At 74.7% G+C, this 112,682-nt stretch carries 105 protein-coding genes, 1 tRNA gene and 1 riboswitch (2 of these 107 cut by a window edge); of the genes, 46 read left to right on the top strand and 60 right to left on the bottom strand.

The window, feature by feature from the left end; genetic code table 11:
- The 5 genes from NP075_RS01025 to NP075_RS01005 form a co-directional block, all read right to left on the bottom strand.
- Positions 1–1,042, bottom strand: the 5' portion of a protein-coding gene (locus NP075_RS01025) for an IucA/IucC family protein (RefSeq protein ID WP_227563849.1). Its footprint begins 902 nt before the window's first position; the window shows 1,042 of its 1,944 coding nt (coding positions 1–1,042); its start codon is at positions 1,040–1,042; the stop codon falls past the left edge of the window.
- Positions 1,039–1,668: a GNAT family N-acetyltransferase gene (locus NP075_RS01020; RefSeq protein WP_227563848.1), complete on the bottom strand. Its 630-nt coding sequence runs from the start codon at positions 1,666–1,668 to the stop codon at positions 1,039–1,041. The genes NP075_RS01025 and NP075_RS01020 overlap by 4 nt, the downstream gene beginning before the upstream one ends.
- Entirely contained in the window at positions 1,665–3,023 is a 1,359-nt protein-coding gene (locus tag NP075_RS01015) for a lysine N(6)-hydroxylase/L-ornithine N(5)-oxygenase family protein (protein WP_227563847.1), read from the bottom strand. Before NP075_RS01015 ends, NP075_RS01020 begins: the two co-directional genes overlap by 4 nt.
- The gene (locus NP075_RS01010; RefSeq protein WP_227563846.1) at positions 3,020–4,474 is read right to left on the bottom strand and encodes a pyridoxal phosphate-dependent decarboxylase family protein; all 1,455 of its coding nucleotides are present in this window, start codon (positions 4,472–4,474) and stop codon (positions 3,020–3,022) included. The genes NP075_RS01015 and NP075_RS01010 overlap by 4 nt, the downstream gene beginning before the upstream one ends.
- Before the next feature lie 205 nt (positions 4,475–4,679).
- Complete coding sequence (locus NP075_RS01005; RefSeq protein WP_227563845.1) at positions 4,680–5,651, bottom strand: helix-turn-helix transcriptional regulator; 972 nt, start codon at positions 5,649–5,651, stop codon at positions 4,680–4,682.
- A gap of 90 nt (positions 5,652–5,741) precedes the next feature.
- Here NP075_RS01005 and NP075_RS01000 point away from each other — a divergent pair, with 90 nt between their 5' ends.
- Positions 5,742–6,479, top strand: coding sequence for an alpha/beta fold hydrolase (locus NP075_RS01000; RefSeq protein ID WP_227563844.1), 738 nt, complete (start codon positions 5,742–5,744; stop codon positions 6,477–6,479).
- 176 nt (positions 6,480–6,655) lie between these two features.
- Here NP075_RS01000 and NP075_RS00995 read toward each other — a convergent pair whose 3' ends face one another.
- A complete protein-coding gene (locus NP075_RS00995; protein WP_227563843.1) occupies positions 6,656–7,423 on the bottom strand; it encodes an alpha/beta hydrolase in 768 nt (255 codons plus the stop codon).
- A gap of 136 nt (positions 7,424–7,559) precedes the next feature.
- Here NP075_RS00995 and NP075_RS00990 point away from each other — a divergent pair, with 136 nt between their 5' ends.
- The 4 genes from NP075_RS00990 to NP075_RS00975 all read left to right on the top strand — a co-directional run bounded on the left by NP075_RS00990 (position 7,560) and on the right by NP075_RS00975 (position 10,704).
- Positions 7,560–8,042, top strand: a complete 483-nt coding sequence (locus NP075_RS00990) for a hypothetical protein (RefSeq protein ID WP_207340223.1) — start codon at positions 7,560–7,562, stop codon at positions 8,040–8,042.
- Positions 8,043–8,157: 115 nt separating this feature from the next.
- Positions 8,158–9,255 carry an ACR3 family arsenite efflux transporter gene (arsB, locus tag NP075_RS00985; RefSeq protein ID WP_207340222.1) on the top strand — a complete coding sequence of 366 codons (1,098 nt, stop codon included), beginning with the start codon at positions 8,158–8,160 and terminating at the stop codon, positions 9,253–9,255.
- Positions 9,252–10,268, top strand: coding sequence for a metalloregulator ArsR/SmtB family transcription factor (locus NP075_RS00980; RefSeq protein ID WP_207340221.1), 1,017 nt, complete (start codon positions 9,252–9,254; stop codon positions 10,266–10,268). The genes arsB and NP075_RS00980 overlap by 4 nt, the downstream gene beginning before the upstream one ends.
- Positions 10,269–10,284: 16 nt before the next feature.
- The gene (locus tag NP075_RS00975; RefSeq protein ID WP_207340220.1) at positions 10,285–10,704 is read left to right on the top strand and encodes an arsenate reductase ArsC; all 420 of its coding nucleotides are present in this window, start codon (positions 10,285–10,287) and stop codon (positions 10,702–10,704) included.
- A gap of 114 nt (positions 10,705–10,818) precedes the next feature.
- Here NP075_RS00975 and arsM read toward each other — a convergent pair whose 3' ends face one another.
- Positions 10,819–11,604, bottom strand: a complete 786-nt coding sequence (gene arsM / locus NP075_RS00970) for an arsenite methyltransferase (RefSeq protein WP_207340219.1) — start codon at positions 11,602–11,604, stop codon at positions 10,819–10,821.
- 100 nt (positions 11,605–11,704) lie between these two features.
- Between arsM and NP075_RS00965 the strand changes: the two genes are divergently transcribed.
- Together NP075_RS00965 and NP075_RS00960 are read left to right on the top strand one after the other, a co-directional pair.
- Positions 11,705–12,079: an ArsR/SmtB family transcription factor gene (locus NP075_RS00965; RefSeq protein WP_207340218.1), complete on the top strand. Its 375-nt coding sequence runs from the start codon at positions 11,705–11,707 to the stop codon at positions 12,077–12,079.
- Positions 12,080–12,357: 278 nt separating this feature from the next.
- A complete protein-coding gene (locus NP075_RS00960) occupies positions 12,358–13,224 on the top strand; it encodes a metal-dependent hydrolase (protein ID WP_207340217.1) in 867 nt (288 codons plus the stop codon).
- Positions 13,225–13,321: 97 nt separating this feature from the next.
- On the opposite strand, the gene NP075_RS00955 is transcribed toward NP075_RS00960, so the two are convergent.
- The 3 genes from NP075_RS00955 to NP075_RS00945 are packed head-to-tail and all read right to left on the bottom strand — an operon-like array spanning position 13,322 to position 15,845.
- On the bottom strand, positions 13,322–14,407 hold the full coding sequence (locus NP075_RS00955; RefSeq protein WP_227563842.1) for a DNA glycosylase AlkZ-like family protein: 1,086 nt from the start codon (positions 14,405–14,407) through the stop codon (positions 13,322–13,324).
- Positions 14,408–14,418: 11 nt separating this feature from the next.
- Complete coding sequence (gene bla, locus NP075_RS00950) at positions 14,419–15,396, bottom strand: class A beta-lactamase (RefSeq protein WP_227563841.1); 978 nt, start codon at positions 15,394–15,396, stop codon at positions 14,419–14,421.
- On the bottom strand, positions 15,393–15,845 hold the full coding sequence (locus NP075_RS00945; protein ID WP_227563840.1) for a VOC family protein: 453 nt from the start codon (positions 15,843–15,845) through the stop codon (positions 15,393–15,395). The genes bla and NP075_RS00945 overlap by 4 nt, the downstream gene beginning before the upstream one ends.
- 689 nt (positions 15,846–16,534) lie before the next feature.
- Here NP075_RS00945 and NP075_RS00940 point away from each other — a divergent pair.
- Both NP075_RS00940 and NP075_RS00935 read left to right on the top strand, forming a co-directional pair.
- On the top strand, positions 16,535–17,716 hold the full coding sequence (locus NP075_RS00940; protein ID WP_227563839.1) for a hypothetical protein: 1,182 nt from the start codon (positions 16,535–16,537) through the stop codon (positions 17,714–17,716).
- A gap of 613 nt (positions 17,717–18,329) precedes the next feature.
- Positions 18,330–18,716 (top strand): GNAT family N-acetyltransferase, encoded by a 387-nt coding sequence (locus tag NP075_RS00935; protein ID WP_227563838.1) that lies wholly within the window; start codon positions 18,330–18,332, stop codon positions 18,714–18,716.
- Positions 18,717–18,777: 61 nt separating this feature from the next.
- Here NP075_RS00935 and NP075_RS00930 read toward each other — a convergent pair whose 3' ends face one another.
- From NP075_RS00930 to NP075_RS00905, 6 genes are all read right to left on the bottom strand, one after another.
- The gene (locus NP075_RS00930; protein WP_227563837.1) at positions 18,778–19,422 is read right to left on the bottom strand and encodes a hypothetical protein; all 645 of its coding nucleotides are present in this window, start codon (positions 19,420–19,422) and stop codon (positions 18,778–18,780) included.
- 105 nt (positions 19,423–19,527) lie between these two features.
- On the bottom strand, positions 19,528–20,097 hold the full coding sequence (locus NP075_RS00925; RefSeq protein WP_227563836.1) for a small multidrug efflux protein: 570 nt from the start codon (positions 20,095–20,097) through the stop codon (positions 19,528–19,530).
- A gap of 209 nt (positions 20,098–20,306) precedes the next feature.
- Positions 20,307–20,669, bottom strand: a complete 363-nt coding sequence (locus NP075_RS00920) for a hypothetical protein (RefSeq protein ID WP_227563835.1) — start codon at positions 20,667–20,669, stop codon at positions 20,307–20,309.
- A 19-nt stretch (positions 20,670–20,688) separates the two neighbouring features.
- Positions 20,689–21,447, bottom strand: coding sequence for a MerR family transcriptional regulator (locus NP075_RS00915; RefSeq protein ID WP_227563834.1), 759 nt, complete (start codon positions 21,445–21,447; stop codon positions 20,689–20,691).
- Positions 21,448–21,483: 36 nt separating this feature from the next.
- Positions 21,484–22,002: a MarR family winged helix-turn-helix transcriptional regulator gene (locus tag NP075_RS00910; RefSeq protein WP_227563833.1), complete on the bottom strand. Its 519-nt coding sequence runs from the start codon at positions 22,000–22,002 to the stop codon at positions 21,484–21,486.
- A gap of 38 nt (positions 22,003–22,040) precedes the next feature.
- Positions 22,041–23,459 (bottom strand): MFS transporter, encoded by a 1,419-nt coding sequence (locus tag NP075_RS00905; RefSeq protein ID WP_372456694.1) that lies wholly within the window; start codon positions 23,457–23,459, stop codon positions 22,041–22,043.
- Positions 23,460–23,714: 255 nt separating this feature from the next.
- Between NP075_RS00905 and NP075_RS00900 the strand changes: the two genes are divergently transcribed.
- The gene (locus tag NP075_RS00900) at positions 23,715–25,574 is read left to right on the top strand and encodes an ABC transporter ATP-binding protein (RefSeq protein WP_227563858.1); all 1,860 of its coding nucleotides are present in this window, start codon (positions 23,715–23,717) and stop codon (positions 25,572–25,574) included.
- Positions 25,575–25,762: 188 nt separating this feature from the next.
- Here the strand turns inward: NP075_RS00900 and NP075_RS00895 are convergent, their stop codons facing one another.
- The 8 genes from NP075_RS00895 to NP075_RS00860 form a co-directional block, all read right to left on the bottom strand.
- On the bottom strand, positions 25,763–26,092 hold the full coding sequence (locus NP075_RS00895; RefSeq protein ID WP_227563832.1) for a DMT family transporter: 330 nt from the start codon (positions 26,090–26,092) through the stop codon (positions 25,763–25,765).
- A gap of 12 nt (positions 26,093–26,104) precedes the next feature.
- Positions 26,105–26,176, bottom strand: a riboswitch (guanidine-III (ykkC-III) riboswitch).
- 203 nt (positions 26,177–26,379) lie between these two features.
- A complete protein-coding gene (locus NP075_RS00890; protein WP_227563831.1) occupies positions 26,380–26,844 on the bottom strand; it encodes a ribose-5-phosphate isomerase in 465 nt (154 codons plus the stop codon).
- On the bottom strand, positions 26,841–28,604 hold the full coding sequence (locus NP075_RS00885; RefSeq protein ID WP_308054135.1) for a dihydroxyacetone kinase family protein: 1,764 nt from the start codon (positions 28,602–28,604) through the stop codon (positions 26,841–26,843). The genes NP075_RS00890 and NP075_RS00885 overlap by 4 nt, the downstream gene beginning before the upstream one ends.
- Entirely contained in the window at positions 28,598–29,485 is an 888-nt protein-coding gene (locus NP075_RS00880; RefSeq protein ID WP_227563830.1) for an NAD(P)-dependent oxidoreductase, read from the bottom strand. Before NP075_RS00880 ends, NP075_RS00885 begins: the two co-directional genes overlap by 7 nt.
- Complete coding sequence (locus NP075_RS00875; RefSeq protein WP_227563829.1) at positions 29,482–30,441, bottom strand: sugar phosphate isomerase/epimerase family protein; 960 nt, start codon at positions 30,439–30,441, stop codon at positions 29,482–29,484. The genes NP075_RS00880 and NP075_RS00875 overlap by 4 nt, the downstream gene beginning before the upstream one ends.
- Before the next feature lie 40 nt (positions 30,442–30,481).
- The gene (locus NP075_RS00870; protein WP_227563828.1) at positions 30,482–31,366 is read right to left on the bottom strand and encodes a carbohydrate ABC transporter permease; all 885 of its coding nucleotides are present in this window, start codon (positions 31,364–31,366) and stop codon (positions 30,482–30,484) included.
- A complete protein-coding gene (locus NP075_RS00865) occupies positions 31,366–32,313 on the bottom strand; it encodes a carbohydrate ABC transporter permease (protein WP_372456693.1) in 948 nt (315 codons plus the stop codon). The genes NP075_RS00870 and NP075_RS00865 overlap by 1 nt, the downstream gene beginning before the upstream one ends.
- Positions 32,310–33,641: an extracellular solute-binding protein gene (locus NP075_RS00860; RefSeq protein ID WP_227563827.1), complete on the bottom strand. Its 1,332-nt coding sequence runs from the start codon at positions 33,639–33,641 to the stop codon at positions 32,310–32,312. Before NP075_RS00860 ends, NP075_RS00865 begins: the two co-directional genes overlap by 4 nt.
- A gap of 187 nt (positions 33,642–33,828) precedes the next feature.
- Here NP075_RS00860 and NP075_RS00855 point away from each other — a divergent pair, with 187 nt between their 5' ends.
- Positions 33,829–34,857, top strand: a complete 1,029-nt coding sequence (locus tag NP075_RS00855) for a LacI family DNA-binding transcriptional regulator (protein WP_227563826.1) — start codon at positions 33,829–33,831, stop codon at positions 34,855–34,857.
- A 31-nt stretch (positions 34,858–34,888) separates the two neighbouring features.
- On the opposite strand, the gene NP075_RS00850 is transcribed toward NP075_RS00855, so the two are convergent.
- Together NP075_RS00850 and NP075_RS00845 are read right to left on the bottom strand one after the other, a co-directional pair.
- Positions 34,889–35,440: an NUDIX domain-containing protein gene (locus tag NP075_RS00850; RefSeq protein WP_227563825.1), complete on the bottom strand. Its 552-nt coding sequence runs from the start codon at positions 35,438–35,440 to the stop codon at positions 34,889–34,891.
- Positions 35,441–35,479: 39 nt separating this feature from the next.
- A complete protein-coding gene (locus NP075_RS00845) occupies positions 35,480–35,938 on the bottom strand; it encodes a hypothetical protein (RefSeq protein WP_227563824.1) in 459 nt (152 codons plus the stop codon).
- A 188-nt stretch (positions 35,939–36,126) separates the two neighbouring features.
- Here NP075_RS00845 and NP075_RS00840 point away from each other — a divergent pair, with 188 nt between their 5' ends.
- The 3 genes from NP075_RS00840 to NP075_RS00830 all read left to right on the top strand — a co-directional run bounded on the left by NP075_RS00840 (position 36,127) and on the right by NP075_RS00830 (position 37,979).
- Positions 36,127–36,456: a DUF6458 family protein gene (locus NP075_RS00840; protein WP_227563823.1), complete on the top strand. Its 330-nt coding sequence runs from the start codon at positions 36,127–36,129 to the stop codon at positions 36,454–36,456.
- A 210-nt stretch (positions 36,457–36,666) separates the two neighbouring features.
- A complete protein-coding gene (locus NP075_RS00835; RefSeq protein WP_227563822.1) occupies positions 36,667–37,707 on the top strand; it encodes a S1 family peptidase in 1,041 nt (346 codons plus the stop codon).
- 44 nt (positions 37,708–37,751) lie between these two features.
- The gene (locus tag NP075_RS00830; protein WP_227563821.1) at positions 37,752–37,979 is read left to right on the top strand and encodes a hypothetical protein; all 228 of its coding nucleotides are present in this window, start codon (positions 37,752–37,754) and stop codon (positions 37,977–37,979) included.
- 500 nt (positions 37,980–38,479) lie between these two features.
- Here the strand turns inward: NP075_RS00830 and NP075_RS00825 are convergent, their stop codons facing one another.
- A complete protein-coding gene (locus NP075_RS00825; RefSeq protein WP_227563820.1) occupies positions 38,480–39,619 on the bottom strand; it encodes a lytic polysaccharide monooxygenase in 1,140 nt (379 codons plus the stop codon).
- 228 nt (positions 39,620–39,847) lie between these two features.
- Here NP075_RS00825 and NP075_RS00820 point away from each other — a divergent pair, with 228 nt between their 5' ends.
- On the top strand, positions 39,848–41,287 hold the full coding sequence (locus tag NP075_RS00820; RefSeq protein ID WP_250788553.1) for a GGDEF domain-containing protein: 1,440 nt from the start codon (positions 39,848–39,850) through the stop codon (positions 41,285–41,287).
- A gap of 37 nt (positions 41,288–41,324) precedes the next feature.
- On the opposite strand, the gene NP075_RS00815 is transcribed toward NP075_RS00820, so the two are convergent.
- The 4 genes from NP075_RS00815 to NP075_RS00800 form a co-directional block, all read right to left on the bottom strand.
- Positions 41,325–43,229: an NHL domain-containing thioredoxin family protein gene (locus tag NP075_RS00815; protein ID WP_227563819.1), complete on the bottom strand. Its 1,905-nt coding sequence runs from the start codon at positions 43,227–43,229 to the stop codon at positions 41,325–41,327.
- A gap of 314 nt (positions 43,230–43,543) precedes the next feature.
- Positions 43,544–44,623: a lytic polysaccharide monooxygenase gene (locus NP075_RS00810; protein ID WP_227563818.1), complete on the bottom strand. Its 1,080-nt coding sequence runs from the start codon at positions 44,621–44,623 to the stop codon at positions 43,544–43,546.
- 198 nt (positions 44,624–44,821) lie between these two features.
- Entirely contained in the window at positions 44,822–45,850 is a 1,029-nt protein-coding gene (locus tag NP075_RS00805; RefSeq protein WP_227563817.1) for a class I SAM-dependent methyltransferase, read from the bottom strand.
- Between the two features lie 170 nt (positions 45,851–46,020).
- On the bottom strand, positions 46,021–46,626 hold the full coding sequence (locus NP075_RS00800; RefSeq protein WP_227563816.1) for a TetR/AcrR family transcriptional regulator: 606 nt from the start codon (positions 46,624–46,626) through the stop codon (positions 46,021–46,023).
- 149 nt (positions 46,627–46,775) lie between these two features.
- On the opposite strand from NP075_RS00800, the gene NP075_RS00795 reads away from it, so the two are divergent.
- Positions 46,776–48,098: a GAF domain-containing protein gene (locus tag NP075_RS00795; RefSeq protein ID WP_227563815.1), complete on the top strand. Its 1,323-nt coding sequence runs from the start codon at positions 46,776–46,778 to the stop codon at positions 48,096–48,098.
- 383 nt (positions 48,099–48,481) lie between these two features.
- Positions 48,482–49,045, top strand: a complete 564-nt coding sequence (locus tag NP075_RS00790; protein WP_227563814.1) for a DinB family protein — start codon at positions 48,482–48,484, stop codon at positions 49,043–49,045.
- Positions 49,046–49,114: 69 nt separating this feature from the next.
- Here NP075_RS00790 and NP075_RS00785 read toward each other — a convergent pair whose 3' ends face one another.
- Positions 49,115–49,297, bottom strand: a complete 183-nt coding sequence (locus tag NP075_RS00785; RefSeq protein ID WP_227563813.1) for an Rv0909 family putative TA system antitoxin — start codon at positions 49,295–49,297, stop codon at positions 49,115–49,117.
- A 275-nt stretch (positions 49,298–49,572) separates the two neighbouring features.
- Here NP075_RS00785 and NP075_RS00780 point away from each other — a divergent pair, with 275 nt between their 5' ends.
- The gene (locus NP075_RS00780) at positions 49,573–50,481 is read left to right on the top strand and encodes a hypothetical protein (RefSeq protein ID WP_227563812.1); all 909 of its coding nucleotides are present in this window, start codon (positions 49,573–49,575) and stop codon (positions 50,479–50,481) included.
- Between the two features lie 3 nt (positions 50,482–50,484).
- On the opposite strand, the gene NP075_RS00775 is transcribed toward NP075_RS00780, so the two are convergent.
- The 3 genes from NP075_RS00775 to NP075_RS00765 all read right to left on the bottom strand — a co-directional run bounded on the left by NP075_RS00775 (position 50,485) and on the right by NP075_RS00765 (position 54,800).
- Entirely contained in the window at positions 50,485–51,405 is a 921-nt protein-coding gene (locus tag NP075_RS00775; protein WP_227563811.1) for a transglutaminase family protein, read from the bottom strand.
- A 2-nt stretch (positions 51,406–51,407) separates the two neighbouring features.
- Positions 51,408–54,032 (bottom strand): circularly permuted type 2 ATP-grasp protein, encoded by a 2,625-nt coding sequence (locus NP075_RS00770; RefSeq protein ID WP_227563810.1) that lies wholly within the window; start codon positions 54,030–54,032, stop codon positions 51,408–51,410.
- 81 nt (positions 54,033–54,113) lie between these two features.
- A complete protein-coding gene (locus NP075_RS00765) occupies positions 54,114–54,800 on the bottom strand; it encodes a hypothetical protein (RefSeq protein ID WP_227563809.1) in 687 nt (228 codons plus the stop codon).
- Between the two features lie 367 nt (positions 54,801–55,167).
- Between NP075_RS00765 and NP075_RS00760 the strand changes: the two genes are divergently transcribed.
- Positions 55,168–56,163 carry a hypothetical protein gene (locus tag NP075_RS00760; protein WP_227563808.1) on the top strand — a complete coding sequence of 332 codons (996 nt, stop codon included), beginning with the start codon at positions 55,168–55,170 and terminating at the stop codon, positions 56,161–56,163.
- A 61-nt stretch (positions 56,164–56,224) separates the two neighbouring features.
- Here NP075_RS00760 and NP075_RS00755 read toward each other — a convergent pair.
- A tRNA-Gly gene (locus tag NP075_RS00755) sits at positions 56,225–56,298 on the bottom strand.
- A 124-nt stretch (positions 56,299–56,422) separates the two neighbouring features.
- Between NP075_RS00755 and NP075_RS00750 the strand changes: the two genes are divergently transcribed.
- Complete coding sequence (locus NP075_RS00750) at positions 56,423–57,022, top strand: GNAT family N-acetyltransferase (protein ID WP_227563807.1); 600 nt, start codon at positions 56,423–56,425, stop codon at positions 57,020–57,022.
- A gap of 8 nt (positions 57,023–57,030) precedes the next feature.
- On the opposite strand, the gene NP075_RS00745 is transcribed toward NP075_RS00750, so the two are convergent.
- The 4 genes from NP075_RS00745 to NP075_RS00730 all read right to left on the bottom strand — a co-directional run bounded on the left by NP075_RS00745 (position 57,031) and on the right by NP075_RS00730 (position 63,019).
- Entirely contained in the window at positions 57,031–58,170 is a 1,140-nt protein-coding gene (locus NP075_RS00745; protein WP_227563806.1) for a GNAT family N-acetyltransferase, read from the bottom strand.
- Positions 58,171–58,292: 122 nt separating this feature from the next.
- Complete coding sequence (locus tag NP075_RS00740; protein ID WP_227563805.1) at positions 58,293–59,447, bottom strand: GNAT family N-acetyltransferase; 1,155 nt, start codon at positions 59,445–59,447, stop codon at positions 58,293–58,295.
- Positions 59,448–59,496: 49 nt separating this feature from the next.
- A complete protein-coding gene (locus NP075_RS00735; protein WP_227563804.1) occupies positions 59,497–60,504 on the bottom strand; it encodes an aldose epimerase family protein in 1,008 nt (335 codons plus the stop codon).
- Between the two features lie 46 nt (positions 60,505–60,550).
- On the bottom strand, positions 60,551–63,019 hold the full coding sequence (locus NP075_RS00730) for a glycoside hydrolase family 94 protein (RefSeq protein WP_227563803.1): 2,469 nt from the start codon (positions 63,017–63,019) through the stop codon (positions 60,551–60,553).
- A gap of 357 nt (positions 63,020–63,376) precedes the next feature.
- Between NP075_RS00730 and dcd the strand changes: the two genes are divergently transcribed.
- The 3 genes from dcd (at position 63,377) to NP075_RS00715 (ending at position 66,274) form a co-directional block, all read left to right on the top strand.
- Positions 63,377–63,952: a dCTP deaminase gene (gene dcd / locus NP075_RS00725; RefSeq protein ID WP_227563802.1), complete on the top strand. Its 576-nt coding sequence runs from the start codon at positions 63,377–63,379 to the stop codon at positions 63,950–63,952.
- Positions 63,952–65,094: a hypothetical protein gene (locus NP075_RS00720; RefSeq protein WP_227563801.1), complete on the top strand. Its 1,143-nt coding sequence runs from the start codon at positions 63,952–63,954 to the stop codon at positions 65,092–65,094. Before dcd ends, NP075_RS00720 begins: the two co-directional genes overlap by 1 nt.
- A 166-nt stretch (positions 65,095–65,260) precedes the next feature.
- On the top strand, positions 65,261–66,274 hold the full coding sequence (locus NP075_RS00715; protein ID WP_227563800.1) for a hypothetical protein: 1,014 nt from the start codon (positions 65,261–65,263) through the stop codon (positions 66,272–66,274).
- A gap of 45 nt (positions 66,275–66,319) precedes the next feature.
- On the opposite strand, the gene NP075_RS00710 is transcribed toward NP075_RS00715, so the two are convergent.
- On the bottom strand, positions 66,320–68,434 hold the full coding sequence (locus NP075_RS00710) for a S9 family peptidase (RefSeq protein ID WP_227563799.1): 2,115 nt from the start codon (positions 68,432–68,434) through the stop codon (positions 66,320–66,322).
- A 118-nt stretch (positions 68,435–68,552) separates the two neighbouring features.
- Between NP075_RS00710 and NP075_RS00705 the strand changes: the two genes are divergently transcribed.
- Genes NP075_RS00705 through NP075_RS00690 form a run of 4 tightly spaced genes read left to right on the top strand, consistent with a single transcriptional unit; the run spans position 68,553 to position 70,983 of the window.
- Positions 68,553–68,930 (top strand): VOC family protein, encoded by a 378-nt coding sequence (locus NP075_RS00705; protein ID WP_227563854.1) that lies wholly within the window; start codon positions 68,553–68,555, stop codon positions 68,928–68,930.
- 28 nt (positions 68,931–68,958) lie between these two features.
- A complete protein-coding gene (locus tag NP075_RS00700) occupies positions 68,959–69,870 on the top strand; it encodes an ABC transporter ATP-binding protein (protein ID WP_227563798.1) in 912 nt (303 codons plus the stop codon).
- Positions 69,867–70,724 carry an ABC transporter permease gene (locus tag NP075_RS00695; protein WP_227563797.1) on the top strand — a complete coding sequence of 286 codons (858 nt, stop codon included), beginning with the start codon at positions 69,867–69,869 and terminating at the stop codon, positions 70,722–70,724. Before NP075_RS00700 ends, NP075_RS00695 begins: the two co-directional genes overlap by 4 nt.
- Position 70,725: 1 nt before the next feature.
- On the top strand, positions 70,726–70,983 hold the full coding sequence (locus NP075_RS00690; RefSeq protein ID WP_227563796.1) for a helix-turn-helix transcriptional regulator: 258 nt from the start codon (positions 70,726–70,728) through the stop codon (positions 70,981–70,983).
- A gap of 318 nt (positions 70,984–71,301) precedes the next feature.
- On the opposite strand, the gene NP075_RS00685 is transcribed toward NP075_RS00690, so the two are convergent.
- Positions 71,302–72,879, bottom strand: coding sequence for a M20/M25/M40 family metallo-hydrolase (locus NP075_RS00685; protein ID WP_227563795.1), 1,578 nt, complete (start codon positions 72,877–72,879; stop codon positions 71,302–71,304).
- Positions 72,880–73,123: 244 nt separating this feature from the next.
- On the opposite strand from NP075_RS00685, the gene fabG reads away from it, so the two are divergent.
- The 3 genes from fabG to NP075_RS00670 are packed head-to-tail and all read left to right on the top strand — an operon-like array spanning position 73,124 to position 74,564.
- A complete protein-coding gene (gene fabG / locus NP075_RS00680; protein WP_227563794.1) occupies positions 73,124–73,885 on the top strand; it encodes a 3-oxoacyl-ACP reductase FabG in 762 nt (253 codons plus the stop codon).
- A gap of 58 nt (positions 73,886–73,943) precedes the next feature.
- Positions 73,944–74,369, top strand: coding sequence for a class Ib ribonucleoside-diphosphate reductase assembly flavoprotein NrdI (gene nrdI / locus NP075_RS00675; RefSeq protein WP_227563793.1), 426 nt, complete (start codon positions 73,944–73,946; stop codon positions 74,367–74,369).
- Between the two features lie 54 nt (positions 74,370–74,423).
- Complete coding sequence (locus NP075_RS00670) at positions 74,424–74,564, top strand: hypothetical protein (RefSeq protein WP_227563792.1); 141 nt, start codon at positions 74,424–74,426, stop codon at positions 74,562–74,564.
- 21 nt (positions 74,565–74,585) lie between these two features.
- Here NP075_RS00670 and NP075_RS00665 read toward each other — a convergent pair whose 3' ends face one another.
- Entirely contained in the window at positions 74,586–76,274 is a 1,689-nt protein-coding gene (locus tag NP075_RS00665; protein WP_227563791.1) for an OmpA family protein, read from the bottom strand.
- 224 nt (positions 76,275–76,498) lie between these two features.
- Between NP075_RS00665 and NP075_RS00660 the strand changes: the two genes are divergently transcribed.
- The 3 genes from NP075_RS00660 to NP075_RS00650 are packed head-to-tail and all read left to right on the top strand — an operon-like array spanning position 76,499 to position 79,827.
- Positions 76,499–77,104 carry a DUF4956 domain-containing protein gene (locus tag NP075_RS00660; protein WP_227563790.1) on the top strand — a complete coding sequence of 202 codons (606 nt, stop codon included), beginning with the start codon at positions 76,499–76,501 and terminating at the stop codon, positions 77,102–77,104.
- On the top strand, positions 77,101–77,907 hold the full coding sequence (locus tag NP075_RS00655; protein ID WP_227563789.1) for a polyphosphate polymerase domain-containing protein: 807 nt from the start codon (positions 77,101–77,103) through the stop codon (positions 77,905–77,907). The genes NP075_RS00660 and NP075_RS00655 overlap by 4 nt, the downstream gene beginning before the upstream one ends.
- A 30-nt stretch (positions 77,908–77,937) precedes the next feature.
- Entirely contained in the window at positions 77,938–79,827 is a 1,890-nt protein-coding gene (locus tag NP075_RS00650) for a carbohydrate-binding domain-containing protein (protein WP_227563788.1), read from the top strand.
- A gap of 65 nt (positions 79,828–79,892) precedes the next feature.
- Here NP075_RS00650 and NP075_RS00645 read toward each other — a convergent pair whose 3' ends face one another.
- Together NP075_RS00645 and NP075_RS00640 are read right to left on the bottom strand one after the other, a co-directional pair.
- Positions 79,893–81,170 carry an alpha/beta fold hydrolase gene (locus NP075_RS00645; RefSeq protein ID WP_227563853.1) on the bottom strand — a complete coding sequence of 426 codons (1,278 nt, stop codon included), beginning with the start codon at positions 81,168–81,170 and terminating at the stop codon, positions 79,893–79,895.
- A gap of 46 nt (positions 81,171–81,216) precedes the next feature.
- Positions 81,217–83,610 (bottom strand): glycoside hydrolase family 31 protein, encoded by a 2,394-nt coding sequence (locus tag NP075_RS00640; RefSeq protein WP_227563787.1) that lies wholly within the window; start codon positions 83,608–83,610, stop codon positions 81,217–81,219.
- Between the two features lie 112 nt (positions 83,611–83,722).
- Between NP075_RS00640 and NP075_RS00635 the strand changes: the two genes are divergently transcribed.
- A complete protein-coding gene (locus NP075_RS00635; protein ID WP_227563786.1) occupies positions 83,723–84,163 on the top strand; it encodes a nitroreductase family deazaflavin-dependent oxidoreductase in 441 nt (146 codons plus the stop codon).
- Positions 84,164–84,226: 63 nt separating this feature from the next.
- Here NP075_RS00635 and NP075_RS00630 read toward each other — a convergent pair whose 3' ends face one another.
- The 3 genes from NP075_RS00630 to NP075_RS00620 all read right to left on the bottom strand — a co-directional run bounded on the left by NP075_RS00630 (position 84,227) and on the right by NP075_RS00620 (position 87,917).
- A complete protein-coding gene (locus NP075_RS00630) occupies positions 84,227–85,690 on the bottom strand; it encodes an SPFH domain-containing protein (protein WP_227563785.1) in 1,464 nt (487 codons plus the stop codon).
- Between the two features lie 86 nt (positions 85,691–85,776).
- The gene (locus NP075_RS00625) at positions 85,777–86,244 is read right to left on the bottom strand and encodes an NfeD family protein (RefSeq protein ID WP_227563784.1); all 468 of its coding nucleotides are present in this window, start codon (positions 86,242–86,244) and stop codon (positions 85,777–85,779) included.
- 131 nt (positions 86,245–86,375) lie between these two features.
- Complete coding sequence (locus NP075_RS00620) at positions 86,376–87,917, bottom strand: amino acid permease (RefSeq protein WP_227563783.1); 1,542 nt, start codon at positions 87,915–87,917, stop codon at positions 86,376–86,378.
- Between the two features lie 159 nt (positions 87,918–88,076).
- On the opposite strand from NP075_RS00620, the gene NP075_RS00615 reads away from it, so the two are divergent.
- Together NP075_RS00615 and NP075_RS00610 are read left to right on the top strand one after the other, a co-directional pair.
- The gene (locus NP075_RS00615; protein ID WP_227563782.1) at positions 88,077–88,562 is read left to right on the top strand and encodes a hypothetical protein; all 486 of its coding nucleotides are present in this window, start codon (positions 88,077–88,079) and stop codon (positions 88,560–88,562) included.
- Between the two features lie 64 nt (positions 88,563–88,626).
- Complete coding sequence (locus NP075_RS00610; RefSeq protein WP_308054133.1) at positions 88,627–89,367, top strand: HNH endonuclease family protein; 741 nt, start codon at positions 88,627–88,629, stop codon at positions 89,365–89,367.
- A gap of 51 nt (positions 89,368–89,418) precedes the next feature.
- On the opposite strand, the gene NP075_RS00605 is transcribed toward NP075_RS00610, so the two are convergent.
- The 3 genes from NP075_RS00605 to NP075_RS00595 form a co-directional block, all read right to left on the bottom strand.
- Positions 89,419–90,300: an IclR family transcriptional regulator gene (locus NP075_RS00605; RefSeq protein WP_227563781.1), complete on the bottom strand. Its 882-nt coding sequence runs from the start codon at positions 90,298–90,300 to the stop codon at positions 89,419–89,421.
- 110 nt (positions 90,301–90,410) lie between these two features.
- On the bottom strand, positions 90,411–91,193 hold the full coding sequence (locus tag NP075_RS00600; RefSeq protein ID WP_227563780.1) for a M50 family metallopeptidase: 783 nt from the start codon (positions 91,191–91,193) through the stop codon (positions 90,411–90,413).
- Positions 91,190–91,873 (bottom strand): LmeA family phospholipid-binding protein, encoded by a 684-nt coding sequence (locus tag NP075_RS00595; RefSeq protein WP_227563779.1) that lies wholly within the window; start codon positions 91,871–91,873, stop codon positions 91,190–91,192. Before NP075_RS00595 ends, NP075_RS00600 begins: the two co-directional genes overlap by 4 nt.
- Positions 91,874–92,065: 192 nt before the next feature.
- Between NP075_RS00595 and NP075_RS00590 the strand changes: the two genes are divergently transcribed.
- Positions 92,066–92,482 carry a hypothetical protein gene (locus tag NP075_RS00590; protein WP_227563778.1) on the top strand — a complete coding sequence of 139 codons (417 nt, stop codon included), beginning with the start codon at positions 92,066–92,068 and terminating at the stop codon, positions 92,480–92,482.
- A gap of 39 nt (positions 92,483–92,521) precedes the next feature.
- On the opposite strand, the gene NP075_RS00585 is transcribed toward NP075_RS00590, so the two are convergent.
- The 7 genes from NP075_RS00585 to NP075_RS00555 all read right to left on the bottom strand — a co-directional run bounded on the left by NP075_RS00585 (position 92,522) and on the right by NP075_RS00555 (position 99,035).
- The gene (locus NP075_RS00585) at positions 92,522–95,632 is read right to left on the bottom strand and encodes an AAA family ATPase (RefSeq protein WP_256791355.1); all 3,111 of its coding nucleotides are present in this window, start codon (positions 95,630–95,632) and stop codon (positions 92,522–92,524) included.
- The gene (locus NP075_RS00580) at positions 95,632–96,801 is read right to left on the bottom strand and encodes an exonuclease SbcCD subunit D (protein WP_227563776.1); all 1,170 of its coding nucleotides are present in this window, start codon (positions 96,799–96,801) and stop codon (positions 95,632–95,634) included. Before NP075_RS00580 ends, NP075_RS00585 begins: the two co-directional genes overlap by 1 nt.
- Before the next feature lie 56 nt (positions 96,802–96,857).
- Entirely contained in the window at positions 96,858–97,211 is a 354-nt protein-coding gene (locus NP075_RS00575; protein WP_227563775.1) for an STAS domain-containing protein, read from the bottom strand.
- Positions 97,212–97,409: 198 nt separating this feature from the next.
- Entirely contained in the window at positions 97,410–97,928 is a 519-nt protein-coding gene (locus NP075_RS00570) for an aminoacyl-tRNA deacylase (protein ID WP_227563774.1), read from the bottom strand.
- 44 nt (positions 97,929–97,972) lie between these two features.
- Complete coding sequence (locus tag NP075_RS00565) at positions 97,973–98,536, bottom strand: hypothetical protein (protein ID WP_227563773.1); 564 nt, start codon at positions 98,534–98,536, stop codon at positions 97,973–97,975.
- 42 nt (positions 98,537–98,578) lie between these two features.
- On the bottom strand, positions 98,579–98,734 hold the full coding sequence (locus NP075_RS00560) for a hypothetical protein (RefSeq protein ID WP_227563772.1): 156 nt from the start codon (positions 98,732–98,734) through the stop codon (positions 98,579–98,581).
- On the bottom strand, positions 98,712–99,035 hold the full coding sequence (locus NP075_RS00555; protein WP_284439908.1) for an ATP-binding cassette domain-containing protein: 324 nt from the start codon (positions 99,033–99,035) through the stop codon (positions 98,712–98,714). Before NP075_RS00555 ends, NP075_RS00560 begins: the two co-directional genes overlap by 23 nt.
- Positions 99,036–99,243: 208 nt before the next feature.
- On the opposite strand from NP075_RS00555, the gene NP075_RS00550 reads away from it, so the two are divergent.
- The 9 genes from NP075_RS00550 to NP075_RS00510 all read left to right on the top strand — a co-directional run bounded on the left by NP075_RS00550 (position 99,244) and on the right by NP075_RS00510 (position 110,793).
- On the top strand, positions 99,244–101,025 hold the full coding sequence (locus NP075_RS00550; protein WP_227563771.1) for a lipase family protein: 1,782 nt from the start codon (positions 99,244–99,246) through the stop codon (positions 101,023–101,025).
- 76 nt (positions 101,026–101,101) lie between these two features.
- Positions 101,102–101,827, top strand: coding sequence for a DUF1361 domain-containing protein (locus tag NP075_RS00545; RefSeq protein ID WP_227563770.1), 726 nt, complete (start codon positions 101,102–101,104; stop codon positions 101,825–101,827).
- Positions 101,828–101,995: 168 nt separating this feature from the next.
- Positions 101,996–106,435, top strand: a complete 4,440-nt coding sequence (gene hrpA, locus NP075_RS00540) for an ATP-dependent RNA helicase HrpA (RefSeq protein WP_227563769.1) — start codon at positions 101,996–101,998, stop codon at positions 106,433–106,435.
- Between the two features lie 190 nt (positions 106,436–106,625).
- Positions 106,626–107,171, top strand: a complete 546-nt coding sequence (locus NP075_RS00535) for a hypothetical protein (RefSeq protein WP_227563768.1) — start codon at positions 106,626–106,628, stop codon at positions 107,169–107,171.
- A 153-nt stretch (positions 107,172–107,324) separates the two neighbouring features.
- Positions 107,325–107,909, top strand: coding sequence for a hypothetical protein (locus NP075_RS00530; protein WP_227563761.1), 585 nt, complete (start codon positions 107,325–107,327; stop codon positions 107,907–107,909).
- 13 nt (positions 107,910–107,922) lie between these two features.
- The gene (locus tag NP075_RS00525) at positions 107,923–109,116 is read left to right on the top strand and encodes a sensor histidine kinase (protein WP_227563760.1); all 1,194 of its coding nucleotides are present in this window, start codon (positions 107,923–107,925) and stop codon (positions 109,114–109,116) included.
- Positions 109,113–109,817, top strand: coding sequence for a response regulator transcription factor (locus NP075_RS00520; protein ID WP_227563759.1), 705 nt, complete (start codon positions 109,113–109,115; stop codon positions 109,815–109,817). Before NP075_RS00525 ends, NP075_RS00520 begins: the two co-directional genes overlap by 4 nt.
- Positions 109,818–109,915: 98 nt before the next feature.
- Positions 109,916–110,578, top strand: a complete 663-nt coding sequence (locus tag NP075_RS00515) for a DNA-3-methyladenine glycosylase I (RefSeq protein ID WP_227563758.1) — start codon at positions 109,916–109,918, stop codon at positions 110,576–110,578.
- On the top strand, positions 110,575–110,793 hold the full coding sequence (locus NP075_RS00510; RefSeq protein ID WP_227563757.1) for a hypothetical protein: 219 nt from the start codon (positions 110,575–110,577) through the stop codon (positions 110,791–110,793). Before NP075_RS00515 ends, NP075_RS00510 begins: the two co-directional genes overlap by 4 nt.
- A 38-nt stretch (positions 110,794–110,831) precedes the next feature.
- Here the strand turns inward: NP075_RS00510 and NP075_RS00505 are convergent, their stop codons facing one another.
- Entirely contained in the window at positions 110,832–111,713 is an 882-nt protein-coding gene (locus NP075_RS00505; RefSeq protein ID WP_227563756.1) for an RNA polymerase sigma-70 factor, read from the bottom strand.
- Positions 111,710–112,682, bottom strand: the 3' portion of a protein-coding gene (locus NP075_RS00500; RefSeq protein WP_227563755.1) for an NAD(P)/FAD-dependent oxidoreductase. Its footprint extends 185 nt past the window's final position; only the last 973 of its 1,158 coding nucleotides appear in the window; the start codon falls outside the window, past its right edge; the stop codon is at positions 111,710–111,712. The genes NP075_RS00505 and NP075_RS00500 overlap by 4 nt, the downstream gene beginning before the upstream one ends.

The following is a 112,682-nucleotide window of genomic DNA, read 5'->3' as shown; positions in this document are numbered from 1 at the left end:
AGTCGTTGATCGCGGGCGTCGCGCGCATGTACGCCGGTGACAGCCCGCGCAGGAACCCCATGTTCTGGATCGCGAGGGCCGTCTTCACGTAGTGCCGGTCCGGGCGGTCGACGTTGAGGAACGTGCGGATCGACTGCTGCGCGCGGTAGGTGTCGTCGGACTCCCCCAGCAGGACGAGGTCGCGGCGCGCGACGTCGGGGGCGAACGTCACGGCCACGCGGTGCTCCCACTGCCACGGGTGCACGGGCAGGTACCGGTAGTCGGCGGGGTCGAGGCCCAGGTCCCGCAGCCGCCCCTCGAACCGCGCGCGGGTGGGGGCGTCGAGCTCGTGCCGGTACAGCGCGTCCTCCGTGAGCCCCGCGCCGGTGGCGACGTGGCTGAGCGCGCGCCGCGCGGCGAGCCACACCAGGCGCACGGGCCGGCCCGCCTCGGGGGCGTAGGCGTCGTGCTCGGCGACGCCGAAGCCGATCCGCCCGTTGTTCGCCACGAACGACGGGTGCCCCTCGGTCATGGCCTGCTCGACGGTCGCCAGGTCGGCGTGCAGCAGGTCGGCGCTGGTCGGGCCGCCGTGCGCACGCCGGTACGCGTTGCTCGCGAGCGTCGCGGACAGCTCCTCCAGGTACACGGCGAGCAGGTCGTCGTCGATGCCCAGCAAGGGCTGCAGCTCGAGCACCAGGTCCAGCACGTCGAGCGGCGCGGGTCGCCCGGCGACCTCCCGGGTCACGGTCGCGCCGTCGACCGCCCAGTGCTCGAGGGCCAGGCGGCGGGCGCGGAACCGGTACACCGTGCGGCCGCCGGGGGGGTCGAGCGCGAGGACGTACGCCCGTTCGCCCTGCGGGCCTGCGGTGGCCGCGCGGTCGAGCGCCGGGGCCAGGAGCCGCTCGTGCGCGAGCTCCGCGAGGGCCTTGGTGACGAGGTGCCGCTGGGCCGCCTCCAGGTGCTCGGGCGTCAGGTGGTCCGCGGGGTGCGGCGGACGGTGGGTGGGCCCGTCCGCGGGGTGCGGCGCCGCGGGCGGCGCGACGGGAAGGTCGGTGAGCGTCACCGGTGCTCCTGGTGGGTCGTGGCGGCGCCGAGCCGGCTGGTCGCGAAGTCCTCGCGCGTGCACACGGACAGCGCCGCGCGCTTGCCGGGCAGCTCGATCTCGCGCACCACGCGGAAGCCCGCGGCGGCGTTCTTGGCGGCGATGGCGGTGTTGCGCACGTCGGGCTCGACGACGACGCGCTGCGCGCGCAGCGTGCCGAAGCAGAACCGCAGGGTCGCGGCCATGACGGCGTCGGTGAGGCCGTGCAGGGGCGCGCCCTGCGGCGGTGCGACGAGCAGGTGCATCCCGACGTCGCCCGCGCGTGCCCGATACAGGCCCTTGAGCAGCACGCGCGCCGGGTCGTACGTCTCGACCATGAACGTGGGACGGCCCGCGACGCGGCCGATCCAGGCGTGCTCGTCCGTCGAGGCGGCGAGGCGCTGCTCGTAGGCCAGGACGTCGTCGAGCCCGAGGTCGGTCATGCGCCAGAACGCCGACGCGGGGTGCGTCAGCCAGTGGTGCAGCACCAGCGAGTCGCGCTCGGGCACGACGCGGTCGAGCCGCACGGGCCCGATGCGCTTCCACGCCTCGTCGCGGACCGTCTGCGCCGACAGCGGCTCGGTCTGCATGGACCGCCACGTGGTCACCGCGCCACCCCGCCCGCGAGCGCGACCGTCCCGGCGGGCGCCGGTGCGCCGTCCGTCGGCATCCCGAACTCCTGGAACGCGATGCGCTGCTCGCGCGGGTACACCTCCCGGCCGCACACCGCGGCGAGGATCGTGGACGACCGCCACGCACCGAAGCCCAGGTCCGGCGCGGTGACGCCGTGCGTGTGCTCCTCGCCGTTCTGGACGAACACGCGGCGGCGGCCGCCGTCGACGGAGTAGTCCCGCCCGACCGCCAGGCGCCCGTGCTCGTCGTGGTCGAGGCGCTCGGCGATGGGCGCGAGCGCGGCGGGCGTGCGGGCGGCGTAGCCCGTGGCCAGCACCAGCGCCTCGGTCGTGCGCTCGTGCTCGACGCCGAGCTGCGCGTGGTGCAGCCGCAGCAAGTAGCGCTCACCGTCCCACACCGCCTCGCGCACCTCGGTGTCGGTCAGCAGGGTCGTCGGCACGGGCCCGGCGGCGCTCATGCGGTAGAGGGTGTCGTAGATGTCGTCGACGAGGGAAGCACTGATGCCCTTGGACAGGCCGCGCTGCTCGCGCGCCAGGCGGTCGCGCAGGGCCGTGGGCAGGGCGTGGAAGTGGTCCGTGTACTCCGGCGACGTCATCTCCAGCGTCAGCTTCGTGTACTCCATCGGGAAGAACCGCGGCGAGCGCGTCACCCAGTCCAGGCGCGGACCGCCGGGGCCGGTCGCGTCGAGCAGGTCGCGGTAGATCTCGGCAGCCGACTGGCCGGACCCGACGACCGTCACCGACCCGGCGGCGCGCAGCCGGTCGCGGTGCGGCAGGTACTGCGACGAGTGGACGACAGGCCCGTCGAGCCCTCGCAGCGCGGCCGGCACCACGGGCTGGGTGCCGACTCCCAGGACGACGTGCCGCGTGCGGTACTGCTCGACGCCGTCCGCGGTACGGGCGTGCACGACGTAGAGGTCGTCGTCGTGCGGGTCGACCTCGACCGCCGTCACGTCGCGGCCCCAGCGCAGGCTCGTGAGCTGCTGCGCGACCCAGCGGCAGTACGCGTCGTACTCCGCCCGCAGCGGGTAGAAGCTCTCGCGGATGTAGAACGGGTACAGCCGCCCCGTGGCCTTGAGCCACGCGAGGAACGAGTACGGGCTGGTGGGGTCGGCCATCGTCACGAGGTCCGCGAGGAACGGCACCTGGATGGTCGCACCGTCGAGCATCATGCCGGGGTGCCAGCGGAACTCCGGGGCGCGGTCGAGGAAGACGGTGTCGAGATCGAGCGGGTCCGCGAGCGCGGCCAGGCCCAGGTTGAACGGGCCGATGCCGACGCCGACGACGTCGTGCACGGGGGCGTCGGGACGGACGGTCGCGCGCGCGGTCACCGGGCCACCGCCTCGTCCTGGCGGAGCAGCTCCTCGCCCTCGAGGAGCGCGGCGGCGGTCTGCCGCACGAGGTCCAGCACGCCGCGGACGTCGTCGACCGTGGTCGCGGGGTTGAGCAGCGTGAGCTTGAGGCACGGGCGGCCGTCGAGCGTGGTGCGGGCGACGAGCGCGCGGCCCGAGTCGAACAGGACGCGCCGCACGCGCCCGACCAGGGCGTCCGCGCGGGCGTCGTCGAGCCCGGCGGGCTGGTAGCGGAACAGCACGGTCGACAGGTCGGTGGGCGACAGCAGCCGCAGGTCGGGGTCGGCGTCGACGACGTCGTGCACGGCGGCCGCCAGGGAGATGGTCGCGTCGACCATCTCCCCCAGCCGGTCCGGGCCGAGGGCGCGCAGCGTCGCCCACAGCTTGAGGGCGTCGAACCGGCGGGTGGTCTGCAGCGACACGTCGACCTGGTTCGGCTCGTCCTCGCCCGCAGGGTTGAGGTAGTCGTTGTGGTGCGCGACGAGCCGCAGGTCCGCCGCGTGCCGCACGAGCAGCGCGGAGGACGACACAGGCTGGAAGAACGCCTTGTGGAAGTCGACGGTCACCGAGCGGGCGCGCTCGACGCCGTCGAGCAGGTGCCGGCACGTACGGCTGACGAGCAGCCCGCACCCGTACGCGGCGTCGACGTGGAGCCACACGTCGGCGGCGTCGCAGGCGTCCGCGACGGCAGCGAGGGGGTCGACGCAGCCGCGGTCGGTGGTGCCCGCGGTGGCGACGACGGCCATGGGGTGGCGGCCGTCGCGCTCGACGTGCCGCAGCGCGATCGCCAGGGCGTCGGGGCGCATGCGGCCGCGCTCGTCGACGGGCACGAGGCGGACCGCGTCGGGCGCGAGACCCAGGAGGCGCGCGGACCGCTGCACCGAGAAGTGGCTGGACGCGGTCGCGAGGACGACGAGGTCCGCAAGAACCGCCCCGGGCCGCGTCGCGAGGGCGTGCTCGCGGGCGACCAGCAGCGCCTGCAGGTTCGACTGCGTCCCGCCCGACGTGAAGACCCCGCCCCCGGCGACGAACCCGACGCGTCCCGCCGTCCACGCCACGAGCCGGCGCTCCATGAGCGTGCCGACCGTCGACTGGTCGTACGTGTCGACGCTCGGGTTGACCGCCGCGAGCACGGCCTCGGCCGCGACGGCCGGCAGCGCGACCGGGCAGTTGAGGTGGGCGGTGTACGCGGGGTCGTGGAACCACACGGCGTGCTGCGCGAACAGCTCGTCGACCTCCCGCAGCGCCGCGGGCGTGCCGCAGCCGGGGCCGTCGAGGTCGACCGCGTCGACGAGCGCCTGCAGGTGCTCCCGGCTCGCGCCGGAGAACGGCTGGGTGGTGGTGCGGAACCGGGTCGCGACCCGGTCGACGGTGCCGCGCAGCGCGTCGACGTAGGCGTCGGCGCTCGCGGCGGACAGCAGCTCGGGCACGCGTCGTACTCCCCCTGGACGGACGCGTGCCGCGGACGGACGCGTGGTGAGGACTGCCTAAGTGAGGCTCGCCTAACCTACGCGAACAGGAGGATTCGTCAAGGGCGGGCCGCAGGCCACCGACGACCCGGCCACGCCGTCGGCTCGTGCCCGGTCCGTGGACATCCGTCCAGGTCAGCACCTCGCCGCCGGGGAGCGATGCGGTTCAGGGACGCGCGGCGCGGCGTGCCGCAGCGGCCCGGAGGCGGTCCGCCAGGACCGCTATCTCGTCCCGCAGCGCGTCCGGGGTCACCACCTCGAAGTCCCAGCCGAGCCCGGCCAGCATGCGGGCCATGCCGTCGAGGCGCTCCGCGCGCGCCTCGAGCAGGACACCGTCGGCGTGCTCGCTCAGGCGCCCCACGCTGGCCGGCAGCTGCTCGCGCGCCTCCGCCAGGGTGGTCCGCAGCACGACGGCGACCTCGTGCGACCACCGCACGGCCCCGATGCCCGCCACCACCTGCGCGCCCGCGTCGAAGTCGGCGGGCACGTCGTAGGAGCCGTCTGCCTGCCCGACCGAGGCGATGCGGTCCAGGCGGAACGTCCGCACCTCGCCGCGACCGTGGTCCAGCCCGGTGACGTACCAGCGGCCGGAGTGCAGGACCACGCCGTAGACGTCGAGCTCACGTCGCGACTCCCGGCCGTCCCAGGCGGTGTACGCGATCGCGACGGTGCGGCGCGCCTGCGCGGCGGAGGCCAGACGCAGGAGCGTGTCCGTGCCGGCGGGCACGGCAGCACGGACCGGCGCCGTGAACTGCGCGGTCGACAGCAGGCTCTCGATCCGTCCGCTCAGGGCCCGCGGCAGGACGCGCGTCACCTTGGCCAGCGCGCCGGCGGCCGCCACGCTGCCGGTGGTGGCGAGGCCTGCACGCTCCGCGAGCGTGAGACCCAGGACGACGGCCACGGCCTCGTCGTCCGTGAGCATCAGCGGCGGCAGCTTGTGGCCGGGCGCGAGCCGGTACCCGCCGTACCGGCCGCGCTGCGACTCGACGGGGATGCCGAGGTCGGCGAGGTGGTCGGCGTAGCGGCGGACCGTGCGCTCGTCGACGCCGAGCACGGCGGCGAGGTCGGCCACCGTGCGCTGCCTGCCCGTCTGGAGCAGCTCGAGCATCGCGAGGACGCGAGCGGTCGGGCGGGTCACGAGCCTCCTCCGCACCGCGGGCGGTGACCCGTCGGACTCGTTCTGCATACCGGGCGGATCCTGTCCACAATGAACACTAGCGTCGCGGTCATGACCACCACCTACGTCCTCGTCCCCGGCTTCTGGCTCGGCGCCTCGGCCTGGCGCAGCGTCGCGGACGCGCTGCGGGAGCAGGGCCACGTCGTGCACGCCGTCGACCTCACCGGCATGGGCGAGCGCGCCCACCTCGCCACGCCCGCGACCGATCTGACGACCCACGTCGACGACGTCGTGCGGCTGCTGGAGGAGCAGGACCTGCAGGACGTCGTGCTCGTGGGTCACAGCTACGGCGGGCTCGTCATCACCGGCGCCGCCGACCGCGCGCCGGAGCGCGTGGCCCGCCTGGTGTACGTCGACACGGGCCCGTTGCCGGACGGCACGGCCCAGGCCGACTTCGACGGGCCGGAGGCCCGCTCGGCCAACGAGCGCGTCGTCATGACCGACGGCGACGGTTGGAGGCTCCCGCCGCCGCCGTGGGCCGTGCTCGCCGCCGGCGTCCCCGAGGTCGACGACGCCGCCGTCGCCGCGCTCGTCGCCGGCTCGCAGCCGCAGCCCTGGCGGACCGCCACCGAGCCGGTCACGCTGACGGGCGCGTGGGAGCGGCTGCCCCGTAACGGGGTGCTGTGCACCTTCGGCGTCGAGCAGGTGCGCGAGATGGCGCGGCACGTGCCGCTGTTCGCGCACATGGTCGAGGGCGACTGGACGTACGTCGAGCTGCCGACGTGGCACTGGCCGATGGTGAGCCGACCGGCGGAGCTCGCCGAGGTGCTGGGGTCGGTCGCCGGGTAGGCGGGCCGGGCTGGGCCGGCCTACGTCGGGCCTGCTGGCGAGCGCACCGACCTCGGCGGCGTGTTCACCTCACGGGGTTCGCGCCGTCGACGAGTCCGAGAGCCCGACCGGTGCTGGATCCGATCTGAGCTGGCCGCCGGGCACCAGGGCCCTCCGCGGCAGCAGGCGCCTCCCGCTCACCGCCGCAGCGGGAGCCAGTCGAGGACGTTCACGATGTGCTCGTCCCAGAACGCCCAGTCGTGGTCACCCGGGTGCACGTGCGCCTCCACGTCGACGCCCCGCGCCGCAGCCCGCTCGACGAACGCGTGCTGCGTGTCGAGCAGCTCGTCCTGCGCACCGCAGGTCGCGTACAGCGCGGGCAGCGTGGCCGGATCGGCGCGGTCGAGCAGGGCGAGCAGGTCGTCGTCGGTGCCCGCGGGGTCGGCGCCGCCCCACACGTGCGGCACGAGCTCGTCGCGCACGAACCGCGCCCGCTCCCCGCCGACGACCAGCGCCCCCGACAGGCTCGCCGCCGCCGCGAACCGCCACGGCTCGCGCAGCGCCCACTTGAACGCGCCGTACCCACCCATCGACAGGCCGGCGACGAACGTGTCCTCGCGGCGGTCGGAGACACGGAAGAACTGCTGCACGGCCCGCGGCAGCTCCTGCGACAGGAACGTCCAGTACCCGCCGCCGTGCACCTCGTCCGCGTACATCGACCGGCCACCACGCGGCATGACGACCGCGATCCCTCGCTCGGCGACGTACCGCTCGATCGACGTGCGGCGCGTCCAGATCGTCTCGTCGTCCGAGAGCCCGTGCAGCAGGTACAGCACGGGCGGCGGACCCTCGACGTCGGCGCCACCCATGCCGATCTGGCCGCGCGCCGACTCGGGCAGCAGCACGGTCGCGGCCGTGCTCACCCCAAGCGCCTCGGAGAAGAAGTGACAGGTCAGCAGCGCCATCGCCGGTGGTCCTTCCGTGGCCTGGTCCTCGTGTGGGCCTGGTCCGACCGTAGCCCGGGACCTCCGCGCGTGCCGCGGACAGGCGTCCGACCACGGGAGGACGCCCCGACGGCGCGGTCGCGCCTACCGTCCGGGCGTGGCTGCTCGGACCGTGATCGCGCTGGCCGGCAGCGTGCTCGTCGCCGGCTACGCCGTCCTGCTCGGCGTCGACGCCCTGGTGCTCGACCCACGGGCCGCGGCCCCCTGGCTCACCCCCGCCGAGCTGGAGCACGCGCTGGCCGGGAGCGACTGGCGGTCCGCGCGGACGCTCGTGCTCGTCGCGGTGGCGCTCGGCGTCCTGCTGCCGGCCGTCGGCGTGGTGCTGGTCGCACGGCTGCGCCCGCCCGCCCGCGCGGTGGCTGCCGCCTACCTGGTCCTGCTCGCGCTCGGAGGGCCGGTCGGGTTCGTCGTGACGTTCTCGACGGGCATGACCGTGGCCGACGAGCTCGGGGTGTCCGGTGGCGTGCACTCGTCGACGGGTGTCGCGCTGCGCGTCGTCGCGGGCGTCGCGTCCTGCGCCGCCGTCGCCGCGGTGGTGCTGGCCGCACGCCGGCCCGCACCCGCCCGCGCAGCGCGGTAGCCGACCGCCGCCGGCTCGCCCGGGTCCGCTGACCCGGCCGCGGTGCGCACGCGGGACGACGACTCGTCATCCCGCGTTCGCGCGGCGTTGGTTTGATCTCTGTCAATATAGAGCCATGTCGAACCAAGCCGACGGGAGGCCGCGCCTCTCGATGCTCGACCGCTGGCTGCCGGCCTGGATCGGGACGGCCATGGTCGCCGGCCTGGTGCTGGGCAGGTTCGTCCCCGCTCTCGGTGACGGGCTCGCACGCCTCGAGGTCGGGGGCATCTCCCTGCCGATCGCGCTCGGGCTGCTCGTGATGATGTACCCGGTGCTCGCGAAGGTCCGCTACGACCGGGTCGCCGCGGTGACGGGTGACAGGCGCCTGCTGGTGAGCTCGCTCGCGCTGAACTGGGTCGTCGGGCCGGCGCTGATGTTCGCGCTCGCCTGGCTGCTGCTGCCCGACCTGCCCGAGTACCGCACCGGGCTGATCGTCGTGGGCCTCGCACGGTGCATCGCGATGGTCGTGATCTGGAACGACCTCGCCTGCGGCGACCGTGAGGCCGCCGCGGTGCTGGTCGCGGTCAACTCGGTGTTCCAGGTGGTGGCGTTCTCGCTGCTGGGCTGGTTCTACCTCACGGTGCTGCCGGGCTGGCTGGGTCTGGACTCCGCGGGCCTGGACGTCTCCGTCGGGCAGATCGCGGTCAACGTCGCCGTGTTCCTCGGCATCCCGCTGCTCGCCGGCTTCGCCTCCCGGTGGATCGGTGAGCGGGCGCGCGGGCGCGACTGGTACGAGGAGCGGTTCGTCCCGCGGGTGGGTCCGTGGGCGCTGTACGGGCTGCTGTTCACGATCGTGCTGCTGTTCGCCCTGCAGGGTGAGGCCGTCACGTCGCGACCGCTCGACGTCGCCCGGATCGCGCTGCCGCTGCTGGTCTACTTCGGGGTCATGTGGGCCGTGGGCCTGGCCGCCGGGCGTGGCCTCGGGCTGGGCTACGCGCGGTCGACGACGCTGGCGTTCACCGCCGCGGGCAACAACTTCGAGCTCGCGATCGCGGTGGCGATCGGGACGTTCGGCGCGACCTCGGGCCAGGCGCTGGCCGGTGTGGTCGGTCCGCTGATCGAGGTCCCGGTCCTGGTCGCGCTGGTCTACGTCAGCCTCTGGGCGCGGGACCGCTGGTTCCCGCCCTCCCCGACCTCCCCCTCCGCCGCCGAGCCGCAGGAGGCACGCTCATGACGACGACCGACGTCACCGCGGGCGGTGGCTGCACACCGCAGACCTCGCCCGCCGACCGCGCGATGGGAGCCGACGCCGCGGCCCACGTCGCCGCCACCCTCAAGGCGCTGGGTGACCCGCTGCGCCTGCGGATGCTGTCGCTCATCGCCGCCACGCCGACCGGTGAGGCGTGCGTGTGCGACCTGGCCACGGTCGCCGACGTCTCCCAGCCGACGGTGTCCCACCACCTCAGGCTGCTCAAGGACGTCGGCCTGCTGACGTCCGAGCGCCGCGGGACCTGGGTGTACTACCGCGTGCAGCCGGCGTTGCGCGGTGCGGTCACCACGCTGCTGGACTCCTTCGCCCCGGCCGCGGCGCAGGCCGCGACCGCGGTGCCGCTGGCCGGCCTCACCGACGCCGAGGACGCCCTGGTGCGGATCGCCGACCGGCTCGTCGCGACCTTCCCCGACCGCGACCCCGGGGCGGTGCTCAGCGTGGTCCGCGAGTCCTACACCGGTCTGGCCCGGTCCTCGGCGCTCCGCTCGCACCTGGTCGTCAACGCCGAGCGCTTCGCCCGCCAGCGGCTGACCGACACCGCCCGGTCGCTGGACGCCGCGGGCACCCGCCCGCAGGTGCTGTTCGTGTGCGTCGCCAACGCGGGCCGCTCCCAGCTCGCCGCCGCCCTGCTGCGCCACCACGCCGGCGACGCCGTCACCGTCCGCTCCGCCGGGTCGACGCCCGCCGCGGACGTGCACGCCGCGGTCCGCCCGCTGCTGGCCGAGCTCGGCGCGGACGACGACGCGTTCCCCAAGCCCTTGACCGACGACGCCGTCCGGGCGGCGGACGTCGTCATCACCATGGGCTGCGGCGACACCTGCCCGGTCCTGCCCGGCAAGCGGTACGAGGACTGGGTCGTCGGCGACCCGGCCCTCGCCTCCGAGGCCGGCGTCCGCGCGATCCGCGACGAGATCGACCGGCGCGTCCGCGCGCTGCTCACCGACCTGCTGCCCGACCTGACCCTGCCCAGCACGTGACCCCCGTGGAGACCCGATGAGCGACACCAAGCCGTCCGCCCTGTTCGTCTGCGTGCACAACGCCGGCCGCTCCCAGATGGCTGCGGGGTACCTGCGGCACCTGTCCGGCGGGGCCGTCGAGGTCCGCTCCGCCGGGTCCCTGCCCGCCGAGAAGATCAACCCGGTCGCCGTGGAGGCGATGCTCGAGGAGGGCATCGACATCCGGGCCGAGCGCCCCAAGGTCCTCACCGCCGACGCGGTCGAGGCGTCCGACGTCGTCGTCACCATGGGCTGCGGCGACGTCTGCCCGATCTTCCCCGGCACGCGGTACGAGGACTGGGCCCTGGCCGACCCGGCCGGCCAGGGCATCGAGGCGGTCCGCCCGATCCGCGACGAGATCCGCGGCCGCGTCCTGGCCCTGCTCGCCGAGCTCGGCGTGGAGCCCGTCACCGCCTGACGCGGACGCGGCGAAGGCCGCACCCCGGGTGGGTGCGGCCCTCGCGTCCGGTTCGCGCCGGGCAGCGGGACCGGCCACGCCCGGGGGCGGCTCGCGCTGGTGAACCGCCGTCGATCACGCGTCCTGGGGTGCGGGCTTGCGGGCGCGCACGATCGCGCCGTGCATGCCGTCGGCCACGGTGTGGGTGAACTCGACCTCGGCGTCGACGAACCCCGCCGCCGCCAGGCCCTCGAGGTACTCGGTGCGCGACAGCGCCCCGGCGATGCACCCGACGTAGGACCCGCGCTCGGCGCGCTGCTCGGGAGTGAGATGGTCCTCGGCGACGACGTCCGAGATCCCGAACCGGCCGCCGGGCACCAGCACCCGGAACGCCTCGGCCAGCACCGCCGGCTTGTCCGGGGACAGGTTCACCACGCAGTTGGAGATGACGACGTCGACCGTCGCGTCGTCCAGCGGGAGGTCCTCGATCGTGCCCTTGCGGAACTCCACGTTCGTCGCACCGGCCTTGGCCGCGTTGGCGCGGGCCAGGTCCAGCATCTCGTCGGTCATGTCGACGCCGTAGGCGAACCCGGTCGCTCCGACCCGCCGGGCGGACAGCAGCACGTCGATCCCGCCGCCCGAGCCCAGGTCGAGCACCCGCTCACCCTCGCGCAGCTCGGCGACCATCAGCGGGTTGCCGCAGCCCAGGGACGCCGCCAGCGCCTCGGCCGGCACCGCCGCCGCGTCCTGCGCCCCGTACAGCGCGGCGCCGAACCGCTCGTCGATCACCAGGTCCGTCGGCCCGTCCGTCGGCCCGCACCCCCCGACCGGGTCCCCGCCGCAGCAGCCCGCGTCCCCGCTGCCCTGCACGGCTGCCAGCGCGTAGCGCGCCCGGACCTGCTCCCGGATGTCCTGTGCCATCACTTCTCCTCATATTGATGCCCGTCGATACCCGAGAGTGGACCAGGCATCGACGGCTGTCAACATCGACAGGCGTCAATGCGTGGCGCATGATGCCTGCATGGCTCTCGACCTGCTCCCGGTGACCTCGACCGCGTCGACGGGCTGCTGCAGCCCCGCCACCGGCTCGACGATGAGCGCCGAGGACGCCGAGCGCACCGCCCGCACGCTCAAGGCCCTGGCCGACCCGGCGCGGCTGCGGCTGCTGTCGCTCATCGCCGCCCACGACGGCGGCGAGGCGTGCGTGTGCGACCTCACCGAGCCGGTCGGGCTGTCGCAGCCGACGGTGTCCCACCACCTCAAGGTGCTCACCGACGCCGGCTTCGTCACCCGGGAGAAGCGCGGGGTCTGGTCGTACTACACCCTCGTCCCCGACGCGGTCCGGGCGCTCACCGCCCACCTCGGTGCGCACCTGCTCGACGCGGTCGACGCATGACGACGCTGCACCGGTCCGCGCTCCCGACGTCACCGACGACGTAGCCCGCGACCCAGGAGGCCGGGCGCGACCCGAGGCGTGCACGGTGGCCGCACCCGCCGGGCGTGGCAGCGTGCCGGTGTGGGACACGCCCCGGTGGGACACACCGGGCGTTTGACGCTGGTCACCCGAACGGCTGAGGTGGGGCGTCACCCACCCCCTTGACCTGCACCGGAGGTCCGCGTGCTCGCCGCCACCGTCCCGCCCCGCCGCACGGACGCGACGGGACCGGCCGCACGATGATGGGGGCGCACCACGCCGCGTGCGGGGCGGCCGCGTGGGTCGCGGTCGCCTCCACCGCGCCGTACACCCTCGGGTGGTACCCGGTGTCGCCGCTGGGCGTCGTGGCCGGCGCGCTCGTGTGCGCGGGTGCCGCGCTCGCCCCGGACGCCGACCACCACGACGCGACGATCGCGAACTCGCTGCCGCCGGTCTCGCAGTGGGTGTGCGACGCCGTCGGCGCCGTCGCGGGCGGGCACCGCAACGGCACGCACTCGCTGCTGGGCGTCGCGGTGCTCACCGGTGTCGCGTGGGCGGCCGGGCACCTGACCGTCGACACCGAGGCGCTGGGCGAGCTCGCGCTCGGGGCCGGGGTGCTGTCGCTGCTGCTGGTGGCGTTCGCGGCGCAGGCGCTGCGGCTCGGGGGGAACCGACGCCTGCACGCGTGGGCGCTGGCCCTCGCCCTGGCCGGGTTCGTCACCGTCGCCGCGCCGACGGAGTGGACGTGGCTGCCGGTGGCCGTCGGGCTCGGGGCGAGCGTGCACGTCGTCGGGGACCTGCTCACCACGGGCGGGGTGCCGCTGCTGTGGCCGTGGGAGCCGCGCCCGCCGCGCTGGTGGCGACGCACCCCGGTGCTGCGCGACGTGTGGCGCTCGGGCGGCAACGTCGCACTGCCCGTGCTGGGGTCGGCCGGGTCGTGGCGCGAGTGGCTGATGGTCGTACCGGTCGGGCTGTACGCGACGTACGGGGTCACCACCGCGGTGGCCGCCGGCACCCTGACCTCGCTGGGCTACGACGCGGACGCGGTCCTCGGCCGTGTCGTCGAGCTCGCCGGTGCCGTGGTCGCGACGGCCGCGGTCATCGGCACGGCGCCGCTCCCGGGCTGACGGGCCTGCGGCCACCGGCGCCACCGTCGACAGTGGGCGCCCGTGACACCGCACCCGGGGGCCGACCCGCCGTCCCTGGCAGGTCGGCCCGCTCGCGCTACCCCGCCTCGACGGTGACCCGCAGCGGACGACCGAGGCCCACCGCCAGCCGGTCGACGCCGTCGTCGAGCGCGCGCCGGGCCGCCGGGCCCTCGTGCGCCCACCGCACGGTCAGGTCGCCGTCGCGCTCGGCCCACGTCCCGACGACCACGCCGCCGACGACCACCAGCGGCGTCCCGCGGGTCGCCGCGGTCCGCCACGCGGGAGGGACGACGTCGCGGTCCGCCGTGCCGGGGCCGAGCACCCACTGGTCGTACCCGGGCAGCAAACGCACCGCGTCGGTGGGCTCGGTGGCAAGGAGGTCGTCGACGTCCTCGCGCAGCACCAGCGCGTCGCGGCCGCCGACCTGCACGGTCGCGAGCCGGTCGGCCACGTCGGACGTCCACCCCGCCAGCCTGCGGCCCGCACTCAGCCCGCTGCCGAGCCAGTACTGCAGACCGTCAGGCGTCGTCGGGCCGTACGCCCGGACGTACGCCTCGACCGCGCGAGGCCCGGCGCCGTCGAGGTCCGGGACGCCCGGCCACCCGGGGACGTGCGCGAGCGTCTGCAGCGTCGTGCGACGGTCGCGGGTGGGTCCCAGGCAGAGGTCACCCTGCCAGGCGAGCGCCTTGAGCAGCGTCCACGCCCCGCCCTCGACCGCCGGCCCGAGGTGCCGGTACGCGGGCCGCGCGGTGAGCGCTGCGACCAGCTCGTCGTGCGTGAGCGGGCCGTCGTCCAGGACCTCGCGGACGGTCGCACGGAAGGCCGGCCAGTCCTGCGGCTCGAGGCCGTAGTGCTCGCGCCAGCTCCGCAGCTCCCACTGCCGCCCGGAGCCCCGGACCGCCAGGTGCACCGCGGCGTCGTCCGGCGTCATGACGTGCACGCTGCCGCGGAAGGTGAACGTCCGGATCAGCCGGCCGTCCGCGAGCGCCGCGGCGACCTCCCCTGCCGTGGGCGCCGCCTGCCGCGTCCGCACCGCGAGGTCGACGTCGGACTGCGCGGCGACCGCCACGAGGCCGCCCACGACGTCCTCGGCCGTGGTCGGCCCGGCCTCCAGGAGGCCGTGCCGTCGCAGCCGCCAGGCGAGCGCCTGCGGGACGGTCACGGCCGGGGCGGTCACCGCGTCCGCGCCCCGACGAGCGCGTCGAGCACGATCCGGGCAGCCTCGGCCAGCGGCGCGTCGGCTCTGTCGGCGTCCGGGTCCGGCCGGTCGGTGCAGATGGCGAGGACGACCGGCGTGCCGTCCGGTGTCCCGGGCGCGCCCGGCCAGACGACCGCGACGTCGTTGCGGGTGCCGTACGCGCCCGACCCCGTCTTGTCCCCGACCGTCCACCCGGGCCGTGCGGCGGCCCGCACGAGCGCGTCGCCCGTGGTGTTGCGGACGAGCCAGTCGGTGAGCACGTCGCGCTCGGGGGCCGCGAGCACGTCCCCGAGGACGAGTGCCCCGTACGTCCCAGCGAGCGCGCGGGGCGTGCTCGTGTCGCGCTCGTCGCCGGGGGTGTACCGGCTGAGGTCCGGCTCCCAGCGGTCGCTGCGCGTGACGTCGTCGCCGGCCCCCCGCAGCCAGGCCGTCAACCCTTGCGGCCCACCCGCGCCGCGCAGGAGGAGGTTGCCCGCGGCGTTGTCGCTGTACCGGACGGCGGCGTCGCCCAGCTCGCGCCACGTCATGCCGGCGCCGACCCGGGCCTCCGCGAGCGGCGAGTACCACACGAGGTCGTCCGCGGTGACGGGGACGACCTCCTCCAGCCCGCCGACGCCTCGCGTCGCGAGCACGGCGGCCGCGGCCAGCGGCTTGAAGGTCGAGCAGAACGCGAACCGCTCGTCCGGGCGGTGACTCACCGTGCCGCCCTGCGCGGTGTCGAGCGCGTGCAGACCGAGGCGCACGCCGTGGCGCGCCTCGACGTCCGCGAGCGCGGCGGTGAGGTCCAGCGGCGGCGGCGTGGGTGAGGGAGTCGGCGACGCGGTGGGCGCGCGGGTGGGCGACGGCGTCATGCCCGCGTCGGGGCCGGCCGGGGCGCACGCGGCCGCGAGGGCGACGAGGCCCAACCCGAGCACGGTGCGGCGCGTCGGCGGACGACTGGTCGAGTCGCTCACAGGAACAGGCAGAACGGGTGGCCGTCCGGGTCGAGCATGACCCGGACGTCGTCCTGCGGCTGGGGCGACGCCTCCCGGGCACCGCACTCCAGCGCCCACGCGACGGCCGCCGGCAGGTCGTCGACCTGGATGTCCAGGTGCTGGGTCGAGCGCTGCTCGCCGGGGCGCGCGGGCCACACCGGTGGGCTCCACTCACGCTCGTGCTCAAGGTTGATGGTCATGCCCACTTCCCCCGGCATGGGCTTGACCATCGCCCACATGATGCCGTGCGGTTCGTCCGGCGCCGCCTCGTCGAGCGCGGTGATCCGCCCTCCGAGCAGCCGCGCGTAGAACTGCGCGGCCTCGTGCGGACGCGGGGTGCCGATGGTGATCGACGTGGCGCGCAGGCGGGGCGCACCGCTGGAGACGTGCTCACCGGGCGGGATCGTGCCGAAGGTGTCGTCGCTCATGGCCCCCGATGGTGGCACCGGGGGCCGACACCTGCACGGAACCACCCCTCCCGGCGGGTTCGCCCGCCCGCCACCCCCCCGCCCAGCGCGGTGGTCGACCGCCGAGCGCGGTACTCGTTTCCCCCGCGCTCGGCGGCTGAGTACCGCGCTCGGCGGGTGGTGGGTGTTGAGCCTGTTGAGACAACACGGGGTTCGGTGAGCCCTCGGCGCAGGTCACGGCGTCTTCAACAGTTCGAATGCTGCGATCTACGACGTCGCGGTGCGGTACTTTGAACGTTCCCCTTGTGCGTGACGCGGACAGAGGGAAGAGTCTGATCTGCGAGGGTCCTGGTTCCATTCGATCCTTCCCCCCGGAGCCGAACCCTCGCTCTCAGGAAGTGATGCGGGTACCCAACCGGGGTGCCCTAAGTGACGGCGTGGTGCTGGAAGTCGAGTTTCGCGACGGTGCTGGTCGTCATTGGGTGCGACGTGCGAATGGCGACCTCCTGCGACGGAGGGATCTCGAGGCTCTCACCGTCGAGCAGCGGGAGATCGCCGTCTCGCTGAAGCCGAGCGCGATCCGTCTTTCGCGTCCTAGCGGCAGTACGAAAAACCGGGAATGTCTGGTGTGGACGGCTGCCTAAATGCTGAACGGGTGCTATCTGAGCAACCCCGCCCCGCGAGCGTGACCCGACCGTCACACTGTGCCCATGGGGTTCTGGAGCAAGCTGTTCGGGAAGACCGCCACGACCACGCCGCCCACCACCGGCCGAGCCCAGCAGGTGGTCGTTGTCGCATTCCGTGAGCTCACCGCACCGGACCCGCTGCGCCACTTCTCCCCCGAGAGTGGGTACGCGTACCTGTGGCCGTTTGCTCAGGAGCCGCAGGTCGGGCAGTGGGCGATCGCACCGGGGCTCGACGGGCCGGCGAGCGTCGTCGTCGGGGCGATCGGCCTTCCGGCCGGCGCGCGAGGGATGACGCTCAAGGCCCTGTCGGGGTTGATCCCACCCGCGCAGGTCCAGCGCGCCCGTGACGAGGCAGCCCAGGTGGCGCAACGCGCCCGTGATGAGGTCAACGCTGCCGCGCGCGTACCGGCGCGCGGGTGGAACGACGACCTGCGCGAGGTCGAGCGAGGCCAGTCGTGGGGGCCCATCGAGGTCGACGACGAGCACCTCCACCGTGCGCAGATCGCACGGATCTTCCACCACATCGGGTACCTCGAAGGTGGTGAGACGTTCCAGAAGGCGCGCCTGCTGCCCGAAGGACGGGGGCGGGTCCGGGTGGAAGTCTTCGGCGAACCGGTCGGGTACGTCGGAGCCGCGAACGCGTCGATGGTCTCCAACTCCGTGGCACGCATCGGTCGGGGCAACGTCGCGGTCATCGGCGCACGCATCTGGGCAACCGCCGAGGACGGCACCTGGCGTTCGCGTGTCACGCTCGAGCACGGTGCTTCCGGGCGTGAACGCGACAACCGTGCCGAGCGGATCGCAGCCGAGGCCGAACAGGCGGCCAAGGCCGAAGCGCGCCGGGCGCGAGAGCAGGAGAAGGCCGCGAAGCATCAGCTGGAAGCCACCGCGCGCGCCGCCGGGTCGTTCGACGGTGAGCACTGGACGATCCGCAAGCCGGTCGTGACCCAGCTCAAGAAGAACGGCAGCATCGCCGAGGCTGCTGCACTCCTCGAACGGTGCGTGACCGCTGCGGAAGCAGAAGCTCGCGTGAGGGGTGGGGCCCCGGAGCAGTGGCCCACTACGCAGCTCGGGATGATCCTGCGCGCGAACAAGGACACCGCTGCTGAACTCGCCCTGCTCGAGCAGTACGCCACCGCATGCGGGACTGCCCCGATCCCCGACCGGATCGCCGCGAACCTCGACCGGGCCCGAGCAACAGCGTGACTCAGTCGGGACTGCTGCACTTACGGGCCATACTGTGGCGCAGGCCTTGCTCACAGCATTAGGAGCACCTCCGCGGAGTCGCAGACCCGCCCCTCCTCGAACGTGAGTTTCTGAACCTCATCCGCAGGAATGGTCGGCGTCGCGATCCTTCGCAGATGGCGAGGCTGCGTAAGGGACCCGCCAGCGTCGTTCCCCCCTGGCCATTGTTGCTTCCGGGCGGCTACTTTCAAGGTCATGATGCAGCAGGTCAGCGCTGTGGCGGATCCCATGACGGAGGTCTTCCACGGTGACCAACGCCCTGTGCCGCACCTGGTCCACTACGTCGGACGTCAGCGCGGCGACGACACAACCCTCGTATCCGGAGTGTCGCCACCCCGGGGCTCGGGTCACTGCGTCCGGCGCGACCGATCCGGCCGTCCCACCCGCCGGTCGATCCCTCTCTCGCCTCGGCGGGCGGCAGCACCATGACGCGCAGCAACCCGGCGGATAGTTTGACCAACCGAGAGCCCCGGGACGGCTGGCTGGTCAAGGAACGACGCTCGGAGCTGGTCAACTGCCGTACATCTCGACACCTGAACCGACCGGCCTGCCCCGCCTCCGAAGGGACAGCCAGATGACTCGCGAGCTCGTGGACCGCACCGGCACCCCCGTGACGATCGCGCTCGAACGCGCCGAGCCGGTGAGCGCCTACACCGTGAGCGTGGCCGGCGAACGCGTCGGCAGGGCCGACTTCCTGGAAGGGCCGGAGTCCCACGAGCGGGTCTTCTTCCACACCGAGGTCGATCCGCGCTTCGGGGGCCGCGGTCTCGCCGGTCTGCTGCTGCGCGAGGCACTGGCGGACAGCGCGCGGGAGGGCCTGACGGTCGTGCCGGTCTGCCCGCTCTTCGCACGCCACCTCGCGACGCACGGCGACGACTACCTCGCCGAGGGCGGATCGTTCCGCCGGCCTGCCCGCGCCGACATGACCCTCGTCAGGCGTGCCGTGCAGGGCAGTGAGTGAGCGGAGCCCTGAGTGAGCCGATGAGTCCGGCCGGAGTCCAGCCGGGCGGGCGGTCCGGGCGCTACTCGCCGCCGCTGAAGAACCCGCCGTCGAGGAACCGGCTGTAGCGCAGCCGCAGCGCGCGCTCCGTGCTCGCGGCGATCGTCGCGACCACGAGCGCGATGTTCGCCGTCTCCGACAGGCGGAACGGGCCGGTCCACGGGCCGATGACCTGCGCCACGGGCGGGATCGCGGTGAGCTGCTCGACGATCTGTGGGGCGCCGAGCACGAGCGCGACGAGCAGCACGCTCACCGACGCGAGCGCCAGCGCGCGGCTCACCGCCGGGTGGTTCCGGTCCAGGCGGGCACGCCACCCCTCGGCCGTGGCCGGGTCGGGCACGAGCTGGCGCACCGACCCGTCGTGCCGCACGTGGTGGATGCGTCGCAGCCCGTACCCGCTGGCCGCGACCTCGATGGTGCCGTCCGGCACTCCGAACGCCGCGGGGAGCTTCGCGGTGGCGTGGTGCAGACCGTCGACGTAGAGCTCGGCCCGCGCCTCGCCGTCGTCGTCACCGCCGTGCCGGACGTCGACGGACCAGGTGCGCGGCGCGCCGGCCGGGTCCGTCAGGTGCAGGTGGAACAGGGAGCGGGTGAGCAGGTGCCAGGGGCGGTAGGGCGTCAGCGCGTGCCCGTCGCCGGGCTGCACCGTCGCGGTCCTGCGTGTCATGGGTCCTCCTCGTTGTCCTCCGGTTCGGGTGTGCGGGTGCCGCCGCGGCCACAGGGGCCGCGACGGCGACATCGCTGCGAGGTCTCGATCCGGGGTCTCATGCCGTCAGACCCCCACGACGTGGGTGAGCGCGAGCCAGAGCCCCACCGTGGTCAGGGTCGTCCACAGCACGATGGCCACGGCCTGCCAGAGCAGGACCCAACGGCGAGGGCTCCCGCCGGCGACGAGGATCGCCGCGGTGAACTGCGTCGGGATCGCGAACGGACCGAGGATGCTCGCCCCGGGGACGCCGAAGCGGTTGAGCCACGTGAGGACGCGCTGGCGCCCCTTCGACAGCGGCTGGGCGGGCTCCGGTTCGGCGAACCCGTCGACCGCGTGGACGTCCGGGGTGGCCGGGCCGCCGACGGTCGCCTTCACGCGCGTCCGGTGGACGACGGCCGTGCGGGCCCGTCCGGTGAGCGCCACCACGAGCGCCACGGACAGGAAGTTGCCGGTGGCGGCGGCGACGCCCGCGACGGCCGGGTTCAGCCCGCCGACGAGCCCGACCATCGCGCCGAGCTCCCCTTCGACGAACGGGACGGCGGCGGCGAGCATGATGATGAAGGGCTGGAAGAACTCGGGCACCTGGGCCACGAGCTCCTGGAACCTGACGATGAGCTCCTGCAACGGGGTCATGATGTCGTCTCCTTGCGAGTCGTGGATCGAGCGGTTCTCGATCACGACCCGAGGAGACACCGTGTTCTCGGAACAGGGTCAAGGGGTGGGTGGGCGGGCACGGTCGAAGCTCGCGGACGCGCACTTCACCGGGGTGTGGCGACAGGCCCGCATGACCCCGGCCTGGCCTGTCACTCCAGGGCGGTACCCGAGTCCCTGGGCTCGGTCAGCTACAGGTCCAGCACGGAGCCGGCATCGCTCGGCGCACCCAGAGCGTGGAGAGCTTCGTAGAGCGCGTCGTCAGGACTCCCTCCGAAGCGCGACAGTGCGTAGGCGTTGACCGCTCGCGCCCTGCGGAAGGCGGTCTCGTAGGCGCCCGCGGGCGCCGTGTCATCGTCCTGGACCTGCCAGGCGATGACGTCGAGCTGCTGAAGCTGGGCGGTGACCGCCTGCTCGTCACCCTCAGGCGTGCCGAGGTCCACGACCTCGAGCGCGTGAGCCGCCGCCCGCGCTGCGACGCGACGGCGCTCGACCGCATCGAGCGACGCAAGTACTGCCGCCACGTCGGGCCACTGCCCGTGAAGACGATCCACCTCCCGAACAGTAGGAGGTTCAGCCGTCGGCGTCGCCGCGCGCCGCCAGGACCTCCTGCGCGATCTGGTACCCGAGGAGGGCGGCTCGCGTCAGGACGTCACGCTGTGCCGGGTTGTACAGCGCCGTCACGGCCTCGACGAACGTCTCCTGCACCACGGGCCCGCTCTTCGCCTGGTGCGCCGCAGGGTCGGTGAGCCACGGGTAGTCGACGAGGTTGCGCGCGATGCCCTGCGCGAGCTGCTCGGCGGCGCGCTGGCGCGTCGGCTCGTCCGCGTCGGGCGGCAGCGCCTCGAACTCCTTGTCGTTGTCGCCGAGCTCGGCGTCCTCCTGGACCATGTCCCGCAGGTCGGCCAGCGCGCGCTCGTCGTAGAGCTTGGAGTAGATGTGGATCACCGACCTGTCGACCTCGGAGAGGTGCTCCGCCACCGACGCGAACCCCGCGGGTACGTCGGGCGGTGCGTTGTTGCTCAGGATCGCGGCGATCTCGCCCCGCGCCTGCTGCAGCTGCTCGATCTTCGCGGCGAGGTCGGCGTCCACCTCGCGCAGCCGATCCGCCGTGCCCGCGCTGTCGGCCACGCGGTCGACCTCTGAGAGCGGCACGCCCAGCTCGGCGAGGCGCCGGATCCGCAGCAGGCGCACCAGGTGCGGCACGCCGTACTTCTTGTACCCGTTGTACCGGCGGTCGGGCTCGGCGAGCAGCCCGAGCCGGTGGTAGTGCCGGATGGTGTTGACGGTCGTCCCCGCCAGGTCGGCGAGCTCGCTGGTGCTCCAGGCCATGGTGCGCTCCTCGTCCGCCGGCGGTGCCGAAGTCTGTCAGTCGCGGGCTACCCGCCGCAGCAGGTCCAGCAGCGTGCGCTGCTCGTCGTCGTCGAGCACCTCGAGCCGCGCGCGGGCGCCCTCGTGGCGGCGTGCGGACATGCGGTCGAGCAGGTCGTGGCCGGCGTCGGTGAGCTCGACGAGCGTCGCGCGGCGGTCGTCGGGGTCGGGGACGCGCCGGACCCAGCCGTCCTGCTCGGCCTGGTCGACCTTCGACGTCACGGAGCGGGGCGCGACGTCGAGGGCGACGGCCAGCTCCCCGAGGCGGCGCGGCCGGTCGCACCGGTCGAGGGTGCGCAGCAGGCGGAGCTGACCGGGGGTGATGTCGTCGCCGAGGCGCTCGGCGGCGTCCCGGCGGACGGTGCGCAGCACGTCGTGCAGGAGCTCGAGCAGCTCCTCGGACGGCTCGGAGGGACGGTTCCGGTCGGGTCGGGGCCGTCCCGCGGTGCCCCCGGGGGGCGCGCAGTCACCCGGGCGCGGCTGGTCGCCGTCCGGTTCCTGCGCGTCGTCCGTCACGGCCCCGACGTTACCGGGGAACACCCGAGAGGTGACCATCACTCATGGTGAGGCACGCTCAGCTGTCCTTCGGCGGGGCGACCATCTGGACGACCGGAGCCCTCCGGGGCCCCCGGGTCCTGCGGCGCTGCCTCCCGGTACGTCCGCGAGATCGTCCGGTACGCCCGTGAGCGGAGCCCGAGCGCGGCGACGAGCGCCATCGTCAGGCCGCCGACGAGGAACACGAGCCCGATGCCGCGGGCCTCGCCCTCGCCGAGCAGCGGGCGCAGCGCCTCCCGGCCCGCGTCCGAGCGTGCGTACGGCAGGATCCACAGCTCGGCAAGGGGTGCCACGAGGAACGCCGCCACCGGCGCGGCAGCGCTCTCCAGCGCCATCGCCAGGCCGAACACCCGGCCCTGCCGCTCGAACGGCACGACCCGTTGCAGCACCGTCTGCTCGGTGGCCTCGACGACGGGGATGAGGCACATGTAGAGGAAGAGCCCGGCGACGTAGAGCACCGCCGACTCCCGGACGGTGAACGTCGCCCCGAGCACCCCCATGACGACGACGACGAGCAGCATCGTCCGCATCGGGTTGCGCCCCAGGCCCCGGGCCGCCACCACCGCGCCACCGACGAGGAAGCCGGTCGAGCCGAGCGCGAGCATCAGCCCCCACATCTCGACGGAGAACAGCTCCAGCCCGTAGGGGTCCATGAGCGCCATGTAGATGCCGCCGATGAGGTTGTTGAACGTCGCGAACACGATGAGCGCGAACAGGCCCTGCGCGGCCCGCACGACGGCGATCGACCCGCGCAGGTCGATCGCCGCGCGACCCGTCCCCTCCGCCGCGGCGGCGACCCGGTCACCGGGGAAGCGCACGACCATCAGGTGCGCGATCGTCAGCACGAGGAGCCCGAGGACGACGACGACCGTGCCGCCCATGCCCAGGAACGCGATCGACAGACCGCTGACGACGCTCGTCGCGATGAACGAGACCCCTTGCACGGTGCCGACCAGGCCGTTCGCCCGCGCGCGGTCCTCGTCCGGGACGAGGATCGTCACGCTCGTCGACAGCGCGAGGTTGCGCATGTGCTCGACGACCGCACCGACGAGGACGATGCCCGCGAACACCCAGAACCACGGCGCGCCGAGGTCGAGAAGCGCACGTTCCGGCACGAGCAGGAACACCCCGCCGGCGAGCGAGAACGCGAGCAACGAGAACACCGTCGAGGCCCGCATGACGGCGAGCTTGCGGTGGTGGTCGACGAAGCTGCCGAAGAAGACGGCGCTGAACGAGACGGCGAGCATGTACGCCCCGCCGATGAGGCCGGTGGCCAGCACGGAGCGGGTCTCGAGGTACGCCCAGAACGTGAGGGCCCACCACAGGTAGTTCGTCGTGACGTTGGCCACCGCGGTGTTGGCGAGCAGGTGGCCGAAGGTGCGCATCGCGGTCGGCGGGGAGCTGCCGTCGTCGGGCACGGGAGACCTCCTGGGCGGGTGACGTCTGCCGGGGTCGACCGTCGCCGGCCGCAGAAGTCGTCGGGGTACCGCCGCTTCGGCGGTGCCGATCTGCTACACCCTCAGGATGGGACCAGCCGGACGGCGACGGAATACCTGAGAGGTGACTATTGCTCATGGTGAGGTAACCTCAGCATGTTGCGCGGATCGACCCGCGCCCTCCGACCCCTGGAGGTCCTCTTGACCCACCCCGGACCCGTCCCCGGCGGCCGCGGGATGCGCGCCTTCGGCCAGGACCGCGAGATCGCGCGCCAGCGCCTCGCCCCCGGCACCCTGCGCCGCATCCTCACCTTCGCCCGCCCCTACCGCGCCCAGCTCGCGGTCTTCCTCGTCCTCATCGCGCTCGGCGCCGCCGCCGGCGCCGCCACCCCCTGGCTGTTCCAGCGGCTCATCGACGACGGCATCGCCGCCGGTGACACCCGCCTCGTCGTCGGCATCGCCGCCGTCGTCGCCGCCCTCGCCGTCGTGTCCGCCGCGCTCGGCGTCGGCGAGCGCTGGGTGTCCGCCCGCATCGGCGAGGGCCTCATCCACGACCTGCGCACGGCGGTGTTCGACCACGTGCAGCGCATGCCGCTCGCGTTCTTCAGCCGCGCCAAGACCGGCGCACTCGTCCAGCGCCTCAACGGCGACGTGCTGGGCGCGCAGCAGGCCTTCACCGCGACGCTGTCCAACGTCGTCAGCAACTCCCTGACCATCGTCTTCGTGCTCGCCGCGATGCTGTCGATGTCGTGGCAGCTCACGCTGCTCTCGCTCGTCCTGGTGCCGGTGTTCGTGCTGCCCGCGCGGTGGTTCGGCCGCAGGATCGCCGGGATCACGCGCGAGTCCTACGAGCTCAACGCCGACGCGTCCCAGACCATGACCGAGCGGTTCAACGTCGCCGGCGCGCACCTCGTCAAGGTCTTCGGCGACCCCGCCAGGGAGTCCGCCGCCTACGCCGAGCAGACCGCCCGCGTGCGGGACATCGGCGTCAAGCGTGCCCTGTACTCGACGTGGTTCCGCATCGGCCTGACCACGGTCGCGGCCATCGCCACCGCCGTCGTCTACGGGGTCGGCGGCCTGCTCGCGATCCGGGGCGAGCTCACCGTCGGTGTCGTCGTCGCGCTCGCCGCGTACCTCGGCCGGCTGTACGGCCCGCTGACGGCCATGTCGAACGTGCAGGTCGACGTCATGACGGCCCTCGTGTCGTTCGAGCGCGTCCTGGAGGTGCTCGACCTCGAGCCCACCGTCAGCGAGAAGCCCGACGCCACCGACCTGCGCGCCGCGGTGGCCCGCAACGGCGCGACCCTCGAGCTCGACCACGTCGGCTTCCGCTACCCGTCCGCCGACGAGGTCTCGCTGGCCTCCCTGGAGTCCGTGGCGACGCTGAGCCGCGACCCGGTGGCCGACACCCTGCGCGACATCACGTTCCAGGTGCCCGCCGGGGCGATGGTCGCGCTCGTCGGGCCGTCCGGTGCCGGCAAGACGACCATCTCGCAGCTCGTCACGCGCATGTACGACCCGACGCGCGGCGCCGTCCGCATCGCCGGGCAGGACCTCCGCGACGTCACCGCCGCGTCCCTGCGCGACACCGTCGGCGTCGTCAGCCAGGAGGCGCACCTCTTCCACGACACGATCGCGGGCAACCTGCGCTTCGCGCGTCCCGACGCGACCGACGACGACATCGAGCGGGCCCTGCGCGGCGCGCACGTGTGGAACCTCGTCGCGTCCCTGCCGGAGGGCATCGAGACCGTGGTCGGCGACCGCGGCTACCGCCTCTCCGGCGGCGAGCGGCAGCGCCTCGCGATCGCACGGCTGCTGCTCAAGGCCCCCGACGTCGTCGTGCTCGACGAGGCCACCGCGCACCTGGACTCCGAGTCCGAGGCCGCCGTCCAGGCCGCCCTCGACGAGGCGCTGGTCGGGCGGACGTCCCTGGTCATCGCGCACCGGCTGTCCACCGTGCGGCAGGCGGACCTCATCGTCGTCGTCGACGCCGGGCAGGTCGTCGAGACCGGCACGCACGCCGAGCTGCTGGCACGCGGCGGGCTCTATGCGGACCTGTACCGGACGCAGTTCGCGCCGGCCCCCGCGACCGCCTGACCCCCCACCCCTCCCCGCGAGAGACCAATCCAGTCACGCCCCCAGGGGCGCGAGAGAGCAATCCAGCCACGGACCGCTCCAGAGCGGTGAGCTGGATTGCTCTCTCACCACCACCTGGGGGGACCGGACCGCTCTCTCACCATCACCTGGGGGGACTCGATTGCTCTCTCACGGGTGGGGGGGTGGGGTCAGTGGACGAGCTTCAGCCCGACCACGCAGCCGACGATCCCGAGGATGAGCAGGATCTTCACCAGGCTCGCCGGCTCGGCGCCCGTCGCCATCGCCCACGCGACGGTGATCGACGCCCCGATGCCCACCCACACCGCGTACGACGTCCCGGTGGGCAGCTCGCGCATCGCGTAGGCGAGCCCGCCCATCGAGCCGAGCACCGCGACGCCGAAGACGACGGTGGGCACGAGGCGGCTGAAGCCCTCGGACCGGCCGAGCGCTGTGGCCCAGACGGCCTCCAGCACCCCCGACACGACGAGGACGAGCCAGGCGAGGGACGTGGCGGACATGGGTGACCTCCGTCGGCCGCCGTCTTGTCGCTCTCCGGGTACGGCGCCGCTCGTCCGGGGGCCCGCGCTGAGACCGGACCCGTCGACCATGGTCGCACGCGGCCGCCCCGCTCCTCCTCCGTGAGAGAGCGATCCAGTCACCGCCCAGCAGACCGACCCCGTCGTGGCCGTCATCGAGGGTGGGTTCACGGACCCGTTCGAGCGCGGCAGACGAACGCCGAGCGCCGTACCAACGGGTACCGCGCTCGGCGACTGTCTACCGCGCTCGGCGGAGGGGGTGCGGTCGGTCAGCAGGCGCCGGACTCGTAGTCGCGGATCGTGTCGACCTTGGCGGCCGAGGCCGACGTCGTGTCGAACTCGTGGTCCAGCCACTCGCGGACCAGCACCTTCGCGAGCTCCAGCCCGATGACGCGCTGCCCCAGGCAGAGCACCTGCGCGTCGTTGGACAGCACGGAGCGCTGCACCGAGAAGGTGTCGTGCGCCGTCACCGCGCGGACGCCGGGCACCTTGTTGGCGGCGATCGCCATGCCCAGGCCCGTGCCGCAGACCAGCAGCGCGCGGTCGGCCGTGCCGTCGGCGACCTTGCGGGCCGCCGCCACCGCCACGTGCGGGTACGCGGTGTCGTCGTCGGCGTGCACGCCGACGTCCTCGACGACCTCGACGCGCGGGTCGGCGCGCAGCAGGTCGGCGAGCGCGTCCTTGTACGTCAGGCCGGCCTCGTCCGCACCGACCACGATCCTCGCGACGCTCACGGCGTCTCCTCTCCCTCGGGTACGACGGTCGACCGGACGGCCGCCACGATCGCGGCGAACGACACGGCTCCGGGGTCGGGCGTGCCCACGCTGCGCTCGGCGAGCGGACGTGCGCGGCCGAGGCGCGGACGCAGGTCCGCGGTGGCCTGCGCCGCGGTGCGTGCGGCCTCGAGCGCCGCGTCCCACGCCGCTGCGGGCGCCTGGCCCGCGCCCGCGGCCTGCTCGAGCGCGGCGGCGAACGGCTCGGCGGCGTCGACCATGGTCTTGTCGCCCTGCTTGGCGCCACCCAGCGTGACGACGGCGGCGACGCCGGCGCGCGCGGCGGCGGCCGCCCGCGCGGCCGGGTCCGCGACCGGTCGGGCGGCGAGCGCGTGCGCGACGGCACCGATGCCTGCGCCCCACAGGACGCCGGACGTGCCACCGGCGCGGTCGGCCCAGGCGCGGCCCGCGTCCCGCAGGCACGCGACCGCTCCGTGGCCCGCGTCGGCGGCGGCCGCGGCAGCGTCCGCCGCGGCGCCCGCACCGCGGAGCATGCCGCGGCCGTGGTCACCGTCGCCGGCGACGGCGTCCAGCCGGCCCAGCTCGGGCTCGAGCTCCGTCAGGAGCTCCCGGACGCGCGCCAGAGTCGCGACGACGACCTGCGCCTCGGCCGCGTCCGTGGGGTCGACGACCCGGGCCGCGTCCTGCGACGGCGTGGCCGTGGCCGCGACCGTCCGCTCCGCAGCCGGCGCCGCGGGGACCGACGGCGTGGCGGTGACCCCGACCTGACCCCGCCGGTAGGCCGGCGTGTGCGCGGGCGCGCACCACCAGCGCTCGAGGTCGTCGTCGAGCCACACGAGCGTCAGCGAGCAGCCCGACATGTCGAGGCTCGTGACGAGCTCGCCGACGTCCGGCTGCACGGCCTGCAGCCCCGCGGCGTCGAGCAGCGGGCGCACGGCGCGCCAGAGGACGAACAGCTCCTCGTACTTGGTGCGGCCGAGCCCGTTGAGCACGACGCCCACGCGCGGACCCGCGTCGGCGGGCCTCTCGCCCAGGAGCCGCTCGACCAGGAGGGCGGCGAGCTCGCTCGCGGTGCACGCGGGCATCTCGCCGATCCCGGGCTCGCCGTGGATGCCGACGCCCAGCCCGACCGTGCCCTCCGGCACGGTGAACAGCGGCTGGTCGGCACCGGGGAGCGTGCAGCCGTCGAACGCGACGCCCAGCGTGCGGGTGCGGTCGTTGGCGTGACGGGCCGCGGCGACGACCTCGTCGAACGACAGGCCCTCCGCGGCGGCCGCACCGGCGACCTTGAACACGACGTGGTCGCCCGCGATGCCGCGGCGCCGGGTCACGTCGTCGGCCGGTGCGGACGCGACGTCGTCGGTCACGACGAGGAACTCCGCGGGGATGCCGCGCGAGCGCAGCTCGTCGCGTGCGAGCGTGAAGTTCATGACGTCGCCGGCGTAGTTGCCGGTGAGCAGGAGCACGCCCGCGTCCCCGGCCGCCGCCGCGCCGACCGACACCGCGTCGGCCGTCGAGGGCGACGTGAACACGTTGCCGACGACCGCGCCGTGCGCGTAGCCGGGGCCGACCAGGCCGCAGAAGGCCGGGTAGTGCCCCGACCCGCCACCGACGACGACCGCGACCTGCGACCGCGGCGCGGGCACGGCCCGCACGACACCGCCGGGCACGCGACGCACCTGGTCGGCGTACAGGTCGACGAACCCGTCCAGCGCGTCGTCGACGAACCGCGCCGGGTCGTCGGCCAGGGGCCTCACCACGTCTGCTCCTTGGCCAGCATCGTCGCGACGACCGAGTCGTCGGACGCGTCGTGCCCGGCGGCGGACACCGTGCGGTACAGCTGCTCGGCGGCCGCGGCGACGGGCGTCGCGACCTTGAGCTGCCGCGTGAGGTCCCCGACGATCCCCATGTCCTTGCCGATGACGTCGAGCCGTGAGCGCAGCGGCGGGGTCTCGCCGCGCAGCTGGGCGGCGATGCGCGGGCCGCGGTCGGCGAGCATGAACGACGCCGCCGCCCCCTGGCCGAGCACCTCGATGCACGCGTCGAGGTCGAGCCCCATGCGGTGCGCCAGCGCGAGCGCCTCGGACGCCGCGGCGGTGTGGATGCCGCACAGCAGCTGGTTGACGGTCTTGAGCTGCTGACCTGCACCGATGCCGCCCACGACGGTGAGCGACGACGACATCGCGTCGAGCACGGGCTGCGCGGCGACGAGCGCCGCGTCGTCCGCTCCGACCATGATGAGCAGGTCGCCGTTCCCGGCGCGCACGGGCCCGCCGGACACGGGCGCGTCGACGCAGAGGATCCCCCGCGCGGCGAGCGCGCCGGCGACCGACACGACCGCGGCCTCGCCCACCGTGGAGGTCACGACGACGACGGCGCCGGCGGGCAGCGAGTCCGCGACCCCGCCCTCGCCGAGCACGAGCGCGTCGAGCTGGGCGCCGTCCCGCACCCCCACGACGACGACGTCGGTCCCGGCGCACGCCTCCGCGACCGTCGCCGCGCCGACGGCCCCGGCCTGGACCGCGAGCGCGACGCGCTCCGCGGCGATGTCGTACGCGACGACGTCGAACGTCCGCGCGAGCGCGGTCGCCATGGGCAGGCCCATGGCCCCGAGCCCGAGGACCGCGACGCGGGCGCTCATCGCGCACCCGCCGCGGCACGCAGGACGGACTCGCGGGCCTCACCCGTGGCGACGGCGAGCATGCGGCGGATGTACCGCGCGTTGCGCGCGGACACCGACAGCCCGTCACCGCCGTAGTGCTCGACGCAGAACGGCCCGGTGAACCCGGCGTCGACGGCGGTGCGGATGGCCTTGCGGTAGCTGACCGAGCCCATCTCCATCGGCGCCGGCATGGCCGTGTACGTCCCGGCGGTGCGGTCCTCGTCGCGGAAGTAGCTCTTGACGTGCCAGTAGTTCGACACGGGCAGGCACGCCTCGACGGCGGCCTGGAAGTCCTCGATCGGCCGGTGCAGACGCACCAGGTTGCCCAGGTCGGGGTTGAGGCCGACGTTGTCGTCGCCGATGTCGTGGACCAGGCGGACGGACGACGCGGCGGTGCCCAGCAGCGTGTCCTCGTACATCTCGAGCGACAGCTGGACGCCCACCTCGGCGCCGTGGCGCCCCAGCTCGCGCAGCCGCGAGACCGCGAGCGCCCACGTGTCGGCGTCGGTCGCGTCGACCGGCCCCTCCTCGGTCCAGAACCAGAACGCCTCACGCTGCGCGGGCAGCAACGGCCGGTGCAGCCCGACGCTGACGATCTTCGTGCCGAGCGCGGCGGCCGCGTCGATCGTGCGGTGCGAGTAGGCGAGGTTCTCGTCGCCGGACACGGGGTCGATGACCGAGCGGCGGATCGCGGACAGCGCGACCGGGTCGAGCCCGACCGTCGCCAGCGCCTCCCGCAGCTCCTCGATCCGCGCGGGCGACAGGTCGCCCGCCTGGATCCAGGAGTCGGTGAGGTCGACCTCGGTGAACCCCTCGTAGGCGACCTCGGCGAGGTGGTCGACCCAGGTGTCGGCCGGGGCGTCCTGCGAGGCGGGGAACGGGAGCATCGCCGCGGCGATGGGCCACTGGTCGCTGGTGGGGCGGGTGACGGTCATGCGGACGGACCTTCTTCTATTGGTGGGACGGCGGGCGACGTCACTTGCCGAAGCCGGCGGTGAGGCCGGCCACGAGCTGACGACGTCCGATGAGGTACAGCAGGAAGATCGGCAGCGCCGACAGGACGACGGCCGCCATGACGGCGGGCACGTTGATGGTGAGCTCACCCTGGAACGCCCACAGCGCGAGGGGCAGCACGCGCTGGTCGGGGCTCTGGGTGAGCACGAGGGGGAAGAGGAAGCCGTTCCACGCGTTGAGGCCGTCGTAGATGGCGACGGTCGCGATGGCGGGCCGGCTCAGCGGCAGGACGAGGCGCACGAGCACCTGCCACTCCCCGGCGCCGTCCACGCGCATGGACTCGAACAGCTCGCGCGGGATGTCCCGCAGGAAGTTGACGAGGATGATCACGGTGATGGGCACCGCGAACGCCGCCGTGGGCAGCACGAGCGCGAGGAGCGTGTCGTACAGGCCCATCTTGGTGATCATGTAGAAGATCGGGACGATCGCGGCCTGCAGCGGGATCGCCAGGCCCAGCAGGAACACCGAGAACGACCGGGCGACGAACCGCGAGGTGTTGCGCGTGATCGTGTACGCCGCGAGGAGCGCGACCGCGATGGTCAGGGCGACGGCTCCGACGGTCACGACGACCGAGTTGAGCAGGTAGCGGTCGAACCCGCTGTCGACGACCTGGCGGTAGTTGTCGAGCGTCGGCGCGGTGGGCAGGCCCAGGGGGTGGTCGACGAAGAAGTGCTGCTGGGTCCGCAGGCTCGTGACCAGCACCCAGTACACGGGCACGATGACCACGGAGAGCCACAGGAGCGAGCCGAGACCGCCGGGGACGTTGACGCGACGACGGTCGCGACGACGCTGCACCGGCTCGGACGGCGTGGTCGCGGCGGGCGCCGTCGCCTCGGTCGTGACCATCACAGACCCTCCTGCTGGCTCTGCATCCTGCTGAACCCGGACAGGCGCGTCAGGCCCAGCGACAGGCACAGGCCGACGACGGCGAGGATGGTGGCGATCGCGCTGGCGCGGCCCATCTCGGTGGCGGTGAAGCCGGTGAGGTACATGTGCAGCGGCAGCAGGCGCGTGGCGTAGCCGGGGCCGCCGGCGGTGAGGACGAACACGAGGTCGAAGTACGTCAGGGACCCGACGAGCATGAGCGTCGAGGACGTGACGATCGTGTAGCGCAGCTGGGGCAGGGTGATCGAGAAGAAGCGGCGCACGGTGCCGGCGCCGTCGAGCTGCGCGGCCTCGTACAGGGACCCGGGGATCTGCCGCGCGCCCGCCTGGTACAGCAGCGTGTGCAGCGGGACGAAGTGCCACGCGATGATGAGGATGACCGCGGCGAGCACCGTGTTCGGGTCCCCGAGCCAGGGGTGCTGCAGGAACGCCGGGCCGGAGGGGCCGGCGAGGCCGAAGTTCGGGTCCAGCAGGTTCTTGAACACCAGCGCGACCGCGGACGACGACAGCAGCAGCGCCACGAAGTACACCGCCGCCATCCACGCCCGCCACCGGCCGCGCGGGGCGAGGTAGACGCCGAGCAGCAGGCTCAGCGGCGTCTGGACGAGCCAGGTGCCGACCATGACCTTCAGGGTGACCCCGAGCGTCAGCCACGTGACGTCGTCGGTGAGGACCGCACCCCAGTTGTCCAGGCCGAGCCACGCGGGCGTGCCCAGACCGTTCCACGACGTGAACGACAGCGCGACCGCGCCGCCGAGCGGGACGAGCGCGAACCCGCCGAAGAGGATCAGCGCGGGCGCGAGGAGCCACGCCGAGACGGGCTGACGCTCGCGTCCCCGCCGGACGGGGACCCCGCCCCCGCGGGTGCCGGTGGCACCCGCGGGGACGGTCGGGACGGGTGACGTCACTTCGCGTCCAGCGTCGCGTTCATCTCGGCGACGAACTCCTCCGGCGTGCTCTGCAGCAGGAAGATCCGGTCGAGGTGGGTCGTGAGCTGCTCGGCCTGCGACGGGGTGATCGCCTGGTCCCAGGAGAGCTGGAAGTGCGGCGCCGCCTCCGTCAGGTCGACGACGAGCCCGGCGAAGGCGTCGTCGCGCTCGGCGATCTGCTCACGGGCCGTCGTGACACCCGGCACGGCGGACCGGTCGAGGATCTCGCCGATGTACTCGTCGTTCATCACCTGCTCGGCGAGGAACGCCGTCACCGTCTCCTTGTGCTCGTCGGTCGCCGCGGCGTTGACGGACCAGAAGTTCGACGGGTTGCCCACGAGGTTGGCGGGGTCGCCGGTGCCGCCGTCGTACGCGGGGAAGGGCACGGCCTTGAGGTCGCCGGCCTCGACGAAGTCCGGCGCGGCGTTCTTGATGTTCGAGTACGCCTGCGACAGGACGACCATCATGGCCGCGCGCCCGGTGTAGAGCAGCGCGTCGGCCGCGCCCGTCTCGTACGCGATCGACGCGTAGTCGTCGACGAAGCCACCGGCCTCCACCAGGTCCTGGATCTCGGTGAGGGCCTGCGTGACCGCCGGGTGGGACCAGGCGTCGGGCTCGTTGGCGATGACCGCGTCGAAGACCTCGGGGCCGCCGATGCGGTCGACGAGGTAGCCCAGGTACGGCAGCTGCGGCCACTTCGACTGCCCGGCCAGCGCGATGGGGGCGATGCCCTGCGCCTCGAACACCGGCACGAGCTCGACCAGCTCGTCCCAGGTGGTCGGGGGCGTCGCCCCGACCTGCCGGAAGACGGCGTCGTTGTAGAGGATCACGACGGGCTGCATGTTGTTGATGGCGGCGCCGTACACCTTGCCGTCGAACGTCACGGTGTCGAGCACCGCGGGCAGGTGCCGGTCGATGATCGCGGGGTCCTCGATGGGGTCGACGTAGCCCTCGTCGACGTACGCCTGGAGGGCCGCGCCGCCCCAGCTGAACATCAGGTCGGGGCCCTGGCCCGCGCCCAGGGCGATGCGCAGCTTGTCCTTGTAGCCCTCGTTGCCGAACATCTGCAGCTCGATGGGCTGGTCCGGGTGGTCGGCGTTCCAGCGGTCGACGGCCGCCTGGTAGGAGTCGGACTGGCCGCCCTCGAGGCCCCAGACGATCGCGGCGTCGCCGCTCCCGCCGCCGGTCGCGCCGCCGGTCGCGCCTCCGAGCTGTGGCTGGGTGCCGGACCCGCAGGCGGCCAGGGCGAGTGCGGCGCCGATGACGGCAGCGGTCGCCCGCACCCGCCGTGCAGTGGTGGAACTCATCGTTGAGCCTCCGGTTCTCTGCAGCGAAAAGTTTTCGTCGCTGGTGACGTCGGTTTCACCGTAGTTTTCGCCCTCGACCTGTGTCAACGCCGCCCTTCCCGCGGGTGAACAGGCGAAACTCTACGTGCCTCCTCTTGGTGTTTTCAGGGACCTCCCGCTACGTTCGGCCTCGACCGAAGGAGTGCCCATGCCCGCAGCCGCACGGCGCCCGACGCTCACCGCCGTCGCCGAGCGCGCCGGCGTGTCGATCGCCACGGCCTCGAAGGTCGTCAACCGGCACAGCGACGTCGCGCCCGCGACCCGCGCACGCGTCGAGTCGGCCGTCGCCGAGCTCGGCTACCGCACGCCCGGGGCACGCAACGCCGAGACGCGTCGCATCGTGGAGTTCATGGTCGACAAGCTCGGCAGCCCGTACGCGATGGAGGTGCTGCGCGGCGTCACGCTCGCCGCCGAGGAGGCCGACGTCGACGTCACCGTCTCCCGCGTCCGCCGCGGCGGCGGCGACCGCCCCGAGCCGCCGTCGAGCTGGACCCGGCGCCTCATCTCCGCCCGGCGCACCGGCGCCATCGTCGTGACCGCGCAGGTCACCGAGACGACGTACGACAGCATCGCCCGCGCCCGCCTGCCCGTCGTCGTCATCGACCCGCTGCACCTGACCACGCCGGAGCTCGTGTCCGTCGGCTCGACCAACTGGTCCGGCGGGCGCACCGCCACCGAGCACCTGCTCGCCCTCGGGCACACCCGCATCGCGATGATCGGCGGCCCCGAGGCCTCCATGAGCGCGCTGGCCCGCGCCGACGGCTTCCGGTCGGCCTGTCAGCGCGCCGACGTCGCCGTCGACCCCGCGCTCGTCCGGCACGTCGCGTTCGACCACGACGCCGCGCAGCGCGCCGCCGACGCGATCCTGCGCCTCGACGAGCCACCCACCGCCATCCTCGCGAGCAGCGACGAGCAGGCGCTCGGGGTGCTCGAGGCCGCCCGCCGGCTCGGCGTCGTCGTCCCGCGCGACCTGTCGGTCGTCGGGTACGACGACACGTACGTCGCGGCCTGGACCAACCCGCCCCTGACGGCCGTGCGTCAGCCCTTGCAGGACATCGGTCGCGTCGCCCTGCGCACGGTCCTCGCGATGGACGAGGGCCGCCAGCCCGACTCGCACCACATCGAGCTCGCGACGACCCTCGTCGTGCGCGACTCGACCGCCCCGCCGCGCGCGTGACGCCGGCGCCCTGAGGCACCGGAGGTCGTCGTCAGACGAGCCGGCCGAGGTGCAGGGCCGCCAGCGCGAGCGCGGCCACCGTCTCACCGTCGCGGATCTCGCCGCTGCGGACCATCGCCAGGGCGTCCGCGAACGGGACGGTGCGCACCGCGGTGATCCCCTCGGCGGCCTGCTCCCGTCCGGTGGCGTCGGCGTCGGCGACGGGTGACAGGCGGCGCGCGACGAACACGTGCTCGACGGCCCGCGCCACGCCGTTGAGCGCGTCGACGGTGCCGACGGGCGTCCAGTCGCGCGCCACGAGGCCGACCTCCTCGGCCAGCTCGCGCTGCGCCGCGACCAGCGGCTCCTGCCCGTCGGTGCCGCCCGCGGGCACCTCCACCGAGCCCGGCCCGGTGGTGTACCGGTCGGTGGTGACCAGCACGACCTCGTCGTCGTCGGTCAGCGCGACGACGAAGACCGACGGCCGCACCTCGACCACGCCGTACTGGCCCGGGCGCCCGTCGGGGGCGAGCACGTCGTCCTGCCGGACCGTGATCCACGCGTTCTCGTGGACGACGCGTGACGAGACGGTCTGCCAGCCCATGGCGACCACCCTAGGGGCGTGCCGGGCGGCCGCCCGGGGTCAGCGCCCGGCGAGGGCGCGGGCCGAGGCCAGGACGGCGACGTCCTCCACGAGCGCGGCGCGCAGGTCGGGACGCAGCGCGGCGGGACCGCTGTCGGCCGCCCACTCCCGCCACGACGCCCCGGCGACGGAGCCCGCGAACGCCCCGGCACCGCCGGCCAGCGCGGCGACGAGGACCGCCGGGACGCGACGCCCGTCGACGACGGCCAGGGCCGCGGCGCCCGACGCGCCGGCCACGAGACGCCCGGCGAGCTGCGGCGCCACGAGGCGGCTCGGCACACCCGGGAGCTTGTCGACGACCCCCTCACCGAGGAGCGCCAGGGTCGCGAGCCCGCGCAGGGCCCGTGCCCCGGTGCCACGACGCCCGCGGGTCGCGGCGTAGACGGGGACGGCGAGGGCGACCGCCGAGCGGCCCCCCGCGGCGAGACCGAGCGCGGCGGAGCGGACGAGAACACCCATAGGAGGTGTTCTACCGGCCCGCGCGACGACCAGCATCCGGAAGGACGGCGCACGGGTCCGTCCCGCTTCGTCCCGGACACCCGTCCGGGTCACGTGGCCCGTTCGACGTGCGGGACCCGCGGACCGGCACCAGACTCGCCACCCAGGCGGGCCGTCGTGGCCCGCTGCTGGAACGACGAAGGAGCGACATGGGCATCGGTGGCGGCATCGCACTCCTGGTGATCGGGGCGATCCTCTCGTTCGGGATCTCGGACCGGCTCGAGGGCATCGACCTGACGGTCATCGGCTACATCTGCATGGGGGCGGGCGCGCTGGCGCTCATCCTCGTGACCGCGTTCAACTCGCAGCGCACCAACACGACGCACCGCCAGGTCGTCGAGCACCACGAGGACCCGGCGGTCGCCCGCCCGGCGGTGGCCCCGCAGGCGGCGGCACCGGCCGCTCCGCAGGCGGCCCCTCAGGCGGCCCCTCAGGCGGCACCGCAGGCGGCGCCTCCGACGGTCCCCCCGACCGCCTGACGCACCGCGTCGCGGTCGCGACGAGCCGCGTCTCGCCGACGCCCCGCACCGGAGAACCGGGCGGGGCGTCGTCGTACCCGGAACCGGGCGGACGCCAGGGACGTCCGGCCAACGGGCACGACCGGCACATGTCGGACGAGGCGGACACAATGGCGCCGCACGGCGGGGAGCCACAGCCCCGCCCGCAGGGGTGACGACGAAGGGGGCCGCATGGACCGGGACGAGGCACGGGAGGCCAAGGCGCACGCCGCGGCGGCGGCACGGACGCTGGCGGGGCGCAGCGTGCGCGCGTCGACGGCCGGGGCGTCGGTCGCGCCGCTGTCCGTCGGGCTGTCGCCACGCGGCGACGGCGGGTACGCCGTCGCCCTGCGGTACCGGCTCGGCCTGCCGGGTGTGCGCAGCCTCGCGCGCAGGGTCGCCGCCGAGGTCTCCCGCACCGGGGCCGTCGTCGAGGTCCGCCGCACGGGCCGCATCCGGGCGCTGACCGACGTCGGCGGCGCGAGCACGGGCGTCGGGGACGTGGGCGCCGTCGTGCCCGGGCCGCGCCCCCCGGTCGCCACGGCGCAGGCGCTCGGCGAGACGGGACGCGTCCGCCCGCTGCGCCCCGGCGTCTCGATCGCCCACGTCGACGTCAGCGCCGGAACGCTGGGCGCGTTCGTGCTGGTCGGCGGCGCGCTGCACGTGCTGTCGAACTACCACGTGCTCGCGGGCTCGCCGGCGGCACGTCCGGGCGACCTGGTCCTGCAGCCCGGGCCCGCGGACGGCGGCTACGCCCCCCGGGACCGGGTCGGCACGCTCGCGGCCGTCGCACCGCTCACCCCGGGGACCACGGCGACGGTCGACGCGGCCGTCGCCCTCCTCGACGACACGGACGTGGACGCGCGGTACCCCGTCGGGTACATCACCCGGACCGCGCAGGCCGTGGGCGGCGAGACCGTCGGCAAGATCGGGCGCACGACGTCCGTGACCGCCGGCCGGGTCACCGCGATCGAGCTCGACGACGTGGTCGTCGGGTACGGCGACGAGCTGGGCAACCTGCGCTTCGACGACCAGATCGAGATCGAGGGCACCGGCGTCGGTCCGTTCTCGCGCGGCGGGGACTCCGGGTCCCTGGTGTACCGCGAGGACGGCGTCGCGCTCGGACTGCTCTTTGCCGGTTCGGAGACGGGGGGCGACAATGGTCGTGGGCTGACGTACGTCAACCCCATCGATGCCGTCCTCGGGGCGCTCGACGCGACGCTGCTCGCGTGACGCGAGCGCCGGCCGGCGTCCCTGACCGGCGCTGGAGGTGCGCAGTGGCCGACCTCGACGAGGCCCGCCAGGCCAAGAACGAGCTCAAGGCCGCCCTCGACGGGCGTCCCGACGTGAGCGCCATCGGGATCTCCCGGGACGACGACGGCTACGGCCTCCTGGTGCGGGTCCAGGGCGACGCGGTCTCCGCCCGCCGCCTGGACGTCCCCGAGCGCGTGCGCGGCGTCGCCGTCCACGTCCGCCCCACGGGCCCCATCACCGCCCAGACCTAACCCTCCCCCCCCTCCCCCGCGGCGAGAGTGCAATCCAGTCCCCGCCCGGCCCGGCCCGGCCCCGCGAGAGTGCAATCCAGTCACCCGCACCCCGCGAGAGTGCAATCCAGTCACCCCACACCCCGCGAGAGTGCAATCCAGCCTCACGCCCGTGAGGCCGGGCGTCCTCCCGCCGAGCATCCACTCGGGTCAGGCGCAGGCCGAGACTGGATTGTCTTGACACAGCCGGGGGAAGACGACGGGCGCGACGGGAATGCCATGTCACGGCCGGGGGAAGGGCGCCGGGGGAAGGGCGCCGGGGGCGACTGGATTGACATGTCACGGGCGGGGTACCGCGCCGGGCGCGACGGGAATGCCATGTCACGGCCGGGGGAAGGGCGCCGGGGGCGACTGGATTGTCCTGTCACGGGCGAGGGCGGGGGGACGTGGTCCGGGGCTGGATCGACCTGTCGTGACGACAGGGTGATCCAGCCCCGGAGGGTGTCAGCGGACGGTGGGCGTCAGCGGACGATGCAGGGGTTGCCGTTGAGCGTCGCGCTGGCGACGGTCTTCGGGGTGCCCGAGCCGATGAAACCGAACGACACCGCGTTGTGGTGCGCGATGGTCGAGTTCCACGCGACGTTCTTGGCGGTCACGGTGGTGCCGGACTGGGTCGTCGTGGCGTTCCACGCCTGCTGGACGGACTCACCGTTGCTGAACTTCCAGCTCACCTCCCAGCCGTTGACGGGCTCCATCGTGGCGTTGAACACCGTGACGTCGCCCTGGAAGCCGCCCTGCCACGCGTTCACGACGCCCACCTCGACCTCGCAGACGGAGTCGGTGGGGACCGTCGGCGTGGGAGTCGGCGTGGGCGTCGGCGTGGGCGTCGGCGTCGGCGTCGGCGTCGGCGTCGGCGTCGGCGTCGGAGTCGGAGTCGGAGTCGGCGTCGGAGTCGGGGTCGGGATCGGCCCGCCGCCACCGAAGTCGACGTCCACGCAGTTGTAGAACGACTCCGGGCTGTCGGTGCGCTCCCAGATGTTGAACAGGACGTGCTTGCCGCTCTTGTTCGAGGGCAGCTTCGCGTTCCACCAGTACTCGGGACCGGCGGGGCCGCCCTCGCGCAGCGGCGGGTCCTGCACACGGTCGAACGGCGCGGCCTCGAGGTCGTCCCAGCCGATCGGCTCGTTCTGGTTCCAGCCGTCCTTGGTGATCCAGGTCGTGAAGTAGCCCGGGTGACGCGCGACCGCGGCGTACTGGAACGTCATCGTCTGACCCGGCGTGACCTTGGTCGTCGGCCACGCCGAGGACGGCGTGTTGAAGCCGGCGAAGCGCGAGTCGGGACCGCAGAGCTTGCCGTCCGCGATCGTCTCGTGCCGGCCGTCGATCGTGCCGAGCAGGTCGCCGAACCAGTTGTAGAAGCCGTAGCTGTTGTCGTTGAACGCGTTGAGGCACGCCGGGTTCGTCGGCCGCATGTTGCCGGACTCGCCGGCGGCCTCGCCGCCCGCCAGGCCGTCCTTGTAGCAGGCGTACGTCCGCGTCGCGGGGTTCGTGAGCCCGCCGTGCGCCTGCGCGGCGGTGGGGATGACGACCAGAGCCGTGGCCACCACCGCGGTGGCGGCGACGCCGCCCAGGGTGCGGCGGGTGGTGCGGTGTGGGGGCATGTCGGCGGATCCCTCTCACGCGAGCGGCGCCGGTCGCCGCGGGGGGCCGCGCACCTCGTGGTGCGTCGTGGCGTTCAGGGTGCGGACAGCACACCGCTCGTACAAGGCCCCGAAACGTTTCCAGCACGCCCGATACGGCCTCGCCACGCGGGTGGAGCGTCCGACTCGGACGGGTGATCTCACCGACCTCTCATGGACCCGGCGCGGCGTATCGGGGGTGGAGGCCCGATGATGGGCAACGTGACGCGCAGGGGCACGACCGCCAAGGGTGCGCACCGGGGTGGCCTGTCGGCCGCCGACCTCGGTGGCGTGCGCGGCCTCGCCATCGCCGCCCACCGGCTCGACGCCTGCCGCAGGATCGACGAGGTCGTCGAGGCGGCCGCCCAGGCGGCGGTCGACGTGCTCGGCGCCGACGCGTGCGCCGTCGCCCGCATCTCCCAGGAGACGTGCCGCGTCGTCCACCTCGAACCCCCCAGCAACGACCCGCGCTGGCACCAGTTCCTCAGCACGACGTACCGCGCCGACGAGCGACCGGCCCTGCGTGCGCTGCTGCGCAACCGCGAGAGCTGGGTCGCCCACGCGTTCGACGCGCACGGCCGCTCCGTGCGTCCCGGGGACACGACCGCGGGAGACCGCGTGGAGGTCGAGCTGCTGCGCGAGGTCGGGGCGGCGTCCGCCCTCACGTCGCCCGTCGTCGTGAACGACGCCGTCTGGGGCCAGGTCACCGTGGTGCGGGACTTCGACTCCCCCCTGTTCCACGCGGACGACGTGGCGACCGCCGAGGTGCTGGCCGCTCTCGCCGCCGGCGCCATCGCCCGCGTCGACCTCGAGCAGCAGATGCGCCACATCATCGCGGACGACCCGCTCACCGGTCTGGCGAACCGTCGCACCGCGGACCAGGCGGCGGAGACCGCGCTCGCCTCCGGGCGGGAGACCTGCGTCGTCATGTGCGACGTCGACGGCCTCAAGCGCGTCAACGACGAGCTGGGCCACGACGCCGGCGACGACCTGCTGCGCGCCGTCGCGGACGTGCTGCGGCGCGCCGCGGACGCGATCCCCGGCGCGACGGCCGCACGGATCGGCGGCGACGAGTTCTGCCTCGTCACCGTCGACCAGCCGCGCGAGACCGTCGCCACGACGATGGCGACGACGGTGGCGAAGTTCCCGCTGCCGCACGGCGCGGCGATCTCGTACGGCATCGCGTCGACGGCGGTGATGGGGTCGGTCGAGGCGCGGCACCTGTTCCGTCGTGCCGACCAGGCCCAGTACCAGGCGAAGCGTCGCCGCGCCCGCGCGCGCGCCCGCACCATGCCGGCCATCGCCGACCCCGTGCAGGCGGTCGGGCGACTGACGGCCGGGGGTGCGGTGGCCATCGGTGCTGCGGCCCCCGCCGTGGTGCCGCGGCTGTGCGCGTTCGCCGCGGCCGCCACGGAGACGCTCGGCGGCGACTCGTGGGCGGTCCGCGAGCGCATGCCCGGGTCGCAGACCTTCACGACGGTGGCGCGCGGCGGCAGCCCGGCCGACGCGTCGGAGACGCGCATGCTCACCCTGGAGCGCGACGTCTGGGTCGTCGAGGTCGCAGTCGCGGCCGCGGCGTCGACGGGCCGTCAGGTGCTGACCGCCCTGCGGGCGCTCGTCGCGATCGCCGTCGACGACGTCTCCGCCTGACGGCCCCTGCTCACGCGGCGCCCCCGGCGCGGTCCGCTCAGCCGTGCAGCGGCAGCACGAGGGCGGCGGCGGCGCCGTCGACGACGCGCACCGGCACGCCCCAGTCCTGCGCCGCGAGGTGGCACGCCGGATGCTCGATCGCGGGGTCGGCGTCGCAGCTCGCGGCCCGCGCGGTGACGTGCAGGACGCCCTCGCCGACCGCCGGGTCCAGGCGCAGCGTCCGCGTGAGCGCGACGTCGCCGCCGGTGCCGTCGAGCAGCAGTCCCGGCGGCGTGGCCGCGACCTGCAGGGACGTCGACGGGCCCCACCGGTCGTCGAGCTTCTGCCCCGCGGCCGGGTGGAAGACGACCTCGAGCGCGACGTCGGTGCCGAGCTCGGTCACCGGGCGCTGCGTGCGGTGCGCACCGCCGTCGACCTGGGAGCCCGCACCCGCGGGCAACGGCACGCGCGTGAGCCGGTGCGCGGCCGACTCGACGACGACCACGTGGTCCGGGTCGCCCGCCGGGAGCACCAGGGCGCTGGGCTCGGCGAGGTCCGTCGCGAGCGTCGAGACCGCGCCGCCGTCCTCCCCGGGGACCCAGCGGCGCAGCGCACCGTTGTAGGTGTCCGCGACCAGCACCGACCCGTCGGGCAGCGCGGCGACGCCCAGCGGGTGCTGGAACAGCGCCTGGCCGGCGGGCCCGTCGCGGTGGCCGAAGTCGAACAGGCCCGTCCCGACGGCGGTGCGTGTGCCTCCGTCCGCGGGGTCGAACCACCGCAGCGCCGACGTCTCCGCGTCGGCCAGCCACAGGCGGCCGTCCGCCGCGCGCGACAGCCGCGACGGCTGCGCGAACCAGGCGTCGGCGGGCGCGCCGTCGACCAGGCCCTCGTTCATCGTCCCGGCCAGGTGCGTGATCGTCCCCTGCACGGCGTCGAACGCCCACAGCGTGTGGTGGCCGGCCATGGCGACGACGAACGCCGCGAGCTCGGGCGACCACGCGACGTCCCACGGTGACGACAGCTTGACCTGCCGCGCGTCCCACCGGTCGCCGACGCCGGTCTCGGTCGCACCGCCGACGACGTTGTCGACGGCACCCACCATGTACTGCTCGCCCGTGCCGGCGACCGTCGTCACGTGGCCGTCGGCCAGCCGCACGCCGCGCAGCGCGTGGTTGACGGTGTCCGCGACGAGCACGTCGTACCCGAGCGTCTCCCGCAGCTCGTCGGGGACGAGGCACAGGCCGTTCGGCTCGCTGAGGCGCGCGTCGCCGGGGCCGCCGTCGACCAGGCCGCGGTCCCCCGACCCGATGCGCCGCACGAGCGTCTCGCCGTCGGCCGCGACCTCGGTGAGCGCGTGGTGCCCGGCGTCGGCGACGAGGAACGTGCCGCCCGGCAGCTCGAGCGCGTCGGCGGGGAACCGCAGGGTCGTCGGCTGCGGCTGCGGCGCGACGTACGGGCCGTCGCCGCGGTGCAGCGTGCCCTTCGCCTCGTGCTCGGCCACGAGCTCGCCCACGAGCGACTCGACCGCGTGCGCGTGGCCCTCGCCGGCCATCTGCGCGACGACGTACCCCTCGGGGTCGATGACGACGAGCGTCGGCCACGCGCGGGCCGTGAACGCCTGCCACGTCACCAGCTCGGGGTCGTCGAGCACCGGGTGGTGCACCTCGTACCGCTCGACCGCGGCCGCGAGCGCCACCGGGTCGGCCTCGTGGACGAACTTGGGCGAGTGCACGCCGATGATGACGAGCACGTCGCGGTGCCGTGCCTCGATCTCCCGCAGCTCGTCCAGGACGTGCAGGCAGTTGATGCAGCAGAACGTCCAGAAGTCGAGGACGACGACCTTGCCGCGCAGGTCGGCGAGGGTCACGTCCTTGCCGCCGGTGTTGAGCCAGCCGCGCCCGACCAGCTCGGAGGCGCGGACGCGGGGCAGGCGGGGGGTGCTGGTCGACGTCACGGCCGACATCCTCGCCGACAGGACGCCCTCGGCACAGCACCCGCCACCAGCTGAGCGGTGACCAGTGGTCGTTGCGGAGCGGTCGACGGTGACCACTGGTCACCTGGGGACACCTGCCACCGCCGACAGCACCCCCAAGTGACCACTGGTCACACGGAGACGGCCGACGGTGACCACTGGTCGCCCCGGCCCCGGACGTGCGACGGCCGGGCGCAGCCGGAGGGGTGGCTGTGCCCGGCCGTCACCGGGTCGTGCTGCCCGCGGGTCGTGCTCCCGCGGGGTCGTGCGGCCGCCGGGCGTGCTGCCGGCGGGTCAGGTGTGCGTCAGGCCGTCGCGCAGGTGGCCGTCAGCGAGCCGGGTGCCCCCGAGGCGATGAAGCCGGCCGTCGTGCTGGCACCGGCAGCGAGGGAGCCGTTCCAGGCCGCGTTGGTCAGCACACCACCACTGTGGGAGCTGCTCCACGCCTGGTTGATGGTCGCGCCACCGACGGTGACCTTCCAGCCGCTGATCGCGGCCGAGCCGGCCGTCACGGTGACCTCACCCTGCCAGCCGCCGGACCACGTGGAGATGGCCTTCACGGTGGCGGTGCACGCACCGGTCCCGGGCGTCGGGGTCGGCGTGGGCGTCGGCGTGGGGGTCGGTGTCGGGGTGGGGGTCGGCGTCGGCGTGGGGGTCGGCGTCGGCGTGGGGGTCGGCGTGGGCGTCGGCGTCGGGGTCGGCGTCGGGTCCGGCGCCGTGCCACCGATGTTGATGTCCGAGCAGATGTAGTACGGCTGGTCGAGGTGGCTGGCCTGCCAGATCGTGAACAGCACCGCGCGGCCCGAGCGGCCCGACAGGTTCACGTCGGTCTCGTACAGCCCCGTCGTGCCGTAGCGGCCGGTCTCCTTGACGAGGTCGAGGTCCTCCCAGCCGAGCGCCTCGGTGGTCGGGTCGAAGCCCGCCTTCGAGACGTAGATCCGCATGTAGTCGGCGCCGTGCTTCGCGCCGTCGGTCAGCGTGAGCTTGAACGACGTGGGGACCGTCTTCATGGTCCACGCACCCGGGGTGTCGAGCGACGCGTACAGGCCGTTCTGCGTCCTGCCGCCCGAGCAGAGCTGACCGCTGGGGATCACGGCCTCGTGCCGCCCGCCGACACCCTCGCGGTACAGGCCGTTCCAGTTCCACATGGTGTTGGGGTTGGCCTGGAACGCCTGCCAGCACATCGGGTCCTGCTGCGCCATGGCGGGGTTCAGGTGGTCGTCGCCCCAGCGCTCCCAGCAGCCGTAGTTGCGGGACGGCGGGTCGGTGACGGAGCCGTGGGCGGACGCCGACGTGGCGACGAGCCCGGTCGCGACGAGCGCGAGGGGAATGGCCAGGGCCAGCCGACTGAGGCGGCCGAGCCTGCTCCGGGTGCGGGTGGGCATACGTGTCTCCTGGGGTCGGTGACGTACGGCGACCCTGTCCGCGCACGCCCACCGATCGCATCGATGCGATCGGTGGACGACAGGGCGCCCGAGGGCTCGACCACCGTGCGGCCTGGCCCCGCGCCACGCGAGGGTGCTAAGCGTTTCAGGCGGTGGTAGGGCTCCCACGGCGGGTCCGCCGCGGCGCGCGGCGGGCCCTCAGCGCCGGTCGAGCACGTGGATCCGCGGGTGGTGGCCCTTGGCGAAGACACGGGTCGCCGAGCGCGGCGTCCACAGGTCCGCCGCCTCCCGCACGACGCGCTCCATGACCTTCACCTCGTGCGTCAGCACGACCAGGCGCGCACCGGGCGCGCTCACCGCGTGCGCCGCCCGGAGCAGCCCGGCGTGCAGGCGCGGGGCGTCCGCGTGCGAGCCGTGCAGCGTGCCCCACGGCGGGTCGGCGAGCACCACGTCGGCCGCACCGCCCAGCGGCTCGGTCACGGCCGTGCGCAGCGCGTCGGGGTCCGTCGCGTCGGCGCGGAGCAGGACGGGTCGCGGCGGTCGCGCGAGCAGGCGCGCGGCCTCGAGGTTCGCACGTGCCGCGTCGAGCGCCGCGGCGTCCCGGTCGACGGCGACGGCCGCCGCGGCGGGCCCGGCGAGCAGCCGCTCGACGAGCAGCGTGCCGGACCCGGCCATGAGGTTGAGCACGCGGTCGTCGGGCCGGACGCCCGCGAGGCGCGCGACGGCGGCCGCGATCGTCGCGTTGGCGGCACCCGGGAAGTCCGCGACGCGCCAGGCGCGGGCCGACAGGGGCCGCGGGCCGACGCGCACCAGGACGTCCCACCCGGGGTCGGCGGTACCGCGTCGCGGGCCGCGCCGCACACGGACGACCAGGTCACCGTCCTGCGGGTCGTGCAGCAGCCCGGTCGCCTCGTGGAGCAGGCCCGCGAGCCGCGCGAACACCGCGGAGTCCGCACCGGCAGCCTCGAACCGGAACGTCGACGAGCCGGCGACGCGCAGCGAGGCGTACACCGCGTCCACGACGCGGTGCAGGTGCTCGGGGCTCGCGAACGACTTGGGGCGCGGCACGTCGAGATGGACGACGACCCAGGCGGCGACCGCGGTGCGCAGGCCCGTGACGGCCGCCAGGGGCCCGGGCAGGGTAAGGCCGACCGCGTCGTCGCGGCAGGTGACGTCGTGCACGTCGCGCGCCGCGGGCAGCACCTGGGCGACCTCGTCGACGAGCACGTCGCGCAGGCCGGGCAGGTACGTCAGCTCGACGGCCGTCGAGGGTGCGCGCGACGGCGCGGCGCGGCGCTCACCGCCGCGGTGGGCGGGACGGCGCCCCGCGTCACGGGGTCCGGGGCGACGCGGGCCCCCGCGGGCCGGCCCGCCGGGCCGCCCGCTGCGCGCCGCGCTCAGGCGGGCACCGGGACGAGTGCCCCGACCGCTCGCAGGACGAACGCCTCGGTCTGGGCGACGGCGCGCTCACGGTCGGCACCGTCCTCCGGCAGGCCGCGGCCGGTGAGGCACGCGTTGACGAGCGGGACCGTCGTCGCGAGGTCCTGCTCCGGGAAGGCGCCGGACGCGATGCCCGCGTCGAGGATGCGCCGCAGGATCTGCTCGACGACCACGACGTGCTCGCGCACGCGCTGCTGGGCGCCGCGCGAGAGCACCGAGCGCAGCTCGGGGCCGGGGGCCACGTGGTAGACGCGGGTGAGCGACGCCTGCGCGCGGACGTAGGCGCGCAGCTGCTCGACCGGGTCGTCGATGTCGTCGAGCGACGCCTGCAGACCGGCGGCGTACTGCTCCGTCTCGTGCGTGATGAACCCGAGGAGCAGCGACTCCTTGTCGGGGAAGTGGTTGTAGACGGCGGTGCGGCCGACGCCGGCGGCGGCGGCGATGTCCGCGAGCGTGATCACGTCGAAGCCGCGCTCGTTCATCAGCGTGGACAGCGCGTCGAACAGACGACGGCGGGTCTGCTCACGATGCTCGTGCAGCGAGGCCCCGATGATCTTCGGCATGCTGACATGGTCGCACAGGCTGTCAGCAAACCACTGCTCGGGCTCCCTCGGAATCCGACACGATGTGACATTCCTCACGATCCTCCGTCGCTTTCCCCTACAATGACCGCGCACCGCCCGTTCCACCGGCCCGATGAGAGTCCGAAAGCATGAGCCGTCACGCCCATCCCGCGCAGGGCGGGCCCGCCCAGGGGTCCGCGCGCGTCGGACCGGTGCCCGGGGCGCGGGTGGCGGAGCGGTCGACGGCCAGGCCCCACCCGCCGGTCGGCGAGCGACCCGCCTCGGCCGTGCGTGCCGCCCACGAGCGTTTCGTCGCGTCCGGGGACGACCCCGGCCGTCAGGTGCGGCCCGTCGTCGCCGACTCGTGGCGCCGCAGCCGACGGGTCGGCGTCGACCCCGAGCTGCCGACACCCCCGGTCGAGGTCGTGGGCCCGGACCTCGTCGCGCTGCGGACGTCCCACCCCCTGTCCGGCGTCGTGCCCATCGTCCGGCGCCTGCTCATCGAGCCCGGGGCCGACTGGGTCGCGGCGCTCAGCGACGAGACGGGCCGGCTGCTGTGGGTCGACGGCGACCACTCCCTGCGCCGCTCGCTCGACGGCGTCGGCTTCGTGGAGGGCGCCACGTGGCGGGAGGACTCGGTCGGCACCAACGCCCTGGGCACCGCCCTGGCCACGCGCCGGCCCCTGCAGGTCATGGGCAGCGAGCACTGGGCGCGCGTCGTCCACCCGTGGAGCTGCGCGGCCGTCCCGGTGCACGACCCGCAGGGCCGCATGCTGGGCGTGCTGGACGTCACCGGCCGGGACGACGCCGCGTCCTGGATGGCGCTCGCGCTCGTCCGCGCCACCGTCGCCGCCGTCGAGGCGACCATCACCGCCTCCGCCGGCGCGCCGCCGGGCGCCCGGCTCGGCGTCCTCGGCACGCAGGGCGGCACCCTGCACACGCCGTCGGGCAGGCGGCGGCTGACCTGCCGCCACGCCGAGATCCTCCTGCTGCTCGCCGAGCACCCCGCCGGCCTGCGCGGCGACCAGCTCGCGGTCCTGCTGTCCGAGTGCGAGCTGTCCGAGGTGACGGTCCGTGCGGAGATCTCCCGCCTGCGGCGGCTGGTCGGACCGCTGCTGTCGGAGTCCCGTCCGTACCGGCTGACGGCGCCGCTGCAGACGGACGTCGACGTGGTGCGCGACGCCCTGACGATCGGTGACGTCGGCGCTGCGCTGTCCGCGTACGCCGGGTCCGTGCTGCCGCGGTCCGCCGCGCCCGGCATCGCGCGGCTGCGCGATGCCGTCCGCGAGGAGCTCCGGTCGGCGACGCTCGCGTCGGGCGATCCGGCCCTCATCGCCCGCTGGACCGCGAGCGAGGACGGGGCGGAGGACTGGCAGGCCTGGCAGACCCTCGCGCGCGTCGCCCCGATCGGGTCGGCGGCGCACCTGCGGGCCCACACGCGGCTCGCCCAGCTCGACCGCACCCTGCGCTGACGCACCCCCGCCGCCGCACGACGGATTTCGTCGGCACCCGGGCGTGGCGTGCCGCCGGGCGCCCAGGCGAACCGCTTGCGTCCCCCGGTCGACCGACCGGGTGATCCCCGCTCTGACCCGCGCGTCCACCGGTCGGGGGATGCCCTGGACCGCTCGGGTGACGGATCTCGTCGTGCAACGGTTGTGCAACGGTGCGGCGGCTAGCGTGACGCGCGGTGGCATCGACGGCGACGCCTCTCGTGGGAGTCCGTCGCCCAGGTGCCCGGTCGGGCGGCGCGCGGGAGGGGGCGCGTCGCCCGGCCATCACCGGCCCTGGCTCCGCGGGCGTCCACAGATCGCCCGACGGGCTCCCGGCCGGGTCGCGGTCCCGCTAGCGTGGCGACGTGGACACCGACCACCATCCCGAGGCCACCGCCGTGGCAGCCCCGCCCGCGATCGACCCGGACACCAAGGACTGGACGTGGGTCCTGCAGGCCCGTTGTCCCGAGTGCGGGTTCGCCGCCTCGGACGTCGACCCCGCGGGGATCGGCGGGACGGTGCGCGACCTCGTCCCCCGGTGGGTGGCGGCGCTGCACCGCGCCGACGCGCGCGAGCGCCCGGCGGCGGACGTGTGGTCACCGCTCGAGTACGGCGCCCACGTCCGCGACGTCCTGCGGCTCTTCGACGAGCGCGTCCGGCTCATGCTCGACCAGGACGACCCCCTCTTCGCCAACTGGGACCAGGACGCCACCGCCCTCGCCGACCGGTACGACCTGCAGGACCCGGCCGTCGTGGCGGAGGAGCTGGCGGCGTCCGCCGAGGGCACCGCGGGCACGTTCGACGCCGTCGCCGTCGAGCAGTGGGACCGCACCGGCCGGCGCAGCAACGGGTCGGTCTTCACCGTCCGCACGCTCGGCCAGTACTTCCTCCACGACGTCGTCCACCACCTGCACGACGTCGACGCCTGACGCGCCACGGCGCGCCGACGAGGTCGAGGGCACGCCGGGGCCGGGCACCGCGCCCGGCCCCGACCGAGGTCACTGGTCGCCGATCTTCTCGTCCGCCGTGGACTGCGCCTTGTCGAGCTTCTCGTCGTGCTTGCCGCCCGTGGCGGACGAGGCCGCGTCGGACCCCTTCTCGAGCGCGGCGTCGCTCGCCTGCTCGCCCTTCTCGCCCTGCGCCGCGTCGGTCGCCTTGCCCTTGAGGTCGTCGATACCCATGCGTGTCCCCCTGCTCGGTTCTGTCACTGCGGAGGCCGGCCCGGTGCACGAGGCTCCGGGCGGCCGCGCCGGGCGGACCCGGTGCCGTTCCATGCTGCGACGGCCCCGCCGCGCTCGCACCCGCACCGCGACATGCGCGACGAGAGGCCCGGAGCGACCGGTTCCGGACCCGTGCCGCCGACTGTCCCGGCGCGCCGCGCCGCGACGCGCCGTCGCGCCCGTGACGTGTCCGGTTGCGAAACACGGCCGCAGCAAACGCTGTGTACGTTCCGGCCATGATCGAACCGCCCGCGGTTCTCGCCACGCTCGCCGGCAGCCACGTGCTGGCCGTCCCCCGCGGCACCGACCTGGCCGGGCTGGCCCGCGCCTGGTTCCCGGCGGCCCGGTGGGCGCGCGAGCCGGTGTCCGCCGCGCAGGCCGCCGCGTCGCGGCCCATGACCGGGGCCCGCTTCCGCGGCATCGCCGTCGCTCCCGTGGACCCCGCCGGCGTGCTGAGCCTGGACGACGCCGTCGAGGTCACCGGCCCGTACCCCCTCGACGCGGCCGGCGCGCGCGCCCTCGCGCTCCCCGCGCAGGACTGCGACCTCTACGGGCTGCCCGCGGCACCCGTCCCGGGCACGACGCTCGCACCCGGGCTCGTCACGGGGTGGGCGACAGCCGTCGCGCGGCGCACGGGCGGGGGAATCCTGCCCGCGACGCGCGAGCGCGCGGTCGTGCCCGACCCCGCCGCCGCCGTCGACCTCACGCTGTGGTCACCCACGCCGCTGCGGGCGGAGGACGCGCTGCCGCTCGTGCGCCCCGCGCTGTCCGGCAGCCGCCTGAGCCCGGTCGAGACGGCGCCTCCCGGTGCGCCCGGCGGGTTCTCGCTGGCCGCGACGTACGAGTACGACGGTGTCGTGACCGTGCGGTGCGCGCGCTCGAACGAGATGCCGGTCGTGCTGTCCACGACGGACTGGCGCGCGCACGGACCGTGGGCCTACCAGGTGACGTGGCAGCCGCCCGACCCGCACGAGCTCGACCTCCCGCACCCCTCGCAGCTGCACGTCATCGCCCGCCAGCGGGTCGCACCGAGCATCGCCCGCGTCGTCGCGACGCTGTGGCGGACCGCCGGGGGCACGGTCGTCGACGCCGGCGGGTTCGTCGTGCCGCACGAGGAGGTCGACGCCCGCGCGCGGGTGCGCTGACGCTCAGACGAACGGCTCGGACCCCGCCGGCACGAGGTCGACCTCGACGCGCGGCGTCGCCCCGCCGCCCTCGGTGAAGATGACACCTCGCAGCGGCGGCACGTCGTGGTAGTCCCGGCCCCAGCCGAGCACGACGTACCGGTCGTCCACGAGCTGGTCGTTCGTGGGGTCCGCGTCGAGCCAGCCGTGGCCCGGCAGCCACACCGACACCCAGGCGTGGGACGCGTCGGCGCCGCGCAGCTTGGGCCGGCCGGGGCGCGGCCGGGTCTCGATGTACCCCGACGCGTACCGGGCGGGCACGCCGTGCACGCGCAGCGCCGCGATCATCAGGTGCGCGAAGTCCTGGCACACGCCCGCGCCCTGCGCGAGCAGCTGCGCCTGCGTCGTGTGCACGGTGGTCGACCCGGAGCGGTACGTCAGCTCGGTGCGGATGCGGTGCAGCAGGTCGGTGACGACGTCGGCCAGCGGGCGCTCGTCGACGAACGACGCCGCGGCCCACTCCCGCACCTCGTCGACGAACGTGACGTGCGCCGACGGCAGCACCGCCTCCCGCAGGGCGACGACGCCGGCCGCGTCGGTGTGCAGGACGCCGAGGTCCCCGGCCGTGGTGGCGCGCGCGACCGCACGCCACCCCACGTCGGGCAGCGACGCGCGGTCCGGGGCCGCCCGGCTGACCTCGAGGGTCGAGCGCGCGGTCACCACCAGGCGCGTGTGCGACCGCGTGACGCCGAAGTAGGTCGTGGTGTTGCCGAACCAGTCGACGTGCTCGCCGGTGTCCGCCGGCGGCGGGTCGATCGTCAGGGACGTCGCGAGCACCCGCTGGTCGGGCAGGTCCCGGGGCGTCAGCGTCGTGCGCCCGTAGGAGTCGGTGACCGGATGGGCGTAGTCGTACGTGGTGCGGTGCACCAGGTCGTAGGCGCGCACGCTCACAGCAGACCCCCGTCGCTCGGCTCGCCGTACGTCGAGCCCCACAGGTCGTCCAGGGCGCGGCTCGGCGCGGGCCGCACGAAGTGCACGCGCTCGATCTCGTCCGAGGCCTCGCGCAGCCGCCAGAGCATGGACTCCAGCGCGTCGGCGAGGCGCACGCGACGCCCGTCCTCGGCGACCTCGTTGCCGACCGCGACCGTGTCGAGCTCGGCCACGAGCCCGGCGACGCCGTGCAGCAGGTGGTCCCGCTGCGCCGCGGAGCGCGGTGCGGGCACGGCCTCGAGGTCGGCGAGCAACCGGTCGAGCGCGAACGCGAGGGAGCGCGGGTTGGTGCGGTCGTGCACCAGCAGGTCGAGGACGCTCGCGACGCCCGCGGCGGACTGGTGGCGCCGCCGGTAGGTGATGCCCGACTCCGTGGCCAGCAGCACCGACTCCAGCAGCAGGTCCTCGACGTCCGCGGGCCGCCGCACGACGAGCGTCGCCGCCAGCATCGCGACCAGGCGCTGGGCACGTTCGATGCGCCGGCCGGCGTCGAGCAGGTGCCAGCCGACGTCGCGTGTCAGGCCCTCGGCGGCGACGCCCGAGATCGCGAGCAGGCTCTCCAGGACGCGGTCGAGCGTGGGGCGCAGTCCTGCGGTGACGGAGGCGGCGGGGACCGGGCCGACGTCGAGGCCCTGCCCGGTCTGCTGCCGCACGCGCACCCGCGCGCGCTCGTCGCGCAGGGTCCGCTCGATGCGCGCGAGGGGGCCGAACATGTCGGTCGACAGCTGGTCGCGCACCCTCGCGGACGCCGACCCGAGCCGCTTCACCGCGCGCGCCACCGAGCCCGGGGTGCGCTGGTCCAGCAGCAGGTCACGCAGCGCGGGGACGCGCTGGTCCCCGCCCGTCGGGTCCGTCGCGACCGCGCGGTGGCCGTCGTCGGGCAGGGCCGCCGGTGTCAGCGTCTGCAGCAGCACGCCGAGCGCCTGGCCACCGGCCGTGCCGGGGGTGCGGTGGTAGTCGTCCCAGCGGTCGGCGACGGCCCGCAGCACGCGGACCCCGTCCTCGGCGCGCTCGGCGTACCGGCCGATCCAGTACAGGTTCTCGGCGGCGCGCGGCGAGATGCCGTAGCCCGTCGCGCGGCCCGCCCCGGCGGCGACGTCCTCCCGCAGCGCCACGGCGGTGGCCGCCGGCTGCGAGGCCAGCACCCACACGTCCTTGGCGTGGGCGCCGGCCGACGACGAGGACACGACGTGGTCGTCGGCCACCCGTGCCAGCCCGCCCGCCATGACGGTGTAGCTGCCGGCGTGCGCGACCGCGTAGGTGCGCATCACCGCGGCGCGCGGGCCGAGGTCGGCCGGTCCGACGCCCGCCGCGTCCGGGCGGTCCGTGCCGACGCCGGCCGCGGCCGGCTCGACGGTCGGCCCCACGGGCTCCTGCCCGACCCAGTGCCACGGCTCGGCGCTGATCCGCGCCGCGAGCTCGTCGCGCTCCGCCGCGGACAGCGTCCAGCCGAGCACCGTCGTCGTGCGCGGCCCGTGCACGGTCGGCTTGAGGACCAACCGGTCGAGGCGCGCGAGCACGTGCCGCAGCGCACGCTCCTCCCCGCACCACCACGTCCGTGCGGACGCGAGCGTCAGGTCCTGGTCCAGCACCGCGCGCGCGAGCCGCGGCAGGTAGCCCAGCAGCGCGGGGTTCTCCAGCACGGAGGCGCCGAGCGGGTTGACGATGCTGACGGTGCCGTTGCGGGCGGCGTGCACGAGGCCCGGGACACCGAGCCGTGACCCCGCGCGCAGGTCGAGCGGGTCGCACCACTCCGCGTCGACGCGCCGCAGCACGACGTCCACGGGCTCGAGCCCGTCGATCCCCTGCAGGTGCACGCGCCCCGCGCGCACGACGAGGTCGCTGCCCTCGACGAGCGGCAGGCCCAGCATCGAGGCCAGGTACGCCTGGTCGAACGCGGTCTCGCTGCGCGGCCCCGGGGAGAGCAGGACGGCACGCGGCTCGGCGCCGGCCGTCGGCGGCGCGACCTCGTGCAGCGCCTTGCGCAGGGCGTGGAAGAACGGCCCGAGTCGCGCGATCGACGCCTGGCGGTACACCGGCGCGAGGACCTGCGCGGTCACGCGGCGGTCCTCCATCGCGTAGCCCGCGCCCGAGGGCGCCTGCGTGCGGTCCGCGACGACGCACCACTCGCCGTGGCCGTCCCGCACCAGGTCCGTCGCGGTGAGCACGAGCTCGCGTCCGCCGGGCAGGCGCAGACCGTCGACGGCCCGCAGGAAGCCCGGGTGGGACAGCACGGCCGCAGGGGGCAGCACGCGGTCGTCGAGCAGGCGGCGTGCGCCGTACAGGTCGTGCAGGACCGCGTCGAGCACCTCGGCGCGCTGCACGAGCGCGGCGTCCAGACGGGCCCACTCGGGCTCGTCGACGACCACGGGCAGCGGGTCGAGCCGCCACTGCTGGTCGCCGTCGGCCCGGTCGGCGCCGTACGTGACGCCGTGCTCGGCGAGCAGCTGCTCGGCCTGGCGTGCGGCGCGCGCGAGGTCGCCCTCGGTCGGCGCGGCGTCGGGCGGCAGCCAGGCCCAGTCCGGCCGGTGCGCGATCGTCCCGTCGCCGAGGAGGCGCGGCGACGAGAGCAGGTCGGTCACCCGGGCAGTCTTGCGCACCTCCGACGCCGGTGCGGCACGCCGGGCCGTGCGGGTGCGACCGGCACGGCCCGACGGGCGCGGTCAGCCCTCGACGACCAGGGCCCCGTAGCCGTAGAGCGCCGGGGTGAGCTCGAGATGCAGGTCCGCCGGGTCGGCCGCCGCGAACGCGAGGGCGAACTGCAGCGTCCCGCCCGCCGGGACGCTGACGTCCGGCCCGGTCAGGCCGATGCCCTGGTCGGGGTCCCAGACGTTGACGGCCTCGCTCCCGCCCGACGTGGCCGCCACCTCCAGCGTGTTGGGCCGGAACCCCTCCTCGGTGCCGTTCGTGACGACGACCTGCACGCGCACCGGCACGCCCTGCTCGAGGCCCGTGGCGTTGTCGCTGGGCTCGTAGGGCTGCGGGACCCCCACGACGACCTCGAGGCCGTCGCCGTACGTGTGCGCCTGGCCGAACTGCACCACGGACCCGGGGTGCTCCCGCGCCCCCTGGTGCTGGTCGACGCGCGGCGGTGCCGTCGCGGGCGCCCCGGGGAAGGCGATCTGCAGGACCACGGCGAGGGCCGCCAGGGTGACGAGCACGACCACGACGACGCCGGCGACGACGGCACGGCTGCGGTGCTCCGGCTCGTCGGGCTCGGGGACCGTCACCGCGGTCGGTGCTGGCGTGCCGACGCCGACGAGGGTCGTCGGGACACCGGACCGGGGCGTGGGGACGGAGGCGAGGCCCTGCAGGCGCGTCCTACGGGCGTCGGGGCGTTCGGTGGTCACGCACATCTCCTGAGCTCGGCGGCAGCGGGATGCCGGTGAGGCACCCGACCTGACGGCCCACCGCCGTGGGGAGTGTGCGGACAGCACGACGCAGCCCCGACGACGGAGGGGGTCGGGACGCTCCGCATGCGTCGACGACGCCGGAAACCTAGCGTCCGCCTCACTCGTGCGAGCGCGCCTAAACGCTTACGACCAGCGCTTTCACATCAGGCTCTCACCCAGTGACAACAGCCTGTGACCTCAGTCGCACGCGGCCCGTCGGCGCGGCCTGCAGCACGGCGGCGGAGGCGGACGACCCCGGGCGGCGGGTGCCGGACTAGCGTGCGCAGCACCGGGGCGACGACGCCCCGCAAGGACGGAGACCGGCGTGACGACGGACGCGGCGGGCACGAGCGAGTACGACCGCTTCGGCCCCTGGATCGACGAGGTCCGCACACCGTCGGACGTGCCGCGGCTGTTCCGGGACCACCCCCTCGACCTCGACGCCGCCCGCCTCGTGCTCAAGGTGCCCCGCAACATCGCGCGCCGCGACGCGACGCCCGACATGGACCTGTACGACCACCTGCTCGTGCTCGACGCCCACGCCCTGACCACCCTGAGCCGGCGCCCGGCGGTGGCCGCAGGCCGCCGCGGCGGCGCGAGCCCCGCCGGGTTCTCGACATCCACGGTGCCGCTCGTCGACGTCGTCGCCGTCCGCGACGACGTGTCCCTGCTCGACGGCCGCCTGACCATCCGCACGCGCGACGGGGCCGAGCTGTCGGTGCCGTACAACGGGTCCGCCCAGGCCAGGGTCGCCGACCTCGTGGCGGGGCTGCGGGTGGCCGCGGCCGACGCCGGGCCCGGCGTCGTCGGCCGGGCGCTGCGGGACGCGGCCCGCGCGGCGGGACCCTCGCCGCTGGAGCCGGGCCACGACGACGTCGCCCTCGCGAGCGCGATGCGCGAGATCGTCCGGCGGCACCCCGAGGTCACGCCGTCGGCCTGCCACGGCCGCGTGCCGCTGCGGCCGGACGCCACGGGCCTGCGCGGGCGGGCGCGGCTCGCGCTCCACGCCCTGTCGCCGGCGACCCTGCACGGGGCCGTCCTCGCCACCGACGACGTCGCGCTCGAGGTCGTCGGGCGCCACGCCTGGGTCCTGCGGGGTCGCAGCCCCGTCCACTCCCGGTCCCGGCTCGTCGTGCCGCTGGCCGCCCTCGACGGCCTGCACGTCGCGCCCCACCCGGTGTACGCGCTCGCCACCACGGCGACCCTCACCGCCGGGGAGGCACGCCTCGAGCTGGTCGTGCCCACCGGCTCCGTCGCGCACGCCCTCCTGAGCGACGCGGCGACCCGGGCCGCCGACGCGGGGGCGCGCACGGCCCGGTAGCCCGGGCACGCCGACGACGAAGGGCCGGACCGGAGCGTGTGCCCCGACCCGACCCTCGGCATGGAGCGGGTGACGGGAATCGAACCCGCGCTATCAGCTTGGGAAGCTGATGTTCTACCATTGAACTACACCCGCACGACGCCCTCGCAGGCGCTGCGGCGTTGATCCTACCCGGTGCACGGGGTCCTGCTTCAACTCGTCCCGCCTGCGGACGGACGCGTCCCTGGCCCCGACGCCGCGCGGGTGGCAGGGTCGGCGCGTGACCGCGACGATGCGCCCGTTCCACCCCAGCGACCTGCCCGGCATGTACCGCGTGTGCCTGCTGACGGGGGCGGCCGGCCAGGACGCGACGCCGCTCTACCGCGACCCCGACCTGCTGGCGCACCTGTACTGCGGCCCGTACCCGGTGGCCGACCCCGGCCTGAGCCTGGTCGTCGTCGACGCGGGGGAGATCGCGGGCTACGTGGTGGCGACGGCCGACACGGCGGCGTTCGACGCGTGGTGCGAGCGCTCCTGGTGGCCCGCCCTGCGCACCCGGTACCCGCTCGGGGACGACCCGGGCGACGGCACCGAGGACCACGTCCTCGTCGAGCGCATCCACCACCCCACGCCGTCACCGGAGCCGCCGGACGCCCCCGCGCACCTGCACATCGACCTGCTGCCGCGGCTGCAGGGCCAGGGCTGGGGACGACGGCTCATCGAAGGGCTGTCCGACGCCCTGCGGGCACGCGACGTGCCGGGCGTCCACCTCGGCGTGGACGCCCGCAACACGCGTGCGATCGCGTTCTACGAGCACCTGGGCTTCCGGCGCGACGAGACGTTCGCGTGGGGTCGCCGGCTCGTCCTCGACCTGCGGTAGGCCGGGCGTCAGAGGCCCGTGCGCTGCCAGGCCACCGACACGCCCGCCTGCCGGAAGCCCAGCGCGACGTTGATCGCGAGCATGTGCGCGTTCTCCTGCGCGTTCCACGTGTGGATGCGCCGCACCCCGGGCCGCCACGCGGTGTACGCGTCGAGGTTGGCGGCCTTGACGAGCATGCCGAGGCGGTGCCCGCGGTGCTCGCGCAGCACGAGGGTGTCCTCCTGGAACGCGAACGGGACGTCCGGCACGGGCGTGTGCAGGACCGTGAAGGCTGCCAGGCGCCCCGTCGTGACGTGCTCGGCGGCGGCGATCAGCACGTGCTGGTGCTGCTGCGCCAGGCGCTCCAGGTGCGCGCGGACGCGGTCGGCGTCCCAGGGGTCCTCCTGCAGGTCCAGGCCGCCGAGCGGGACGTCGGTGCTCATGCGCGTCCACAGGTCCGCCAGGTCGTCGTAGCGGTCGGCGGGCAGCTCGTCGCGCCAGGTGTGCGTGCGGTACGCCTCCCCGGCGTGCGCGCGGGCGTCGGCGGCCAGGGCCGCGCGCTGCTCCGGGTCCTCCGGCAGCTCGAGCACGGAGTACCGCGCGACCTGCTCGATCGCGTAGCCCCGTGCCAGCCCCAGGCGGACGGCGCGCGCGTCGGCGGGGGCCCGCCCCGTGCCGGTGGGCGCCGTGAGCGCCCCGGGGCCCGGCGGCGGCTCGGGGCTGTGGTCGGAGAACAGGTAGAGCGTCGTGCGGCCGGTGGCACGCACGTGCTCCTCGAGGGTCGCCAGCAGCGCAGCGCCCACGCCTCGACCCTCGTACCCGGGCAGCACGACGACATCGCCCCCGGCGGTGTGCGTGTTGGCCGTCGTCGGCAGGTCGACCCGCGCGAACCCGACGACGTCCTGCGCCCGCGGCGGCTGCGCCGGGTCGCCGACCACGGCGACCCACGAGGCCACGTCGCGGTAGGGGTTGGCGCTCAGGATCCCGAGCAGCACGCCCACCGGCGCGTGCAGGTCCGCCCACCCCCAGATGGCCAGGTGGGACTGCCGGGAGACCTCGGCGCTGCCGGCGTACGCCCAGGCGTCCGGGTGGTCGACGGACGGCGGGACGGGGGGCGCGGGCAGCACGCGCCACGGACGGTCGGCGACGACCGTGTCGGGGGTGGTCACGGAAGCAGCCTGGCCCGCCGCGGGGCGGTTGGCCAGCACGTCGCGTGGGCCACCGCCGCCGGCTCGAGCGCGGACCGCGATCCGGAACGCGTCCGCGCGCTCCGCACCGGGCGCCCCGGGCCTCAGGCGTCCGGGGTGGCGGCGACGCGCTCGGTGCGCTGCCACGCGGCGGCCACGCCGGCCTGCCGGAAGCCGATCGCCACGTTGATCGCGAGCATGTGGTCGTTCTCCTGCGCGTTCCACGTGTGGACGCGCCGCACGGCGGGACGCGAGGCGTCGAGCTGCTCGAGGTTCACGGCCTTGACGAGCATCCCGAGCGAGCGCCCGCGGTGCTCGCGGAGCACGAGCGTGTCCTCCTGGAACGCGAACGGCACGTCCGGGTGCAGCACGCGCAGCACGGAGAACGCGACCAGGCGCCCGGTCGGCACGTGCTCCGCCACCGTCGTGAGGTGGTGCAGGCCTGCGTCGGCCGTGCGGCGCAGCATGTCCCGGACGCGCTCGGCGTCCCACGGGTCCTCCTGCACGTCCAGCGCGCCCAGCGGCACGTCGGTGCTCATGCGCGTGTACAGGCGCGCCACGTCGTCGCGGAAGTCCTCGGGAGCCTCGTCGAGCCACGTGTGCGTGCGGTACTCGTCACCCGCCCGCGCACGTGCCGCCGTGAGGTGCCCGGTCAGCTCGGGCGTGCCCGCGCCGTGCTCGTCGCCGAGCTCCAGGACGGAGTACCGCTCGACCTGCTCGAGGCGGAAGCCGTGGGCCTGCGCGAACCGGACGGCGGCAGCGTCGAGCGGGACGCGCCCGGTCCCCACGGGCGACTCCAGCGCACCCGGACCGGCCTCCGGCTCCGGGCTGTGGGTCGAGTACGCGTGCAGCGTGCCGCGACCGTCCACGGCGGCCTGGTCGGTCGCCGCGCGCAGCAGCGCCGCCCCGATGCCACGTCCGCGGTGCTCCGGCAGGACGCCCACGGCGACGTGCGCGGTGTGCTCGTTCGCCGTGAGCGGTTCCGACAGCGTCGCGTAGCCGACGACGTCGCGCGCGGCGCCGTCAGCGCCCTGGACCGCGACCCACACCAGGGTCCGCGAGTAGGGCGTCGGGCGCAGCATCGGCAGCCGGACGTGCAGCGGTGCGTACAGGTCGCTCCAGCCCCACGTGTCGAGCTCGTCGCGACGTTCGATCTCGCACAGGCCCGCGTACGCCCAGGCGTCCGCGTCGTCCGGGGACGCGGGCAGCGGCGGCGCCGGCTGCACACGCCACGTCGTGGTGGGGTCGGTCGTGATCATCACGCCACCGTGCTCCGCGCCGGCACCGCGGCGCCACGCATTTCCCGCGTCAGACGCGCACGCCGAGCCGGAAGGTCCCGGACCGCTCCTCACCCGGCTCGAGGACGAACACCCCCGTGCCGGGGACCCCGGCGTCGTGGAGCGTGAACCCGTCGTTGACGTTGGTGGCCGGCTCGACGGCGAAGTAGCAGCGCCGGCGCGGCGCGTACAGCACCAGGTGCCGGTACACCGGGTCGACCGTCAGGTCGACGGCCACGCCCTCGTCGGGGTACTCGACGTGCACGGGGGCCGCCGGGTCGAGGCCGGTCAGGACGTCGTCGACGAACCCCGATCCCAGCGGGCGCGCCTCACGGAAGTCGGCGCGCGGGGGCACCGGCCCGGCGGGGCCGTCGGGCAGCGCACCGGACAGCCGGTACCCCGCCTCGGCCGCGACCCGCAGCAGCGGCCCCGCCGTGGGCGGGTACTCCCGGACCGGCGCGCCGACGGGCAGCAGCGCACGACTCAGGTACGGGTGGTGCCCGAACCCGGCGGGGAACGGTTCCACGTCGGTGTTGCGCACCGACGTCGTGACGACGAGGGCGTCACCGTCCACCGCGTAGCGCACGGTGGCACCGAACTGCCACGGGAAGTTGATACCGATCTGACCGCAGGTCTCGACCGCGAGCGTGATCGCGGTGGCGGTCCGCTCGACGACCTCCCAGCGTGCGTGCCGCACCGCGCCGTGGATCGCGGTGCCGTCCGCGGCGTTGCGCTGCAGCTGCCACCGGCGGCCGGCGAACGGCAGCACACCGTCACGGATGCGGTTCGACCACGGCACCATCGGGAAGCTCGCGCACTTCTCCGGGTCGCCCGACGACGCGCGCCGCGTGGGCCGCAGCAGGTCGCGCCACACCCCGTCGGACGTGCGGATGCGGCCGGCACCGAGCGCGGCCCCCGTGCCGGGCAGGACGTCGACCTCCCAGCGGTCGTTGCGCAGCGTCACGGCACCCGAGGGCTGCGCCACGGCCGGTGTGGCCGGGGCGGGCGCGAGCTCGGTGATCGGCGCGGTGATGGTCATCGGCGGCAGCCCCCTGCTGTCGGCGCCGGGTGCGCGAACGCCCCGGTCAGAGCGTGACCTCGACGCGGACGGTGCTCCCGGCCGGCGCGTAGGGCACGTGGTTGCCCTCGACGGGGACTCCGTCGACGACGAGCGAGCCGCGCGAGCCGCGCGCACCCGAGTTGGTCACCGTGATCTCGTACGTCGCGCCGCGGGCGACGCGCGTCACGGTGAAGGTGGGGACGTCCGGGCCGATCTGGGGGTCGACGACCAGTCCGTCGTAGTCGGGCCGCACACCCAGCAGGTACTGCGACACGGCGACGAAGTTCCACGCCGCGGTGCCCGTCAACCAGGAGTTCTTGGCCTCACCGGCGCGCGGCGCCTGCTTGCCCGCGATCATCTGCGCGTACACGTACGGCTCGAGCTTGTGGACGTCGCTGATGTCCTCGCGGTACGCCGGGGTGATCCGCTTGTAGTAGTCGAACGCCTTGTCCCCGCGTCCGACGACCGTCTCGGCGATGATCACCCACGGGTTGTTGTGGCAGAAGATGCCGCCGTTCTCCTTGTACCCGGGCGGGTACGTCGAGACCTCGCCGAGCTCGATCTGGTACGTGGTGTACGCGGGGTACTGCAGCACCAGGCCGTGCGGCGTGCCGAGCATCTCGTCGACCGCGTCGAGCGCCTGGATGGCGGGCGCCTCGACGTCGTCCGGGCCCTCGCCCACGCCGATGCCCGCCATGACGGCGAAGCCCTGCGGCTCGATCCAGATCTTGCCCTCGGGCTTGGCGTCGGTGCCGACGGGGTTGCCGTAGAAGTCGTACGCGCGCAGGAACCAGCGGCCGTCCCACGCGTGCTCGAGCACGGCCTCGCGGACCTCGCCGACGACCTTGCGGGCCTGCGACGCGACCTCGGACAGCCCTCGACGCTCCGCGAGCTCCGCGTACTGCTCGCCGTACAGGACGAACTGCGCGGCGATGAACACGGACTCGGCGTGGCCGCCGGCCTGGTTCTCCGTCGTCTGGAAGGACTCGCCCGGCTCGGTGGAGAAGCAGTTGAGGTTGAGGCAGTCGTTCCAGTCCGCGCGGCCGATGAGCGGCAGGCCGTGCGGGCCGCGGTGGTTGACCGTGTACTCGAACGAGCGCGTCAGGTGCTCGAACAGCGGGACCTCGGAGCCGGGCTCGTTGTCGAACGGCACGGGCTCGTCGAGGATCGAGAAGTCGCCCGTCTCCTTGACGTACCCGGCGACACCGGCGATCAACCACAGCGGGTCGTCGTTGAAGCCCGAGCCGATGTCGTTGTTCCCGCGCTTGGTCAGCGGCTGGTACTGGTGGTACGCCGACCCGTCCTCGAACTGCGTCGACGCGATGTCGATGATCCGCTCGCGCGCACGCTCCGGGACCAGGTGGACGAAGCCCAGCAGGTCCTGGTTGGAGTCGCGGAAGCCCATGCCGCGGCCGATGCCGGTCTCGAAGTACGACGCCGAGCGCGACATGTTGAACGTGACCATGCACTGGTACTGGTTCCAGATGTTGACCATCCGGTCGAGCTTCTCGTCGCCCGAGCGCACCGAGTACGTCGACAGCAGGTCCGTCCAGTAGGCCTGCAGCGCCTCGACGGCGGCGTCCGCCTGCGCGGCGGTGGCGAACCGGCCGAGCAGGGCGTGGGCGCGCTCCTTGTTGACGACCTGGTGCGCGTCGTCGGCCCACTTCTCGTCCTGCGGGTTCTCGAGGTAGCCCAGCACGTAGACGAGGTCGCGGGTCTCTCCCGGGGCGAGGGTCACGCGCACCGAGTGCGAGCCGATCGGGTACCAGCCGGACGCGACCGAGTCGGCCGACGCCCCGGCGCGCGGCACGGCCGCCTCACCGAGCGAGTTGTACGCGCCGACGAACGTGTCGCGGTCGGTGTCGAACCCGTCGGCGCGGGTGTTCACGCCGAACACGGCGTAGTGGTCGCGCCGCTCCCGGTACTCCGTCTTGTGGAAGATCGCGGACCCGTGCGGGCCGTCCTGCTCGACCTCGACCTCGCCGATCGACAGGTTGCGCTGGTAGTTCGTCTGGTCGTCCTGCGCGTTCCACAGGCAGAACTCGACGAACGAGAAGAGCGTGACCGTCTTCTCGGCGTCGGAGGTGTTGGTGACGGCGACGCGCTGCACCTCGGCGTCCTCGCCCAGGGGGACGAAGAACGTCGTCGCGACCCGCAGGCCCCCGCGCTCACCGGTGATCCGGGAGTAGCCGAGACCGTGCCGCGCCTCGAAGTGGTCGAGGTCCGCCTTCACCGGCAGCCACGACGGGGTCCACACGTCGCCGCCGTCGTTGACGTACAGGTAGCGCCCGCCCGCGTCGGCGGGGATGTTGTTGTAGCGGTACCGCGTCAGCCGCCGCATCTTGGCGTCACGGTAGAACGAGTACCCACCGGCCTGGTGCGAGAGCAGCGAGAAGAACCGCTCCGACCCGAGGTAGTTGATCCACGGGTAGGGGGTGTGGGGCGTGGTGACGACGTACTCGCGCGCCTCGTCGTCGAAGTGGCCGAACCGCATCGCATGCCTCTCGTGCCTCGTCGCACGGGTCCACCGCCGAGGCGTCACCGCGAGGTGCGCGCCCAGGTGTCAGCGGCCCTGCTCAGGTCCCTGGTCGTCCTACGGAACTGCATCGCGGACGCTCCCGCGCGGCCTCCTCGTCGAAGCGCGTCCCCGCACTCCGGCGAGAGCGCTCCCACAGCGGAGCGGGCACAGCATATCCCGAAGCACGTCGAGCCGGAACGGGGCGGGACCTTTCACCGCCGCGGCAGGCCGCGCCGGTGCCCGGGCACGCCGGGGAGGAGGCGCGCGAGGCCGCCGGGAAGGGCGGCACGAGCGCGCGGTGACCGTGCGGCGCGCAGGCTATACGGTGGCCCCGTGCTGCTCTCCGACCGCGACATCCGCGCCGAGCTCGAGTCCGGGAGGGTCGCCCTCGACCCCTACGAGCCCGGCATGGTCCAGCCGTCGAGCATCGACGTGCGCCTCGACAGGTACTTCCGGCTCTTCGACAACCACAAGTACCCGTTCATCGACCCCGCGGCCGAGCAGCCGGACCTGACGCGGCTCGTCGAGGTCGACCGCGGCGAGCCCTTCGTCCTGCACCCCGGCGAGTTCGTCCTGGGGTCGACGTACGAGCAGGTCACGCTCCCCGACGACGTCGCCGCACGCCTGGAGGGCAAGTCCTCGCTCGGCCGGCTCGGTCTGCTCACGCACTCGACCGCCGGGTTCATCGACCCCGGCTTCAGCGGGCACGTGACCCTCGAGCTGTCGAACGTCGCGACGCTGCCCATCCTGCTGTGGCCCGGCATGAAGATCGGTCAGCTGTGCTTCTTCCGCCTGACCTCCCCCACCGAGAACCCCTACGGGTCGGCGGCCTACGGCTCGCGGTACCAGGGGCAGCGCGGCCCGACCGCGTCGCGATCCTGGCAGGGGTTCCACCGGACGGACGTCTGATGGTGGCCGACCGGTACCCGTCGCTCGCGGCCGACGACCCCGCGCTCGTCGACCGGCACCTGCTCGCGCTGCCCGAGGGGGTCGAGACCGAGGAGGTCGAGGTCCTCGCCGCCAGCAGGTTCCGCAACGTCCGGTGGGAGGACGCCGCGCGCGAGTCCGCCACCCGCACGGGCATGCTGCCGGCCGTGACCGCCGCCTTCGGGATCCGGTCGGTCGCCCGCCCGTCCGTGCGGTCCCTGCGCCTGGCACGGCTCTCGACGCTCACCGGGCCGTACGGCATCGACACGCAGGACGCGATCGGGCTCGGACTGCCGGCGTCGACGGTGGTGCTGTGGGTGCTGCAGACCCCCCGCGAGCGCGGTGAGCGCCCGGGGCCCGGCGGCGACCGCGACGGCGTCAAGCGCGCCTTTCCCGACGGCCTGCCGATCCGGGAGGAGGCGCGCACCCTGCAGTGGCTCGTCGCCGCCGCGCGGCGCCTGGGAGGTGCGGTCCGCACGCAGACCGGTGCCGTCCTGACGCCCGACCCGGACGCGGCCACCGACCTCACCGTGCTCACCGACCGCTGGGTCGAGCCCGCGGACGTGCTGGCCCTCGTCCAGCGCGTGCAGCCGCACGCCTACCTGTCGGTCGCGACGCCGGGGTCCTGGACGGGACCGACCGTGCTGACGGGTCGCGGCTCGCAGGGCGCGGTCGGTGGTGCGCCGGAGGCCGGCGGGTCCGGCCTGCGGGCCGCCCTCGAGAGGCACGGTGTCGCCGACGACGACGAGCGCCGGCGCCTCATGGCGGAGGCCGACGCGTACGACGAGCTCATGCTCGCCGCGCCGCCGCCCGCCGAGGCGTTCGGGGTGCTGGTCGACCTGGGCGTCGACGGCATGCTCGCCGTCGAGGTGGCCGCGTGCGAGCAGCTCCCCCCGCTCATGGAGGACCTGCCGTGGACGGGCGCCGGCGTCGTCGCGTACCGCGTGCGGTGGGAGCCGTTCGAGATCGAGCAGCGGGAGCAGGAGCGGCCGTCGTTCGAGCACCGCGTCGCGCGCTCGCGCGCGGCCCCGATGGTCGCCGCCGTGGCGAAGGTGCTGCAGGCGGCCGTCGGCGGCGAGGTGGCCGACGAGGCGGACTTCCTGGTGGACCCGGCCGACCTCTGAGGCCGGCTGCGCCCGATCGGGCGTACCGGGGGCCCGCACTTGTGCAGATCCTGCGGAGAACGGGCCGCCCCGGTCATGCCGCGCGCCGCGGTGCCGAACCGCACGGGGAGGCCGCCGCGGCCCCGTCGGGCAGCTGCCGGCGCGCACAGAATCGAGCACCACCCCCATGACGACGTCGACACGCGGGCGCCGTGCCCGCGCGGCCCTGACCGCTCTCGCCCTCGCCGCCGGCCTCGGCCTGGTCGCGGCCGCACCCGCGTCGGCGGCCTCCGCCACGTTCGCGGACGGGGTCGGCGAGTGGCGCACCGATGCGTCGAGCGACATCCAGGCGTACCGGCTGTCCCTCGACGCGACGAGCTTCGCGCTCACGTTCTGGACGCGGGAGCCCGCGGGCACCACCTGGCCCTACAACGTCGACGTCGATCTCGACACGAACGGCGACGACGTGGCCGACTTCGAGGGCTTCAAGTTCGGGGACGAGTGGATCTTCCACCGTGCCGACCCGTGGGTGCAGACGTGCTCGGGGACCGGCTCGCACGTCGGCAACCAGATCTCGCTCACCGTCCCCACCGGCTGCATCGGCTCACCGACGCAGGTCAGCGCGTCGATCACCGTCGTGCAGACGTACGGGGGCTTCGACAAGGCCTTCGACTCCGCCCCGTCGAGCTTCCTGCGCGCCTTCTCGTCACCCGTGACGGCGGGCCCCGGCACCGGCCCGACGACGAGTCCCCCCGTCACCGTGTTCCGGTTCTGGAGCCCCACGTTCGACAACGCGCACTTCTTCACCACGAGCGAGACGGAGGCGGAGAACATCTACCTCGACGACCGCAGCTGGCAGTACGAGGGAGTGGCGTTCAGCGCGGTCGCCCCGGACGGTGCGGCCTGCCCCGACGGGCGGCCCGTCCACCGGTTCTACTCCCCCGTCTTCCAGTCGCACTTCTACACCCAGGACGAGGGCGAGAAGAGCAGGATCATCGCCGGCGACCGCAACTGGTCGTACGAGGGCGTGGCGTACTGCTCCTTCCCGGACCAGAGGGCCGGGACCGTCCCGCTGCACAGGTTCTGGAGCCCGCTGTTCGGCAAGCACTTCTTCACCGCCAGCCAGGCGGAGACGGACCACATCCGGGCCGGCGACCGCAACTGGACCTACGAGGGCGTCGCCTACCACGTCATCCCGTGAGGCGAGCGGGCGCGGGCGTGGTTGCCCGCGCCCGCTCGCCCGCCGTCAGCCCAGCACCTCCGGGTACGCGACCGCGTCGTCCCCCGTGCGTCCCAGCACGTGCTCGGCGAGGAACGCCTCGACCGTGCCGTACCAGACCTTGGCGTGCTGCGGCGTGAGCACCCAGTGGTTCTCGTCCGGGTAGTACAGGAAGCGGTGCGGGCTGCGTCCCTCGTCGTCGGCGGGCAGGCCCGAGGCGGACAGCAGCTCGTACCACAGGCGCAGGCCCTCACCGATGGGCACGCGGTAGTCCTTGTCGCCGTGGATGACCAGCACCGGCGTGACGATGTCACCGACGAACCGGTGCGGCGAGTGCTCGAGCGCCATCTCGGGCGACATCTCGCGGCCCCAGTAGTACGCGGCGTCGGTGGTCGGGCCGAACTGGTCGAGGGCCCACAGGCTCGCGTGCGTGACGATCGCACGGAACCGGTCGGTGTGCCCGGCCACCCAGTTGGCCATGTACCCGCCGAACGACCCGCCCATCGCGGCCGTCCGCTCGGGGTCGAGGTCGTCGCGCTCGAGCGCGGCGTCGGTCGCGGCCATCAGGTCGGTGTACGGCGCGGCACCCCAGGCGCCCCAGCCGCGCTGGACGAAGTCCTGGCCGTACCCGGTGGACAGGCCCGGGTCCGGCAGCAGCACGGCGTAGCCCTGCGCGACCATCAGCCACGGGTTCCAGCGCCACGACCACGTGTTCCACGAGCTGAGCGGTCCGCCGTGGATCCACAGCAGCAGCGGCGCCCTGGCGTCGGGGCCGGCACCGTCGGGCAGCGCGAGCCAGGCCCGCACCCGCGTGCCGTCGGCGGCCGTCGTGACGACCTCCTCGAGGCGCCCCGGCAGTGCGACGTCGGGGGCCGGGGACCGCAGCGGCTCACCGGCGACGGGGCCGGCGGCGAGCGCGGCCGCCAGGTCCAGACGCACCGGGTGGGCAGGCGCCTCGTACGACGCGCGCAGCGCGTAGGCGGTGCGCCCGTCGGGGCTCACCTGCACGTCGGAGAACGCTGCGTCGTCGCTGGTCACGCGCGTCACGGCGCCCGTGCTCAGTTCCACGTGGAACACCGGCGCCCGGCCGTCGTCGTCGGCGACGACCAGCAGGCCGTCGGACGAGGGCAGCCAGACCGGCCCGGACGGCCAGCGGTCCCAGTCGGCGGCGAGACGCCGCGGCTCGCCGCCGGTCAGCGGCACGACCCACAGCTCGACGGCGGGCGCCTGCTCCGGCGTCGAGACCGTCTCGCGCGCGTACGCGACCCAGCGCCCGTCCGGGGACACCACGGCGTGGCCGATGTCGGCGGCCTCGTCGTCGACGAGCACGCGGCGCTCACCGGTCGCGACGTCGACGGCGACCAGGTGCATCCGCATGACGCCGCGCGCGACGGCGCGGTTCCAGGGCGTGACGACCGTACGGCCGTCGGGGCTGAGCGCGGGCGAGTGCTCGAGCAGCGCGATGCGCGCGTCGGGCGTCACGTCCGACAGCTCGAGGCGGGGGTCGCGCTCCCCCGCGAGAGGCGCGGCGACGTCGTCCCCGAGCGTCCCGACGAACGCGTGCGGCGAGGCGGGCCCCAGGTCGTGGTCCCAGTACCGCACCGGGTACCCGGTGTGCAGGATCGCGGAGACCTTGTTCTCCTTGCGCGCCTTGCGCAGGCGGTCGTCGTCCGCGGCGTCGGCGGCCGACGGCAGCACGTCGGACACCGCGAGCACGGTCGGCGCCGCGGTCGCGACCTGCACGCCACCGAGGCCGGCGGTGCGGTCGGCGACGACCCGCGCCTCCGCGCCGTCGGCGGGCAGCAGCCACAGCGCCGGCGTCGGGTCCTCGTCCGGGTCCTGGGCGTCCGGGTCGGGGCGAGCGCTCGTGAACAGCAGGTCTCCCGCGGGCGTGAACGCGGCGGACGCCTCGCTCTTCGCCGAGCGGGTCAGCCGCCGCGCCGGCCGCTCGCCCGCGGGGTCGACCTCCCACAGGGCGGTGACGTACGCGGTGCGCTTGCGGTCGAGCGTCTGCACGGCCGTCACGAGGCGCGAGCCGTCGGGGGACAGCACGAGCCCGGACAGGCGAGGCAGCGCGACGTACGCGTCGAGGTCGTGGAAGGGCGTGGCGGCGGAGGGCCCACCGTCGGGAGGTGTCGTCATGGCACCGTCCTACCACCCTGCGCCGACGCCGGTGCACCGGCTCCAGCCCGATGAGTCCGGTCGCCGGGACCGGTCCGTCTCCAGGGACGACACCGAACCACCTGGAGGACCCGTGACCATGCTGACGCCCTACCTGACCGTCCACGACGCCCGCGCCGCGATCGACTTCTACGCCGCAGCGTTCGGCGCGGTCGAGACGGGCGAGCGCTACGAGGAGGACGGTCGCATCGGGTTCGTCGCCCTCGCGATCGACGGCGCTGCGCTCTACCTGTCCGACGAGGCGCACGAGTACGGGGCGTGGGCGCCCCGCAGCGCGGGCCACGCGACCGCGGCGATCGCGCTCGGCGTCGCGGACGCCGACGCGGTGTACGCGCGCGCCGTGGCAGCCGGCGCGACCGTCGACCGCGAGCCGAGCGACCAGGGCGACGAGCGCCGCGGGTGGCTCGTCGACCCGTTCGGCCACCGGTGGGTGATTGCGTCGCCGTTGGTAGCGTAGGTGCAACAATATGTAGTACAACTGCTACATGGAGCCCACCCGGAACGCCGCTGTCCGCGTCGCCGGCCTGCGCATGGCCTACGGCGGCCGCACCGTGCTCGACGGCGTCGACCTCGACGTCGAGCCCGGTGAGGTCGTCGCCCTGCTCGGGCCCAACGGGGCGGGCAAGACCACGACGGTCGAGATCATCGAGGGGTTCCGCCGGCGCGACGCCGGGGACGTCGAGGTCCTCGGCGTGGACCCCGAGCACGGCGACGACGCGTGGCGCGCCCGGATCGGGGTGGTCCTGCAGTCCTGGCGCGACCACCGCCGGTGGCGCGTGCGCGAGCTGCTCGCCCACCTCGCCGACGCCTACCGGCCCTACGCCCGCGCCGGTCTCGCCCGCCCGCGGGACGTCGACGACCTGCTCGCGCGCGTCGGGCTCACCGCGGCCGCCCACCAGCGCATGGCCACCCTGTCCGGTGGTCAGCGCCGCCGCTTCGACGTCGCCGTCGGGCTCGTCGGCCGACCCGACCTGCTCATCCTCGACGAGCCGACCGCCGGGCTCGACCCCGCCGCACGACGCGAGTTCCACGAGCTGATCCACGAAGTGGTCGACCTCGACGGCACCGTCGTGCTCATGACGACGCACGACCTGGCGGAGGCCGAGACCGTCGCGGACCGCATCCTGCTGCTGGCCGGCGGGCGCATCGTCGCGGACGGCAGCCCGGCAGCCGTCGCCCGTCAGGTCGCCGGCCCGTCGGAGGTGCGCTGGAGCGTCGGCGGTGCGCGCCAGGTCCACAGCACGCACGACCCCGTGGGGTTCACGCGCGAGCTGCTCGCGGGCGGCGACGTCGAGGACCTCGAGGTCGTGCACGCCACGCTCGAGGACGCGTACCTCGAGATCGTCCGCCACCACGAGGCCCGCAGCACCCGACCGGACCTGGAGGTCTCGCGATGAGCACGCCCGCACCCCGCGCCTGGGCCGTCCGCACCGGTCTGCGCCGCGGCGTCACCGAGTTCCGGCACATGCTGCGCAACCCCGAGGACCTCGGCTGGAACGTCGTCATCGGGATCGGCGTCCTGGTGTACCTCGTCACGCAGCGCGACACGATCATCCCGGGCAGCGGCGGCCTGAGCCTGCCGAGCCTCGCGCTGCCCGGCATCCTGGCCGCCACCGTCCTGTTCGGCATGGCCATGGGCCCGGCGTTCGCCCTGTCCGCCGAGGTGGAGGACGGCACGGTGCTGCGGCTGCGCACCACGCCGCGCGGCACGACGACGTACACGGTGGGCATCGTGGTCGGCCAGGTGCTCGCCGCGCTCCCCATGCTCGCGATCCTGCTGGTCCCCTGGCCCTTCCTGCTCGGAGACCCCATGCACCAGGGCGCGGGAGGCTGGGCCGCGCTGGCCGGGTGGCTGCTGCTGGGCACGCTGGCCACCCTGCCCGTCGGCATCGTGGGCGGCGCGCTCGCCGGGCGCCCGACCCGCGTCATGATGTTCGTCATGGCCCCCGTCGTCGTCCTCGCGTTCCTGTCCGGGGTCTTCGGCCCGCAGACCGTGCCGCCGTGGGCCGAGTGGGCCGTCCAGGCGTTCCCCCTGTACTGGCTCGCGCACGGCCTGCGGTCGACGAGCCTGCCCGCCGGCGCCGAGGGTCTGGAGCTGGGGGGTGCGTGGCACCCCGAGATCGCGGCGCTCGTGCTGCTGGCGTGGGCGGTCGCCGGGCTCGTCGCAGCGCCCGTCGTGCTGCGCCGGATGAACGCGCGGCAGACCGCGAGCGCCCTGACGGACCGCCTGCAGACGCTCATGCACGGCTGACGTGGCGACCGAGGAGCGGCGCCGGCCGCAGACGGGTGAGACCGTCCACAACCGCATCGCCGTGCTGCGGGCCGAGCGGGGCGTCAGCCGACGCGAGCTCGCGGACGCGCTGGGGGTGCACTACCAGACGGTCGGGTACCTGGAGCGCGGCGAGTACAGCCCGTCGCTGCACCTCGCCCTGCGCATCGCGCAGTTCTTCGACGTGCCCGTCGAGGTGGCGTTCTCCCTGGAGCCGTTCCCGCGCATCGGGGCGTCGTGACACCCGTTGGGCGCGAGGCTGGGCGGCCACCTCGCATCCTGCTCCTTGACCGAGCGCTGCGGTGCAGGTCGGTGAGAATCTTCACATTTCTGTCACAATCTGACGCCCACCGGGCCCTTCATGGCCCTGCGCTTGGCCCTCGACACCCCTGAGGTCAAGAAAACGTCATGAAGGTCTTGGCAGAAGCCCCGCGGAGGAGCAAGATGTCGCCCGTCCCGAGCGAGGCTGGGCGGCCACGCCAAGGACGTCGCCGCACACGTGCGGCGGCCCGGGCACCCGTGGGCACCCGGGCCGCCGGTCAGGCGCGCTGCCCCGACGTCAGGACGCCTTCTCCAGCGTGCCGTGCTCGTGCCCGCGCCAGTGGCCCTTGCCCTTGCCCGGCTTCCACGGGCCGTGGTGGTGCCCCTGGTCGCCGGGGCCGGACACCCCGTTGATCGCGGACGTGTCGTTGGCCAGGCTCGCCGTCGCGAACGCCACCGCCGGCGCCATGATGCCGATCGCCTCGCGGCTGACGTTCGACAGGTCGTCGGCCACCGTGTGGTAGTTCGGGTCGTGCCGGATGCCGGCCGTGCCACCGAACAGCGCGACCTCCTCCTCCGTCTTGATGTCGTCCGCGCCGGTGAAGAGCCCGGACGCCGGCACACCGTTCTCGATGAACGCCTGGTAGTCCGACCGGCCCGAGAACTCGGTGTCGACCCACGGCTGGCCGACGGCGTCGAAGTACCCCGTGAGGACGTCCTCGGTCTCCGCCGAGCCCGGGGGGACCACGACCGGGGCCTCGTACGTCGACTGGTCCGCGTCGTACACGCCGATGATGTAGTTGGGCGACCCGACCATGTCGAAGTTCAGGTACGTCGCGATGCGGTCGAGCTCGCCCTCCTGCGTCGCCAGCTCGTCGACGTACGCCGTCGAGCCGATCAGCCCGAGCTCCTCGGCACCCCACCAGGCGAAACGCACGGTGTTGTTGTGCTTCTTCTGCTTGGCGAGCTGCACCGCGACCTCGAGCAGGACGGCCGAGCCGGTGCCGTTGTCGTTGATCCCGGGGCCCTCCTCGACGCCGTCGAGGTGCGCGCCCAGCATGACGACGTTGTCGTCGCGACCCGTGCGCGTCTCGGCGATGACGTTGAAGCTCTCCTGCTCCTCGGTGTGGAACCGGGTGTCCAGGGTGAGCGTGGCGCCGCCGGCCGCGATCGCCGCGACGACCGCCTGCCCGTCGGCCATCCCCATGCCGGCCACCGGCACCTGCACGAGACCCTCCGCGCCGAGCGTGCCGAACAGCATCTCCTCGACGTTGTTGTAGACGACGACGCCGACGGCCCCGGCGGCCTCCGCCGCGACCGCCTTCTCGCCGAAGCTGCACACGCCGCGGCTGACGACCGCGATCGCGCCCGTCACCTCGACGCCGGCCCAGGAGTCGGCCGTGCAGCCCGTGGTGTCGGTCGGCACCGCACCGGGCGCGGTCACACCGCCCTCCGCCGTGCTGGGCGCGTACAGCATCTGGTCGACCTCGTACGCCTCGCCCGTGCCCAGGGTCAGGCTCGCGGCGTCGACGACCTCGAACCCGAACGTGAACGGGTCGCGCGTCGTGGTGTAGCCGGCGCGCTGCAGCGTGCGCTCGACGTACCGCGCGCTCGCCTCGTAGCCCGCGGTCAGGGCGGCGCGGTTGCCGTCGTTGCGGTCGGCGATGCGCTGGAGCTCCTCCAGGTGCCGCCACACGCCGCGGGTCGTGACCTGCCGCGCGAAGCTCTCGGCGTCGATCGCGTACCCGGGGCCGTGACCCGGCCCGTGACCCGGGCCACCGCCGTGGGCGGCAGCGGGTGGGACGAGCAGTGCGCTCGCGCCGAGCAGGACGGCGGCGAGGGTGCCCGCGAGGGCGGTGGTACGTCGAGCTGCCACGGTGGTGTCCCTTCCGTGCACGGGACCGACGGCCGGGCGGCCGCGGCCGACGTCGTCGCCCGGCTGGGGCGGTCGGCGTCCGGGACAACGTAGGACGGTCCGGTCCTGAAAGTCACGGGATGTCATGACACCGGGGCAGGAATCGGGCGACGCCCGCCGCGCGAGGGGCGGCGCCCCGCGTGCGGGGGTACCCCCGGTGCGCGACAGTCGAGGGGACGACGACGTCCGTCGACCTGGGGGCACCATGTCTGCACTGCTCGAGAACCGCACCGCGCTCGTGACCGGGGGGACCCTCGGCATCGGGCGCGGCATCGCCGAGACGCTGGGGCGGCACGGTGCCCGCGTCGTCGTCACCGGCCTGACCGAGCAGGAGTGCGCCGACGCGCGTGCGCGCGGGGTGGACGCGCACGTCCTCGACGTGCGGGACGCCGCGGCGTGCCGCGACGTGGTCGCCCGTGTCGTCGAGCACCACGGCGGGCTGTCGGTGCTGGCCGCGAACGCGGGGATCTACCCGCAGGCTCGGATCGCCGAGATGACCGACGCGGACGTCGACGGCATCGTCGACGTCAACCTCAAGGGCACGATCCACGCGCTGCAGGCGGCGCTGCCGGCCCTGACCGCGTCGGGCCGCGGCCGGGTCGTCGTCACCAGCTCGATCACGGGCAACGTCACCGGGTACCCGGGGTGGGCGCACTACGGCGCGACGAAGGCCGCGCAGATGGGCTTCGTGCGCACCGCGGCGATCGAGCTGGCGCGCGCCGGCATCACCGTGAACGCGGTGCTGCCGGGCAACGTCCTGACCCCGGGGCTGCGCGCGCTGGGCGAGGAGTACATGGCACGCATGGCGCGCTCGGTGCCGCTGGGGTTCCTCGCGGAGCCCGAGGACGTCGGGGAGGTCGTGGCCTTCCTCGCGTCCGACGGCGCGCGGTACGTCACCGGGCAGGGCGTCGTGGTCGACGGCGGCCAGGTGCTGCCCGAGTCGCCGGAGGCGCTGGACGAGATCTGAGGCCCCCGCGGGACCAACGTCCGCCGTGGGCGGCCGGCGCGGAGGGTGGGCTGGGAGCATGCGCCGCACGCCCGTGTACTACTACTCGTCGACGAGCGGCCTGGTCCGCACGTTCGCCGAGCGCCTGGACCGGCCGACGTTCGACCTGGCGGAGCGCGAGCACCGCCGCAGCGAGGCCGACGGGCCGTGGGTGCTGCTCACCCCGTCGTACACGACCGGCAACGACGCCAACGACACGATCCCCGAGGCGGTGCGCCGGTTCCTGCGCTCGGCGCACAACCGGCGCCTGCTCGTCGGGGTCATGGGGTCGGGCAACCGCAACTTCGGGCGCTACTACCAGAAGGCCGCGCGGGAGATCGCGCAGCGGTCCGGGCGCCCGGTGCTCTTCGAGTTCGAGCTGGCCGGGACGCCGTGGGACGTCGAGGAGTGCGAGCGGATCCTGCGTGACCTCGACGCGGCGCTGGAGCTGGCGCACGCCGGCTGAGCGGGTGGCCGTCCCCGCGGCCGGACGGCACGCTGGTGCCGGGAGGTGGTCGCGGTGCGGACCGGTGGGCACGACCCGTGGGACGACGAGCAGCGCACGCGGTGGCGCGTCCGGCTCCTCGTCTGGACGGGTGGCGCGGTCCTGCTGGCCACGGTGGTGGGGCTGGTCCACGCCGTCTACCCCGTCGTCACCTGAGCCCGCCCCCTCGCGCTCCCCTCAGTCCGCCGGCTCCGCGGCGGTGGTCGCCGCGTCACCGGGCGCGACGGGGACGTCGACCAGGCGGAAGTCGTTGTCGAAGGCGATCCCGGTGCCCACCTGGAACGTCACGGTGTCGACGTCCATCCGGGGGTACACGAACGAGTAGACCCGTGTCTGGCCGCCGTCGATCCAGGCCTTGGCGTCGAGGTCCGTCACGGTGAGCCACTCGCCACCCGGGTGGTCGGGGCGCGGGCCCGTCGTGTAGTCCATCGGGTAGAGCTTGGACGCCCCGTGCAGCAGGACCGCACGCCCCGCGAGGTCCACGGGCGTCGTCGTGCCGTCGCCACGGTGCGAGTTCCAGCCGCGCAGGAAGCCGGGCGTCCACCCCATGCCGTCCTCCTGGTCGTCACCGCGCACCGCGAGGTCCACGACCACGTGGCCGTGCACGCGGCGGGCGGTGGCCTGCACCTCCCACTTGCGCGCGAAGTTCGCGAGCTTGACGGGTCCGTCGCCCGGCGCCACCTGACCCTTGTCGCCGAACGGCGGCAGCTCGCCCGTGGTCGTCACGTCGGTCCGCGTGACCACCGTGGACGTCAGGGTGACGGTCACGCGCCGGTTGCGGGCGCGGTTCTCCTCCGAGTCGTTCGCGACGAACGGCTCCGCCTCGCCGCGACCGTCGACCTCCATCGGGTACGCCGCACCGTCGACCTGCGTGCCGAGCACGTCCGCGACCGCCTGCGCGCGGCGCTGCGACAGGTCCTGGTTGTAGGCGTCGTCGCCCTGGTCGTCGGTGTGCCCGACCACGCTCACCGTGCCCGGCTCGCGTTCCGAGATCCGTGCCGCGACCAGCGCGATCGCCTCGCTCGCCGCAGGTGTCAGCGTGGCCTGGTCGAACTCGAACAGCACGTCCGAGCCGAGCTGCACGTCGATGCGCTCGGTGGACTCCGTGGTCGTCACCGCACCCTCGAGCTCGGCGCTCGTCGAGTCCAGCGGGAACGTCGGCGCCGTGACGATCGCGTCGAGGTCGAGCGTCTCGGGCTCCGGCAGCGGCGACGGGGTCGCGGTGCCGGTCGCCTCGGCCGACGCCGACGCCGCGGCGGCCTCGGACGCCTCCGCACGCTCGCTCGACGGGACGTCCCCCTCGATCACCGGCACGTCCGCGACCAGCGGAGCCCCGGGCAGGAACACCGACACGCTCGACACGTCCTGGGGCGGCGCGGCGTACGGGATGAGGACCCGGCTCCCCTCGGGGCCCCGCAGCACGTCCCAGTCGTCCGGGGCGACGACGGGCCACTCGTCGGCACCGATGCCCGGGTGGTACACGACGTCGCGGACGAGGTCGACGAGGCGCACGTTGCTGGGTGCGCGCAGCGTGAGGTTCCGGGCCAGGCCGCCGTCGAACCCGCCGATGTGGACCGGGTCGTCCTGCGGGACCTCCTCGAGCGGTGTCAGGTCCAGCGTGAGGACCGCGTGCTCGCCCACCCGCACGACGGGGTGCACGGCGATCTCCACGTCGATCCCCCCGTCGGCGACGACCGCCGTGGCGACCACGTCCTCGGGCTGCGGGCCGGGGTCGACCGAGGGCGTGGGGGTGGGGTCGGGGACGCCGGGATCGCCGCCCGTGCAGGCCGTCAGGAGCGCGAGCGTGGTGACGAGGGCGACGCCGAGCGGCGTGCGCGCGCGACGGGTGCGGGGGGCGGCGAGCACGAAGGGGTCCTCCAGGGGCGGGTGTGGCGGCCATGATGCCGGACTCGTCGGGGCCCGGCAGTGCGGGGTCCAGCGGTCACCCGTTCGCCGGTCACTCGCGTGGAGCGCCGGATGCTGAGCCGCGCCCCAGAGCGGGCACAGCCCCGTCACAGGCGCGCAGGGCTGGATGGACCTGCCCACCCCGGACGAGGGGTGCGTCCCGACGACCACCGGAGGCCCTCCCCGTGCCCGACACCGCGCTGCTCGCGGCGGACCTCGTCGCGATCACGGTCCTCACGTTCGTCCTGTACCTCCCCCGGCACCGCCGCCGCGACCTCGTCGTCGCGTACCTCGGCGTCAACGTCGGTGTCCTGGCGGTCTCGGCGGCCCTCGGGTCCGCGACGGTCGGCCCCGGCCTGGGGCTCGGGCTGTTCGGTGTGCTGTCGATCATCCGGCTGCGGTCCACCGAGCTCGCGCAGAGCGAGGTCGCGTACTACTTCTCGGCGCTCGCGCTGGGACTCATCGGTGGGCTCGGCGTCGCGTCGGCGCCGGTCGGCCTCGCCCTCATGGCGCTGATCCTGGTGGTCATGGCGGTCGGCGACTCGCCGCGCCTGCTGCGGCGGTACCGGTCGCAGACCGTCGTGCTGGACCGGGCGTTCACCTCCGAGGCGGCGCTCGTCGCGCACCTCGAGCACCTGCTCGGCGCGCGCGTGCACGCCGTGGACGTCCAGCGGCTCGACCTCGTCAACGACACCACGTGGGTCGACGTGCGCTACGCGCTGCCGGCCGGCGGCACCGGCGTGGCGGAGGACGCCCGGAGGCAGCCGACGGCGGCGGGGGCCGCTCGATGAGCGCACGGACCCTCGACGGACCCGTCACCGGCCTCCCCACCGTCACGCTCGACGAGCTGCAGGCACGCGCGTGCCTGCAGACCCGCGTCGACCGCAAGTACGTCGTGCCGGACGCGGTCGTCGACGACCTGCTGACGGACCTGCGCGACGGGTGCGAGGCCGCCCGCGTGCTCCGCATCGACGGCCGCGAGGTGTTCGCGTACGAGTCGGTGTACTTCGACACCCCCGACCTCACCTGCTACCTGGGGGCCGCGCACCGGCGGCGTCGGCGGTTCAAGGTCCGCACGCGCACCTACCTGGACTCCGGCGCCTGCTTCGCGGAGGTGAAGACCCGCGGGCCGCGCGGGTCCACGGTCAAGACGCGCGCGCCGTACGACCGGGACCTGCGCGACCGGCTCACCCCCGAGGCGCTCGCGTTCGCCCGGGCGGTGCTCGACGCCGCCGCCGTGCCGCACCCCGACGACCCGCGCTACGCGCCGACGCTCGTCACGCGCTACCACCGCCGCACGTTCCTGCTGCCGGGCCCGCACGCCGCCGACTCGCGGCTGACGGTCGACACGCACCTGATCTGGACCGCGGCGCGAGGGTCCGCGCTGCGGCTGGACGGGCTGAGCGTCGTCGAGACGAAGACGGGCGCGACCCCGTCGGGCGCCGACCGGCTGCTGTGGCGGCGCGGTCACCGCCCCGTCCGCCTCTCCAAGTACGGCACCGGCATGGCCGCGACCACGCCGGACCTGCCCTGCACCCCCTGGCGACGCGTGCTCGACCGGCACGTGACGCCCGCCCTCGTCCCCGCCGAGTGACCGGCCCGACCACAGAACGGAGCACCACCGATGCGACGCACCCTCGCCCGGCTCACCCTGCCGGCCGCCCTGGCCGCTGCCCTGCTGGCCGGCTGCTCGGCCACGTCGGCGCCGGAGCAGGGCCTCTCGTCCGGCGCGTCCGCGGACACGTCCGGCACGGCGGGGACCGACGTCGCGGACGTCGACCCGGCCGCCGCCGACACGACCGTCCAGGCCGAGCTCGACGCCAACCACGACGCGGTCGCGGCGGACGCGGCGTGGGACGAGGCGTCCGCGGTGAGGGTGACGCTCGACGGCACCACGGCGTCGGCCGACGGCGACGGCGTCGAGGTCGACGGCGGCACCGTGACGATCACGGCGGCCGGCACGTACGTGCTGACCGGGACGCTGAGCGACGGGCAGGTGGTCGTCGACACCGCCGACCCCGAGCAGGTGACGCTCGTGCTCGACGGCGCCGCGATCACGTCGTCGACGACCTCGCCGCTGCAGGTCCTGGCTGCGGAGGAGGTGGTCGTCGTGCTGGCCGACGGGACGGCCAGCACGCTCGTCGACGCGAACACGTACGCCGACGCGGACGCCGAGGACGCCCCGGGCGCCGCCCTGTACTCCGCGGCCGACCTGACGATCGCCGGGACCGGGTCGCTGACGGTCACGGGCAACGCGAACGACGGCATCGCGTCGAAGGACGACCTCGTCGTCGCGTCGGGGACGCTCGACGTGACCGCCGTGGACGACGGCCTGCGCGGCAAGGACGCCCTCGTGGTGCTGGACGGCGACCTCACCGTGGACGCGGGCGGTGACGGCCTGAAGGCCGACGCGGACGACGACGCCACGCGCGGCTACGTGCACGTGGCGGGCGGGACGCTCGACGTGACGGCCGGCGACGACGGGATCACCGCGACGACCGACGTTCTGGTCGGCGGCGGCGCGGTGAGCATCGTCGCCGGGGGCGGTGCGGCGCAGGCCGCGTCGGTCACCGAGGACGTCTCGCCGAAGGGCGTCGCCGCGGGTGTCGCGCTCGTCGTCGGCGGCGGGCGCCTGCACGTCGACGCCGCGGACGACGCGCTGCACTCCGACGGCAACCTCACGGTCACGGACGGCGACGTGCAGGTGACCGCCGGCGACGACGCCGTGCACGCCGAGCGCGGCCTGCTCGTCGGCGGCGGCACGCTCGACGTCACCGCGTCGGTCGAGGGCATCGAGGGCGAGGTCGTCACGATCAGCGGCGGCGACGTCACCGTCGTGGCGTCCGACGACGCGGTCAACGGCTCGTCGCCGACGGTGAGCGGGTCGATGCAGCCGATCGAGGGGGTCGCCGTGACGATCAGCGGCGGCACGGTCGTCCTGGACGCCGGGGGCGACGGCCTCGACTCCAACGGTGACCTGACCGTCAGCGGGGGCACCGTCGTCGTCAACGGGCCCACGAGCAGCGGCAACGGCGCGACGGACGTCAACGGCACGTTCACCGTGAGCGGCGGCGTGCTGCTGGCCGCGGGCTCGTCGGGCATGGCGCAGACCCCGGCCGCGAGCAGCCCGCAGTCGTTCGTGTCCCTGACGTCGCCGCAGGGCATCGCCGCCGGGACGGTCGTGCACGTGCTCGACGCCGACGGGACCGTGGTCGCGACGTTCGGGACGAGCAAGGCGGTCGGCAGCCTGCTGCTCTCCTCGGCCGACGTCGTCGCGGGCGAGGAGTACCGGCTGGCGGTCGGCGGCACGGCCTCGGGCGCCTCCACCGGCGGGCTCCGCGAGTCCGGCGACGCGACGGGCGCGAGCATCGAGGCCGACGCCACCGCGGGCGTCGAGTCCGGCGGCACGGGCGGCCCCGGCGGCCGTCCCGGCGGCGGGGCGGCCGGCGGGGCAGGCGGCAGGCCGGACGGCAGGCCGGACGGCCCGCCCGCGAGCGCGCCCACCCGCCCCTGACCCCCCACCCCCCCGTGCCGTGAGAGTGCCATCCAGTCACGGCGCGGGGGTCGGCCCCCGGTTGGTCAGCGGGAGGTGACCGTCCAGCGCCCCGACGTCAGGTCGCGCAGCCGCGGCAGGATCGTGTCGCCCGCGACGCGCAGGCCGTCGTGCAGGTGCTCGTTGGTGATCCACACCTGGGCGTTGCCGAGGCCGTCGGCGGTGCGCAGGGCCAGGTCCAGGTCCACGTACGGGTCGTCGTAGTACTGCACGGCCGCGACGGGGACCTCGTTGGCGGCGAGGCGCTCGGCGTCGTAGAGCTCGGGCCAGTCCGTGCGGGACGCGAGCTCCTCGGCCACCGCCGCGAACGGCCGCAGTGCAGCGACCTGCTCGTACATCCACGGGTACACGGCCTCGCCGGTCAGCAGCAGCGGCCGGGCGTCGCCGGCGAACGCGGGGTGCCGCGCGTGCTCGGCGGCGGCCGCCCACCCGGGGCGACGGTGCCCGCAGTGGTAGATGACCTCCTGCAGCACCGCGTACAGCGGGTTGGTGTCGAAGCCGGTGCGCGACGCCACCTGGGCGAGGAACCCGCGCGCGGGCTCGCCGCGGCGGTCCAGCGCCGTGTCGAGGAGCCAGTGCAGGTCGTCGACGCCGGTGCTCATGCCCAGCGGCATCCCGAGCGTCTGCAGGCGCTCGACCGTCAGCGTGTCGCCCGTCGGCAGCACGACGTCGCCCGCCGCCACCCGGTCGGCGATCCGTCCCAGCAGGTCGACGTCGTCGGGGAAGGCGCGGTGCAGCGCGCGGTTGCGCGCGAGCTGGCGCGGGTACGTCGCGGCGTACACGTCCTCGGCCGTGGCGCCGACGGGCGGCAGGCCACCCGTGATCCAGCACGCCTCCAGCGCCTCGGGGTGCCGCGACAGGTACGTGAGCGTGACGAACCCGCCGTAGGACTGCCCGAGCGTCGTCCAGCGTCGTCCCCCGTACACGGTGCGCCGCAGGTGCTCCGCGTCCTCGACGATCGCGTCCGCGCGGAAGCACGCCAGGTGGTCCGCGGCCGTCCGGGCGTCGCCGAACACCGCGACGTCCGACCCCTCCACGCGCGACGACCGGCCCGTCCCGCGCTGGTCGAGCAGGACCACGCGGTGGGTGCGCAGCGCCGTCGCCCACCACCCGCCGCCGGGCGTCGGACGCGGCCCCATGCCGCCCGGCCCGCCCTGCAGGAACAGCAGCAGCGGCAGGTCCTCACCGTCGCGCTCGGGGTCGACGACCTCACGGGCGAAGACCTCGATCGAGCCGAACCGGTGCGGGTCGGCCCGGTCCACCGGCACCTCGACGCGGTGCTCGCGCACCCGGAACCCGGTCATCGCGTACTCGTCCACCACGCCACCCTACGAGCGGCGGCGGGACGCCTCAGGACGCGCGCGCGAGCACGACCTCCTCCACGGCGGCCCGCAGCGTCGCCGGTGCGCCGAGGGCCGCCAGGTGCGAGAGCCGCACGTGCAGTGGACGGTCGGCCGTCAGCACCTCCAGCACCCGGCGCTTGAGCTCGTACCCGACCTGCGCGGCGTCGAGCAGCCGGTGCAGGCGGGTGGCGACGTCGTTCGGCCGCAGCCGCGGCGTGGCACCGAGCCCGACGCGCAGGACCGCGCCGACGGGCACGTCACCGACCGTCACGCGCAGGTGACCCTCCGCGGTGCGTGCGACGACGGGGTCCACGCCGGCCCCCTCGACGGTGGCGACGGGTGCGACGCCGTCCGCGACCGACACGAACGTCGCCGTCCACGTCCGCGTCGCCGGCAGGAAGCGGTCCGCACCGGCCACGGGCCCGACCGTCAGCACACCGGCCGCCTGGTCCCACACGAGCGGTGTGCGCGCGACGCGCTCCTCGTCGAGCCCGTCCCCCGTGCCGTCGTCCTCGACCATCGTGAACGCGCCGTCGGCCCCCACGACGACGAGCACCTCGAGCGCGGCCGGCTCGACCGGGTCGTCGCCGGGCACGGCGGCGGCGTCGAGCGGCACGACCGCCCCGGCCGGCGCGAGCACGGGGACGGACGCGAGGTCGCGGTGCATCACCACCTCGCGGCCGCCGTCGTACGCCAGCCCCGTGAGCACGTCGACCCACACGCCGTCCGGCAACCAGGTGCGCACCGACGCGGTCGCCGACTCCCGGTCCCGCGGCGAGGTCACCGGGGCCACCAGCAGCTCCGAGCCGAACAGGAACTGGCCCGGCACGTCGTACGCCTCCGCGTCTCGCGACCACCGGTGGTACATCGGCGTCACCAGCGGCACGCCGTCGCGCGCGGCGCGGTGGTTCATCGTGTGCAGGTACGGCACCAGACGGTGCCGCAGGCGCAGGAACTCGGTCTGCACCGCGGCGTGCTCAGGGCCGAACGACCACGGCTCCTTGGTGAGGAACGGGTTGTTCGACGAGTGCAGCCGCAGGACGGGCGAGAACGTGCCGAGCTGCACCCACCGCGTCGCGAGCTCGTCGTCCTTCGCGCCGAACATGTGCCCGCCGATGTCGTGGCTCCACCAGCCGTACCCGATGTTGGCCGCCGCCGCCGTGAAGTGCGGCTGGAAGGCCAGGGAGGCCCACGACACGACGGCGTCGCCGGAGAACCCCACCGGGTAGCGGTGCGACCCCGGGCCGGCGTACCGCGAGAACGTCAGCGGGCGGCGCCCCCCGCGCGCGTTGTCCAGGAAGTGGAAGTGGTTGAGCATCCACAGCGGGTCGATGCCCGCGATGCGCGAGTGCGGCCCCTGCTGCCAGTCGATCCACCAGAAGTCGACGCCCTCGTCCTCCAGCCCACGGTGCAGCACCTCGAGGTACGCCGTGAGGAACGCCTCGTCGGTGACGTCGAACGCGACGGGGTCGCCCGCCGACGCGTCCAGGCCCAGGGCCGCGCACATCGCGCCGTAGACCTCCTCGTGCGGGCCGATGCCGTCCGCGGGGTGCACGTTGAGCGTCACCCGCAGGCCCCGGGCGTGGACCTCGGCCAGGAACGCCGCGGGGTCGGGGAACAGGTCCCGGTCCCAGGAGTAGCCCGTCCAGCCGCTGCCGATCGCCGGGTCGACGTCGGTGACGTGCCAGTCCATGTCGAGCACGGCGACGGAGAACGGCACACCCGCGTCCCGGAACCGGTCGAGCAGCGCCACGTACTCGTCCGCCGTGTAGCGGTGGTACCGGCTCCACCAGTTGCCGAGCGCCCACCGGGGCAGCACGGGCTGCCGGCCCGACACGGCGTACAGCGCCCGGACGGCCTCGGCGTGGTCGTGCCCGTACGCGAAGACGTACAGGTCGGTGCGGCCGTCGTCGCGCGGCGCCACCCAGCCGTCCTCGGTGAGCAGCAGCGACGCGGAGTCGTCGACGACGGCGTACCCGTGGCGCCCGGCGACGCCGGGCTCGAGCGGCACCGCGCCGTCGGCCTCGTCGAGCGTGCGCGCGGTGCCCCCGAGGTTGCGCCCGTCGTCGTCCTGGCCGTACCGCCACACCGAGTGCCACGTGGTGATCGCGCCGAGCACCGCGACCGACAGGCCGCTCGTCGTGAACGGCCCCTTGTCGTACGTCAGCCGCAACCTGCGCGTCACGACCTCCAGGTGGGTGCCCTGGTCGACCACCCGGAACTCGGGCACGGGCTGGCGGCGGTGCAGCGCGAACGTCGACGCGCTGTCCTCGAACACGCCGTCCGGCGAGTGCTCGATGCGTAGCAGACCGTCGGTGAGGACCGTGATCCGGTAGTGCTCGCCCTGCACGACGGCGGCAGGGTCGGCGACCGGGTGGGTGGGCAGCGTGGGCAGGACCATGCCGACCATCCTCAGGTCGGGTGCGGCGCGGTGCACACGCGGGGGGCCGCGACCAGCCACGTCGTCCCGTGCCGGGCGGAATGTCCGCACCGCCGGCGGTGTTGTGACCGGCATGCCCCTCACCGGTGAGTATGCCCCCAGCCCCAGCGACTGGGCACGCAAGCAGGCGGAGCTCTACGAGTCCTCGGGAGGCACCGAGGGCACGACGCTCGACGGCCGCCCCGTCATCATCCTGACGACCCTCGGCGCGAAGAGCGGCAAGCTCCGCAAGACGCCGCTGATGCGCGTCGAGCACGAGGGGGAGTACGCGGTCGTCGCGTCCAAGGGCGGGACACCCGAGAACCCGACGTGGTTCCACAACATCACCGCGCACCCGCGCGTCGAGCTGCAGGACGGAGCCGTGCGCAAGGACTACGACGCGCGGCTCGTCACGGGCGACGAGCGCGCCCGCTGGTGGCAGCGGGCCGTCGCGACGTGGCCCGCCTACGACGAGTACCAGGCGAAGACCGACCGCGAGATCCCCGTCTTCGTGCTCACGCCCGTCGAGGGCTGAGCCGCCCGGACGCACGCGCCCACCCCACGGGGAGGGCGCGTGCGCCGTGCGGTGCCTGCGACGTCAGGACGTGTGGCGCGACGACCCGTTGGTGCCGACGGCCTGCTGGGCGATGCTGGAGACCAGCGAGCTGAGGTCGAGGCCGGTGAGGGACTTGATGACCTCCTGGCCCTCGCCCAGCACCTGGCCGACGGTCCGCGTCATGGCCGACGCACCGTCGGTCGACACCACGGTGAGCTGGTCGATCGAGCCGATCGGCTCGGCCGCGGCGCGGACGATCTCGGGCAGCAGCGCGATGACCTGCTGCGCCAGGACCGCCTCGCCCTGCTCGCGCAGCGCCTCGGCCTGCGCGTGCGTGGCCTCGGCCTGCGCCAGGCCCTCGGCGCGGGCGGCTGCGGCGCGCGCCAGACCCAGGGCCTCGAGGGCCTTGGCCTCGGCGAGCTGCCGGTCGCGCTCGGCGTTACCGGCGCGGATCGTCGCCTCGGCCGCGGCCTCGGCGTCCTGGACCGTGGCGATCTTGTTCGCCTCGGCGACCTTCATCCGGCGGTACGCGTCGGCCTCGGCGGCCGCGTTGGCGGCGTCACGCTCGGCGTTGGCCTGCTGGACGGCGGCGTACGCGGACGCCTCGGCCGGCTTGCGGACGTCGATGTCGAGCTGCTCCTCCGTGACCTTCGCCTTCTCCGCGAGGGCGTCACGCTCCTGCAGGGCGACGAGCTTGTCCTGCTCGGCGCGGGCGAGCTGACCGGCGGCGTTGGCCTCCGCGTTCGCCTTGTCGGTCTCCGCCTTGATGGTGGCCTGCTTGAGCGCGAGGTCGCGCTGACGCTCGGCGATCTGCTCCATCGCCTGGATCTGGGCGAACTCGGACACCTGCTGGGCCTCGGCCTCCTTGACCTCGGCGACCTGCCGGGCGCGGGCGGCCTCGGCGCGGCCCAGGTTGGACAGGTAGTCCGAGCCGGGCGTCGAGATGTCGGAGATGTTGAGCAGGTCGACCTGCAGACCCTGCTCGGCCAGGTCCGTCTTCGTCGAGGCGACGACCGCGTCCTGGAGGGACTTGCGGTCGGAGATGATCTGCTCGATCGTCATGTCGCCGATGATGGCGCGCAGCGACCCCTCGAGGGACTCCCGGATGACGTCGGTGAGCGTGGCCTGCTGGGACAGGAAGCGCTGCGCGGCACGCCGCACGCCCTCCTCGTCGCCGCGGACCTTGAAGTTGATGGACGCCTTGATGGCGAGCTTGATGCGGTTCTTGTCGACGCCCTCGACCGTGATGCCGATCTGCCGCTGCTCGAGCGAGATCGGGAAGCCCTGCTGCAGGACCGGCCAGACGAACACGCGCCCGCCGACGACCACGCGCTGGCCGGCGTCCGCCGCCGAGCCCCGTCCCGCGCCGCGGCCCACGATGATGAGCGCCTCGTTGGGCGGCACCCTGCGGATGCGCTTGGTGATGAGCGCGACCACCGCGACGAACGCGATGATCAGCGCACCGACGGCCAGGATCGTGGCCCCGTCCTGCACGAAGTCGAACATGGTGTCCCGGCCGGGCCGGGCTCCTTCCTGTGGGTGCTGCCTGGATGGTGCCCGGTGCCGCGGTGCGGCTCAGGTCCGCTGGGACGTCAGACGGGACGCACGTGCACGCGCGACCCGGAGACGGCGACGACGACGACGCGCGTGCCGGCCGCGATCTGCTCGTCGGACCACGCGAGGCGGGCCTCGAGGTCCTGGACGCCTTCGAGACGCACCTCGCCGCCCCCGGGTCCGGTCGTGGCGGTCGTCATGCCGTACGCACCGTCGAGCGGCGGCGGCGGGGGGTCCTCGGTGTCGGACAGCCGCTTGACCAGTCCCTGCGCGACGAGGAAGGCGATGACCGCGAACCCGGCGCCGATGACGTAGGCCCACAGCGTCGACAGGTCCTGCGCCAGCGCGATGACGCCGCTGGCACCGAACACGACGGCGCCGACCCCGGCGGCGATGCCGGAGAACCCGCCCTCCCCGATGTCGAACGACTCGAAGATGTCGCCGAAGACCAGCGACGCGAGCAGCACGACGAGGCCGATGCCCCCGATGACGAGGAAGACGGTCACGGAGAGGGTCCCTTCGGTGGGTGGTGCGCCAGTATGCCTCAGCGCGCACGTCACCCGGAGGGGTCCTGCGACCTTTTGTGGACAGACGTCCGGGTGAACCTCGCCCGGCTCCCGTCGCCGCCTTCCGGTCGCTACAGCAGCGCCTCGTCGTCCGTCACCGGGGCCGGCGTCCCCCTGCCCAGCAGCGAGTGCCGGTACGAGAACCCGAAGTAGATGACCAGCCCCACGAGCACCCACACGAGGAACCGGAGCCACGTCAGCGTCGTGAGGTTCAGCATCAGCCAGATGCACGCGACGCCCGAGATGATCGGCAGCACCGGCGAGAACGGCACCCTGAACCCGCGCTCCAGGTCCGGCCGCGAGCGGCGCAGCAGCGGGATGCCGAAGCTGACCAGCACGAACGCCGAGAGCGTGCCGATGTTGATCATCTCCTCCAGCAGCTCCACCTCCGACAGCCCGGCGATGAGCGCCACGACCACACCGGCACCGACCTGCAGCCACGTCGGGGTGCCGAACCGCGGGGACGTGCGCGACATGCCGCGCGGCAGCAGCCCGTCGCGACTCATCGCGAACACGATCCGCGTCAGCCCGAGCAGCAGCACCATGAGCACGCTGGTGAGGCCCACGAGGATGCCGATGGAGATGACCCGGCCCGCCCAGTCGGCCCCCACGAGGACGAACGCCGTGGTGAGGGACGGGGAGCCCGACTCGGCCAGCTCGGTGTAGCTGACCATGCCGGTGACGACCACGGTCACCAGGATGTAGAGGACGGTGACGAGCGCGAGGCCGCCGAGGATGCCGCGGGGCACGGCACGCTGCGGGTTCTTGGTCTCCTCCGCGGTGGTCGCCACGACGTCGAAGCCGATGAACGCGAAGAAGACCAGCGCGGCGCCGGACAGGATGCCCATGACGCCGTACATGGACGGGTCCATGCCCAGCAGGAAGCCCGTCAGCGGCTGGTGCAGCGCGCTGGTGCCGGCCTCGGCCGGCTGCGACGGCGGGACGAACGGCGTCCAGTTCTCCGCCTTGACGTAGAAGAACCCGGCGACGATGACGAAGAGCGTGATGCCGACCTTGATGATCGTGAACACGCTGTTCACGCGGGTGCTCAGGCGCGTGCCGATGGCCAGCAGCACCGTGAACACGGCGACGATGAGCATCGGGCCCCACGCGACGTCGGCGCCCAGCACCTCCACGGTGGCGGGTACGTCGATGCCGAACAGGCCGAACGCGTCGGACAGGTACACGCCCCAGAACTTGGCGATGACGGCGGATGCCAGGAGCATCTCGAGGATCAGGTCCCAGCCGATGATCCAGGCGACGAGCTCGCCCATCGTCGTGTACGAGTACGTGTACGCGGACCCGGCGACCGGCATCGTCGAGGCGAACTCGGCGTAGCACATGATCGCCAGGCCGCAGACGAGCGAGGCGATGACGAACGACAGGATGACCGACGGGCCGGCGTAGTTCGCCGCCGCGGTCGCCCCCACCGAGAAGATGCCGGCACCCACCGCCACCGAGACGCCGAGGACGGCGAGGTCCCACGCGGTCAGGGTGCGGTGCAGCCGACGGTCCGGGTCGTCGAGCTGCGCCATCGAGGCCTCCACGGACCTGCGCCGCAGGATGCCGCGGTACTCGCGGGGGCCGCCCGCCGTGGGGCTCGGTGTCGTCATCGTCCCTCCTTCGGATGCCTGGACGTCACCCGAGAGCATGACGCTCCCCCGGGACGGCGGCCACCGGACGTTCGTCCCGGGACGCGGTCCGGTGCGTCCGGTGTGTCCGGCTGCGCGCCCCGGCATGCGGGCCGCCGGGCTCCTCGGCAGGGTGGACGCATGGACGACATTACGCGACCGGTCGCGGACGACCGCCCCGACGACCACCACCTGCCGCCACCCGGCGCGGACGACGCCACCGTGGCAGCCGTCGGCGGGGTGACGGCCGCGTTCGAGGTCGTCGAGCACGCCCGCGGCATGCTGTACGCCTTCCACCGGCTCATCGGGCGGGCGGACGGCGAGCTGCAGGAGGCCCTGGACGCCCTGGAGGCCGCGGGCCACGGTGAGCTGGCCGACCGCGTGCGCGCGGAGGTCGTCGGGCGCAACGTGCTGCCGGGCCGGTGGACGTTCCAGGTGGTCGAGGAGTTCGACGAGGGGTACCACCGGGCGTTCGCGGACGCGGAGCGGTACGTGCGCGACGAGCTGACCGCCGGGCGGCGGCACGTGTACGAGGCACAGCTCAAGGAGCGGGAGCGGACGCACGGCCGGCCGGGGCACGAGGCGGTGCCGACGGACGTGCCGTCGTCGGACGCGCCGCAGCGCTGACGGGCCGTCCACCGGCCGTCACCGGCGTGCGCGCCATGTCGGCAGCGTGCGGCATGCTGCCCCCGTGCCCCACCTCCTGACGAGCCCGCGATCGACGCAGCGCCGACGACCCGCCCGTCGCACGTCCCGGCGGGGCCGGTCGTGGGTGCTGGTCCTGCTGGTGGGGGTCGCGGCGGGCCTCGGTGCTCCCGTGTGGCTCGACGCCCGTGCCGCCGCGCAGCACCCCGTCACCGCGGCGGACCTCGCGGCCGGGCGGGCGGCGCTCGACACCCTCGAGGTCAAGGGCCGGGCGCCGCGCACGGGCTACGAGCGCGAGGAGTTCGGCCAGCGCTGGGCCGACGTCGACCGCAACGGCTGCGACACCCGCAACGACGTCCTGCGGCGCGACCTCGACGACGTGACGCTCGATCCGGCCACGCGGGGCTGCGTGGTGCTCACCGGCACGCTCACGGACCCGTACACGGACACGGTGATCGCGTTCGAGCGCGGCGAGCGGTCGTCCGAGGTGCAGATCGACCACGTGATCGCCCTCGCGGACGCCTGGCAGAAGGGTGCGCAGGGCTGGTCGGACGAGCGACGCACCGCGTTCGCGAACGACCCCGCGAACCTGCTCGCGGTCGACGGCAGCGCCAACCAGAGCAAGGGCGCCGGGGACGCCGCGACGTGGCTGCCCCCGAACCGGGGGTACCGCTGCGCGTACGCGCTGCGCCAGACCACCGTGAAGGCGGCCTACGGGCTGTGGGTCACGCAGGCCGAGCACGACGCGCTCACGCGCGAGATCGGCCGGTGCGTCGTCGCCGACTGAGCACGCGTCGGCCGCACCCCGCGGGCGGGGGTCCGACCGTCGCCTGCGCGGTCAGGCGCCGCGACGCTCCTGCGAGACCTCGCTGGTACCGCCGGCGGGGGTGACGGCCGGGGTGGCACCCGTCCGCACGCCGACGGTGATCCCGCCGAGGCGGCGCGTGACGGCCCGTGCCGCGAGGACCACGGCGCGCGCGTGCTCCTGCACGGCGGCGGCGGGCATGCGCGACGCGGGCGCCAGGACGGCGAGCGCACCGACGACGTCGCCGGTGTGGTCGAGCACGGGTGCCGCGACGGCCCGCACGTCGGGGTCGAGCTCGCGGTCCTCGACGGCGAAGCCGCGCCGCCGGGTCCGGACCAGCTCGGCGCGCAGCTCACCGGGGTCGGTGATCGTGCGCGGCGTCGACGCCTGCAGACCGCCCGCGACCGCCCGGTCGATGAGCGCCGGTCCGGCGACGGACAGGATGGCCTTGCCCGTCGCGGAGCAGTGCAGCGGCACGTTCGCGGGCAGCCGGCCCGGGACCCTGCCGGCACCGCCGGGGGCGGCGCGGTGCCCGGCGAGCCGGACCTGCAGACCGTCCGGGACGGCCAGGACGGACAGGCAGCCGCTGGTGCGCGCGAGGTCGTCGAGGGACGACGCGGCGACGGACTCGACGTCGAGGCTCGACAGGTACGCGTGGCCCAGGCGCAGGGCGCCGGCACCGAGCCGGAACCGGCCGCTGCTGGTGTCGCGTCGCAGGAGCTCGGACTCGAGAAGGGGCGCGGCCAGGCGCAGCACGGTCGACTTGTGGACGCCGAGGCGTCGGCCGATCTCGGCCGCCGTCAGGCCCGTCGGGTCCGTCTCCTGCGCGCACACGTCGAGGAGGGCGAGCGCGCGACGCAGTGACAGCGACTCGTTGCGGCCCGGCCGCGGTTCGGCCTCGGAAGTTGTGCTCACCGCATCACTATCGCAGATGCTGGACGTGCGACCTGCAACCTGCCTGGGCGCCCGCCGGGGTGCACATCGGTCCACAGAGGGGCACACCGTCCCAAACGTGAACAGGCGGTTCAGGCGGGCCAGGCGGCCAGCAGCAGAGCACCGCCGGCGACCAGGAAAACGCCTCCCACCAGCAGGAACACCCCCGCCCAGACGACCGCGGGGACGTGGGTCAGGCCCGCCAGCAGCCCCGCGTCGGACTCGTCACGTCCGCCGCGACGACGGACACGCCGACGTTGCGTCTGCATCTCGATGACCGCGCGTGGCGCGCCCAGCAGGAAGAACCACGTGAGCCCCGCCGCGACGATGCTCTGCACACCGGCGGGCGCCCACACCGTCACGGCGACGAGTGCCGCGCCGCTGACGAGCACCGCCCACAGGCCGTACCAGTTGCGGATCTGCAGCAGCACGAGCAGCACCACGACGAGCAGCAGCCACAGCACGCCGAGCGCGTACCCCCGGGACAGCAGCCACGCGGCCGCCAGCCCGAGCACCGCGGGGCCGGGGTAGCCCGCCGCGACGGTCGCCACCATGCCGGGGCCGCGGGGCCGGCCGCGGGAGACGGTCAGGCCGGACGTGTCCGAGTGCACCCGGATGCCGGACAGCCGCCGGCCGACGAGCACGGCGACACCGGCGTGCGCGGCCTCGTGCACGATCGTCAGGCCGTGGCGCAGCAGGTGCCACACACCCGGCACGGTGAGCGCCGCGAGGACCACGGCACCGACGACGACCACGGTCGTCCGGTCCGGCGCGGGCTGCGGCGTGGTGACCTGCTCCCAGAGGGCGGCGAGACCGGTCGCGGGCGGGCCCGAGGTCGCGAGGAGCACCGCGGCCGTCGTGCCGGCGACGCTCACGGGGCCCGCTCCAGCACGACGTCGGCACCCGTCGCGGTGAACCGGACCCCGTCCGGGACCACGACGGCCTGCTCGAGGACGATCCCGGCCGGGAGCCCTTCCAGCGGCACCTCCACGCCGACGAGCTGCTCCCCGATCCGCCCCGGCAGCTCGTCGACCTGGAGCGTGGCGGCCCCGAGCGTCACGTCCTGCACGTCGACCAGCAGGCGGCCGTCCTCGACGCGGGGGACCAGACCGGCGGTGAGCTCCATGCCGAACAGGTCGCCCGACGCACGCAGCACGTCACCGTCGACCGTCACGTCGAGCGACGCCCGCTCGGCCACGACCTGCTCGACGGACGACGTGGGCACCGTCCCCTCCAGGCGGACGGTCCCGACGCGGTGCGGGGCCTCGAGGGACACGTCGTGCGCGTCCACGGCCACGTCGGTGACCAGCAGGCCGTCGAGGGTGACCCCGGTCGCGGTCGCGCTGACGTCGCCCAGGGAGCGCGCGAGCAGCTGGGTGAGGAACGGGAAGCCCTCGATCCGCACGTCGGGGGTGCCCTCGACGTCCAGCTCCCGGGTCACGATGCTCACGGCCTCGCCCTCGGCCCTGGTGCGCGCGTAACCGTCGACGACGTACGCCCCCGCACCCAGGACGACGAGCACCACGACACCCCCGACCAGTCCCTTCGCACCCATGCGTTCCCCGTCCGTCGTCGCGTCGCCCCGGGGCGTCCGCCGTCGCCCGGCGGTCCGTCCGGGGCACACCGTAGGTGGCCGACGGGCGCGACGCCCGCTCGGCGCCACCCGCTCCCCCACCTGGGCCGAATACATGTGGCGCACGTCACACGCGCTGCCTACGCTCGAGTCACGTACTGCGGAGGACGCGCGATGATCTGGGCTCTCCTCATCCTCAGCTCGGTGGCTCCCACCGTGCTGCTGTGCGCCCTGTGGACGCTGATCCCGTCGCCGGACGAGCCGCGCCGCTGGCGCGTCGTGCTGGCCGAGCGCCTCGAGTCCTTCGCGGGACGCCTGCGCCGCCGCCGGGACGTCCCGTACGACCCGTTCCTCACGCTGCGGGTCCAGGAGCGCCTCGGCGCCGTGGCCGACCACGTGCGCCGGCTCGAGGAGGACGAGCGGACGTTCGCGCGGGCCGAGCGGATCATCGCCTCGCAGCTCGCGTACGACCAGCTGCTCGCGGAGGCCTGCGGGCTCGCGGGGGTCGAGGTGCGGCCGGCGGCGCGGGGCGACGCGCACGAGCGCTTCCGTGAGGAGGTCGAGCTCGCGGAGCGTGGCTGGACCTGGTGAGCCGGGAGCCCGGGCCGGGAAGGTGCGGCGGACCGGCCCTCAGCCGGCCAGCACCGTCAGCGTGCTGGGCCCGCCCGGGGTGGGTCGGACCTCGATGCGGTCGGCGACGGCCTGCTTCAGCGCCTCGACGTGGGAGACGATCCCGACGACGCGGCCCCCCTGGCGCAGGCGGCCCAGCTCGATGAGCACCTGGTCGAGGACGTGCGGGTCGAGAGCGCCGAACCCCTCGTCGACGAACAGGGTGCCGAGCTCGACGCCGCCGGCCTCCGCCGTGACGACGTCGGCCATCCCGAGCGCGAGGCAGAGCGACACGTAGAAGGTCTCGCCGCCCGAGAGCGTGCGCGGGTCACGGGAGCGTTCGGTGCGGTGGTCGACGACGCGCATGGCGAGACCGACGGCCCGGGCGCGCACGTCCTCCTTCTCGTCCGACCGCACGAGCTCGTACCTGCCGTCGGACATGACCGCGAGCCGCTCGTTGGCCGCGGCCACCACGTCCTCGAACCGGCGGCCCAGCACGTACGTCGCCAACGACAGCGCCTGCGCGTTGTCGGACCCCGTGCCGGACGCGAGGTTCGCCATGCGCGTCACGGGCGCGGCGGCCGCGACCGCGGCGTCGACGGCCTCGGCCGCCCGCCGCACCCGCTCGGCGGCCTCACCGGCCGCCTCGGCCCGCGACGCGGCGACGTGGGCACGGCCCTCCGCGTCGGCGGAGGTCTGGCGCGCGGCGGCCTCGGCACGCTGCGCGGCGGGCACGTCGACCTCGACGTCCTCGGGCAGCGCGACGAGGTCCGGGTCGCCCAGCCCTGCGGCGACCCGCGCGACGTCGGCCGCGTGCGCGACGACGCGCCGTTCCAGCGCAGCGAGCTCGTCCGGGGCGCACCACGCGGCGCGGGCCGCGGCGTCCCCCTCGAAGCCGTGCTCCGCGAGCGCGGCGTCCAGCTCGTGGCGGCGACGACCGGCGTCGGCCGCGGCCGCACGCACGGCGTCGAGCGCGTCGAGCAGCGCCACGGCGTGACGCGCCCGCGCGTCGAGGGCGCCGTGCCGGGCGACGACCGTCGGGTGGTCACCGCGGGCCTCGACCACCTCGGCCTCGGCGCGCGCCAGCGCGTCGCGCTCGGTCTCGAGCGTGACCTCGGCGGTCCGCACCTGCCCGAGCACCTCGTCGCGCAGCGCCTCGCGACGACGCGTCGCCGCGTCGTGGGCGTCGAGCTGCGCATCGAGGGCGACGACACGGGCCGCCGCGGCCGCGACCGCCGCGACCTCGTCCTCCGCGTCGCGCAGCGCGGCGGCGGCGGACGCGGCGTCGTGGTCGCCCGTGCGCGCCGCGAGCCCGTCGACCCGCTCCGCCAGGCCCGCTCGGCGGGCGCCGAGCTCCGCGACCCGGCCTTCGGCCGCCGCCCGCGCCTGCTCGGCGGCGAGCACCGCCTCGGCCGTCACGTGGTCCGCCCCGACCGTCGCGGGCGCCGGGTGCTCGCACCCGCCGCAGACCGGGCACGCCTCACCGTCGACGAGCCCGGCCGCGAGCTCGCCGGCCAGGCCGGCCACGCGCGCGGCCCGCAGACCGGCCTCGCGCGCCACCGCCGCGCGCGCGCCGTCGGCCGCCTCCGCGAGCTCCGCCTGCGCCGCGGCGAGCGCGGAACGGGCCGTGACCAGCGCGGTCACGTCCGCGACCAGCACGCGGGCGCCCGCCCGGGCCGCCTCGGCCGCGTCCGCGCGGCCCGCACGCACCCGCGCCTCGTCCCGCTCCGCGACGAGCGACGAGCGAGCCGCAGGGCGTCCCGCCAGCCAGTCGTCGGCGGTCGCCACCTCGGCGCGCAGGTCGTCGAGCACCGCCGCGAGGTCCCGGACGGCTCGCCGCCTGCCCGTCAGACCCGCCTCGATCTCGACGGCCCGGCGCAGCGACGCCGCGGCGTCGGCCGCCGCGTCCCGTTCCGCCCTCAGGTGGGGGCGCCACGCCTCGAGCACGTGCACGTCGAGCTCGTCGGACTCGTCCGGTCCGCCACCGCGCGCGAGGCCGGCCGTCGGCAGCAGGTCGGCGGGGGCGGCGTCCGCCACGGCGACCCACGACTTGGCGGCCGCCTGGTGGGCCGTCCGGGCGTCCTGCCAGCCGGTGAGCAGCGGCCGGACGGCGGCCGCGGCGCGGGCCAGCCCCAGCCGCCGGACGTCGTCCTCGTGCCGGTCGGCCACGGACTCCAGCAGCGTGCGCTCCGCGCGCAGCGCCTGGCGCCGCGCCGCGAGCGCCGCGGTACCGCGCGCCTGCTCGTGCGCCGTGCGGGCGGCCTCGCAGGCCTGCCGCGCGACGGAGGCGTCCCGCGCGAGCCGATCCGCCGCCGCGTCCAGGGCCGAGGTGGTGGCGGCCACGACCGCACCGACGCGCGGCGCGACGGGAGTGCCGACGACCGCCTCGTCGAGCGCCGCACGCGTCACCGCGGCCTCGTCCGGCGCCAGCGCGCACGCACCGAGCAGGTGGGCCACGGCCTCGCCGAGCGCCGCACGCGACGCCTCGACCGTCCGCGCCGCCTCCGCGCGCAGCGCGGCCAGACGCTGCTGCATCTGGTCGTACACCTGCGTGCCGAAGATCTTCTGGAGCAGGACCCGGCGCTCCTCGCCCGTCGCCCGCAGGAACCGCGCGAACTCGCCCTGCGGCAGCACGACGGTCTGGACGAACTGCGAGCGGTCCAGCCCGACGATGCGCTGCAGCTCCGCCCCCACCTCGTCGAGCCGGGTGCCGAGGAGCACGCCCACGCCGTCGAGGGCGTCCGGCCCGCCGGACACGTCCGCGTCGGCGGGCAGCCGCCACGCCTTGACGCTCGCCTGGGCCGTCGTGGTGCCCGTGCCGCGCCTCTTGGCCCGCTGGTACGCGGGCGTGCGCCGCACGCGGTAGACGCCGGACGGCACCTCCAGGACGAGGTCGACGACGCTCTCGACGTCGTCCGCCGCGTACGCGGAGCGCAGCCGCTCGTCCGACGCGTCGGCACCCGCGACCTTGCCGTAGAGCGCGAACACGACCGCGTCGATGAGCGTGGACTTGCCGGAGCCGGTCGGCCCCTCGAGCAGGAAGAGCCCCGACGAGCCGAGGGCGTCGAGGTCGACGGTGTGCCGGCCGGCGAACGGCCCGATGGCCTGGACGGTGAGCGAGCGCAGGTGCATCAGGCGCTCCGCTCCGCGCCGGCGACGTGCTCGTACGCGTCGCGCAGCACCCGGCGCTCCGCGGCCGTCGGCAGGGCCCCGGTCACGTGCGCGACGAAGTCCGCGGCCACCTCGACCGGGTCGGCGGCCGCCGTCACGAGGGCCGGGCGCGTGGCGCCGGTGTCGGGCCGGTCGGGGTGGTGCTGCACGACGAGCGCGTGCGCGAAGCGCTGCCGCACCCGGCGGAACAGGTCGGCCGGGCGGGCGGGGTCGGTGACGGTGACGCGCACCCAGTCGTCGACGTGCGGCTCGCCCGCGGCGCCGAGCAGGTCGTCGAGCGTGCCCGTCACGTCGGCCAGGCGGCGGGGCACCGGGGCGGGCAGCGTCGTGACCTGCGGCTCGTCGCCCGACAGGTCCACGAGGACCGACGACTTGGCCTGGTGCTGCTCGGAGAACGAGTACGCGAGCGGGGAGCCCGAGTACCGCAGGACCGTCCCGGCGGGGCCGTTCACGACCTGCGGGCCGTGCAGGTGCCCCAGCGCGACGTAGTCGGTGCCGGCGAACACGTCGGCCGGCACGTGGTCGACGCCGCCGACGCGGATGTCCCGCTCCGACTCGCTGGCCCGCCCGCCCACGACGAACGCGTGCGCCGCCACCACGACCCGCGGCCGCGCACCGCCCCGGCGCGCGTCGACGTCGGCCCGCACGCGTGCCATGGCCGCGCGCGTCACGGCCTCGTGGGACCGCGCGAGCAGGGTGCGCGTGCCGTCCTCGCCGACGGGCGCGAGCTCGGCCCGGCACACGTCGGGGTCCAGGTACGGCAGGCCGTAGACCAGCGCGCCGCCGACCTCGACCGGCTCGGCGAGCGACGCGACGCGCGTGCGCAGCCGCACGCGCTCGCGCATGAGGGCGGACCCGAAGCCCAGGCGCGTCGCGGAGTCGTGGTTGCCGGACGTCACGACGACGGTCGTGTGCTCGGCGAGACGCGCGAGCGTGTCGGACAGCAGCGTCACCGCCTCGACGGGCGGGATGGCCCGGTCGTACACGTCACCCGCGACCACGACCGCGTCCACGCGCTCGGTGCGGACCACGTCGACCAGGTGGTCGAGGTACGCGGACTGGTGGTCCAGCAGGTCGACCCCGTGCAGGGTCCGCCCCAGGTGCCAGTCCGACGTGTGCAGCAGCCGCATGCCCGGAACGTAACCGAGCCCTCCGACATCGCCGCGGGCGACCCGCGGCGGGTTCGTCACTCGTCGTCGGGGATGGCCGCGCCCATGCCGACCATGTCGAGCAGGTCGCGCAGCACGCGCTGCGGGTCGTGCAGCGCGAGCGGGACGCCGGCCTCGGAGGCCGCCAGGTGCAGCTGCAGGACGAACGCCACACCCGAGGAGTCGACGAACGACGCGCGGGACGCGTCGACCACCAGCGGCAGGCCGCTCATGAGGGCGATGCCCATGGCCGCCGACGCCGACTCGCGCAGCGACGCGTCGACCTCCCCGACGAGGCACACGACGGCACGGCCGTCGCGGTGCTCGACGCGGATCTCGTGGTCGTCGGGTTCGGGGATGCGTTCGTCCGTCGTGCTGGTGAGCTGGGTCATGGCGCTCGTGCTCCTCGTGCCTGGGGTCGGTACGTCGTCGTACCGGGGTGCGACGGGCGGGGGAGAACGTACCCGTCGTCGCCCACAAGGGCGCGGTGGACAGCCCTACGCCGTCCCCAACACGCGCACGGCCGAACGTGTTCCCCTCGGCCTACGTGCCGCTCACCTTCGCGGGACCCGCCCTGGTCCGGGTCCCGGTCAGCCGTCCTCGCTGACGTCCGCGACGGTCGCGCCCAGCGCCCGTACCAGGTCGTCCGTCGCGAGCTCGATCCCCACGCCGTGCCCGCCGCCCCCGATCGACACCCGCCGCCCCGTGGCGCGCCGGTCCACGACCACCGGCCACGTCCGCGTCGTGCCGAACGGCGTGATCGTGCCGCGCTCGAAGCCCGTGACCTGCTGCGCGACGACCGCGTCCGGCATCGACAGGCGGCTGACGCCCAGCAGCGCGCGCAGCCGCGGCCAGGAGATCGTGCGGTCGCCCGGCAGCAGGACGAGCAGGAAGTCGTCGTCGCCGCGCCGGACGACGATCGTCTTGACCAGGTCGGCCGGGTCGATGCCACGCGCCGCAGCCGCCTCCGCGAGCGAGCCGACGCGCCCGTGCCGCGTGCGGACGTAGGCGAGGCCGGCGGCGTCGAGCGCCGCGACCGTGCGGCGCTCGCCCTCGGTGCGCAGCTCGGTGTCCGGTGCGGCGGTGGGGCCGGGGGTCGCGTCGCTCACGTGCCCACGGTAGCGACGCGGGCGCGACCGGTCCGGGGCCGCCGTCAGGCCAGGGCGGCGACGAGCGCCGCGACCAGCGCCAGCGGCAGCACCACGGCCACCGCGACGAGCCACCGGCGACCCCTGGGCGGCGGCGGGAGGGCGTGCTCGTCGGCCGGCCGCGGGTCGGTCTGCGTGGCGAAGAGACCGAGCCAGTCCTGCTCCGGCGTCCAGCGCTGCTCGGGGGCCGGCGCGGGGTCGGGGATCCACTCCTCCTGCGGCTGCCACCGCGCGGGCAGCGGACGGGCGCGCGTCGGCGCTTCGGGCTCGGGACCGTCGGACGCCCACGGGTCGCGCTCATCGCGCAGCCCCTGACCAGCACGGCGGCGGGTGGCGGGGTCCGCGGTGGGCCACCCCGCGGAGGCCACCGCGTCCACGGTGGGGAACGGCGGTCCCGCGCGCCGCACGAGCGCGCGTCCCACGTCGTTCGCCCACGCGGACCCGTGCGCGTCGCGAGGCTGCCGCGGGCCCGGGCTCGGGGGCGGCCACGGCTGTGCGAGCACGGCGCTCCCGTCGATGTCGACGGCGATCCGGACGAATCGCCCAGGGGCCAGCATGCCGTGCTCCACGGTCGGACGATGCCCGGATCACCCGAAAGGGTGAGAATTCTCTCATCGACGTGCGGGCCCCGCGGCCCTCCCGTCGACGACCTCGAGCGTCGGCCCGTCCCAGCGCCGGCGCAGCCACCGGTCGTGCGTCGCCACGACCACCGCGCCCGGCGCCGCCTCCAGCGCGTCGGTGAGCTCACCCGCGAGCGCGACGGACACGTGGTTCGTCGGCTCGTCGAGCAGCAGGACGTGCGGCGCCCGCACGCTCGAGGTCGGCCGCGATCGTGCGGACGTCCGCCAGCGCACCCTCGACGACGTCCGCGACGCTCGCCGCCGGTTCGAGGTCCGGCTCCTGGCCGAGGTACCCGAGCCCGGCGGGCCGCTCGAGCGTCCCGCTGTCGGGGTCGTCGACGCCGGCGAGCAGCCGCAGCAGCGTGGACCTGCCGACGCCGTTCTCGCCGACGAGACCGAGGCGGTGGCCGGGGTCGGACGTCGAGGTCGACGCCGCCGAGGACGACACGGCCGTCGAAGGACCGGACGAGGGAGCGGGCACGGAGGACGGGCGGGGTCATGCGATCACCACCCTGCTGCACCCGGAGCGCGCTCGACGGGTGCGGGGAGCCGGACAGGACTCGGGGCAGGGGTTCAGCTCAGCACGTGACCACGATCTCCCCCGGCGGCCCGGGGCGTCCACGGGACATCCCGACGCCCCCGGCTACCTTCACCCCATGGACCAGCCCGCGCGGCGCACGCGCCCGGCCACGCGGTGGGCGCTGCTCGTCGTCTCGTCGCTGGCGGTGCCCGTGGGCGCCGTCCTGGCGCTGCGGCCGTTCGTGTCCCTCGCGGTGCTCGTCGTCGCGGTCGTCGCAGGGCTCGCCGCGCTGGGGGTCGTCCACCTGGTGGCGGACCGCCCGGCCGCCGCCTCGGACGCGGGCGCGGCGGCACGCTGGTGGTGGCTCGCCGGCGTCGCGTACCTGCTGGCCGCGGCCGTCGTGGTCGCCTGGCCGGGTCCGACGATCGCGGTGCTGGCCCGCGTGGTGGGCGTCGCGCTCGTCGTCGACGGCGTGCTCGACGTCCTGGCCGCCCGGCGGGCCCACGGCACCGGCCGGGCGAACGCCGCGCTGTCGGGCGTGACGTCGGTCGTGCTCGGCGTCCTGGCACTCGCGTGGCCCGACGTGACCGTGCTGGTCGTGGCCGTGCTCGTGGGGATCCGCGTGCTGGTGACCGGCATCCGCGGCGTCGCGGCCGCGCTGCGCGGCACGTGGCGGCGCGGCCCGTCGCGGCAGGACCGCCGCGCCCGGCCGGGACGCGGGCGGCTCGTCGTGAACGTCGCCGCGCTCGTCGCGACGCTCGCCCTCGCCGCGGCCGGCGTCGCCCTCGACGGTGGCACCGCCCGCCCCGACGACTTCTACGCCGCACCCGCCGACGTCCCGGACGCCCCCGGGCGCCTCCTGCGCAGCGAGCCGTTCACCAGCGCCGAGATCCCTCACGGCGCCACCGCGTGGCGCATCCTCTACTCGACGACGCGCGGCGACGGCACGCCGACGGTCGCCTCGGGCCTGGTCGTCGCACCGGACACGGCGACCGGTGACGCCCGCGAGCCCGCGGACGTCGTCGCGTGGGCGCACGGCACGACGGGCGTCACGCCCGGCTGCGCACCGTCCGTGCTGCCCGACGGCCTCGCCGCCGGCGCGCTGTTCGTCCAGGACGACGTGCTCGCGCAGGGCTGGGCGCTCGTCGCGACCGACTACGCGGGTCTCGGCACGGCGGGTCCGCACGCCTACCTCGTCGGGGAGCCCGCCGCGCACGACGTGCTCGACGCCGTCCGCGCGGCGCACCAGCTGGACGACGTGACGCTCAGCGACCGGAACGTCGTGTGGGGCCACTCCCAGGGCGGCGGCGCGGCGCTGTGGACGGGGATCGTCGCGCCGGACTACGCGCCCGACGTCGACGTCCTCGGCGTAGCGGCGCTGGCGCCCGCGTCGAACCCGACCGCGCTGCTCGCGCACCTGCCCGACGTGTCCGTGGGCGCCCTGTTCGCGTCGTACCTGGCCGAGGGCTACGCCGCCACGTACCCGGACGTGCGGTTCGCCGACGTCGTGCGGCCGGGTGCCCGGACCGTCGTGCGGGAGATGGCGCACCGGTGCCTCGCCGACCGCGGCGTCGTCGTGTCCGCGCTGACGGCGCTGCTGCTCGACCAGCCCGTGTGGGCGCACGCCGACCCGTTCACCGGGGCGTTCGGCGACCGGCTGACGCAGAACGTGCCGTCCGGGCCCATCGACGCACCGCTGCTGGTCGCCCAGGGCACGGCCGACTCGATCGTCGTCGCGTCCTCGCAGGACGAGTACGTGGCCGCCCGCTGCGCCGCCGGGTACGCGGTCGAGCACCGCGCCTACGACGGGCTCGACCACGTCGCGCTGGTCGAGGCGGACTCCCCGCTGGTCCCGGACCTCCTCGCGTGGACGCGCGACCGGCTCGCGGGGGCGCCGGCCACCGACACCTGCCCCTGACGGTCCCCGCGCGCCCGTCCCTGGAGGACGGGTGCCCGTGCCGCCATGATGGGCGCTTCCGGACGAGGGAGTACGCGTGCTGACCAGCCTCATCATCGGCGTCCTGCTCATGAACGTGTTCGCCGCCGCGCTGGTCGTCGCACGGGCGCCCGTCTACCGGACCCGGCTGTACCGGCCGATGCTGCTCAACCTCGTGCTGTCGGTCGCGCCGCTGGTGGTCCTCGGGCTGGCGGTCGTCCTGGTGCTGCCGCTGATCGTGGTGGGCGTGCCGCGGCCGGCGGTGTGGGCCGTCGCCGTGGTGCTCGGCCTGGTGTGGCTGCTGCTGCTGCCCAACTCCGGCTACCTCATCACCGAGCTCAACCTCAACCACCGCCGCAAGGGCGAGCGCGTGCCCGAGTGGTACGACGTGCTGCTCGTGCTCGTGCTGGCGATGTCCGGCGTGCTGACGACCGTGCTCAACGTCTTCCTCATGGTGCTGGTGCTGCTCGTGGTCGGCGGGAACGACACCGCGGCCCCGCTGGCCGGCACGACGGCACGCGTCATCGAGGGCGTGCTCCTCGTGCTCGTCGCGTTCGGCATCTACCTGGGCCGGCACGTGCGCCTGAACTCCTGGGACGTCAAGCACCCCACGCACCTCGTCCGCAAGGTGCTCGGCCACCTGCGCGGGCCTGGCGCCGTCGGCAACGCGATCGGCTTCACCCTGCTCGGGGCCGTGTTCTTCGCGCTCATGTACCTGGTGATGATCGGGCCCGTGGTGCAGGGGCTCGTCGACGTGGAGTCGGTGCGGCAGAGCACGTCCTGACGTGCAGGCCACGCAGGCGCCGCTGCCCGCGATACGGGACGACCGGTCCGCGAGACCGGGCTGACGTCGCTCATGAGGTCGGATGAGTGAACTCAGCCCGGTCTCGCGCGGCACGTATCTCGGTATTCGGCGTGAGGGTCCCCGGACCGCCTGGGAGGATGGTGGGTCGTGAGCACGTCCGACCCCCTCCCCGGCGACGTCCGCACCGACGACGCCGGCCCCCCGGCCGACGACGGCGCGGCGTCGCGTCGTCGTGCGCCGCGACGGCGGGGCGGTGGCCGCGGCCGACAGGACCCCGGGTCCGGCGGCACGGACGGACGACGCGGTGAGGGCCGCCGGCGCGGATCCGGCAAGGACGACCCGGGACGCGCGGCAGCACGCGACGCGCACCTCGCGCGCACCGCCGAGGCCCGCGCCCAGGTCACCCTCCCGCCGATCGTCTACCCCGAGCAGCTCCCCGTCTCCGCCCGCCGCGAGGAGATCGCGGCCGCCCTGCGCGACCACCAGGTCGTCGTCGTCGCAGGCGAGACCGGCTCGGGCAAGACGACGCAGATCCCGAAGATCGCGCTCGAGCTCGGCCGCGGCCGCGCCGGCCAGATCGGCCACACCCAGCCCCGCCGGATCGCGGCGCGCACGGTCGCGGAGCGCATCGCGGACGAGCTGGACGTCCCCCTCGGCGGCGTCGTCGGCTACCAGGTCCGGTTCACCGACGAGTCGTCCGACTCCACGCTCGTCAAGGTGATGACCGACGGCATCCTGCTCGCGCAGATCCAGCGCGACCCGATGCTGCGGATGTACGACACGCTCATCATCGACGAGGCGCACGAGCGCAGCCTCAACATCGACTTCATCCTCGGGTACCTCACGCGGCTGCTGCCGCAGCGGCCGGACCTGAAGCTCGTCATCACGTCGGCGACGATCGACTCGGACAGGTTCGCGCGGCACTTCGCCGGCCCGCCGACCGCGGAGCACCCCGACGGCGTCCCGGCCCCGGTCGTCGAGGTCAGCGGCCGCACGTACCCGGTCGAGATCCGCTACCAGCCGCTGTCCCCCGACGACGGCCCGGACCGCGACATGGTCACGGGCATCACCGAGGCCGTCGACGAGCTCATGGCCGAGGGGCCCGGCGACATCCTCGTGTTCCTGTCCGGCGAGCGGGAGATCCGCGACGCCGAGGACGCGCTGCGCGGCTCGCTCGGCCCGCGCGTCGACCCGAAGCACCCGAACGGCGTCGACATCGTCCCGCTGTACGCGCGGCTGTCCGCCGCGGAGCAGCGCCGCGTCTTCGAGCCGCACACGCGCCGGCGCGTCATCCTGGCGACCAACGTCGCCGAGACGTCGCTGACGGTGCCGGGCGTGCGGTACGTCGTCGATCCCGGGACCGCGCGCATCTCGCGGTACTCCAAGGCGACGAAGGTGCAGCGGCTGCCGATCGAGCCGGTCTCGCAGGCGTCGGCCAACCAGCGGTCGGGGCGGTCGGGGCGTGTGGCGCCCGGCATCGCGATCCGCCTGTACTCGCAGGAGGACTTCGAGTCCCGCCCGGAGTACACCGAGCCGGAGATCCTGCGCACGTCGCTGGCGTCGGTGATCCTGCAGATGATCGCGGTGGGCGTCGTGACGTCCCCGGACGAGGTCGTCGACTTCCCGTTCGTCGACCCGCCGGACGTGCGCTCCGTGCGCGACGGCGTCGGGCTGCTGACCGAGCTGCACGCGCTGGAGGAGGTCCACGGCCGCACGCGCCTGACCGAGACGGGCCGCCAGCTCGCCCAGCTGCCCATCGACCCGCGCCTCGCGCGCATGGTCGTCGAGGCCGGGCGCCGCGGCGTCGCGCGCGAGGTGCTCGTCATCGCCGCGGCCCTGTCCATCCAGGACCCGCGCGAGCGCCCGGCCGAGTCCCGCGAGACGGCCGACGCCCTGCACCGCCGCTTCGCCGACCCGTCGTCCGACCTGCTCACCTACCTCAACCTGTGGACGTACCTGCGCGACCGGCAGCGCGAGCTGTCCGGCTCCGCGTTCCGGCGCATGTGCAAGGCCGAGCACCTGCACTACCTGCGCGTGCGCGAGTGGCAGGACGTCGTCACGCAGCTGCGCGAGATGGCCAAGGGCCTGGGCGTGCACGCCAAGGGCGCCCCCACCCCGACGTCCGACGACGTCCCGGCGGCCGACGGGCACGGGCGCGACGGGCGACGCGACGGCGGCCGGCACACCCCGACGGGCGCACCGACGCAGGACGCCGGCACCGTCGAGCGTCCCGACGCCGTGCAGACCCGCTGGACGTGGGACGGCGACGCGATCCACCGCGCGATGCTGCCCGGGCTGCTCAGCCAGATCGGCATGCAGCTCGTCACCGACGTCGCCGCGGGCAACGCCCCCAAGGGCCGCGACGGCAAGCCGCGGCGCCCCGACGCGCGCGCCCGCAACGAGTACCTCGGCGCGCGCGGCGCGCGGTTCGCGATCTTCCCCGGGTCCGGCCTCGCACGCCGGCCCCCGTCGTGGGTGATGGCCGCCGAGCTCGTCGAGACGTCCCGGCTGTGGGCGCGCGACGTCGCGAAGGTCGACCCGGACTGGGTCGAGGAGGCCGCCGCCCACCTCGTGAAGCGCACGTACTCCGAGCCTGCGTGGTCGACGCGGCAGGGCGCCGCGATGGTCAACGAGAAGGTGCTGCTGTACGGCGTGCCGGTGGTGGCGCAGCGTCGCGTGCTGCTGGCCAAGGTCGACCCGGAGCAGGCGCGCGAGCTGTTCGTCCGGCACGCGCTGGTGCAGGGCGAGTGGACGACCCACCACAAGTTCTTCCACGAGAACCGCCGCCTGCTGGACGAGGCGGAGGCGCTCGAGGCGCGCGCCCGCCGCCGGGACCTCGTGGTCGACGACGACGCGCTGTTCGACTTCTACGACGCGCGCATCCCGCCGGAGGTCGTCTCCGCGCGGCACTTCGACACCTGGTGGAAGTCCGCGAGGCGCGCCGACCCCGACCTGCTGTCGTTCACGCGCGACCTGCTGGTCGGCGAGGACGCCGCCGAGATCGACGAGCGCGCGTTCCCGTCGCGCTGGCCGCAGGGCGACCTGTCGTTCCCGCTGACGTACCAGTTCGAGCCCGGCACCGAGGCCGACGGCGTGACCGTGCACATCCCGATCTCGCAGCTGCCACGCGTGCGGCCCGAGGGGTTCGACTGGATGGTCCCCGGCATGCGCGCCGAGCTGCTGACGGCCACGATCCGCGCGCTGCCCAAGCCGGTGCGCGTGCAGCTGGTCCCGGCGCCGGACGTGGCCCGCGCGGTCGACGCCTGGCTCGACGAGAACACCGCGTCGTGGGCGGACACCGTGCGCGCGGCGGACGCGGCGCCGTCGTTCCGCGAGCTGTTCACGCGCGCCGTGCGCGCGCTGCGTGACGTCGAGGTGCCGCCCGACGCCGTCGACGAGGAGCGCCTGCCCGCGCACCTGCGCATGACGTTCCGCGTGGTCGGGGACCGCGGCGGGGTCATCGACGAGGGCAAGGACCTGCTCGCGCTGCAGCGCCGCAACGCGGACCGCGCGCAGGACGCCGTCGCGTCGGCCGTCCGGACCGCCGTGCGCGCCGCGATGGAGGAGGCGGCCCAGCAGGCGGCCACGCCCACCACCCCCACCACCCCGGGCACCCCCACCCCGGGCGCCCCCACCCCGGGCACCCCCACCCCCCGCGTGAGAGAGCGATCCGGTCACGCCCCGGACCTCGAGCGCACCGGCCTGACGACCTGGCCGGACCTGCCCGGACCGCTGCCCGACGTGATCGAGGCCGCGACCACCGCCGGCAGCGTCGTCCGCGCGTACCCGACCCTCGTCGAGGAGGGCGCGGGCGTCGCGCTGCGCGTCCTCGCCGACGCGGGTGCCGCCGACGCCGCCGCGCGCCGCGGGCTGCGCCGCCTCCTGCTGCTCGACGTGGGCCTGGCGACGCCACGGGTGACGAGCCGGTGGACCGGCAAGCAGTCGCTCACCCTGGCGGCGTCGCCCTACCCGAGCACGGACGCGCTCGTCCGCGACGTCCAGCTCGCCGCGATCGACCGCATCGTCCTGCGTCACCTGCACGGACGCTCCGCCCGGGAGATCCGCGACGCCGACGCCTACGCGACCCTCCGCTCGGTCGTCCGCGACGCGCTCGAGGACGACGTGCACCGGGTCGTCGGCGACGTCGTCGGCGTCCTGACCGCGTGGCGCGAGCTCGACGCCGACGTCCGCGCGTCGAACAGCCTCGCGCTGCTCGCCACCGCGCAGGACGTGCGCGCGCAGGCGGCGGCGCTCGTCCACGACGGGTTCGTCTCGGAGGTCGGCGCCGACCGCCTCCCGCACCTCGTCCGCTACCTGCGGGCCGCGCGGCACCGGCTGTCCAAGGCCGCCGCCAACCCGACCCGCGACGCCGACCTGGCATGGCAGGTGCACGACGTCGAGGAGCTGTACACCGCCGCCCGCGAGCGCGCCGCCGCCGCGAGCCCCGACCCGGCGCGCACCGCCGCGCTCGACGAGGTCCGCTGGCTGCTGGAGGAGCTGCGCGTCAGCCTCTTCGCGCAGCAGCTCGGCACCCCGGTCCCGGTGTCGCCCACGCGCATCCGCAAGGCCCTCGCCGCGCTGCCCTGAGCCCGCGGGACAGGCTGAGGCGCACCGGTGGGTGACGAGGGCGTACACCTTTCGACGGACGCTCCTGCCGCGGAAGGACGAGGTCCGAGGTCATGTCGAGGGCGGACGACCCGCGAGGGTGGACGCGAGCACCGTGGAGATCACCAGGGACCGGCACAGGACGGCCCCGTCGATGGAGAAGGTGATCCCCATGCGTGCTCCGACCGGGCGTGCCTCCCGCACCACACTGTCCGCGGTCCTCGCGACCGCGCTCCTGGCCGGGGCGGTGGCCGCGACTGCCACGCCCGTGTCGGCCGCCTCCACCCCCGCCGCGCCGGCCGTCCGGCTCTCCGCGGCGACCCAGAATCTGCCGTCGGACTGGGTCGCCCGGGGCTCGGGGTACTTCACCACCAACGACGCGTCGGACATGCTGCACTACCAGGTCGTCACGGCTGGGTCCGGCGTCCCGAGCGACCAGGTGCGGTTCAAGCTCCAGGCGTTCGACCGCTCCATCGCCTGGAAGACGCTGGTGATGCCGAACGGGCTGGGCAGCCGGTGGGACATCTCGATCGACCCGTACTGGGGCCGGTACACCGCGGAGAACAGCCTCTGGGCGCACGAGGTCGACAACGGGCAGAGCCTGGAGCTCTGGAAGTCCGGCTTCCTCAACACCGGTCGCCGGGTCCTGTACATCGGTGACCTCGCTGCGCTGCCGGGCGGGTCCCTCGTCACCTTCACGTGGCTCGACGACGACTGAGCGGGTGCCCGTTCCGCCGTCCTCGCGGCCGTGGTCCGACCGCCGCCCGGCGCTCGGACCACGGCCGGCACCACTTGTGCTGCACCCCTTCCTCGGGCCGCCCGATGTGAGGACTATGGGTACCGGGAGCGGACACGACCGACGGGGGCACCGATGCCGATCTCCGACGACGACGTGCTGGTCACCGTGCAGTCGGCCGACAGCACCGACGCCGCGGCGGGCCACCTCGGCTGGGGCGTGCTGTGGTCCGACGACGCCGTCCTGGTACCGGGACCCTCCGACTGGCTGGGCGCAGGACCCTTCGACGTCCTCGTCGCGCACCGCACCGACGGCGAGAGGGGCGATGTGCTGCGGATCTCCCCTCTGTCCGCGACGCGGATGGGATCCGGTGACGGCTCCGCCGTCCTCGTGCAGCTCCCTGCTCGGGTGGGACGGGCCCCGTCAAGGAGCCTGAGCACGCGACGCCTCCGGGAGGACCACGCCACGGAGCCCGACGTGTGGACGTGCCTGGAACGGCAGGGCGCCGTCGCACCCGGTGTCAGGGAGCGGTCGACGACGGTGCTGGAGGAGATCGCTGGGTGGGAGGAGCAGCAGCGGTCCGGCCTCTCGGACCCGGGGACCCACGGTGGCTGGATCGACCTCATGTGCGTGCTGATCCCGGGCAAGTGCGACCTCGCCGGGCCGTTCGACGTCGACGGCCGGCGACCGCGCGACCCCGGGGACCCGTTGCGGCGCTGAGCGGAGCCCGCTGATGCGTCCGACCTGGCCCGCGCGGACCGTCGTCCGGGACGTGCCGATGCTCCTCGGCCTGTGGGTGATCGACCTCCTGGTCTTCTTCACCGCGGGCATGGACACCGCTCCCGGCTGGCTCGTCGGCGCGCTCGGGCTGGTGACGTTCGTGCCCCTGCTGTGGCGGCGCCAGGCCCCGGTGGCCGCCTTCGCCGTGACGCTGGTCCTGTCGGTGACGATCAGCGTCGCCACCGCGGGATACCGGCCGATGGTCGCGACGTGGGCGGGCCTCTACGCGGTCGCGGCCTCCTCGCGCTGGGCCGTCACGCTCGGCGCCGTCGCGTCGACCGCGCTGCCCACGGCGATCATCGTCGCGGAGGAGGCGGACGCCGGTGCACCGGGGACGACCGGCGTGCGGACGTTCGTCGCGATCACCGGGGTCCTGGCGGTCGACGCGGTCCTCGTCGCTGCAGGCCGGTTGCAGGGCAGGAGGGGCAGGGAGCTCCGTGACCTGCGGGCCCAGCAGGCGGAGAAGCAGCGTGAGGCGGTCCGCCTCGAGCGCGCTCGGATCGCACGCGAGCTGCACGACATCGTCGCCCGGTCGATCACCTTGATGTCCCTCCAGGCGGTCGCCGCCGCACGTGTCCTGCGCGACGACCCGGCCCGGGCCGAGCAGACGCTGGACCGGGTCGGCGACCTCGGCGCCTCGGCGGTCGACGAGCTGCACCGGATGCTCGGGCTGCTCGACGTGGCGGGCGCCGACGCGGCACCGGACCCGCGGGGCACCGACGCCGGGACCGACGTCGGTGCAGAGGTCCGGGCCGTCGTCCAGAGCTACCGCGACGCCGGCCTGCGGGTCGACCTGAGCATCGACGGTGCCGAACGCCCGGTGGACGAGAGCGTCCGGCACGCCGCCGCGCGCGTGCTGCAGGAGTCGTTGACGAACGCCACGAAGCACGGGGACCCCGACGACCCCGTCGTCGTGCGGTGGGGGTGGTCGCAGGACGGCCTGCTCCTGGACGTCTCCAACGCGGCGGCGGACGGGCGGGCGCCGCAGACGGGGACGGGCTACGGCCTGGTGGGCCTGGCCGAACGGGTCCGGGCGGTGGGGGGCACGCTCGAGGCCGCCTTCCAGGGTGAACGGTTCGTCGTCCGGGCGGCTCTCCCGGTGCGTCCGGGGCTCGACCACCGGGTCGTCGGGGCCGGGACGTCGTGAGCCGGATCCGGTCGGTCGTCATCGACGACGAGGCCCTCGTCCGCGAGGCGCTCGCCCTGCTGCTCGGTGCCGAGCCCGACATCGAGGTGGTGGGGACGACCGGCGACGGTGCCGCCGCGGTCGGTCTGGCTCGCGAGACCGAGGCGGACGTCGTCGTCATGGACGTCCGGATGCCGGGCGTGGACGGGGTCGAGGCGACACGCCTCCTGGCGGCGGACGAGCTCGACGGGCGCACGGTGCGGGTGCTCGTCCTCACCAGCTTTCACGACGACGAGGTCGTGCGCGCCGCCCTGCACGCGGGAGCTTCGGGCTTCCTGCTCAAGCGGGCCGCACCTCGGCACCTCCCGGACGCGGTCCGTGCGGTGGCTGCCGGGAACGCGTGGTTGGACCCCGTCGTCGCGCGCAAGCTGCTGGACGACTTCGCGGCACCCCTGCGCGACGTCCCCTCACCAGGCGCGCTCGCGCGGCTCACACCACGCGAGCGTGAGGTCCTGGTGCTGCTCGCGCACGGCATGCGCACCGACGACGTCGTCACGCATCTCGTGGTCGCCGAGGCCACGGTGAAGACGCACGTCTCCCGCGTGCTCCTGAAGCTCGGCCTGCACGACCGTGCGCAGGCGGTCGCGTTCGCCTACCGGTGCGGTCTCGTCGGGCCCGACGACCCGCTACCGCGCCCCTCCCACGTGTCCGGTCCTCCCTGAGCCCGCCGAGCCGACCACAGCCCACGCGCTGCGGGCACCGTCCACCGTCGTCGCGACGTCCGACCGCGCGTGCCGGCCCGGAGGTCCAGACTCGGGACATGACGACCTCGACCACCGCGCCGTTCCGGTGCTTCGGCGGCTCCGACCCGCTGTACGCGGCGTACCACGACGACGAGTGGGCCGTCCCGGTGCACGACGAGCACGCGCTCTACGAGCGCATCTCGCTGGAGGCCTTCCAGTCGGGGCTGGCGTGGATCACGATCCTGCGCAAGCGCCCGGCCTTCCGGGAGGCGTTCGCAGGCTTCGACCCCGAGGTGGTCGCCAGGTTCGGGGACGACGACGTGGCCCGGCTCCTCGCGGACGCGGCGATCGTGCGGAACCGCGCCAAGATCGAGGCGACGGTCGCGAACGCCCGCGCGCTGCTCGCGCTGCACGAGTCCGGCAGGACGCTCGACGAGGTGCTCTGGTCGTACGCACCCGAGCCGCGCCCGCGTCCCCGCACGTGGGCCGAGGTGCCGGGCCGCACGCCCGGGTCCGCGGCCCTGGCCAAGGAGCTCAAGCGGTACGGCTTCCGGTTCGTCGGCCCGACCACCGCCTACGCCGCGATGCAGGCGTGCGGCGTCGTCGACGACCACCTGGCCGACTGCCTCGTCGCGCAGCGCGCGATGACCGCCGACGACCAGGTGCCACTACTCCCGGGGAGTGATAACGGCGCCCACGCCTCGGCAGGCTCCCCCGGCAGGGCTAGGGTGCCCACATGACCGACTACGCGGAGCACGACGGACGGCACGACGCCGTGCGTGCGGCGCACGACGCGTGGCTGTCCCCCGGTGACACCGACCCCGTCGTCCTCGAGGCCGTCCAGGACGGCCTGCTCGCCGTCCCCGTCAGCGCGCCGTCGTCCTCGTGGTTCGGCCTGCCGCACCAGCGCACGTCCCGCGAGACGACGTCGACCCTGCACCGCCGGCGCCGCTGAGTCCTGCGGCCCGGTCCCGCCCCCGCTGAGACGGGGCGTCAGCGACCCACGCGCCGGACCTGGGCGAGCGACGCGAGCTTGTCGGGGTTCCGCACGCCGTAGACGCCCACGACGCGCCCCTCCTGGACGTCGAAGCAGAACACGCCCTCCAGGTCGTGACCCCGGCGCACCACCACCCCGGGCGCACCGTTGATCCCCGCGAGCCCGAAGGTGTGCGAGGGCGTGGCCAGCCGGAAGAGCCCCAGCACGAACCGCGCCACGTCGGCGGCCCCGCGCAGCGGGTGGCGCAGCGCGCTCACCTTCCCGCCGCCGTCGGACACCAGGAGCACGTCGGGGTCGAGCACCGCCAGCAGCCCGTCGAGGTCCCCGGTGCCCGCGGCCCGCAGGAACTCCTGGACGGCACGCGCGGCCTCGTCGCCGCGCGGCTCATAGCGCGGCCGGCGGGCCTCCACGTGCTCACGCGCGCGGTGGGCCAGCTGGCGGACCGCGGCCGGGGTGCGTCCGACCACGCCGGCGATCTCGGCGTGCTCGAACCCGAACACCTCCCGCAGCACGAACACGACCCGCTCCGCCGGGGACAGGCTCTCCAGCACCAGGAGCACCGCCATGGACACCGACTCGCCCAGCACCACGTCGTCCGCGAGGTCGCCCGCGGAGACGAGGAGCGGCTCGGGCAGCCACGGGCCCACGTACTCCTCACGGCGACGCGACGACGCCCGCAGCGCGTTCAGCGCCTGCCGCGACACGACCCGTGCGAGGTACGCCCGCCGGTGCTCGACCGTCGCCAGGTCCACCGCCGACCACCGCAGCCAGCTGTCCTGCAGCACGTCGTCGGCGTCGGCCGTGGACCCCGTGATCTCGTACGCGATGGTGAACAGCAGGGGCCGGAGCTCCGTGAACTCGCGGGCGTGCTCGGTCACGGGAGCCACCTGTACCGTCCCGGGTGACGCGCCTCCGTCCGCAGCACCCGCACCGTCACCCGGCACACCAGCTCCTTCATCGTCGCCGCGGCGCGCCCACCCAGCAGCACCCGGCTCGGGGTCGCGTCGTCGTGCACGCGCAGCAGCACACCGCGCCGCCTGCCCAGGCTCACGCACTGCGCGGCGAACGCCAAGCGGAACGGTGCGGGCGTGCGGCCGCGCAGGCCGTCGGCGACGACGTCGGCGGCGTGCGCCCCCATGGGGACGGCCGCCTGGCACGTCATGCGCCACGCCGACCCGTCGACTGCCACCGCGTCCCCCGCACCGACGACGCGGGGGTCCGCCGCGCAGACGAGGTCCGGCCCGACGCGCAGGCGGCCGGCGGCGTCGACGGGCAGGCCGCTGACACGCGCGAGGTCCGGCACGGCGAACCCCGCGGCCCACACCGTCACGTCGCTGGTCAGGTGGCGCCCGTCGCCGAGCACGACCTTGCCGTGCTCGACCTCCGCGACCCGCGCGCCCTCCAGCACCTCGACACCGAGACGGGCGAGCCCTCGGTCCAGCACGCGACGGCCCGGCCCCACCGGGCCCGGGCCGGGGCCCAGCCGCCCGCCGGCCAGCAGCCGCACCCGCACGTCCGGCAGCGCCTCGGCGATCTCCGCCGCCACCTCGATGCCGCTCAGCCCGCCACCGACCACGGTCACGGCGGCGCCCGGTCCGACGCCCGCGAGCGCGTCGGCCAACCGGTGCGCGTCCTGCAGGCCCGCCACCGGCAGCGCGTGCTGCCGCGCTCCCGGGACGTCCGCCGGGACGTCGGGCCCGCTGCCGACCGCGAGGACGAGCCGGTCGTACGCGACGCGCGTGCCGTCGGCGAGGAGCACGCTCCCGTCGTCCACCCGGACCGCGCGCGCGGTGCGCCGCTCGACACCCGCGGCCACCACGTCGTCGCGCGTCGCGGTGCCCGTGCCC

Origin of the sequence: Cellulomonas wangsupingiae, assembly GCF_024508275.1 — a bacterium.
GTDB lineage: Bacteria > Actinomycetota > Actinomycetes > Actinomycetales > Cellulomonadaceae > Cellulomonas > Cellulomonas wangsupingiae.
The sequence above is the reverse complement of the archived record's forward strand: the minus strand, read 5'-3'. Positions and strand labels throughout refer to the sequence as shown.

What these genes read in the sequence shown, in the direction of transcription:
- NP075_RS00730 (WP_227563803.1), bottom strand. Translation starts at nt 63,019, where the DNA reads ATGCGGTTCGGCCACTTCGACGACGAGGCGCGCGAGTACGTCGTCACC.
- NP075_RS00875 (WP_227563829.1), bottom strand. Translation starts at nt 30,441, where the DNA reads ATGACCGTCACCCGCCCCACCAGCGACCAGTGGCCCATCGCCGCGGCG.
- NP075_RS00960 (WP_207340217.1), top strand. Translation starts at nt 12,358, where the DNA reads ATGATGGGGGCGCACCACGCCGCGTGCGGGGCGGCCGCGTGGGTCGCG.
- NP075_RS00720 (WP_227563801.1), top strand. Translation starts at nt 63,952, where the DNA reads ATGGTGGCCGACCGGTACCCGTCGCTCGCGGCCGACGACCCCGCGCTC.
- NP075_RS00515 (WP_227563758.1), top strand. Translation starts at nt 109,916, where the DNA reads ATGACGACCTCGACCACCGCGCCGTTCCGGTGCTTCGGCGGCTCCGAC.
- NP075_RS00525 (WP_227563760.1), top strand. Translation starts at nt 107,923, where the DNA reads ATGCGTCCGACCTGGCCCGCGCGGACCGTCGTCCGGGACGTGCCGATG.
- NP075_RS00810 (WP_227563818.1), bottom strand. Translation starts at nt 44,623, where the DNA reads ATGCCCACCCGCACCCGGAGCAGGCTCGGCCGCCTCAGTCGGCTGGCC.
- NP075_RS00800 (WP_227563816.1), bottom strand. Translation starts at nt 46,626, where the DNA reads ATGCCGAAGATCATCGGGGCCTCGCTGCACGAGCATCGTGAGCAGACC.
- NP075_RS00615 (WP_227563782.1), top strand. Translation starts at nt 88,077, where the DNA reads ATGGACGACATTACGCGACCGGTCGCGGACGACCGCCCCGACGACCAC.
- NP075_RS00575 (WP_227563775.1), bottom strand. Translation starts at nt 97,211, where the DNA reads ATGACCCAGCTCACCAGCACGACGGACGAACGCATCCCCGAACCCGAC.
- NP075_RS00845 (WP_227563824.1), bottom strand. Translation starts at nt 35,938, where the DNA reads ATGGGTGTTCTCGTCCGCTCCGCCGCGCTCGGTCTCGCCGCGGGGGGC.
- NP075_RS00915 (WP_227563834.1), bottom strand. Translation starts at nt 21,447, where the DNA reads ATGGCCTGGAGCACCAGCGAGCTCGCCGACCTGGCGGGGACGACCGTC.
- NP075_RS00930 (WP_227563837.1), bottom strand. Translation starts at nt 19,422, where the DNA reads ATGACACGCAGGACCGCGACGGTGCAGCCCGGCGACGGGCACGCGCTG.
- NP075_RS00735 (WP_227563804.1), bottom strand. Translation starts at nt 60,504, where the DNA reads ATGACCATCACCGCGCCGATCACCGAGCTCGCGCCCGCCCCGGCCACA.
- NP075_RS00825 (WP_227563820.1), bottom strand. Translation starts at nt 39,619, where the DNA reads ATGCCCCCACACCGCACCACCCGCCGCACCCTGGGCGGCGTCGCCGCC.
- NP075_RS00835 (WP_227563822.1), top strand. Translation starts at nt 36,667, where the DNA reads ATGGACCGGGACGAGGCACGGGAGGCCAAGGCGCACGCCGCGGCGGCG.
- NP075_RS00550 (WP_227563771.1), top strand. Translation starts at nt 99,244, where the DNA reads ATGGACCAGCCCGCGCGGCGCACGCGCCCGGCCACGCGGTGGGCGCTG.
- NP075_RS00880 (WP_227563830.1), bottom strand. Translation starts at nt 29,485, where the DNA reads ATGAGCGCCCGCGTCGCGGTCCTCGGGCTCGGGGCCATGGGCCTGCCC.
- NP075_RS00795 (WP_227563815.1), top strand. Translation starts at nt 46,776, where the DNA reads ATGAGCCGTCACGCCCATCCCGCGCAGGGCGGGCCCGCCCAGGGGTCC.
- NP075_RS00510 (WP_227563757.1), top strand. Translation starts at nt 110,575, where the DNA reads ATGACCGACTACGCGGAGCACGACGGACGGCACGACGCCGTGCGTGCG.
- arsB (WP_207340222.1), top strand. Translation starts at nt 8,158, where the DNA reads ATGTCGAACCAAGCCGACGGGAGGCCGCGCCTCTCGATGCTCGACCGC.
- NP075_RS00815 (WP_227563819.1), bottom strand. Translation starts at nt 43,229, where the DNA reads ATGTCGGCCGTGACGTCGACCAGCACCCCCCGCCTGCCCCGCGTCCGC.
- NP075_RS00935 (WP_227563838.1), top strand. Translation starts at nt 18,330, where the DNA reads ATGACTCGCGAGCTCGTGGACCGCACCGGCACCCCCGTGACGATCGCG.
- NP075_RS00700 (WP_227563798.1), top strand. Translation starts at nt 68,959, where the DNA reads ATGGAGCCCACCCGGAACGCCGCTGTCCGCGTCGCCGGCCTGCGCATG.
- NP075_RS00640 (WP_227563787.1), bottom strand. Translation starts at nt 83,610, where the DNA reads ATGGTCCTGCCCACGCTGCCCACCCACCCGGTCGCCGACCCTGCCGCC.
- NP075_RS00535 (WP_227563768.1), top strand. Translation starts at nt 106,626, where the DNA reads ATGCGTGCTCCGACCGGGCGTGCCTCCCGCACCACACTGTCCGCGGTC.
- NP075_RS00630 (WP_227563785.1), bottom strand. Translation starts at nt 85,690, where the DNA reads ATGTTCGACTTCGTGCAGGACGGGGCCACGATCCTGGCCGTCGGTGCG.
- NP075_RS00840 (WP_227563823.1), top strand. Translation starts at nt 36,127, where the DNA reads ATGGGCATCGGTGGCGGCATCGCACTCCTGGTGATCGGGGCGATCCTC.
- NP075_RS00585 (WP_256791355.1), bottom strand. Translation starts at nt 95,632, where the DNA reads ATGCACCTGCGCTCGCTCACCGTCCAGGCCATCGGGCCGTTCGCCGGC.
- NP075_RS00710 (WP_227563799.1), bottom strand. Translation starts at nt 68,434, where the DNA reads ATGACGACACCTCCCGACGGTGGGCCCTCCGCCGCCACGCCCTTCCAC.
- NP075_RS00715 (WP_227563800.1), top strand. Translation starts at nt 65,261, where the DNA reads ATGACGACGTCGACACGCGGGCGCCGTGCCCGCGCGGCCCTGACCGCT.
- NP075_RS00595 (WP_227563779.1), bottom strand. Translation starts at nt 91,873, where the DNA reads ATGGGTGCGAAGGGACTGGTCGGGGGTGTCGTGGTGCTCGTCGTCCTG.
- NP075_RS00870 (WP_227563828.1), bottom strand. Translation starts at nt 31,366, where the DNA reads ATGGTCACGACCGAGGCGACGGCGCCCGCCGCGACCACGCCGTCCGAG.
- NP075_RS00650 (WP_227563788.1), top strand. Translation starts at nt 77,938, where the DNA reads ATGCGACGCACCCTCGCCCGGCTCACCCTGCCGGCCGCCCTGGCCGCT.
- NP075_RS00995 (WP_227563843.1), bottom strand. Translation starts at nt 7,423, where the DNA reads ATGGCGCTGCTGACCTGTCACTTCTTCTCCGAGGCGCTTGGGGTGAGC.
- NP075_RS00695 (WP_227563797.1), top strand. Translation starts at nt 69,867, where the DNA reads ATGAGCACGCCCGCACCCCGCGCCTGGGCCGTCCGCACCGGTCTGCGC.
- NP075_RS00645 (WP_227563853.1), bottom strand. Translation starts at nt 81,170, where the DNA reads ATGACCGGGTTCCGGGTGCGCGAGCACCGCGTCGAGGTGCCGGTGGAC.
- NP075_RS00965 (WP_207340218.1), top strand. Translation starts at nt 11,705, where the DNA reads ATGGCTCTCGACCTGCTCCCGGTGACCTCGACCGCGTCGACGGGCTGC.
- NP075_RS00975 (WP_207340220.1), top strand. Translation starts at nt 10,285, where the DNA reads ATGAGCGACACCAAGCCGTCCGCCCTGTTCGTCTGCGTGCACAACGCC.
- NP075_RS00860 (WP_227563827.1), bottom strand. Translation starts at nt 33,641, where the DNA reads ATGAGTTCCACCACTGCACGGCGGGTGCGGGCGACCGCTGCCGTCATC.
- nrdI (WP_227563793.1), top strand. Translation starts at nt 73,944, where the DNA reads ATGCGCCGCACGCCCGTGTACTACTACTCGTCGACGAGCGGCCTGGTC.
- NP075_RS00580 (WP_227563776.1), bottom strand. Translation starts at nt 96,801, where the DNA reads ATGCGGCTGCTGCACACGTCGGACTGGCACCTGGGGCGGACCCTGCAC.
- fabG (WP_227563794.1), top strand. Translation starts at nt 73,124, where the DNA reads ATGTCTGCACTGCTCGAGAACCGCACCGCGCTCGTGACCGGGGGGACC.
- NP075_RS01000 (WP_227563844.1), top strand. Translation starts at nt 5,742, where the DNA reads ATGACCACCACCTACGTCCTCGTCCCCGGCTTCTGGCTCGGCGCCTCG.
- NP075_RS00945 (WP_227563840.1), bottom strand. Translation starts at nt 15,845, where the DNA reads ATGAGCGACGACACCTTCGGCACGATCCCGCCCGGTGAGCACGTCTCC.
- arsM (WP_207340219.1), bottom strand. Translation starts at nt 11,604, where the DNA reads ATGGCACAGGACATCCGGGAGCAGGTCCGGGCGCGCTACGCGCTGGCA.
- NP075_RS00940 (WP_227563839.1), top strand. Translation starts at nt 16,535, where the DNA reads ATGGGGTTCTGGAGCAAGCTGTTCGGGAAGACCGCCACGACCACGCCG.
- NP075_RS00925 (WP_227563836.1), bottom strand. Translation starts at nt 20,097, where the DNA reads ATGACCCCGTTGCAGGAGCTCATCGTCAGGTTCCAGGAGCTCGTGGCC.
- NP075_RS00590 (WP_227563778.1), top strand. Translation starts at nt 92,066, where the DNA reads ATGATCTGGGCTCTCCTCATCCTCAGCTCGGTGGCTCCCACCGTGCTG.
- NP075_RS00530 (WP_227563761.1), top strand. Translation starts at nt 107,325, where the DNA reads ATGCCGATCTCCGACGACGACGTGCTGGTCACCGTGCAGTCGGCCGAC.
- NP075_RS00785 (WP_227563813.1), bottom strand. Translation starts at nt 49,297, where the DNA reads ATGGGTATCGACGACCTCAAGGGCAAGGCGACCGACGCGGCGCAGGGC.
- NP075_RS00655 (WP_227563789.1), top strand. Translation starts at nt 77,101, where the DNA reads ATGAGCGCACGGACCCTCGACGGACCCGTCACCGGCCTCCCCACCGTC.
- NP075_RS00855 (WP_227563826.1), top strand. Translation starts at nt 33,829, where the DNA reads ATGCCCGCAGCCGCACGGCGCCCGACGCTCACCGCCGTCGCCGAGCGC.
- NP075_RS00980 (WP_207340221.1), top strand. Translation starts at nt 9,252, where the DNA reads ATGACGACGACCGACGTCACCGCGGGCGGTGGCTGCACACCGCAGACC.
- NP075_RS00635 (WP_227563786.1), top strand. Translation starts at nt 83,723, where the DNA reads ATGCCCCTCACCGGTGAGTATGCCCCCAGCCCCAGCGACTGGGCACGC.
- NP075_RS00850 (WP_227563825.1), bottom strand. Translation starts at nt 35,440, where the DNA reads ATGGGCTGGCAGACCGTCTCGTCACGCGTCGTCCACGAGAACGCGTGG.
- NP075_RS00705 (WP_227563854.1), top strand. Translation starts at nt 68,553, where the DNA reads ATGCTGACGCCCTACCTGACCGTCCACGACGCCCGCGCCGCGATCGAC.
- NP075_RS00820 (WP_250788553.1), top strand. Translation starts at nt 39,848, where the DNA reads ATGATGGGCAACGTGACGCGCAGGGGCACGACCGCCAAGGGTGCGCAC.
- NP075_RS00895 (WP_227563832.1), bottom strand. Translation starts at nt 26,092, where the DNA reads ATGTCCGCCACGTCCCTCGCCTGGCTCGTCCTCGTCGTGTCGGGGGTG.
- NP075_RS00900 (WP_227563858.1), top strand. Translation starts at nt 23,715, where the DNA reads ATGCGCGCCTTCGGCCAGGACCGCGAGATCGCGCGCCAGCGCCTCGCC.
- NP075_RS00740 (WP_227563805.1), bottom strand. Translation starts at nt 59,447, where the DNA reads ATGATCACGACCGACCCCACCACGACGTGGCGTGTGCAGCCGGCGCCG.
- NP075_RS00620 (WP_227563783.1), bottom strand. Translation starts at nt 87,917, where the DNA reads ATGACGACACCGAGCCCCACGGCGGGCGGCCCCCGCGAGTACCGCGGC.
- NP075_RS00780 (WP_227563812.1), top strand. Translation starts at nt 49,573, where the DNA reads ATGATCGAACCGCCCGCGGTTCTCGCCACGCTCGCCGGCAGCCACGTG.